This window comes from Agromyces luteolus (genome assembly GCF_009729855.1).
Classification (GTDB): domain Bacteria; phylum Actinomycetota; class Actinomycetes; order Actinomycetales; family Microbacteriaceae; genus Agromyces; species Agromyces luteolus.
The window spans coordinates 55,485-167,443 of sequence record NZ_WODA01000023.1 but is presented as its reverse complement, the minus strand read 5'-3'; the positions used below and the strand labels follow the sequence as shown (position 1 = coordinate 167,443).

The window sequence follows — 111,959 nt, the reverse complement described above, 5'->3', positions numbered from 1 at the left end:
CGTAGAGGTCGCCCGCCCAGCCGTCGAGCACGGTGATCTCGTCGTCGCGCAGGTCGCGTCCGAGGCCGATCGTGGCCGCCGTGTTCCGCGCGATGCGCGCCACCTGGTCGCGCGTCTCGTCGATCTTCGCCGACGCGTCGATGCCGACGACCCGACGCGGCCGGCCGCCGAAGTTGTGCTCGAGGTCGGCGAAGCCCGCGATCATGCCCGCGTGCGTCGATCCCGTGACCGAGCACACCACGATGGTGTCGAAGAAGACGCCGAGCGACTCCTCCTGCGCGGCGACCTCGTGCGCCCAGTTCGCGAAGCCGAGGCCGCCGAGCGGGTGGTCGGACGCGCCGGCGGGGATCGGGTACGGCGTGCCTCCGGCGGCCTCGACATCCGCGATCGCCTGCTTCCACGAGTCGCGGAAGCCGATGCTGAAGCCGGCGGGGGAGAGGCGCACGTCGGCGCCCATGAGTCGCGAGAGCAGGATGTTGCCCACCCGGTCGTTGACCGAGTCGGGCCAGTCGACCCAGTGCTCCTGCACGAGCACGGCCCTCATGCCGAGGTGCGCGGCGACCGCGGCGACCTGGCGGGTGTGGTTCGACTGCACGCCGCCGATCGACACGAGCGTGTCGGCGCCCTTCGCGAGCGCGTCGGGCACGAGGTACTCGAGCTTGCGGGTCTTGTTGCCGCCGAATGCGAGGCCGGAGTTCACGTCCTCGCGTTTCATCCAGACGCGGGCGCCGCCGAGGTGGGCGCTCAGGCGGTCGACGGGGTGGATCGGGCTCGGCCCGAAGGTCAGCTGGTGACGGGGGAAGTCGGCGAGGGCCATGGTGCTCCTTCAGGGGAGTGGCGGTGACGGATGCCTCGAGGTCGCCCGCGCGGGGGAGCGGCATGCAATATATTGCAGCGGATGCCGCGGCTCGCGTCAAGCCCGGCCCGCCTCACCGCCTAGATCGTCTTCGGAACCGCGCGGCCGGGGAACAGCGTCGCGTACTGCTTGCGATACAGGCGCTTGCCGACGAGCCGGTACGCCATGCGGATCGGCAACGGGATGTCCATGATGAACTCCCGCTGCTCGTCGGGCGGGTTCGTCGCGAGGATCATGCCGAGGTACGCGAGGACCACCTTCTTCTCGAATGCGTCGACGCCGTGGCTCGAGAGCTGCTCGAACTCCTCCTCCGTGAGCACCTTCTCGACCGCGGGCGTCACCTCGGTCACCTCGCGGCGCAGGTGCACCTTCAGCATCGCCGAGAGGTCCTCGTACCTCGTCGCGAGCTGCTCGCCGAGTTCGGCGTCGGCGCTCTCCCGCCAGCGCTCGCGGATCGGGGCGAGCTCGTCGAGCGCCTGCCTGACCTGCTCGTGCTGCGCGAGCATCTGCGCGATGTGCAGTGCGCAGGCCGGGGCGCGCTCGCCGAGCTGCGGGTACATGTAGAGGTCCTCGCCCTCGTGATGCACGTGCAGGAGCTTGTCGAAGTTGCCGAGCACCTCGCCGACGTAGCCCGAGCGCTCGGTGTCGCCGTCGGCAGCGGATCGCACGAGACCCGGCGCCTCGTCGTACGACCAGAGGAAGACCCGGTGGATGCGGCGCATCGCGGCCGTCGCCTGGCAGAGCACCGGCCCGTCGGGGACCGGCGCGGCGGTCTCGCCCGCCTGCATGGTGAAGAAGTCGGACATCGGACCATCCCCCAGATGATCGCGCTGCGTCGATGCGCGCTGCGCCCTCGAGCGCGACGATATCCCTCGCGGGTTCGGCCGACAAGGCTGCGGGGCAGCCCCGTCCGGGGGGTCTCAGCGGCGGCGCCCGCCCCCGTCGCCGTGCGCGAGTCGGCGCACGTGCGTGAGCCGCTCCGCGGTCTCGACGAGGAACGCGCCCGAGCCCTCCTCCGCGCGCCAGTGCTCGTCGACGATGGTGATCGGGCGGAGGAGCACCTGGCCTCGCGGCTGGTACAGGGCGAGGTCGAGGCCGTCGACGTGCTCGGCCAGCCGCCATGACAGGCCGGTGCGCCGGGCGACGTACTCGCCGAACGCCGTGCCCAGCGCGTTGACCTGGATGACCGGGTCGTCACGCTCGGGCGGGTTGATCCGGCGCCATCCGGCCGACCAGCGCTCGTAGAGCGCACGCAGTTGCCCGAGGTCGTCGGGGTCGGCGCCCGCGTCGGCCACCAGCGCGACGTGCGCGTCGATCCAGTCGCGCTCGGGCTCGCCGATCTCGACGAGCCGCGGCATCGGCGGCGCGTCGTCGACCGGCGCCGTCCGGCGCGAGAAGAGGGGCACCCGACGATTCTCTCCCGAACGGCTGACGACTCGGTGCGAGTCGCGTCCCGACCCCACCGACCGCAGCTCATCGCGGGCGCATCGGGCCCGCATAGCGGACCCACAGGCGCGCCCGCCAACGTGGTCGCGAAGACGACGAGACGACGAGACGAGGACACGGCGATGGCGAACGAGGCGAGCCCGACGACCGGGGCGACGACGACCGATCCCCAGGATGACGTGGAGGTCGACGGTGCCGACGCGGTCGACCCGCGCTGGATCGACGAGCACGGCCGGGTCATCGACGAGGACCACCGCGGGCTCACCTACGACATCCGCACCCTCATCGACCGCCGGCGGGCACTCGGCATCTTCGGCGGAGTCGGGCTCACGTCACTGCTCGCGGCGTGCGGCATCGGCGAGTCGGATCCGGCCGGCGCCTCGGCGGGCTCGACCGCGAGCGCCTCGCCGAGCGCCACGGCCTCCGCCTCGCCGAGCGCGAGTGCCGCCGATTCCGGCCCCGTCGACGAGGTGCCCGACGAGACCGCCGGGCCCTACCCGGGCGACGGCTCGAACGGCGTGAACGTGCTCGACGACTCGGGCATCGTGCGCAGCGACATCCGATCGTCCTTCGGCTCCTCGACGGCCGTGGCCGACGGCGTGCCGCTCACCATCCGCCTCACCGTGCGCGACGCCGCGACGGGCAGCCCGATGGTCGGCGCGGGCGTCTACCTGTGGCACTGCGACCGCGACGGCGGGTACTCGCTGTACAGCCCGGGCCTGCAGAGCGTGAACTACCTGCGCGGCGTCCAGGCGACCGACGACTCCGGCACGGTGCAGTTCACCTCGATCTACCCCGCGTGCTACACGGGCCGCTGGCCCCACATCCACTTCGAGGTGTACACCGACGTGGCGAACGCCGTCGCGTCGGGGCCGATCGTGAAGACGTCGCAGATCGCCCTCCCCGAAGAGGTCAACGCGCTCGTCTACGCCACCGCCGGGTACGAGCAGAGCGTGCGGAACGCCGCGCAGGTGAGCCTGGCGAGCGACAACGTGTTCGGCGACGACGGCGGCATCCACCAGATCGCGTCGATGTCGGGCTCGGCCTCGTCGGGCTGGACCGCGGCCCTCACGATCGGGGTCTGACCCGGGGCGGCTCCGCCTCTCGTCCGCCGCCCGGCCCGTCGCCCGGCACCGCCCGGGAAGCGTTCGCCGGGCCGCCCCCGAGCCGTCGCCGACTGCACGTCGCCCGTTCACCCGGGCTGGCCACCGTGGCATCCGGAAGCGCCCGCACCCTCGCGCGCGGGACCGGAGCGACACCACGGAGGATGCTGGGGAATGCGGTCGACACGCAGTCGTGCAGGCGGGCGGATGTCAGGGGTGATCGCGATGGCGGTCACCGGAATCGTGGGGGCGGGACTGGCGATCGCGCCGGCGGTCCCGGCCGCGGCCAAGCCGGCTCCGGTCGAGGTCGCCGCCCCGGTCCTCGCGCCGGGCGGCGGGGCGCACCTCGAGGGCTCGGTGACCGTCGTCGCCGAACCGGTCACCGCGGACGACAGCGTCGCGAGCCTCGAGGTCGACGGGCAGGAGGTCGCGGCGACCGAGACCGTCGGCGTGTCGACGCTGGGCTTCGAGGTCGGATCGAACTCGATCGAGGCGCGCTACGGCAACCACGTCCTGGTCAACGGCGACCACCGGATCGACCTCCCCGACGCCGTCAACACGCGCGTCGAACTCGATATCCCGAACGAGCAGCTCGTGCAGGGCGAGAACTCGATCCGGTTCGTGACGGGCACGATCGAGACGGGCTGCGGCGTGAACCACGACGACTTCGTCGTCTCGGACGTCGGCCTCCGGCTGCTCGGCGAGGTCGCCGACGGCGAGGAGAACGAGTACGCGTTCAACTTCGGCGACGGCGACTGCGGTTCGAACACCTCGAAGCTCCTCGACGCCGACCTCGTCTTCTTCGTCCTCGGCGACCCGCAGCGGACGACGGGCCTCACCACCGAGCTCGACACGACGACGCTCGAGAACGGCCCGCACACGATCGTCGCCAGGACCGCCGCCGGCGGCACCGCCACGAGCGAGGTGTCGGTGAACAACGCGCCGGCGGGCGCGCCCGCGGTGACGCCGCCCGACGGCACGATCGTGAAGGGCGTGCAGGAGGTCTTCGCGACCCGGCCTGCCGACGCACCGGGCGGTGTCGCCGACCTCACGCTCGACGGCGAGGGCATCGGCGCCCTGCCGGTGCTCGGCTCGGGCGACGCGGTGCTGAGCTTCGACGTCGCCTCGAACTCGATCGAGGCGCGCTACCACAGCTACGTCGTCGTGAACGGCCTGAAGTACGACATCGGCGGCGACCACGTCAGCGAACGCGTGCACGTCGTCTTCCCGAACGAGTGGCTCCGGCCGGGCTCGAACACGATCGAGCTCGTGACCGGCACCTACCAGACCTCGTGCGGCGCCAACCGCGACGACTACACGATCTCCTCGGTGGCGCTCGCGCCGACGACGGGCGGTGCGATCGGCGTGGGCCTCGCGGGCACCTACCGCATGGGCGACGGCAGCTGCGGCAGCAACACCACCCTGCTCCGCGAGGCCACGTTCGCGTTCGACGTCGACGCGCCCGCGAAGGGCCTGCGCTCTGACCTCGACACCGCGACCGTCGCCGACGGCGAGCACACGGTCGCGGCCACGTCGACCACCGGCGAGGTCGCCACCCGGCTGCTCGTCACCGACAACACGGGTCCGGCGATCGCCTCGAGCGTCCCGGCGGCCGGGTCGAACATCACGCGGGCGGTCGCGCTCGACGTGCGGCTCGAGGACGCCTCGGGCATCGCCGACGGCCCCGAGGTCACGCTCGACGGCGAGGCGATCGGGCTCGCCGAACAGGTCGGTCCCGGGCTGGTCGCCGGCGAGCACACCCTCGTCGTCACCGCGACCGACGGCATGGGCAACGAGGCGACGCACGAGATCGCCTTCGTCTCGGCCGGCATCCCCGACGTCCCCGCCGACCTCGCCCCCGCATCGGGCACCGCCGACGTCACCGGCCCGGTCACGCTCTCCGCGAGGGTCGGCGAGCCGGGCGACGGCGACGTGACGGCCACCTTCTCGCAGGCCGACATCCTCACGCCGAACCAGGTCTGGCAGGGCACCTCGTCGGGCATCCCGACCACGCTGCAGGTCCAGGGCGAGCAGAAGGCGGATGCCGCGGCCCTCGAGCCCGGCGACGGCGCGACGCTCGACGGCGACGCCTCCCGCGACGTGGTGTTCCAGCGCTTCGACGTGATGGTCACGGGCCGGGTGCAGGACCCCGTCATCCGCTGGACCGGCACGGTCGACCCCGACCGCGTCGCGACGCTCCGCGCCTGGAACCTGCAGGCGCACGCGTGGGACGCGCTCGCCGGATCGCGCGGCGCAGTGGAGGGCGACACCGTCCTCACCGCGACCGTCGACGAGCGCTACATCGACGGCCGGCAGGTCCACGTCATGGTGACCGGCGAGGACCCGTTCGCCGACGACCTCGAGGCGGGCGACCCGAACGCGTTCGCCGACCCCGACGCGGTCGACTTCTCGATCGCGCACTTCACCGACACGCAGTACCTGTCGGAGGGCGCGGTCGAGCAGGAGACGGCCGAGGAGCGCGCGATCTGGGAGTCCGCGTACGGCGGCATCGTCGACTGGATCGCAGGCAACGCCGACGAGCGCAAGATCTCGTACGTCGCGCACACGGGCGACCTCATCGAGAACAACATCCGCGCCCCGCAGACCGACGAGATGCGCGAGCAGGTCATCGGCGAGTGGGAGGTGTCCTCCCGCCAGCACGACGTGCTCGACGCGGCGGGCATCCCCAGCGGCGTCGTCGCGGGCAACCACGACAACCAGTCCGGCACCGAGAACGGCCCCGACGCGATCTTCAACGACTACTTCGGGCCGCAGAACTCCGAGGATGCGGCCGCGTCGTGGACGCAGGCCGAGTACGGCGGGCCGTGGCGCGAGGGCGACAACCAGAACCACTACGACCTGTTCTCGGCCGGCGGCCTGGACTTCGTCGTGGTCGGCCTGTCGTACGGCGTGACGCGCGAGGAGGCCGAGTGGGCGAACGGCGTCTTCGAGCAGTTCGCCGACCGCAACGGCATCCTGCTCACGCACGACTACCTCGCGCCGAGCACCGAGCCCGACGGCCGCGACGCGCCGTTCGCGGCGCCGGACGGCTCGATGCTCTACAACACGGTCGTCGCCGAGAACCCCAACGTGTTCTTGATCCTCGCCGGCCACGAGCACGGCGTCGGCACCAACGTGAAGCCGGACGTCGGCGAGATCGACCACGGCGTCGTCGAACTGCTCGCGGACTACCAGTTCTACACGGTGTCCGCCGACCGGCTCGGGCTCACCGAGGTCGGCGGCTACCGGCCCGACGACCAGCTGCGCTTCGGCGCGAGCTTCCTCCGGCTGCTCTCGTTCGACGTCGACCGCAGCGTCATGCACGTCGACACGTACTCGCCGCTGCTCGACGAGTTCGGCGCGACCGAGTACGACGACCGCCGGCGCTACGACGGGTCCGAGGACGAGACCGTGCTGCCGGTCGACCTGACGAGCCGCGTCACGACGCTCCGCACCGATTCACTGGCGGTGTTCGTGCCGTCGGCCGTCGTCGGCGAGACGACCGTGGCCTCGGGCGAGGTCGCCTCGGTCGAGTGGACCCGCCTGAAGGCCGACACCGCGTACGCGTGGATCGTCACGGCCACCTCCGCCGGCGGCGGCACCTCGACCTCCGAGCCGAGCGTGTTCCTGACGACGGATGCCTCGGGCCGGCCCGGCACCTGGAACGAGCGCTCGCCGTGGTTCCCGTTCCTGGGGGAGGTCGCGCCGGCGGGCGCCGACGGCACGGTGGGCGCTGCCGGTACCGCGGGTCCGATGCGATGACGCATGGCTCCACCCGCCGCCGCGGCCCGGTTCGCCGGGTCGCGGCGACGACCGTCCGCGCCGTGGCCGTGATCGGCGTCGCGCTGGCCGTCGGCGCGGGGCTCGCGCCGTCCGGGCCCGCCCTCGCCCATGACGAGACGACGTCGGCGTACGCCGAGGTCGTGCGCGACGGCGACCGCATCACCGCCGAGCTCGCGCTCGAGTACGACCTGCTCCTGAAGTCGGCCTGGGCGTACGCCGAGGCGTACGACGCGACCGACCGCGACGAGCAGGTGCGCCAGCTCGCCGCGTACGCCGAGTCCGTCGACGAGTACGTCGGGGCCCGATTCGTCATCGAGGCCGACGGAGCGCGCTGCGCCGCCGAACCCGCGGGCGCCGGTGGCATCCGGGACCGCGGCGACCGCGCCTTCGCGGTCGTGACGTACGCCTACGACTGCGGCGGGGAAGAGGGCCGTGCGCTCGCCGTCTCGAGCGCGCTGTTCCCCGACGCGGAGGGGTTCGTGCACTCGACGCGGACGATGCTCGAGTGGGACCTCGACGGCGCGGCGGGCAGCGCGGTGCTCGAGGCGGCCGAGCCGACCGTCGAGCTCGCCGACACCGCGCCGCGCGTCGGGGAGTTCTTCGTGCTGGGCGCCGAGCACCTGCTGTTCGGGCTCGACCACGTGCTGTTCCTCGTGGCGCTCCTGCTCGGCGCGCGGACCCTCCACGGGCTCGTGCTCACCGCAACGACCTTCACGGTCGCGCACAGCGTCACGTTCCTCCTCGCCGCGACCGGCGTGGTGGGCGTGCCCGCCGAGATCGTCGAGCCGGTCATCGCGCTCTCGATCGCGATCGCGGCGGTCGCAGCCACCCGGAAGGGCGAGGTGCCCGATCGCTGGCGGATGCCGGTCGTGTTCGCGTTCGGCCTGCTGCACGGGCTCGGGTTCGCGAGCGCGCTGGGCGTCGACGAGGCCTGGTCGTGGGGACTGCTGTGGTCGCTCCTCGCGTTCAACGTGGGCATCGAGGCGGCGCAGCTCGCGATCATCGCGGTCGCGTTCCCGCTGCTCGTGCTGCTGCGGAGGTCGGTCGCGGGTCGGCCGGCAACCGTCGTCGCCGGGCTCGCGGTCGCGGCCGTCGGCACGTTCTGGTTCGCGGAGCGGGTGATCGCGGGGGTGATCGGCGCGGGCGGGCCGGTGGCGTGAGCATCACGCCGGGGCGGATCAGGCCGGGCGGTCGTAGCGGGCGCCCGACGGGCGACTCGGGAGAGCGAGGAGCACGAGCAGGATGATCGGTCCGGCGATCGGGATGAAGAGGAAGAAGAAGAACGGGCCCGGTCGATCGGAGTCGTGGAGCCGGCGCCAGCAGATGGCGAGGAACGGCACGGTGAGCGCGAGGGAGACGACGAGGCCGATGCTCCAGACGATCCAGTACCCCGGTGCGTACACGACGTCGCCGTCGTCGGTCAGCGACACCTGCGCGATCCCCGTGACGCTCAGCAGGCCCGAGATCGCCATGCCGGCGAGGATATACGCGAGGTAGGTCCACCAGAACTCGCTCCGGCTGGCTCGACCGGAGAAGGTCGCGTACTTCCGGAAGAAGCGCGAGATCGCCTGGCCCATCGTCGCGCCGTACAGCGGCTGGTCCAGCGGCACGGAATCCGACGGTCGCACGGTCGGGGAGTCTGCGGACACGGGGCTCCTTCGGTCGATCCGGTCGCGCCCGGTCGGTGCGCACCGGCCTCATCCTCTCGTCCGCCCTCGCTGATCACAAGGCCCTCAGGAGGGCTCGTGTCGGCGGGCGGTGCGAGGATGAACGCGTGCTGCTCGGCGAGGTCGTGACGACGGTCGAGCGGGTCGCGTCCACGCGCTCGCGGCTCGCGAAGGTCGACGCGCTCGCGGGCCTGCTCGCCGGGCTCGCGCCCGACGAGATCGTGCCCGCGGTCGGCTTCCTCACCGCCAAGCCGCGGCAGGGCCGCGTCGGCGTCGGCTGGCGCACGCTCCAGGGCGGCCTGGGCGAGCCGGCGCATGCCGCGAGCCTCACGGTCCTCGACGTCGACGACGCGCTCGAACGGCTCGCGGGTGCGGCGGGCTCCGGTTCGGCCGCCGAGCGCGCCGCCGTGCTCGCCGACCTCGGTTCGCGCGCCACGGCCGCCGAACAGGACTTCCTCTCGCGGGTGATCCTCGGCGAGCTCCGCACGGGTGCGCTCGAGGGCGTGCTGACCGACGCGATCGCGCGCGCCGCCGAGCGCCCGGGCGACGTCGTGCGCCGTGCGGCGATGCTGTCGGGCGACCTCGGCGAGACCGCTCGCATCGCGCTCACGGGCGCGCCGGGCGAACTCGACGCGGTGGGCCTCCGGGTCGGCCGCCCCGTGCTGCCGATGCTGGCCGGCACTGCGCCGAGCGCCGCGGCCGCGCTGGAGCAGGCCGGCGAGGCATCCGTCGAATTCAAGCTCGACGGCGCGCGCATCCAGGTGCACCGCTCCGGCGACGACGTGCGCGTCTTCACGCGCAACCTCGCCGACATCACCCACCGCGTGCCCGAGGTCGTCGACGTGGTCCGCGGCTTCCCCGCGCGCGAGCTGATCCTCGACGGCGAGACGCTCGCGCTCGACGAGGGCGGGGCGCCGCGCCCGTTCCAGGAGACGATGTCGCGGTTCGGCGCCGAGGCCGCCCGCGAGGTGCAGCTGCATCCGTGGTTCTTCGACGTGCTGCACGTCGACGGCCGCGACCTCATCGACGAGCCGCTCTCCGCGCGGCTGGGCGAGCTCGAGCGCGTCGCCGGCGAACACCGCATCCCCGGCGAGGTCACCGGCGACCCCGAGATCGCCGAGCGCGTGGCGCGCGACGCGCTCGCGGCCGGGCACGAGGGCGTCGTGGTGAAGGGCGTCGGCGCGCCGTACGCGGCCGGGCGTCGCGGCGCGAGCTGGATCAAGGTCAAGCCGGTGCTCACCTACGACCTCATCGTGCTCGCTGCGGAGTGGGGTTCCGGCCGCCGCACCGGCTGGCTGTCGAACCTGCACCTCGGCGCGCGCGACCCCGGGGGCGAGTTCGGCGAGCCCGGCGGGTTCGTCATGGTCGGCAAGACGTTCAAGGGGCTCACCGACGAACTGCTGCGGTTCCAGACCGAGCGGTTCCCCGAGATCGAGACGCGACGCACCGCCAGCACGGTGTTCGTGTCGCCGATCACGGTGGTCGAGATCGCGATCGACGGCGTGCAGCGCTCGAGCCGGTACCCCGGCGGCATCGCCCTGCGGTTCGCGCGCGTCAAGGGGTATCGTCCCGACAAGGAGCCCGCCGAGACCGACACGATCCAGACGCTGCGGGCGCTGCTCCGCGGCGGCGACGAAGGGGGCGCGGCATGACGGATGGCACGGGCGCAGGTTCCGGCGGCGACACGGCGGCTCCGGGCCCCGGGCGGGTGCGTCAACTCCGGCTCGTCGTCGAGGCCGACGACTTCGACGCGGCACTGACGTTCTTCCGCGACGTCCTCGGCATGCCCGAGCAGGAGTCCTACAGCGGCGAGGGCGGCGCCGAGGTGCGGATCCTCGACGCGGGTCGCGCGACGCTCGAACTGTCGAACCCGGCGCAGGTCCGGTTCATCGACCGCGTCGAGACCGACGGGGGCCGCAGCGACCGCATCCGGGTCGCGCTCGAGGTGGCGGACTCGGCCGCGGTGACCGACGAACTCGTCGCCGCGGGCGCCGAGCTCGAGGCATCCGCCCGCGAGACGCCCTGGCGCTCGGTCAACGGCCGCGTGCGGGCGCCGGCCGGGCTGCAGCTCACGATCTTCCAGGAGCTCGACTGAGGCCGACCGCCGGCGGGGCTGGCCGCTACCGCCCTTCGGGATCCATGTCGATGCCCGTGACCGGGACGCCCGCGCGCTCGTAGACCAGCGAGACCGCACCCTTCGGGAACGCGACGGGCGGCCGGGCGAGCGTGAAGGCCGCGGGGACGCTGCCGGCATCGAAGAGCCGCTTCCCGCTCCCGAATGCGATCGGGTAGAGGTACAGGTTCAACCGGTCGAGGAGGTCGGCCGCGAGCAGCGATCGAGCGAGGTCGCCGCTGCCGATCACGTGGACCTCGTCGAACCGGTCCCTGATCGCCGGGACCTCGGCCGCGACATCCGTCACCACCGTCGTGCCCGACCACGCGGGGTCGGTCAGCGTGCGCGAGGCGACGAACTTCGGCACGTCCGCGAACTTCGCGCCGACCTGGGTGTCGGTGTGCCGCGGCCAGTAGTCGGCGAAGATGTCGTACGTCCGCCGGCCGAGGAGCAGTGCGTCGAGCCGGTCGATGCCCGCGCCGATCACCTCGCCCGACTTCTCGTCGAGGTAGGGTGCCTGCCAGCCGCCGAACGCGAAGCCGCCCTCGGTGTCCTCCTCGGGGCCGCCCGGGGCCTGGTAGACCCCGTCGAGCGTGATGAACAGGTCCACGGCGACGATGCCCATGTCGTGCTCCTCTCCCGCAGGTCACCGTAGCCCTCGGCGCCGCGCCCGTCGAGGGTGCATGAAGATCCGAACCAGGGGCGCCGCACGAGGCCCGACCGGTGGATTCTCATGCACCGGGGGCACGACGAACGAGCGGATGCCGCGGGGCGTCGACCCCGCGGCATTCGCTCGTCTCGATCGGCTGGCGGCCTACTTCGCCGCGACCAGGCGCACGCCCGCCACGATGAGCGGCAGGTAGCAGAGGCCCCCGAGGATCGCGCCGATCGGGCCGAGGCCGAAGGCGGGGACGATCCAGGGCAGGAACCCGAGGGGCGCGATCCACCACGAGATCGCCTTCGCCCGTGCGAGGGCGAGCGAGACCAGGCCGATGCCGAGGATGCCGGCGCCCATGCCCGAGAACTGCCAGATCGCGACCGACCACTCCTTGGCGTTGGCGTCCATCGCGACGGCGTCCTCGATGGAGAGGGTGTTGCCCGCGCTGATGAGGAACCAGTCCGACAGGAGCAGGCCCGACATCTGGATCGCGCCGAACATGAGGATCACTGCGGCGATCGGCAGGAAGACGCGGCCGCGCGGACCGCGGAGCAGCCCCAGCGTCGCGAGTGCGCCGACGGCGAGCGCGACCCATCCGTAGTGCAGGAGGTTCGCCGACAGGATGCTGAGGGCGGGATCCGCGGCGAGCGAGGCGATGTAGCCGGCCTCGCCGGGTCCGGTCTGCTCGGGCGAGGTGAGCATGCCGCCCGTCATGAGCACGGGTGCCGCGAGGAGGGCGGCACCGCCGAGGCGCTGCAGGCGGTTCGGGCGGACGGGGCCCAGGTCCGCGGCGCGGCCGCGGCCGGCGGGGCGGTCGGATGCGTCGACCGCGGCGGCCTCGGTGGGGCACCCGGTCGGGTGGGCGGTCCCGTCGGCGACGGCGGGTGAGAAGAGGTTCATGGCTGGCCTTCCGGTCGTGGTTCGTTCGTGAACCCAGACTCCCGGGCGGCCGACCCGGGCCGGCAGGGAGCGGCGTCCCGCGGATGTCCCGACCTCCGCCCGGGACATCCGGAGACCCTCAGCCCCGGCCGAGTCCCGCGTCGCGGGCGCGGACGATCGCCTCGGCGCGGTCGGCGACCTGCAGCTTCGCGAAGATGTTCGAGACGTTGTTCCGCACGGTCTTCGGCGAGAGGAACAGCGCCTGCGCGATCTGCGGGTTCGAGCGCCCGGCGGCGAGCAGCTCGAGGATCTCGCGCTCGCGCGCGGTGAGCTGCGGGAACACCTCCGCGGCGGGCGCCGAGGCCGGGCCCGCGGCGAAGAACTCCGCGACGCGGCGGGCGATGGCCGCCCCGAACACGAGCTCGCCCCGTGCGACGGCGTCGATCGCCGAGCGGATCTCGTGCTGGCTCGCGCCCTTCACGAGGTAGCCGCGCGCGCCGGCGCGCATCGCGGCGAAGACCGTCTCGTCGTCCTCCGACATGGTGAGGACCACGACGGCGAGGTGCGGATGCCGCGACACCGCCTCGCGCGTGGCGGCGATCCCGTCGAGCCGAGGCATCTGGACGTCCATCACGACGACGTCGGGTTCGGCGTCGTCGATCACCCCCTGCGCGGCCTCCCCGTCGGCGGCCGTGGCCGCCACCTCCACGCCCTCGAGCGAGGCGAGCAGCATGCTGAGCCCGTCGCGGTAGACGGGATGGTCGTCGACGAGCACGACGCGGATCGGGTCAGCGGACATCGGCGTGGGTCTCCTCTGGCGTCTCCGGCCGCGGGGCGCCGGGTGCGGGTGCGTCGGGTGCGGGTGCGGGCGCCGCCGCGTCGGGTGCGGGCGCGGGTGCGTGGGGCGGGATCGCGTCGTCGTGCGTCGCGGCGGCGATCGGGAGGACGGCGCGGACGAGCGTGCCGCCGTCGCCCGAGTCGATGCGCAGCGACCCGCCGAGTTCCGCGGCGCGCTCGTGCAGGCTCCTCAGCCCGACGCCCCGGACGGCGTCGGCGGGGATGCCGGTGCCGTCGTCGCGCACGTCGACCGTGAGCGCGCGGTCGTCGGCGGCGATCCGGACCTGCACGGCGGAGGCGCCGGAGTGGCGACGCGCGTTCGCGAGCGCCTCGGAGGCGATCCGGTAGGCCGCGACCTCGACCGCGGGCGGCAGCGTCGAGGCGGGACCGGGCGGTTCGGCGACGTCGATGCCCACGACGAGCCCGGCCCCCGTGAGCCGTTCGGCCTGCTGCTCGATCGCGCGCGCGAGCCCGAGGTCGTCGAGTGCCGGGGGGCGGAGGTCGTGCACGATGCGGCGCACCTCGCCGATCACCTCGGCCTGGTCCTCGACGGCCGCGTCGACCAGGGCGACCGAGCGGGCGGGATCTCGCTCGGCGAGGTTTCGGGCGGTCTCGAGCCGCAGCTTCACGCCCGCGAGCAGGGGGCCGAGCCCGTCGTGAAGGTCGCGGCGGAGCCGCGACCGCTCCTCCTCGCGTGCGAGCACGAGCCGTTCCCGGATCGCCTGCAACTCCCGTCGCAGCTCGCCGTCGAGGATCGCGGCGGCGGCCAGCCTGACGAGGTCGCCGAGGAGGCGCTGATCGCGCTCGGAGACGACCGGACGCCGACCGGGCTCCATCAGGATCCGGCCGATCGTGCCGGTGGCGTGGTCGATCGGCACCTCGACGAGGTCGGGGGCGGGCACGCCCACGGACGACGAGAGGCGGGTGCCGTCGGGCCGGTCGAGCTCGACGCGCACGTACGGCGATGCGAACGCCTCCGCGACGGCGGTCGCGAGGGCGCGCAACTGCTCGGCGGTCCCGCCGGCACGGGTCAGCCGTTCGCCGAGCGAGGACACGACGCCGTACGGGTCGGCGCGGCGGCCGCTCACGACGCGGTTGGCGATCGCGAACAGCCGAGCGCGCAGCGGCGCGTACGCGATCGTGACCGCCACGACGGCGAGGAGCATCGCGACGCGGTCGTCGATCGCGCTGCCCACGACGAGCACGACGAGCACGTCGACCGCGACGATCGCGCCGATCAGCACCGCGTAGACGAGCGTCCACGACAGGAGCCGGTCGATGGCGTACAGCCGGTAGCGGGTGACCGCCACGACGACGGAGGCGCTGATCAGTCCGATGGTCGCGCCGAGGAGCACGTCGACGACGACGGTCGGCACGAGCGGGTAGATCGGGAGCACCCCGACGAACACGACGCCCGACCAGACCAGCCACCGCAGCTGCGCGCGCTCCTCGGGGCCGGCACGGAACCGTCGGCTCACGCACACGACGAGTGCGAGCACGAGGCTCGCGGCCATGCACGGCAGTGCCAGCCCGAGGATCAGCGACCACGCGGCATCCGGCAGCGGCAGCGTCGGGAGCGCCGGGTCGAACAGCGCGAGCAGCTCGGCACGGTCGGGATCATCGGCGACGAGCGCTTCGGCGGGCGCGAGGATGAACGCGAACGGCATGACGAGCCCGAGCGCGATCGCGACGACGGACACCGCGCGCCATCCGCCCCGGCGCAGCCGCCCGTCGGGGAACAGCAGCAGCAGCAACTGGATCGGCAGGATCAGCACCGATCCCAGCCGGCCGAAGAACCACATCGCGGGGACGGCCCACCACGCCTCGCGGTCCGTGTACCACGCGAGGTTCACCGCCGCCGAGGCCAGCCCGTCGACCACCCAGAGCGTGCCGAAGCCCGTGAGCACGACCGCGATCGGATGCCACGGCAGCCGCCACATCAGCAGGGCGCCCGGGATCAGCATGGCGACGCCGGGCAGCACGCCCGACCAGCCGGGTGAGAGCGGGGGCTGCGGGTGCGCCGCGAGGACGACGACGTCGATCGCGATCGCCCCGACGGCGGCGACGGCCGAGACCGCGATCGCGACGGCGGTCGCGATGCGGCTTGAGGCGAGCGTCATCCGCTCATCGTCGCAGCAGCGGTGTCCCGCTGTCACGGGACACGCGTCCCGATCCGGGCGCGGACCGCCGCGGCCGTCGCCCGCCGTTCAGCCGGTGATGGGGGCCGGGGTCGCGAGCCCCCCGGCGATCGCGGATGCCGCGGCATCCGCCCCGGCGATCGCCTCGAGCCGCCCGAGCGCGGTGCGCGAACGCGTGACGTCGCCGACCGCCCGGTACGCCTCGACGAGCCCGGTCAGCGCCTCGATCCGGTGCGCGTCGTCGCCGGCGGACTCGGCGAGGGCGAGCGCCTCCTCGAGGCGGGGTAGTCGTGCGTTCGACGACGGGGCGCGCTCGGCGGTGAGCAGCAGCGTGCGGGTGAGGCAGCGCACGTCGCCGAGCGAGCGGAGCGAGGCCTCGAGCTCGTCGAGCGGCAGCGCGGCATCCGGCACCCCGAGGGTCTGCTGCACGAGCGCGGCGTGGGCGAGCTCGTGCGCGTTGCCCGCCCCGCGCGCGTAGGCCGCGCACTCCGCCGCCCAGACCGCGGCCCGCTCGGGCTCGAGCCCCGCGTTGGCGGCGACCGACGCCATCATGTAGCGGGCGTTGTTGACGTGCATCGCGTCGCCCGCGATCGCGTAGTCGCGCATCGCCGCGTCGAACTCCGCGACGGCCGCAGCCGGGTCGTGCAGGGAGGCGCCGCGCAGCGCGATGCCGCGGAACTGGTGGATCGACGCGAGCGACCAGGCGTCGCCGAGCTCGACCGCGAGGCGTTCGGCCTCAGCGAGGTGCGCGAGCGCCGACTCGCCTCGGTCGAGGTAGGCGTCGGCGAGGCCCGCGAGGTGGTGCGCATCGAGGCGCGATGCGGCGTCGCCGCGCGCCTCGGCGGTGGCGAGCGCGCGTCGCGCGAGATCGTCGACGAGCGGAAGGTCGAGGTACGCGATCCCCGCCCCGAGCACGAAGAGCTCGCCCGGCCTCGCGCCGTCGACGACATGGGGGTCGCGTGCGGCCATCGCGAGCGACCGCACGCTGTCGACGTCCGACCCGTACTGCTCGACGCCGACCGAGAGCGAGGCGGCGAGCGACCGGGCCGACGGATGCCGCGCCGCGACGGCCCAGCGGAGCGCGGCGTTCACCTCGGGGCAGAGGGTGGCCGACAGCTGCATGGCCGCGTCGCTGTCGTCGACCCTGGCGTGCTCGACGAACTGCGCGGCGACCGACGCGTGGTACTCGGCGTGCCGCTCGAGCACCTCCCGGATGGTCGCGGCGTCGGTCCGGGCGCGCACGAACTCGCGCATCACGGCGAGCAGGCGGAACCGGCGCGGCGAGCCGCCCGTCGGGACGACCATCGAGTGGTCGAGCAGCCGGAACAGAACGCCCTCGGCGCCCGGATGCGTCACGGCCGTCGCGAGCTCGACGTCGAAGGTCCGGGGGAGGGCCGCCAGGCGGCAGAGCACGTCGCGCTCGTCGTCCTCCAGGAGGTCCCACGTCCACTCGAAGGTGGTCTCGAGCGTGCGGTGGCGGCCGCGCGGCGCGGCGCGGTCGAGCGAGGCGAAGTCGCGGTCGAGCCGGTCGGCGAGTTCCTCGAGCCCGAGGTGCCGCGAGACGGTCGCGGCGAGCTCGAGCGCGAGGGGCAGCCCGTCGAGGCGCGTGCAGATGCGAGCCGCGAGCTCGCGCTCGCCGGCGGTCGGCGGCACGCCGTACGCGTTCAGCCGGTCGAGGAGCATCGCGACGCCCGCGGCGTCCGACCCCTCGACGGGCAGCGGCTCGAGCGCGAGCACGTGCTCCGCGTCGTCGCCGAACGGCGTCCGCGTGGTGCCGAGGATCCTCAGCTGGCGCGACTCGCGCAGGAGCCGGTGCGCGGCGGCCTGCACCGCGTCGCCGACCCGGTCGATGTTGTCGAGCACGAGCAGGTACGGGCGCGATGCGAGGGCGGTCGCGACCGAGGACAGGACGTCGGCGCCCGGCACGGCCTCGAGGTCGAGCGCGCGCGCGATGCGCGGCACGACGTCGTCGGGTTCGGCGTGCTCGAGCTCGATGACGATCGGCGAGCGTTCGCCGTGCCGGCGTGCGGCGAACTCGAGCGCGAGGCGCGTCTTGCCGACGCCTCCCGGCCCGGTGACCGACACGCAGCGGTGCGCGTCGAGGAGCGCGGTGAGCGCGTCGAGCTCGGCCTCGCGCCCGATGAACCGCGTGTCGGGCAGGCGGACGGATGCCTCGCGGCGCTCGCTCGCGGCGGCGACCAGGTCGGCCCGGCTCTCCGCGCCGAGCTTGCGGCGCAGGCTCGCGATGTGGCTCTCCACGGTGCGCACCGAGATGAACAGCTCCGATGCGATCTCGGGGTTGCTCAGTCGCCGCTCGACCGCGGCCAGAATCGCGCTCTCGCGCGGGGTCAGCGTCTGCCCCGCCACGGCGCCGATTCTAGGGCCGGATCGCGCGATCCGCACCGGGGACGGACCGGAAGTCCGTCCCCGGCGCGCGGTGCGCGGGGCGTTCACGCCGCTCCGGGGCCGATCGCGGGGCGCGATGGCGAGAGCGGCCGCAGGCGACGGGGCAGCAGCTGACGGATGCCGCGACGCGGGCGCGCGGCATCCGTCATGCCCTCGCCGGCCTCGGCGTCGGCCGCGGCGGCCGCCGTTTCGGCCATGCGCTCGGCGATGCGCCGGCGCAGCTCGAGTTCGCGCTGCAGCCGGCGCTCGCCGGCGCGGTGCAGTTCGAACACCTGGTAGTCCTCGCTGAGGTGCATGGCGGTCGGTCTCCTTCGGAGATGGTTCACGGGGTTCGAAGGGGGAACGGTGAGGTCCGCCGGGGTGAGGGCTCAGCGGGGGCGACGCCTCAGCGCCGCGCGGTGACGAGCAGGTACTCCCACTCGATGGGGCGGCCCGAGCCGTCGAGCCCGGCCTCGCGGCCGAGTGCGGCCAGCGCGTCGTCGAGGGCTCGCACACGGGACGCGTCGTCGGCGATGCGGGCGTAGACCGCGATCGTCGGACCGTAGTGCGCCTTGAAGTAGTCGCGAAGCTCCTCGCCGGTGCGGAAGCGGTCGACCACGAGGGTGCCCCGTTCCATCGCGAGGTCGGTGACGCGGCCGTCGAGCAGCTCGCGCACGTGCTGCTCGTCGCCCCACAGCGGCGGCGGCTGCACGCCGGCGGGCGGCGGCGCGTTGAACGGCTTCATGGCCGCGAACATGCGGCCGATGAAGCCCTCGGGCGTCCAGCTCAGCAGGCCGATGCGCCCGCCGGGCCTTGCGACGCGCACGAGTTCGTCGGCCGCGGGCCGGTGGTGCGGCGCGAACATCACGCCGACGCACGAGAGGACGGCGTCGAATACGCCGTCGCCGAACGGCAGCGCCTCGGCGTCGGCCTCGCGCCACTCGAGCTCGGCGCCGGCCTCGGTCGCGAGTCGCCGCCCGACGTCGAACAGCTCCGGGGTGAGGTCGCTCGCGACGACGGTCGCGCCTCGGAGCGCCGCCGGGATGGCGACGTTGCCGCTCCCCGCGGCGACGTCGAGGACGCGCTCGCCGGGCCGGATGCCGGTCGCGTCCACGAGTCGCGGCCCGAGGCTCCAGATGAGGTCGGACGCGAGCGTCGCGTAGTCGCCCGACGCCCACATCGCGCGGTGCTTCGCCTTGAGTGCGCGGTCGGCGGCGGCCTCGTCGGCAGCCGGAGCCGCGTCGGCGGTCGGCGCGGCGGTGGTCGTGACGGTGTCGGTCATGGGGTGCTCCTTCGGTGCACGGGATGTCGATGCGACCAAGGGTGCGCCTCGGCGCGACGGCCGGCATCCGTGCCGCGCACGGAGGTTTCCTCGGTGTTCACGCGGAGGCCGCGCCGCACGCGGCATCCACCCAGCGGGCCCCGCCTAGGCTGGAACCCATGCATCTCGCCCTCGTCCGCCACGGACAGACCGACTGGAACCTGCGCGGGCTCATGCAGGGCCGCACGGACATCCCGCTGAACGACACGGGGCGTGCGCAGGCCGGACAGGCGGCGCGCACGCTCGACCCGGCCGACTGGGACGTCGTCGTGAGCTCCACGCTCGGCCGCGCCCGCGAGACCGCGGCGATCCTCGCCGAGGGGCTCGGCCTGCCGGTTGGAGGCGAGTACGAGGACCTCGTCGAGCAGGACTTCGGCGACGCCGAGGGCACCCTCGTCGCGCAGATCGACGAGCGCTGGCCCGGACGGGAGTTCCCCGGCAAGGAGCCCGAGCACGAGGTCGGGCCGCGCGGCATCCGCGCACTGGAGCGCATCGCAGTCGATCACTCCGATGCCCGGGTGCTCGCCGTCGCGCACGGCACGCTGATCCGCCACGTGCTGGCGGAGCTGAGCGGCCACGAGCAGCACAGCTATCCGAAGCTCGACAACCTCGCAGTGTCGCGGCTCGCGTGGGCCGAGTCGGCGTGGAGCGTGCAGACCGTCGGTGGCGTCGGGTTCGACGAGGTGCTGCCCCAGCTGGTCGCCGCGGTCGCCGACGTGGAACTCGAGCGGGCCGTCTGACCACCCGCTCGCCACGTCGGGCCCGCGCCGGCGTGTGTTGCGATCTCGGAACGATCGTGCGACGGGCCGATGACGCCCCTGCCGGAGCCCGCCGAACCGGACGTATGATCCGGAAATGGAGGCACCCGGCAGCACCACCCTCGTCGTCGTCGGCGACGAGGCCGGAGCTGCGATCGGATCGCTCGCCGGCCTGGCCAACGTCGAGTCCGCGACGTTCGCCGAGATGACGGATGCCACCGACGCCGAGGTCGTGACCTGGTCGGCGACCTCGCACGCGCCGTTCGTCGTGCACGACCGCGACCCGCTCGGCCACGTGGCATCCGCCTGGGTGGAGTTCTACGACGAGCGCTCGACGCTCGGCGTGCTGCAGCTCGAGATCGAGCAGGTGATCGACGCGGTCGCCCGGCACGAGCTGCGCGTGCCCGACTACTACGTCGTGCTCGAGCCGGAGTCGCTCCGCGGCACCTGGATGCACTGGTGGCTCGGCGTCGTCGCCGCGGCATCCCCCAGTCGCGTGCTGCCGTGGGAGCCGGGCGACGCGCCGCTCGCCGGGCTGATCCGCCGGCTGCCGACGGCACGTGCGTGGCCCGACGTCGACCGGTGGCTCCCGGGCGTGGTGAAGGCCGTGCCCGATCGGTTCGGACCCGGCCTTCCCGGCGCGGCCTGAGCGGCCGCGCGGCGGCGTGCGTTCCGCGCCCGCCGGTGCGTCACGCCGTCGCGGGCTGCACCTCGGCGTGCTCGAGCGCCCAGGTCAGCGCGAAGTCGGCGACCTCCTCCCAGCCGTCCTGGCTGACGATGCGGTGGGTGCGGCCTGCGAACTCGCGGTAGTCGACCACGGCGGGGCTGCCGGTCGACCGGTACTTCTTCGCGATCGCGCGGCCGATGGCCGGCGGCACGACGTGGTCGATCTCGCCCGTGATGATCAGGAGCGGCGCACGGTCGGTGCGGCCGTAGTCGACGTGCGTGACGCCGCCCTTCTCGTTCAGCGTCGACGCGACGCCCTCGAAGAACACCCGGTTGTAGCTGTTGACGGCGAAGTCCTCCCAGATGCGATCGGAGGCCTCGCGGCTGAGGTCGTTGCCGAAGGTGAAGTGGAAGTGCGCCTTCGAGATGGGCTTGGCGCCGTTCCGGTCGAAGGGGTTCGAGAGGATCGGGAAGCCGGTGCGGAGCGTCGACGGCGGAAGCGTCGTGACGCCGGCCGTCTGGCCGGGAGTGACGGCCACGTAGGCGGCGCCGAGCCCGCGGTCGGCGAGCATCTGGGTGATGACGCCGCCGAACGAGTGGCCCATGATGATGGGCTTCTGCGGCAGCGCGCGGATGATCGCCTCGTAGTGGTCGGCGATCTGCTTCAGCCCGATGCCCTTCAGGGGTTCGGGGTTCGAGCGGATGTCGGCGACCGAGCGGTCGTCGATGCCGGGCCAGCCCGGGACGATGACATCGTGTCCGAGCGAGCGGAAGCGCTCGGCCCAGGTGTCCCAGCTCTTCGGGGTCATCCAGAGTCCGTGGATGAGGACGATGGGGGGCTTTCCGGTGGTGGTCATGGTTCCTGCTCCTCGTGATCGGTTCGTGGTCCTGTCGAAGTAGAACGATCGTTCTATCTTGTGGTATTCCCAGACTGTACGCCCACGGCGGAAGCCGTGTCAAGCAAAAAGAGAAAGATCGTTCTATCATGGACGGCATGGCGACACGGACCACCCCCAACGGCACCTCGGCTGCACGCGAGCGCCTGCTCGCCACCGCGAGCGAGTTGTTCTACCGCGAGGGCATCCACTCCGTCGGCGTCGACCGGATCGTGGGCGAGGCGGGCGTCACCCGAGCGACGTTCTACCGGCACTTCCCGAGCAAGGAGGACCTCGTCGAGGCGTACCTCGGCGTCGAGGACGCGAACATCCGCGCCGCGTTCGACGCCGCCGAGTCGACCGGAGCCGAACCTCGCGAACTCGTCGGCCTCGTCATCGACGGGCTCGCCGACGACGTCGCGCGCCACCACACGCGCGGGTGCCCGTTCATCAACGCCGCCGCCGAGTACCCCGACGCCGACAGCGGCGTGCGGAGGGCGGTGGCTTCGCACCGCGAGTGGTTCCGGTCCGAGCTCGAGCACGTGCTCGAGGCCGCGGATGCCCCGGACCCGCGCCTCGGCGCCGCGGAGCTCGTGCTCGTGCGCGACGCCGCGATGGTCGGCGGGTACCTCGACGGGTGGGAGCGGGTGCGGCCCGCGTTCGTGGCATCCGCCCACCGCGCTGCCGGGCTGCCGGCGCCGGCGGCCGAGCCGGTGGTCGAGTAGCGCCGGCGTCGCCCCCGGTGGTCGAGTAGCGCCGGCGTCGCTCCCGGTGGTCGAGTAGCGCCGCAGGCGCGTATCGAGACCCGTTCGTGTGGGTCTCGATACGCCGCTTCGCGGCTACTCGACCACCGGGGGCCGCTTCGCGACTACTCGACCACCGGGGGCCGCTTCGCGGCTACTCGAACCGGGGTCGTCAGCGTCGCACGTGCACGTCGACCCAGACGAGCCGGTGGTCGCTCGACGGGAACGGGAAGGTGCCCGTGAGCGCCGACAGCGGATCGGCCTGGACAGGCCAGAACACGCCCGCGTCGGCCACGCGGAGGTCCTTCGACGGCAGCACGTAGTCGGCGCGGAGGTTGCCGGGCGCCGGGTTGTCGTTGAAGTCGGCCGTGTCGTAGGCGGGGTCGCCCTCGTGCGTCAGGTTGGCGCCGCCCTGCAGCAGGGACGCCTCGACCGCGCCCTCCGAGGTGGGCAGCGGGTCGGTGATGCGCGGGTGGTCGAGCAGCTGCTGGATCGCGGCATCCACCGAGTCGCCGTCGAGCTGGTCGGCGTTCTGGTCGCCCATGATCACGAACGACGAACCCGGCTTCAGTCCGCCGGTCGCGCCGGTGTCGTCGTAGATGTACCGGGAGGCCGCGCCGGGCCTCACGTAGTCGGCCCAGAAGCGGATCTCGTCGTGGTTGCGCGTGCCGTTGCGGTCCTCGGCGCCGTCGAACGTCGGCGGCGTCGGGTGCGAGGCGAGCACGTGCACCGTGCGACCGCCGATCTCGACGGGGACGTCCCAGTGCGACTTGCTCGAGAGGCGGAACACGTCGAGTTCCTCTGGCGAGTACCAGTCTGCGGGCGCCGCGGTGTTCGGGTCGTCGGGCAGCAGCGCGCCCGGCATGTCCTTCCACAGGAAGTGCTGGAAGGTCCGCACCGATTCCACGTCGATCGGGTGCTTCGACAGCACGGCCATGCCGAACTGGCCGGGGAAGAAACCGAAGCCGAACGCGTCGTCGCCGCCGCCGACCACGCCGTTGTTGTTGAGGTCGAACCCGCTCGGGATGCCCGTGTTCGACGGTGCGACGAACGCGTACGGATACTCGACCGGGTCGGCCCCGCCCTGCGAGACCTCGAGGTAGTTGTCGCGGAACAGGCCGACCGCGACGCCGCCCTCGACGTAGTCGAACTCGTTGAGCAGCACGATGTCGGGGTTCGCGCGCTGGATGATCTCGGCGACGGTCTTCGCCTGCGCGTTGTCGGGCGTCGAGAGGTCGGCGACGAGCTGGCCCTCGAAGTTCCGGTTGAGGGACAGGTTGTAGGTGGCGACGCGGACGGTGTCGGCGCGCCCGGGTTCGCCGCCGGGCGCGGCGTGCGCCGGTGCGGCGACGAGGGAGGCGCCGAGCGCGAGCGCCGCGACCGAGGCGGCGACGAGCGGGGTGCGGCGTGCGGTGCTGGGGCGATCGGGTCGTCTCGTGGACATGCGAGCTCCTCTGCTGGCGTTCGGATCCGCGCTCAGGCTAGGCCCCGCCGGTGACGTCCGGAAGAACCCCGCGCGAACGAGCAGCGCGGCGACGGGCGTGCTCAGAGGTGCACGGGTCGTCGGCGCACGGGTCAGAGGTGCACCGGCGTCGTCGCGAGCGCGGTCGCCACGCCGGGCTCCCCGTCGACGCGGAACCGGCCGTCGGGCGCCGCGAGGTCCGCGCGTTCCCAGAGCAGCAGCGCGAGGTCGCCGACCTCGGCCGAGATCGTCGCGGCCGCGGGCGGGGCGGATGCCGCGACCCGCCGGTCACGATCGAGCACCCACTTCGGCGAGACGCGCCAGCTGTCGGCGGTGTCCGTCGCCACGAGCGCGACGGCCCGGGCGAGGTGCTGGATGCCGCGACGTCGCGCCTCCGCCATGAACACGTCGCCGAACTCGTCGATGGCGTCCGCTCGGCCGACGGCGCCGACCTCGGGCGGGAACCGTGGATCGGGGTCGCGCGCCGATCGGAGGTCCCACAGGTGCTTCGTCGCCTCGTGCGCCATCCGTCGCTGCCAGAAGGACACGGTGCCCGTCGCCCCGTACAGGATCGGGACCGAGCGCTCGGGGTCGGCGCCGTCGAGCGTGCGCGTGAGCTGCTGTGCGCCCTCGCGGAACCAGGCCGCCGGGTCCGCTCCCTCGGGTCGGCGGAACGCCCGCCGGTCGGCGGGTGCGCCGGTGCGCACCTGCTCGGCGGCCCAGCGCTGGATGGTGCCGAGGTGATCGACGATCCGTCCGACGGTCGGCCAGATCGAGGATCGCACCGGGGCCTCGGGGTCGGTGCCCGCGGCCTCGTGCGCGAACGCCTCCACGACGGCGTGGAGGTCGGCGAGGGAGCTCATGCGGACCATCATGCCCGCCGGCGCGATCCGACCGCAGGTCGGTGTCGTCGGCACGTCCGGCGGCGTCCGGCCCGGTCAGGCCGCCCCGCGGGTCGACGGCCTGAGGTCGAGCGCGCGAGCCCGGACCGCTGCGAGTGCGTGCTCGATCGCCCCGGCCGTCACGCAGCCCTCGCCGAGCGTCGAGGTCCGCAGTTCGGGCGCGCTCGGATCGTCGCTCCCCTCGATCACCCGCGCAGCGGCGTCGATGACCATCGGGAGGGACCGGCTCGCGTCGCCGCTGACGATGATGCGGTCGACGTCGAGGAGGTCGCCGAGCACGAGGCAGATCCGGGCGAGTCGAGCCGCCAGGCGGTCGACGATCTCGAGGGCGACGGGGTCGCCCTCGAGCGCGGCCGCGCCGACCTGCGTCTCGTCGATCGACCCCGGATCGAGGCGCTCGAGCGCGCTGTCGGCGCCGGCGCCGGCGCCCGAGCGGACGGCCTCCGTGGCCCATCGCCGGGCGAGCAGCGCGAGTCCGTCGGCCGAGCCGACGCCCTCGACGTGGTCGAGGAACCGGAGCTCGCCGGCTCCTCCGCGCCGCCCGCGGACGAGCCGCCCGTCGATCATGAGGCCCGCGCCGAGGCCCTCGCCGACGATGAGGGCGATGAAGGAGTCGACGTCGCGGCCGCCGCCGCCCGGCGCCGAACGCTCGGCGATGGCCGCGAGGTTCGCGTCGTTCTCGACGACGACGATCTCGGCGTCGCCCCCGAACAGCTCGGCGTACCCGGGATTCGTCAGGTTCCAGAACCAGTGCTCGGCGGGGGAGGTGCCGTCGGCGTCGACCGGTGCGGGGACCGCGATCGCGATCGCGACGACGTCCTCGGCGGCGACGCCCGCGGCGCGCCGGGCCTCGTCGACGGTGGTCCGGGCGAGCGAGCGCCGCGCTGCGGCATCGGCGAGTCGCTCCGTCCGGCCGGGCCCAGCCGCGGCGATCGAGGCGGTGCGCCGGGCGAGGGGCGTGCCGCGCAGGTCGGCGACGGTCGCGGAGACGTGGTCGTACCCGGCGTCGAGGGCGACGACGACGGCGGCGCGTTCCCGCAGCGAGTAGCGGCGGGCCGGGCGGCCCTTCGTGTAGGTGCCGAACGTCCTGGCGTCCTCGAGCTCGGTCAGCCACCCCATGCGCACGAGCTCGTCGCAGAGTCCGATCACGGTCGACCGGGTGAGCCCGGTCTCGGTCATCACGTCGGCGGCCGTGAAGGCGCCCGTCTGCCATGCGTGCTCGAGGACCCGGCGCGCGTTGACGCGCCGCAGCACCTGTGGCGACGTCGCGACGTCGTTCTCGCCCATGCCCTTGACCTTTCCCGATCCCTCCGTCATTATTTACGACACAGAGTAAATCTACATCCTAGATTTAGTCCGGTCAGGGTCGACGCGCCGTCGCGTGCCGACCATTAGAACCAAGGGGAGACGACGACGTGCCTCGTACCGCGATCACCAGACCCGCACCGGCCCGAGGCCGCACGCGTGCCCGGGCGGCGCTCGCCGCCGCCGCGGCCGTCGCCACGGCGCTCGCGCTCGCCGGGTGCGGTTCCGCCGGCGGCGGAACCTCCGACATCACCTTCCACATGTCCAAGCCCGAGGCGATCCCGTACTTCCGGGCCCTCGTCGAGGAGTTCAACGACCAGCAGGACGACGTCCGCGTCACCCTCGACACGGCGTCCAACCTCTCCGCGGGCTTCCTCCGCGGCAATCCGCCCGACGTCGGGCTGCTCAACTACAACTACGAGATGGCGCGGTTCATGGAACGCGGTGCGCTCTCCGACCTCTCCGACATGCCCGAGGCCGACCGCATCCGCCCCGAGGTGCAGGACCTCGTCGACCAGTACGCCACGTACCCCGGCCGGACGAGCGTCCTGCCGTACTCGGTCGCCGCGGCATCCGTCATCTACAACGTCGAGATCTTCGAGGAGCACGGCATCGAGGTCCCCACGACGTGGGACGAGCTCATCGCGGTGTGCGACGAGCTCGAGGCGGCCGGCGTGACGCCGATCTACAGCACGTTCAAGGACCCGTGGACGCTCGGACAGGGACTCTTCGACTACTCCGTCGGCGGCTCAATCGACGTGCCCGGGTTCCTCGAGCAGATGGAGGAGATCGGCACCGAGGTGGGCCCGGACTCGGATGTGTCCTTCCAGAAGGACATCCTCGAGCCGAGCGAGCAGATGCGGCAGCTCGCCGAGTACTCCAACGACGACGCGGCCAGCCGAGGCTACGGCGACGGCAACGTCGCGTTCGCGAACGGCGAGGGCGCCATGTACATGCAGGGCCCGTGGGCGCTCGGCGAGATCGCGAAGACGAACCCCGACCTCGAGCTCGCCACGTTCCCGCTGCCCTCGAGCGACGACCCCGACGATCTCAAGGTGAGGGTGAACCTCGACCTCGCCCTGTGGATCCCCGAGGCCAGCACCGAGAAGGAGGCCGCGCGCGAATTCGTGTCGTACCTCATGCAGCAGGACGTGATGGACGAGTACAACGCCGAGTTCCTCGGCTTCGGCACGACGACGGATGCCGCGCCCGTCACCGACGAGCGCATCGTCCCGATGCAGGAGTACTACGACGCCGGCGCGTTCTACCAGGGCCTCTCGCGGTCGATCCCGCTGACCATCCCGATCGACAACTACATCCAGACCATGGCGACCGGCGGCGACATCCCGTCGACGCTCGCGACCATCGACGCCGACTGGGCGCGACTCGCGCTGCGCGGCTGACGGCGATTCGAAAGGACACCCCGACATGAGCACACCTGTCAGCACCGCCGCGGCATCGGCCGGCGCACTCGTCGACGAGGCCGAGCACGGCAGCGTCGACCACCTGGCCGGCAGCCGCCACGATCGGCGCGGTCGGACGCGCGTCGACCCGATCTACTACTGGTTCCTGATCCCCACGCTGGCGCTGTTCACGCTGACGATCACGGTCCCGGCGGTCCTCGGGATCTTCTACTCGTTCACGAACTTCATCGGCTTCGGCGACTGGCAGTTCACCGGGTTCACCAACTACATCGCCGTGTTCAGCGATCCGGCGATCCTCGCGAGCTACGGCTTCACGTTCGGCTTCGCGATCGTGACGGTGCTGCTCGTGAACGTCATCGCCTTCCTGCTCGCGGTGGGGCTCACGTCGCGCATCAAGCTGAAGACGCCGCTCCGCGCGGTGTTCGTGATCCCGATGGTGATCTCGGGCATCGTGATCGCCTACGTCTTCAACTTCCTGTTCTCGAACTCCCTGCCGGCGTTCGGCGCGGCCGCCGGTATCCCGTGGCTGTCGGAGTCGATTCTCGCGAACCCCGACCTCGCCTGGGTCTCGATCGTGATCGTGACCGCCTGGCAGTCCATCCCCGCCACCCTGCTGATCTACATCGCCGGGCTGCTCTCGATTCCCGGCGAAGTGTACGAGGCCGCCGACATCGACGGGGCCGGCGCGGCCCGCCGGCTCTGGTCGGTGACGCTGCCGCTCGTCGCGGGCTACGTCGTGATCAACATCATCATCGGCTTCAAGAACTACCTGAACGTGTACGAGGTCATCGTCGGCCTGACGAACGGCGGTCCGGGCACCGCCACCCGCAGCATCGCGATGACGATCTTCACCGGCTTCACCGGCGGCGACTACGCCTACCAGATGGCCAACGCGACGATCTTCTTCATCATCGCCGTGGCCATCTCGGTCCTCCAACTCCGAATCTCCCGCGGAAGGGCGGCGAACTGATGACCCAGACAGCAGCGAAGCGGAATCCCGCTTCCGTCCCCACCACGCGCTCGAGCGACGCAGCCGTCGCCACGCGGGCGCCGCGCCGCCGGGGCCGCGTCGGCCAGGAGCGGACGAACTGGTCGACCCTGGTCATCCTGCTCCTCTGCGCCCTGACCGTGCTCCTCCCGCTCTACGTCACGATCTCGATGTCGCTGAAGTCGACGTCGCAGGCGGTCGACGGCAACGCGTTCTCCCTGCCGAGCCCGATCGACTTCTCGGGCTTCGCGCAGGCGTGGGAGCTGACCAACTTCCCGGTCGCCTTCCTGATCTCGCTGTTCATCACCGCCGGCACCGTGGTCGGCACCGTGATCCTCGGGGCCCTCGCGTCGTACGCGATCGTGCGGAACTGGGATCACCGGCTGTTCCGCTGGTCGTTCTTCTACCTGCTCACGGCGCTGTTCCTGCCGTTCCCGGTGGTGGCGCTCCCGCAGATCCAGCTCACGGGCCTCGTCGGCCTCGCGAACCCGGTCGGCGTCATCATCCTGAAGATCATGTTCGAGCTCTCGTTCAGCATCCTGCTGTTCACGGCGTTCCTCCGCTCGATCCCGCTCGAGCTCGAGGAGAGCGCCCGCATCGACGGCGCGACGACCTGGCAGACCTTCCGGCGGCTGATCTTCCCGCTGCTCGCGCCCATGAGCGCGACGGTCGCGATCTTCGCCTTCCTCGCGTCGTGGAACGACTTCATGATGCCGTCGCTGATCATCGCCGACTCGGCCCAGCAGACGCTGCCGGTCGTGCAGTCGATCTTCCAGACCCAGTTCAGCAACAACTACAACGTGTCGTTCGCGTCGTACCTCATGGCGATGGCGCCGGCGATCATCGTGTACCTCTTCACGCAGCGCTGGGTCATGGAGGGCGTGACCCAGGGCGCCGTAAAGGGCTGAGCCCCGCCCGCCCCCACCTCGCACCGTTCCCGCTTCCGCGACCCGACCTCCCACCGTCCGACGAAAGGACCCGCACCGAGATGAGCGACGTGCTCGCACGCCCCGACCTCAGCCGAACGCACGACGACGACGCCCACTGGTGGCGTCAGGCCGCGGTCTACCAGATCTACCCCCGCAGCTTCGCCGACGCCGACGGCGACGGACTCGGCGACCTCCGCGGCATCCGTTCGCGCGTGCCCTACCTGCAGGGCCTCGGCATCGACGCGGTCTGGCTCAGCCCGTTCTACCCGTCGGCGCTCGCCGACGGAGGCTACGACGTCGACGACTACCGCGACGTCGATCCGAGGCTCGGCACGCTGGCCGACTTCGACGCGCTCGTCGCGGCACTGCACGAGGCCGGCATCCGCGTCGTCATCGACATCGTGCCGAACCACACCTCCGACCGGCACGAGTGGTTCCGCGAGGCGCTCGCCGCCCCGCGCGGTTCGGCGGCCCGCGCCCGCTACGTCTTCCGGGACGGGCTCGGCCCGGACGGATCGCTGCCGCCCGCCGACTGGACGAGCGCGTTCGGGGGCCCGGCGTGGGAGCCCGTCGGGGACGGCCAGTGGTACCTCCACTACTTCGCCACCGAGCAACCCGACCTGAACTGGGACAACCGCGAGGTGCGCGACGACTTCCTTCGCACCCTGCGCTTCTGGTCCGACCGCGGCGTCGACGGGTTCCGCATCGACGTCGCGCACGGCCTCGCCAAGCGGCTCGACGACGAGTTGCCCGACCAGGCGACGCTCGACGCGCTGCCGCGCGACGGGGCCCACCCGCTGTGGGACCGCGACGAGGTGCACGAGATCTACGCGGAGTGGCGACGCGTGTTCGACGAGTACTCGCCGCCGCGCACCGCCGTGGCCGAGGCCTGGGTCGAGTCCCACCGACGCCCGCGCTACGCGAGCGTCGAGGGCCTCGGGCAGGCGTTCAACTTCGACCTCCTCGAGGCGCCCTTCGACGCCGCCGAGTTCCGGCGCATCGTCGACGCGAACCTCGCGCTCGCCGCGGACTCCGGCTCGTCGACCACCTGGGTGCTCTCGAACCACGACGTGGTCCGCCACGCGACGCGCTACGGCCTCCCGGAGCCCGCGGTGCCCGGGGAGAAGCACGGTGCGGCATGGCTGCTCTCGGGCGGGACGACGCCGGCGCTCGACCGCGAACGCGGCCTGCGTCGAGCCCGCGCCGCCACCCTCTTCGTGCTCGCTCTGCCGGGCTCCGCCTACCTCTACCAGGGCGAGGAGCTCGGACTGCAGGAGGTCGCCGACATCCCCGCCTCGGAGCGGCAGGACCCCGCGTACTTCCGCAACCCGGGCGTCGACATCGGCCGGGACGGATGCCGCGTGCCGCTGCCGTGGAGCACCGACGGCGCCTCGTTCGGCTTCGGGGCGGACGGCGCGCACCTCCCGCAGCCGGACTGGTTCGGCGAGTTCGCGGCCGAGGCGCAGGACGAGGATCCGGCGTCGACCCTGGCGCTGTACCGTCGCGCGCTCGCCCTGCGCCGCGACCTCCAGGGCGCGGAGGAGCTCGAATGGGTCCCGACCGCCGAGCCCGACGTCGTGCACTTCCGGCGGCCCGGCGGCTGGGAGGTCGTGGCCAACTTCGGCACCGAGCCCGTGGCCCTGCCGGAAGGGTCGGTGCTCGTCGCGAGCGGCGACCTCGGCGACGGCGTGCTGCCCGCCGAGACGACGGCCTGGCTGCGTCGCTGAGCAGTCGATCGGTCGCTTGACGATCGGGGCGCCGCGTGGTCGCATGACGTGATGGATGCCGCGCGGCCCCCGCTCATCACCGACGACGCCCTCGACGACCTCGAGCGCGAGGTAATCGGGCGCGTGCGCGGCCGGGTGCTCGAGATCGGCGCCGGCGAGGGCGAGAACTTCGGCGCGTTCGACCCCGCGGTCGAGTGGATCGGCCTCGAGCCCGACTCGGAGCGTCGGGTCGAACTCGCCCAGCGGGCCCGCGAGTGGAAGCACGAGCAGGTCCCGCTCGATGCCGTGGCCGAGCACATCCCGCTGCCCGACGCCTCGGTCGACGCGGTCGTCGGCACGTACGTGCTCTGCTCGGTGACCGACCAGTCGGCCGCGCTCGCCGAGGTGCGGCGCGTGCTGCGCCCGGGCGGCACGGTCGTCTTCGTCGACCACGTCGTCGCGCCGCCGGGCACGCTCAAGCGCGGCGTCCAGCGAGCGGTCACCCCGTTCTCGAGGCGGTTCTGCCACGGATGCCACTGGGACCGCGACACGGGCGCCGCGCTCGCCGCCGCGGGCTTCGAGGCCGACGAGTCGCGTCTCGTGCGCGTGCCGTCGTTCCCGTTCGGCCCGACCCGCGTGCTCGTGTTCCGCGGGCGCCTGCCGGGAGCCGTCGCGTGACGCCCGGCCTCGGCGGCACTCCGCGCATCGTCGTGCTGACCGGTGCCGGGATCTCCGCGGAGAGCGGGGTGCCGACCTTCCGCGACGCGGGCGGCCTCTGGGAGGGCCATCGCGTGGAGGACGTCGCGACGCCCGAGGCGTTCGAACTGGACCCGGACACCGTGCAGCGCTTCTACGACGCGAGGCGCCGGGCCGTGGCATCCGTCGCCCCGAACCCGGCGCACGACGCGCTCGCGGCGCTCGAGCGCGAGCTCGGGGACGACCTGCTCATCGTCACGCAGAACATCGACGACCTGCACGAGCGCGCCGGATCCGCACGCGTGCTGCACATGCACGGCGAGCTCGGCCGCGTGCGCTGCGTCGCCTGCGAGGCCCGCACCGAGGCGCCCGGCGACCTGCTGCCGGGTCCGCAGTGCCCCACGTGCGGCGAGCGGATGCTCCGCCCCGACGTCGTCTGGTTCGGCGAGATGCCCTACGGGCTCGACGAGATCGACGTCGCGCTCGCCGGATGCGAGGCGTTCGTCGCGATCGGCACGTCGGGGGCCGTCTTCCCGGCGGCCGGCTTCGTGCTCACGGCATCGGCGTTCGGCGCGACGACCATCGAGCTGAACCTCGCCGAGAGCGAGATCACGCCCTTCTTCGCCGAGAGCCGGCTCGGGCCGGCGAGCCGGCTCGTCCCCGAGTGGGTCGGCGAGGTGCTCGCCGGCACGCACTGAGCGGAGCGACGACGGAGGCCGCGGTGCGTGGGCGGCCGCCGCGGCATCCGTCGCCGGTCCTCGCCACCTACTTCGCCCGGTCGGGCGGGATCGGATGCACCCGCGCGCGAATCGGGCCGATCTCGTCACGCGGAGGCGCGCGGCCGCCACGCGAGTGCCACGACGAGGGTCGCGAGCGCGAGCACGACCGTGACCGTCGCCAGGAGCACCCAGTCGGGCGGGTCGGTCCCGCCCGAGAACGACAGCCCGACGACGACCGCCGCGCCGATGCAGCCGAGGCAGCGCGCGGTCTGGAAGAGCCCGGCCGCCTGGCCGACGCGCTCGGTCGGCGCGGCGACGTACAGCGACTGGGTGATCGAGACGAGCACGAACACGTAGGGGATGCCGACGGCCGCCGTCGCCGCCAGCACCACCCAGGGCGCGGTGGACGCCCCGAGCAGCGGCAGCGCGACCGATCCGACCGTGAGCGCCGCCAGGCCGATCACGAGCGCGCGCTGCAGGCCGCGCCGGTCGATGAGGCGCTCGACGAGCGGTGCCGTGACGACGTTGAACGCGGCGAGCGGCAGCAGCAGCAGGCCGATGACGTCGGTGCGGTACCCCGCGTGGTCCTCGAGGTACTGCGGGATGCCGAACAGCGCCCCGTAGAAGACGAGGTTGGCGAGGATGAAGAGCGCGTAGACCCGCACGAGCGGCAGGTTCGCCGCGAGCAGGCGGAGGTCGATGAAGGGCGACGCGGCGCGCAGCTCGCGCCACGCGAACAGTCCGCCCGCGATCGCGGCCACGGGCAGCAGCAGCCACGGCGGGTCGTGGGCGAGCTCGAGGAGGAACCCCAGGAGCGTCGCGATCGCCACGATGAAGAGCGCGATGCCGGGCAGGTCGGACTCGGCGACCGTCCGCCGGAGCGGCACGTGGGCCCTGGGCGCGTCGCGCGGGGCGAGGAGTCCGGTGCTGACCAGCGCGAGCGCCGCGAGCGGCACGTTGATCCAGAAGATGGCGGGCCAGCCGAAGCCGACGATGAGCAGCCCGCCGAGGACCGGGCCGATCGCCGCCGAGCTCGTGTCGACCAGTTGGATGCGCCCGATCATCTTCGTGGCGTTCCCGCCGTTCGTCGCGGCGACGGCGCGGAGCATCGCGGCGGCGGAGGGGAACGCGGTCGCCGTGCCGACGGCGAGCAGCACCCGGACCGCGCACAGCAGCACCAGGTTCGGCGCGAACGGGCCGACCGCGCCGGCGAGCGCGACCGTCCACATCCCGATCGCGAACACGCGACGCGGCCCGTAGCGGTCGGCGAGGCGGCCCATGATCGGCTGCAGCACCGCCGAGGTGAGGTAGTAGACCGAGATGACCCAGGTCACGGTCGCGACGTCGACGCCGAACTCGCGGCGGAGCGTGCTCAGCGCCACCGCGATCATCCCGGAGTTCAGCGCGCTGAGGAGGGTGCCCGTGCAGAGCGCCGCGACGACCCAGCGCGCGTGATGCCGCGCGGGCGCGTCGGCGGTCTGCGACATCGGCGTCCCCTCACGCATCGCGGTCGTCAGGACTCTGGGCGAGCCTCCCGCGAGAGCTCCGGGCTGTCAAGCGCCGACCTCGCCAGCAGCGTCGCGCCCGCGACCGCGGCCGGCATCGTGGCGATCGCACCGAGCGGGACGAGGAAGCAGAGCTGCGTCGCGACCCCGAAGCCGAGGAACCGCCACCGGTTCGCGCGGAGCAGCGCGCGACGACGCTCGGGCGGGATGCCGCTGGCGTCGAGCGCGCGCGCCGTGAGCTCGTGAGCGAGCAGGCGCCCGGTGAGCACGGCGCCCAGGACGGCGGCCGCCACGGTGCCCACGACGGGGACCAGGCCGACGAGCCCGACGAGGACGGCGGAGAGCAGGCCCTGCAGGACGAGCACGAGCGACCCGCGGACCCCGCTCCAGAACCCGGGGCCCTCGCCCGGCGCGACGCCGTCGGCGTCGGTCTCGACGGCCGCCCAGATGCGCTCGTAGAACGGGTCGCCGACGATGAGCGTCAGCGCCGTGAACGTCACGAACGCGAGCACCGCCGCGCCCGCGAACACGACGACGGCGACGAGCGTGCGGAACGCGAGGCGCCAGAAGTCCTGCCAGGCGTCGGCGAACGGGGTCGCGAGGTCGACCAGCCCGGGCAGGCCGACGCCGAGGGCAACGAGGCCCCACACGAGCAGCGCGAACACGATCGCCGCGGGCACGAGTCCGAGCAGCATCACGCCCGGGTCGCGCCGCCAGAACGCGAAGCCGCGGACGAGCATCCGCGCCCCGTCGGCGAGATCGTGCAGCATCGGGCCAGCATAGGTCTCGCGCACGGTGCGACGCGGTGTTGCGCGCGCGTCACGCGCTCCCAGCCGACGGCGATATCGTCGGAGGCATCCGTTTCACGCCCGGTGCGCGCCGACGCCGCGCCGGCAGCCGGCTGCCGCCGGCATCCGTTGGAGAAGGACCCGACGCCGCATGACCACGACCCCCACGACGTCCGCCCGCGCCGCCGAATGGTGGAAGGCGCAGCGCACGCGCGTGCTCTGGGGCACCGCGATCGCGGTCGTCGCCCTCGTCGTGACCGTCGTGATCGCCCGGGTCCTGGTCGCCCAGCCCGCCGTCGAGGAGTTCATCGCCACCTACCCAGGCATCGTCCCGCCGCCCGAGGGCACCCCCGTGGGCATCCCGTGGTGGCTCGGCTGGCAGCACTTCCTCAACGCGTTCTTCCTCGTGCTGCTGGTCAAGACCGGGCTCGAACTCCGCGGCAAGCGGCGTCCGCCGGGATTCTGGACGCGCGACAACACGCGCTGGCCGCGCACGAAGCGCGCGCCACGGCGGCTCGGCATCTGGCTCTGGTTCCACCTCTGGCTCGACGCCCTCTGGGTGCTCGTCGGCATCACCTACGTCGTGCTGCTCTTCGCGACCGGCCAGTGGCTGCGGATCGTGCCGACCGACTGGGCCGTGGTCCCGAACGCGATCTCCGCCGCGCTGCAGTACGCGTCCCTCGAGTGGCCGACGGAGGACTCCTGGATCGTCTACAACGCACTCCAGCAGCTCGCGTACTTCGCGGTCGTGTTCATCGCGTCGCCGCTCGCGCTTCTGACCGGTCTCCGGCTGTCGTCGATCTGGCCGGTCGAGGGGCGCTGGGCGTCTGCGCAGACCGAGCGGATGGCGCGGGCCCTCCACTACCCGGTGATGCTGTTCTTCCTCGCCTTCACGTTCGTGCACGTCGTCCTCGTGCTCTCGACGGGCGCGCTGCGCAAGCTCAACCAGATGTACGCGGCGCGCGACGCCGACGACTGGATCGGCTTCGCGATCTTCGCGCTGTCGGTCGTCGCCATGGTGGTCGCGTGGTTCGCCGCCACGCCGCCGAGGCTGAAGCGCATCGCCGCGAAGTCGGGGCGCGTGCAGGGCTGACGGTTTCCTGCGAACGCCCGGCCGACGGATGACGGAGGACCGTCTCCGTTCGTACGCTCGACCGCATGACCCGTTCGCCCTCAGTGCCGCCATCGACGCCCGCGCGGACCGCCGGTCGTTGGTTCCTCGCCGCGAGCCTCGTGTTCGCGGGCATCAGTCACCTGTTCTGGGCCAGGCGCGAGTTCCGCGCCCAAGTGCCGCCGTGGGTGCCCATGGACGCCGACGCGGTCGTCGTCGGCTCGGGCGTCGTCGAGGTCGGGCTCGGCGCCGCGCTCGTGGCGCTCCCGCGGGAGCGGTCGCGCATCGGCTGGATCGTGGCGGTGTTCTTCGCCGCCGTCTTCCCCGGCAACGTGGCGCAGTGGCGCGAGCGCCGCGACGCGTTCGGGCTCACGACCGACCGTGCGCGGTTCGTGCGCCTGTTCTTCCAGCCCCTGCTCATCGGGCTCGCACTCTGGTCCACCCGGGCGCCGCGCGACGAGCGGGCCCGCTGAGCGCTCGCCGGGCTAGGCTCGAGGGATGAGCCGCACCATCTGGACCGTCCTCGGCGTCATCGCCGCCGTCGTGATCGCGTGGTTCCTCGTCGACCTCGTGTTCAGCGTGCTCTGGTTCGTCGTGAAGCTCGCGATCGTGGCGGTCGTCGCCGTCGTCGTCTTCCTCTGGCTGAGGTCGCTCGTCGCGCGACGCGACGGCCGCCGGGCCGTCGAGCGCTAGCGTGCCGGGCGCGGCCGGATCCGGGCGACGGCGAGCCGAGCCCCCCGGCCCCGCGGTCGTCGACGTTCCGTCGCCCCACGGTGGAGTCATCCGCGTGTACGACTCCGGTCCGCCTCATCCGGGCGCGCCCGTCATCGTCTGGCACGCGGGATCGCCCCACACGGGCGAGCCGCTGGAGCCGCTCGCCGAGGCTGCCCGGGCGCGCGGAATCCGGCTCGTCACGTTCGCGCGTCCCGGCTACGGCGGGTCGACGCCGCGCGCGGCACGGGACGTGGGCTCCGTCGCCGCCGACGTGGCGGCGATCGCGGACGCGCTCGGGGTCGATCGCTTCGCCGTCGCCGGGTATTCGGGCGGGGGTCCGCACGCGCTCGGATGCGCGGCCCTGCTGCGGGGCCGCGTGACCGCCGACGCTCGCGAGCCCCGCACCGTACGCAGGCGGCGAGGCGTGGTTCGCCGCCATGCACGCACCCGGCGCGCTGCGCGCGGCGGCCGCCTCACGCGACGACCGGATGCGGTTCGCGGAGACCGACGAGTTCGACCCCGCGCAGTTCGTCGACAGCGACGTCGCGGCGCTCGGCGGCGCGTGGGGCGCGGTCGGGCGCGACGCCGAGCGCGCGGAGTCGTCGGGACCCGGTGGGCTCGTCGACGACGACGTGGCGTTCACCCGGGCGTGGGGCTTCGAACTCGCCGACGTCCGCGTTCCCGTGCTGCTCGTGCACGGCGAGCTCGACCGCGTGATCCCGCGCTCGCACGCCGTGCGCCTCGTCGCGGGCCTGCCCGACGCGCGGCTGTGGATGCGGCTCGACGACGGGCACGTCGCCGTGCTCGCAGTGGTGCCCGAGGTGCTCGACTGGCTCGCGGAGCGCTCGCGCGGAAGTGTCGTGCCCGGGCGAGACGGCGGCTCCGGCCCCGGCCCCGGCGCCTAGGGGGCGACCCGCTTCTTCGACCCGGCCCAGTCGACGAGGCGGTCGGCGTCCCAGGTCGTGACGATCCGCTCGGGCGGGATGCCGGCCGCCTCGGCGCGGGCGGCGCCGAGGGCGAGGAACCCGAAGTGGCCGGGTGCGTGCCCGTCGGTGTCGATCGAGAACCGGCAGCCGGCCTCGAGGGCGATCGCGATGAGGTCGTCGGGCGGATCCTGGCGTTCCGGCCGCGAGTTGACCTCGACCGCGACGTCGTGCTCGGCGCACGCGGCGAACACGGCCTCCGCGTCGAACTCCGACTGCGGCCGGGTGCCGCGGGATCCCTGCACGAGCCGGCCCGTGCAGTGCCCGAGCACGTTCATGCGCGGGTCGCGGATGGCACGGAGCATCCGCTTCGTCATCTCGTCGCGCGGCGAGCGCAGCTTCGAGTGCACGCTCGCGACGACGACGTCGAGTCGGTCGAGAAGGTCGGGGCGCTGGTCGAGCACGCCGTCCTCGAGGATGTCGACCTCGATGCCGGTGAGGATCCGCACGCCGAGGTCGCCGCGATCGCGGCGCGGGTCGTCGTCGCGGTCGGGTTCGGCGAGCCCCGCGTTCAGGGCGCCCACGATCTCGAGCTGCGACTCCAGCCGTTCGGGCGAGAGGCCGTTCGCGACGCGCAGCGAGGGCGAGTGGTCGGTGAGCGCGAAGTACTCGAGCCCGGCGGATGCCGCGGCGCGCGCCATCGCGGCGATGCTCGTCGTGCCGTCCGACCAGTCGGAGTGCGCGTGCAGGTCGCCGCGGAGGAGCGCCCGAAGCCCCGTGGCGGTCTCGACGCCCGCCTTCTCGCGGAGGTCGGCGAGGTAGCCGGGCACCCTTCCGTCGAGCGCCTCGACGATCACGCCGAGGCTCGAGTCGCCGATGCCCGGGGTCTTCTTCAGCCGGCCGTCGGCCGCGCGGGCGCGCAGCTCGTCGTCGGAGAGCGGGCCGATCACGCCCGCCGCGCGGCGGAACGCCTTCGCCTTGAACGGCGACGCGAGCTGCACCTCGAGCAGCGACGCGATCTCCTCCAGCGCCTGGACCGGATCCATCGCCGGGCCCGTCAACGGTGCTGGTCGACGAGCACCGGGTTGCCGTCGGGGTCGACGACGACGAAGCTCCCCGGTCCCGACCCGCCCTCGTCGACCTCCGACACGAACTCCACCCCGGCCTCGCGGAGACGCCGCTGCAGCTCGCGGACGTCGGTGAACGGGTCGACCTCCGACGCCGACTGGTCCCACCCGGGGTTGAACGTGAGCAGGTTGCGCTCGAACATGCCCCGGAAGAGCCCGATCACGTGGGACCCGTTGCGGAGCATCAGCCATCCCTGGTCGGGGTCGCCGCCGAACGCCTCGAATCCGAGCCGCTCGTAGAACGCCCGCGAGGCGGCGAGGTCGTCGACGGCGAGGCTGACGGAGAAGGCACCGAGGTCCATCGCCCCAGTCTGCTCGCGTTCCCGGCTCCGCGGAACCCCGATCAGCCGCCGAACGCGACCGCGCGCAGGGGCGCGCCGTCGACTCCGAGCCGGAGCGGGAAGAAGCCGACCCGCACGTGCGTCGGCAGGCCATCGAGTCCCGCGACGTTCTCGACGATCAGGTGGTCGGCGCCGAGGACCACCTCGTGCACCGGGAACGACGTCGTGCCCGCGGCATCCGTCGTATCGGGACTCAGGGTGTCGACCGCGAGCACGTGCATGCCGCGCGCGATGAGCTCGGCCGCGGCGGCCGGGTCGAGCGACGGATGCCGCAGCGCGCGCTCGTCGCCGAACCACCGCCACCACCCGGTGTCGACGATCGCGATCGGGGGGAGCGCGGCGGGCAGTGCGCCCCCGGGCAGCGCGGCGGCGAGCTCGTCGAGCCCGTACGTCGCACCGTCGGCGAGGCCCTCGAGGTGGAACACGACCGCCTCGCCGACGAGCTCGTCGAGCACGACCTCGGCCATGGTCCGCCCGCCCGCGATCGCGTGCGCGGGGGCATCGACGTGCGTGCCGGTGTGCGACCCGAGCCGGAGCGCGGTGACGGCCGCGCCGTCGCGGCCGAGCTCGAGCGCGGGGGAGAGGTGCACCGACGGGTCGCCCGGGTAGACCGTCATGCCGTCGGCGATCGGATGGCTGAGGTCGCGCATGGGCGTCGAGGGCATGCTGCATGCTAGGCCGCGGCGCTCGCCGACGCACGGAAGCCCGATGCGCGCGCCCGACCCGGGATCGGCGGTCGTCGCGTCGCGGACGCACCGGGTCAAGGCCTGTGCCGGCGCGCACGGCGCGCCTAGGGTCGAGCCATGGTCCTCCGACGCCGTCCCGCACGCGATCCCGACCCCGGCCCGCCCGCGGCCGCCGAGCACGCGCGCCGAGGCGCGGGCGGACCGATCTGGAACGACCGCCTCGGCCGATGGTCGATCCGCAGCCTCCAGGTGCTCATCGTGATCGCGCTCGGTGCGCTCGCGGTGTTCGCGCTCACGCGGGTCACGCTCATCGTGATCCCGGTGCTCATCGCGCTGATCCTCGCGTCGGCCGCGAGCCCGCTGATCGCGTGGCTCCGGCGCGGGATGCCGCCCATCCTGGCCGCGTGGACCGCGCTCCTCGGCGGCATCCTCGTGCTCGGCGGGATCGTCACGGCCATCGTGTTCGCGGTGCGCTCCCAGTGGAACGACCTCGCCGACTCGGCGGTCGCGGGCTTCGAGGACCTCGTCGACTGGGTGCAGAGCCTGCCGATCCCGATCGACCAGTCGCAGCTCGACGAGTGGCGCGACGGGATCCTCGACTTCGTCACGAGCGCGGAGTTCGGGCAGAGCGCGCTCACCGGCGTGTCGCAGGCGACGGAGTTCATCACCGGACTCGTGCTCATGCTCGTCGTGCTGTTCTTCTTCCTCAAGGACGGCGACCGGATCTGGGCCTTCTTCATGCGGCCGTTCACGGGCGATCGGCTCGAGCGCGGCCGCCGCATCGGGGAGACCTCGGTCAAGGTGCTCGGCGGGTACGTCCGCGGCACGGCCATCGTCGCGCTCGTCGACGCGGTCGCCATCGGCATCGGCCTCGCGATCCTCCAGGTGCCGCTCGCGCTGCCGCTCGCGGTCATCGTGTTCCTGACGGCGTTCATCCCGCTCGTCGGCGCGACGGTCGCCGGCATCCTCGCCGCGCTCGTCGCACTCGTCGCGAACGGTCCGATCGTCGCCCTCATCGTCGTGGCGATCGTGATCGCCGTGAACCAGCTCGAGGGCGACCTGCTCCAACCGGTGGTCATGGCGCAGTCGCTGAAGCTGCACCCGCTCGTCGTGCTCATCGCGCTGACCGCGGGCACGATCCTCGGCGGGATCGCGGGCGCGGTGCTCGCCGTGCCGCTGACGGCGGTCGGCTGGGCGATCGTCAAGGTGTGGGACGCCCCCGATCCGTCGATCGACGAGCGCAGGCACCTGCACCTGAGGCGCCGGAGACCGTCCGAGGACGTCGGCGGCGACGTGCCCGTCGCCTGACCGGAGTCCGCTCAGCCGCCGTGGTCGCCGGTCGCGATCGCGGTCTCCAGCCGGTCGATCGCGGCGACCTGTCCCCGCACCAGCAGCTCGCGCGCCTCGTCGACGGGGACCCACCGCGCCTCGTCGATCTCGGGGAACGCCTCCGTCCGGCCCGACCGCGGCGGCCACTCCATCTCGAAGGTGCCCGGCCGCAGCTCCGCGACCTCGAAGCCCGGCGCCTCGCCGGCGAAGACGTGCAGCAGCTTCTTGGCGGAGGCCCGGACGGTCCCGAGATCGACGTAGGCGACGTCGGGCGCCGGCACGCCGACCTCCTCCTCGAACTCGCGGAACGCCGCATCGCGCGGGTCCTCGCCGGGATCGATGAGCCCCTTCGGCATCGACCAGGAGCGCTCGAGCCGGCCCGCCCAGAACGGCCCGCCCATGTGCGCGATGAACACGTCGAGCCCGGGCGCGCGGCGGTGCAAAAGCACGCCGGCGCTCCGCAGCGTCGTCATCGGCGCGGGAGGGCGCCGGCGACGGCGGAGGGTCGCCTCACTGCTTCGGTGCGCGCGCGAACACCCACAGGCAGGCGGCGAGGCCGACGCCGCCGACTGCCATGATCGCGAAGATCGCTCCCCAGAGCACCGTTTCGACCGACATGCGCACCTCCGTGTGTGTCCGTTGCCTCATTCTGGCGCGGGGGCGGACGTCGGCGCCAGCATCGGAGCGGCATCCGCGGACGCTGGCCCGGCGCCCCGTGCGTGAGTAGCGTGGGTGTGTCGAACGGCGGGGAGGCTGGTCATGGCGAAGGTGCTGGTCATCGGTGGACACGGTCGGGTCGCGTTGCAGCTCGCGCGGATCCTCGCGGATCGCGGGGACGAGGTCGACGCGGTCATCCGCAATCCGGAGCACGCCGCGGAGGTCGGCGCGACCGGTGCGAATCCGATCGTGGCGGACATCGAGGCCCTCGACGTCGCGGAGCTCGCCGACGTGATCGCCGGGCACGACGCGGTCGTCTGGTCGGCGGGCGCCGGCGGCGGCGACCCGGTCCGCACGCGCGCGGTCGACCACGACGCGGCGGTCCGGTCGATGGATGCCGCGGCGCAGGCGGGCGTCGCCCGGTACGTGATGGTGTCGTACTTCGGTTCGCGCGTCGACCACCGGGTGCCCGCCGACAGCGCGTTCCGCCACTACGCCGACGCCAAGGCCGACGCCGACGAGCACCTGCGCGCGTCGGGTCTCGACTACACGATCCTCGGTCCGTCGACCCTCGCCGACGGGCCCGGGACCGGCCGCATCGACACGACCGGCGAGGAGAGCTCCGACGTCGACCGCGCGGACGTCGCGGCGACCGTCGCGGCGAGCCTCGTCGAGCCCGCCACGATCGGACGCACCATCCGGTTCAATCGCGGCGAAACGCCGATCGCCGACGCCCTGCGCTGACTCCGGCCGCGTCCCGGCGGCCGCGCCCCGGCCGCGGGGACCGGCGGTCGGGCCTCACCCGGTGAACGGCACGCTCCCCGCACTGCAGTACGAGCCGGGGGAGTGCACGAGGTGCGCGATGCGGAGCTCGGCCTCGTCGTCGTCCGACGACCGGGGTGCGAGTGCGGGGTCGATGCGCCAGTCGAACGGCGCGGCGTCCGGGTCGGCTCGGGCGTGCTCGCGCAGCGCGACGGGCAGCAGGCGGAGGCGACGGTCGATCCACTCCGCGTCCCACGGGCCCTCGGCGGCGATCTGCTCGGCCGCGCGGAACTCGTAGTAGATCGTGCGGCGGAGGCGGTTGCCCGTCACCGACTCGGAGCCGTGCACGACCATGACGTCGTGCACGAGGACGTCGCCGGGCTCGAGCTCGACCTGGATGACGCCCGGCGCATCCCAGCCGTACTCCTCCTGCAGCTGGCAGACGTCGACCGGGGCGAGGTGCGACCCGGGCGCGACGCGCAGGGCACCCTCGCCCGCGCGCGACGCGTCGAGGTAGACGTCGACGTTGAAGATGCGGTGCGTCCGGGGATGCACGGCGTCCTGGTGCCAGTCGATCGCGGCGCCGTCGCCCTCGTCCTTGAAGACGAGCGACTCGTACGTCGGCACGAAGTCCGGACCGGCGAGGCTCTCCGCGATGCCGAGCACCTCGGGGCTGCCGAGCAGTTCGAGCGAGGCGGCCTGACCCTTGGCGTGGAGGTAGTCGACGCGGAACATGCGGCGCTCGCCGCCGCGCGTGGCCCACTGGTAGTCGGATGCCGCGGGGTCGTCCTCCGCGAGCGCGCGGCCGTCGGCGACCCAGGCGTCGGCGGCGTCCCGCAGGCGCTCGAGCATGGCGGCGGGGATGCGTCCGCGCAGCACGAGGTACCCGTGCTCGTCGAAGAAGCGCACCTGCTCGGGCGTCAGGCGGTGGTCGGTGGCGACGGATGCCGCGGCGGGCGCGGGCGGGTCGACGAGGGTCATGACGGGTCCTTCCGGTGTGGGGTCGTGCTCCACCGTAGGCCGGAGGATCACGCAGTTCTTCCCGTCGGATGTGCGAGGATTCCGGGATCATGCGCAACGACTCGCTCGACATCGTCCACGGCGCGGCATCCTTCGGGCTGGCGTGCTGGCAGGGGGCGCCGACCGCGATGACGGTCGCGCACCGCCACGACGACCTCGAGTTCAACGTGTCGCCCGGTGCGCTCGACTACCTCGTCGACGGGCGGTCGGTGCGGATCCCGCCGCGCACGCTCGCGGTGTTCTGGGCGGCCAGGCCCCACCAGCTCGTCACCGATGCGTCTCGCAGCCTCGTGTCGTGGCTCACCGTGCCGCTCGGGACGGCGCTGGGCTGGCGACTTCCGGGCGGGTTCGTGGGCGGGCTCCTCGCCGGCGGGTTCGCGCTCGTGTCCGAGCGGCCCGGTCTCGAGCTCGCCGACCGGGTCTCGCTGTGGGCCGTCGAGCTCGCGTCGGGCGGCGAGGAGCGCCGGGCGGCCGGCGCCGAGATCGAGGGATTCGCGCGTCGGGCGGCGCTCGCGGTCGCCGGGGGGCGCGAGTCCGCCCCGACGGCCGAATCGGGCCGCGCCATCCGCCCCGATGCCGCGGCGATGGCCGCCTGGATCACGGAACATGCGGGCGACGACGTGCCGGTGGCGGACGTGGCGCGCCACGTCCACCTCGCGCCGCAGCACGCGATGACGGTGTTCCGACGTGCGCTCGGCATCACCATCGGCGAGTACCTCGCCCAGTGCCGCGTGGCCCGCGCCCAGCACCTGCTGCTGACCACCGAGCTGCCCGTGCCGGAGGTCGGGCACGCGGCGGGGTTCCGCTCGCAGAGCCAGTTCTACGCGCGATTCCGCGAACGGTGCGGGGAACCCCCCGCCGCGTACCGGCGACGCCTCCGCCCCTGACCTGCGGTCAGGCGGAACCGCGCCAGACGATCTCGCAGTCGAGGCGGCGCTCCGCAGGCGGGTCCTCGCCGTGCAGGCGCGCCAGCACGAGCTCGGCCGCGCCGGCACCGAGGCCGGCCGCCGGCTGGCTGACGGTCGAGAGCGGCGGGGTGGTGCGGCGCGCCCAGGCGCTGTCGTCGAAGCCGACCACGCCGATGTCGTCGGGCACCTGCCGCCCCGACTCCTTGATCGCCTCGATCGCGCCGGCGGCGACCGCATCGGATGCCGCGAAGACGCCGTCGAGGTCGGGCGCGCGCTCGAGCAGGCGGCGCATGCCGTCGCGGCCCGCGGAGTACGAGTACAGCGGCACGGGCTCGACGAGCGCCTCGTCGAACGCGTCGCCGAGCGCCTCGCGGAAGCCCGCGAGCCGGTCGGCGCCCGAGTCGCGGTCGAGTGCCGCGGCGATCATGCCGATGCGACGCCGTCCGGTGGCGGCGAGGCGCTCGGTGATCGAGCGTGCGGCACCTCGGTTGTCGATGACGACGAACGACGCGGTGCTCGCGGCGCCGGGCGGATGGCCGACGTAGGCGGCGGGCAGCTGGAGCCGCTCGACGACGCGCGTGATGGGGTCGTCGGCGCGCGCCGAGACGATGATCACGCCGTCGACGAGCCCGCCGGAGAGGTACCGCGCGACCCGGTCGGTGTCGCGCTCGGTGTCGACGATCAGCACGGCCATCTGGTGGTCGGCCTCGGAGAGCCGGGTGTTCGCGCCGAGCAGGATCTCGCCGATGTTGGGGTCCTCGACGAACAGCGAATGCGGCTCGTGCACGATGAAGCCGACGGCCTGGGTGCGCTGCATGACGAGGTTGCGCGCCGCGGTGTTCGGCACGTAGCCCACCTTCGCGATGGCCGCCTCGATCGCCTCGCGCGCCGCCGCGGAGACGTAGCGCTCGCCGTTGACGTAGCGGCTCACGGTGCCGCGCGAGACCCCCGCCTCGAGCGCGACGTCGTGCACGGTGGCCCGCTTGGAGCGGGCCGGCTTCGTCGTCATGCGACTCACTGTACTGCGGCGGGGTGTTGACACGAGCGAGGCCGGATGGCATTCTGTGTACGTTCACAGAAATTGCCGCGAGGTTTCGACCGGCCGAATCTGTGCACGTTCACAGAATCAACGACGATCACCGGGAGCACCGTGGACCACCCCGCGACGACGCTGGCGCCGATCCCGCCGCTGCAGGCCGAGCCTCAGCCCGCCGCCGCTCGCCCGCGCTTCCAGCACCAGGGCATCGCGTTCGGCTGCGACTACAACCCCGAGCAGTGGGAACCGCAGGTGTGGCGCGAGGACGTCGCGCTCATGCGTCAGGCGGGCGTCGACCTCGTCGCGATCAACGTCTTCGGCTGGGCATCGCTCCAGGGCCCCGACGGCGCCTACGACTTCACCGCGCTCGACGAGGTGATCGAGCTGCTCCACGCCGCCGGCATCCGGATCAACCTCGGCACCGGCACCTCGTCGCCGCCGCCCTGGCTCACGACGCAGCACCCCGAGATCCTCCCGGTGGTGGAGGACGGCACGACGCGCTACCCCGGCGGCCGCCAGGCGTGGTGCCCGAGTTCGCCCGTCTTCCGCCGGTACGCCCTCGCGCTCGTCGAGGCGGTCGCCCGTCGGTACGGCGAGCACCCGGCCGTCGAGCTCTGGCACGTCTCCAACGAGATCGGCTGCCACAACGCGCTCTGCCACTGCGACGAGAGCACCCGGGCCTTCCGGCGCTGGCTGCGCGAGCGCCACGGCACCATCGACGAGCTCAACCGGGCGTGGGGCACGAGCTTCTGGAGCCAGCGCTACACCGACTGGGACGAGATCCTGACGCCGAAGCTCACGCTCTCGAGCCGCAACCCGGGCCAGGTGCTCGACTTCCAGCGGTTCTCCTCCGACGAGCTGCTCGACTACTACCGGGCCGAGGCCGAGGCCATCCGCCGGCGCAGCGCGCTGCCGATCACGACGAACTTCATGGTCACCGCGCACATCCGCGACCTCGACTACCAGGCGTGGGCGCCCGAGATGGACGTGATCGCGAACGACCACTACCTCGACCACCGACTGGGCGAGCCGCGCACGGAGCTCGCCTTCGCGGCCGACCTCACCCGCGGCCTCGCGGGCGGCGAGCCGTGGCTGCTCATGGAGCACTCGACCGGCTCGGTCAACTGGCAGCCCGTGAACCTCGCCAAGGAGCCCGGCCAGCTGCTCCGCAACTCGCTGGCCCACGTCGCGCGCGGTGCCGACGCGGTCTGCTTCTTCCAGTGGCGCGCGTCGCTGCAGGGCTCCGAGAAGTTCCACTCCGCGCTCGTCCCCCACGCGGGCACCGATTCCGACCTGTGGCGCGAGGTCGTCGAGCTCGGCCGGGTCGTCGGCGCACTCGACGAGGTCGCCGGCACGCGCGTGCACGCCGACGTGGCGCTCCTGTTCTCGTGGGAGTCGTGGTGGGCCTCCGACGCCGAGAACCGACCGACCCACGCGATCGAGTACCTCGACCAGGTGCACGCGCTCTACGGTGCCCTGCACGACCTCGGCGCCACGGTCGACGTGGTCCGCCCCGGCGCCGACCTCACGGGCTACCGACTCGTCGTGGTCCCCGGCCTGTACCTCGTCTCCGATGCGGATGCCGCCGCGCTCGACGCGGCCGTGGCATCCGGCACCCACGCCCTCGTGACCTTCTACAGCGGCATCGCCGACGAGCACGACCGGGTGCGCCCGGGCGGCTACCCCGGGGCGTGGCGCGACCTGCTCGGCGTCCGCGTCGAGGAGTTCGCGCCCGTGCTCCCCGGCACGACCCTCGAGCTCGAATCGGGCGCCGACGCGTCGCTCTGGTCCGAACGCCTCGAGGCGACGGATGCCGCGGTGCTCGACCGCTTCGCGAACGGCCCCGCCGCCGGGCGACCCGCCGTGACCCGCCGCGCGGGCGCCGGCGGATCCGGCGACGCGTGGTACCTGGCGACGCTGCTCGCGCGGGACGACCTGCTCGACCTCGTCGGCCGGGCGCTCGAGGGGGCGGGCGTGGCATCCGTTCCGGGCGCCTCGGCCGACGTCGAGGTCACCCGCCGATCCGCCGACGACCGCTCGTACCTGTTCGTCGTCAACCACGGCGCCGACGACGTCGAGGTCGACGTCCACGGCACCGAGCTCGTGACCGGAGCGATCGTCGGCGGGCGCCTCACGGTGCCGGGCGGCGCCGTCCGCGTGATCAGAGAGGAGGGAGCGGAATGACCGCACCCATCACCACCGCGTCCGGCACGCGCAGCGCAGCGCGCGGCGGCGGCTCGGGCACCGAAGTGCGCAGGCGACGCCGCGTGCAGCACCCCTGGTCGATCGTCGCGTTCGTCGCGCCCTTCGCCGCGCTGTTCGTGCTGTTCTACCTCGTGCCGATCGGGGTCGCGATCTGGCAGTCGCTGCTCGTCGTCGAGCGCGAGGGCACCTTCGGCGAGGCGCGCGAGGTGTTCGGCGGCCTGCAGCAGTACGTGCTCGTCTTCCAGAACGAGGCGTTCTGGACCTCGGTCGGGCGAGTGCTGCTGTTCGGCATCGTCCAGGTCCCCGTGATGCTCGGCCTCGCGCTCCTGTTCGCCCTGCTGCTCGACTCCCCGCTCATCCGCGGCAAGAAGTTCTTCCGGCTCGCGTTCTTCGCGCCGTACGCCGTGCCCGGCGTCATCGCCGCGATCATGTGGGGCTTCCTGTACTCCCCGAACCTCTCCCCGTTCGAGGCGCTCACGAGCCGGGTCGACCTGCTGTCGGCCGACTTCGTCCTCTGGGCCATCGCGAACGTGGTCACCTGGGTGTTCGTCGGCTACAACATGCTGATCATCTACTCGACGCTCCTCGCCATCCCGCAGGAGATCTACGAGGCGGCCCGCATCGACGGTGCCGGCCAGGCGCGCATCGCGTGGTCGATCAAGATCCCGCTGGTGCGGCCGGCGCTCGTGCTCACGGCAGTGCTCTCGATCATCGGCACGCTCCAGCTGCTTGCCGAGCCGCAGACGTTCCGGTCGTTCAGCTCGGCCGTGACGAGTACCTACACGCCGAACATGACGATCTACGCCACGAGCTCGATCCCGAACGTCTCGCTCGCCGCGGCGTTCTCGGTCGTCCTCGCCCTCGCGACGTTCGTGCTGTCGTTCGCCTTCCTGAGATTCACCCGACGGGCCGGAGCAGACTCATGAGCACTTCGATCGAACCCGACGCGACGTCGGCGATGGCCGCGGTGAACCCGCGCGGGATCGGCCGCGGCGGCGACACCCACCCGGGCGCGGGGCGCGCCCGCGGCCCGCGCGAGAGCCTCCTCTCGCGTTCCGGGGCCATGCTGGTCATGGCGATCTTCACGCTGTACTTCCTGGTCCCCATCTGGTGGCTCCTCGTGGCATCGACGAAGTCGCGCGGGCAGCTGTTCAGCACGAACCCGCTCTGGTTCGCCGACTTCCAGCTCTTCCAGAACATCGGCGCCCTCTTCGCGTACCGCGACGGCGTCTACCTCAAGTGGATCCTGAACAGCCTCCTCTACGCCGGTCTCGGCGCGGTCGTCGCGACCGTGCTCGCGGGGATGTGCGGCTACGCACTCGCCAAGTACCGGTTCCCCGGACGCGAGACGATCTTCAACATCGTGCTCGGCGGGGTCCTCGTCCCCGCCACCGCGCTCGCGCTGCCGCTGTTCCTGCTCTTCAGCCGCGCCCAGCTGACCGACACGTTCTGGGCGGTGTTCCTGCCGAGCGTGGTGAGCCCGTTCGGCGTCTACCTCTCGCGCGTGTTCGCCGAGGCATCCGTGCCCGAGGAACTGCTCGAGGCGAGCCGGCTGGATGGCGCGAGCGAGCTCCGGACGTTCTTCACCGTGTCGATCCGGCTCATGTTCCCGGCGCTGATCACCGTGTTCCTGTTCCAGTTCGTGACCATCTGGAACAACTTCTTCCTGCCGCTCATCATGCTGCGGAGCGAGGAGCTGTTCCCGGTCACGTTCGGCCTCTACGCCTGGAACTCGACGATCAACCAGTTCCCCGAGCTGCGCACGTTCGTGCTCGTCGGCTCGCTGCTGTCCATCGTGCCGCTCATCGTCACGTTCCTGCTGCTCCAGCGGTACTGGCGCACGGGCCTCGGCTCCGGCGCGATCAAGTGAGACCCCCGACCCGGCGGCATCCGGGACCACCACCGAGAGAAGGAAAGCTCATGCGTCACACGAAACGAGCGGTCACCGCAGCCCTGCTCACGTCCGCCGCGCTCGCCCTGACGGGCTGCGCCGCGGGCGACTCCGGATCGGGCGGCGGCGACGCGGCATCCTGCGAGCCCGCGGGCGAGGACGTCACGCTCACGTTCACCAGCTGGATCCCCGGCATCGAGGATGCCGTCGCGATCTGGAACGAGGCCAACGCCGACATCCAGGTCGAAGTGCAGACCGGTCCGTCGGGCAACGCCGGCACCTACCAGAACTTCTTCAACCAGCTCGAGGCGGGCAACGCCCCCGACCTCGGCCAGATCGAGTACGACGCGCTGCCGAACTTCCGCGTGCAGGACGGCCTGGAGGACCTCGCCGCGTGCGAGGACGTCGTCGCCGCCCAGGACCAGTTCCTCGACTGGACCTGGGGGCAGGTCACGCTGGGCACCGAGGACGAGGTCTACGGCGTCCCGCAGGACCAGGGCCCGATGGCGCTGTTCTACCGCAGCGACCTGTTCGAGCAGGCCGGCATCGAGGTGCCGACCACGTGGGAGGAGTACCGCGAGGCGGCGGTGACGATCCGCGAGCAGGGCGGCTACATCACCAACTTCTCGCAGACCGACATCAACCAGTTCGCGGGCTTCGTCTGGCAGGCCGGCGGCCAGTGGTTCGCCAACGACGGCGACGCATGGACCGTGGAGCTCACGAGCGACGAGTCGATGACGGTGGCCGACTACTGGCAGGACCTCATCGAGAACGACCTCGTCGCGACCTACCCGGCGTGGACCGACGAGTGGAACAACGCCTACAACTCCGGTGAGGTCTGGAGCTGGAACTCCGCCGTCTGGGGCGCCAACTCGATCGCCTCGGGCGCGCCCGACACGGCCGGTGACTGGTCCGTCGCGCTCGCCCCGCAGTGGGAGTCGGGCGACAGCGCCGCCGGCAACTGGGGCGGCTCGTCGATCGCGGTGTTCAAGGGCACCGACCACCTCTACGAGGCGGCGAAGTTCGCGCTCTGGCTGAACACCTCCGAGGAGGCGCTCACGTCGCTCAACCAGACGGCGGCGATCTACCCGGCGACCGAGGCCGGCCTCGAGCTGCCGACGCTCACCGAGGGCGTCGAGTTCTACGGCGGCCAGCCCATCTACGACGTGTTCGCCGAGGCGGCGGCGCAGGTCAGCCCCGACTTCGTGTGGGGCCCGACCATGACGCAGACCTACGCGGACGTGTCGGACGGCTTCAAGGCCGCCGCGTCGGGCAGCAGCACCCTCGGTGAGGCGCTCGAGAAGGGCCAGGCGTCGACCATCGACGCGCTCGAGGCCCAGTCCATCCCCGTCGCGGAGTAACCTCACGCCGTGATCCATCACCTCCGTGCCGCGGGCGTCAGCCTCATCGTCGACGCCCGCGGCACGGCCGTGCCCGCGGTGCTGCACTGGGGGAGCGACCTCGGCCCGCTCGACCCGACCGTGCTCGAGGCGCTCGCCGAGGCATCCGTGCCCGCCGTGCCGCCGTCGTCGATCGACACGCCGCTCCGACCGAGCCTCCTCCCCACGCTCGGCGAGGGCTGGTCGGGGCGCCCCGGCGTGCAGCTCTCCCGCGACCCGGCCGCGGCCGACGGGCCGCTCGCCGCGTCGGCGCTGCGGGCGCCGCGCTTCCGGCTGGTGCCGGGGTCGGTCGAGGTCGAGGCGACGACGGATGCCGCGGTCGGCGCGATCGCGTTCGAGGTCGTCGACGACGAGGCCCGCGCAGCCGTCGCGACCCGTCTCGAACTCACTCCCGAGGGCGTCCTGCGCATCCGTCACGGCGTGGCCAACCGGGGCGAGGGCGCGCTCGCTGTCGGGCGGCTCGCCCCGATCCTCCCGGTACCGGCGCGGGCGAGCGAGCTGCTCGACTTCAGCGGGCTGTGGGCCCGCGAGCGGCGGCCGATCCGACGATCGCTCGAGCACGGCGTGCACGCCCGCGAGTCCCGGCACGGGCGCGGCGGACACGACGACGCCTTCCTGACGGCGGCAGGCACGCCGGGCTTCGGGTTCGGGCACGGCGAGGTCTGGGCGATGCACGTCGCGTGGTCGGGCGACACCGAGGCGTGGGCGGAGCGGAGTCCGCTCGGCCCGGCGACGCTCGGCGGCGGCGAGCTGCTCGCGCCGGGCGAGGTCGTGCTCGGCCCGGGCGAGTCGACGTGGTCTCCGTGGCTCGTCGCCGTGCACTCCGCCAACGGGCTCGACGGCGTCTCCGACCGGCTCCACCCCTGGGTCCGGTCGTGGTCGACGATCGCCGGACGACCGCGGCCGGTGACGCTCAACACGTGGGAGGCCGTCTACTTCGACCAGTCCCTCGAGCGGCTGGAGCCCCTGATCGACGCCGCCGCGCGGGTCGGCGTCGAACGGTTCGTGCTCGACGACGGCTGGTTCCTCGGCCGCCGCGACGATCGCCGCGCGCTCGGGGACTGGACCGTCGATCCCGACGTCTGGCCCGCCGGGCTCGCGCCGCTGGTCGACCGCGTCGCCGCGGCCGGCATGGAGTTCGGGCTGTGGGTCGAGCCCGAGATGATCAGCGCCGACTCCGAGCTCGCCCGCGCGCATCCGGAATGGGTGCTCGGGCGCGGGGACGACCCGGAGTGGCGCTGGCAGCGCGTGCTCGACCTCTCCGCGCCGGGTGCGGCCGACCACGTGTTCGCCGCGCTCGACGCGCTGCTCGCAGGCCACGACATCCGCTACCTCAAGTGGGACCACAACCGCGACCTGCTCGGCGGGTCGGCGCACGCGCAGACCAGCGCGCTCTACGCGCTGCTCGACCGGCTGCGGGCCGCGCACCCCGGCGTCGAGATCGAGTCGTGCGCCTCGGGCGGCGCGCGCATCGACCTCGGGATCCTCGAGCGCACCGACCGGGTGTGGACGAGCGACACCAACGATCCGCTCGAGCGCCAGTGGATCCAGCGGTACACCGGCCTCGTCGTGCCGCCCGAGTACCTCGGCTCGCACCTCGGCACCGCCCGAGCGCACACCACCGCCCGCACCTCCGAGCTCTCGTTCCGCCTCGCGACCGCGCTGTTCGGCAGCGCGGGCATCGAGTGGAACCTGGCGACGGCCTCCGAGTCCGAGCTCGCCGCGGTCGCCGCCTGGACCGCGACGTACCGCCGGTTGCGCGGGCTGCTGCACTCGGGGCGCGTGGTCCGCGCCGACTCCGCGGACCCCGCCCAGGTCGTGCACGGCGTCGTGGCGCCCGACCGCCGGCACGCGGTCGTGTCGATCGCGGTCGCCGGCACCCCCGTCGCCGCGCTGCCGCCCGCCGTGCGCGTGCCCGGGCTCGACCCAGACGCCGACTACCTCGTGCGACGGCTCGACCTCGGGCCGAGCCCGACGGTGCAGGACGCCGACCCGCCGTGGTTCGCCGCCGGCGAGGTCCGGCTGCCCGGCCGCGTGCTCGGCGAGGTCGGACTGCCGATGCCGCTGCTCGCACCCGAGAACGCGATCGTGCTCGAGTTCGTGTCGGCCTGAGCCCGCCGGCGCCCCGGGGCTGACGTCGACGGCCGTGCTGCGGGATGATCGGGGCATGACCCTCCCCGTGCCCGGCGTCCCCGCCGAATCCGACGAGCCGGGCGGCGACACCTACGCGGCGCTGCTCGTGCCGGCCTCGGCGGCGCCCGACGCCGTCGAACGCGCGCTGCGCGGTCTCGGCTTCACGGGATGGCTCGCACCGCCGACCGACGACTGGGTCGTCGCGCTCGCCGTTCCCGGCGACGGCACGATCGCGGCCGGGCGGCGCGGCGTGCTCGGGGCCGCGGCCGCGCTCGCCGAGGCGCTGCCGGCCGCCGTGTTCGCGCTGCGCGTGCGGCTGGACCGCCAGCTCGTGGTCGCCGCGTGGGACGGCGCCGACGAGCTCGGGCGCTACTCGAGCGACCCGTCGCTGGAACCGGGCGCCGACGAGGCGGTGCTGGACGAGCCCTTCGGCGCCGAGCACGCCGCGGCGTTCGCGGCGGCGGCCGGCCGCCCCGATTCGGCGGCCGAGCTGGAGGAGGTGCTCGCGGAGCCCCTCGACTCGGAGAGCGTCTTCGAGTCGGAGCGACTCGCGCGCGTGCTGGGCCTGCTCGGGATGCCGGGCTGGATCGTCGCGTCGGCGTCGCTGCCGAAGCAGATCCCGACCGGGCCCGACGTGCGCGGGTTCGTGAGGCTGGGGGCGGGGTCGACCGGCGCGCCGGGACTCGTGCGCGGGTGGATGACCGGGCGCGTGCGACGACGGACGCCGCCGCCGCCGGTGCTCGCCGACCCCCCGCGTGCCGACGATCCCGGCATCGACCCGTGGCTGCTCTGAGCCCGCGCAGCGTGCCCGTCGTCGGACACGCGGGAGCGGGGTGGCCGTCCGCGCGGGGCAGGAGTAGCATCGCGGCACTGCCGGACCGACACCGCCTCAGGAGGTCGCCATGAGCATGACCCTCGATGAACTGCCTGCCGTCACCGAGTGCTCGGTCGCCGGCTGCTCCTACAACGACCACTCGCACTGCCATGCCGCGGCGGTCACGATCGCGGGCAGCGTCGGGGACGCCGAGTGCGCGACGTTCATCCCGCTCGGCACGAAGGGCGGGCTCGACAAGGTGGTCACCCACGTCGGCGCCTGCCAGCGTGCGGAGTGCATCCACAACGATGCGCTCGAGTGCCACGCGGCCGCAGTCCGCATCGGGCCGGGCGCCGACGACGCGGACTGCCTCACCTACCAGACGGCGTAGCCGCCGGCTCGCGACCGGCCTCGACCGCGCCCGCCCGTTCTGCTGTGAGCGGATCGGCCTGTCGCGCGCCGACCCGCCTGCGTAGCCTCGGCTCATGGGCGAGACGATCGAGTTCCCGGGCGAGCGCACCGACCAGAGTCGTCCGCGTCGAGCGAGGCCGCTGTGGCGCGACGTGCTCGGCGCGGTGCTGCGCGACGAGCGGCTCGACCAGGAGCGCATCCTGACCGAGGTCGCGCGGACGGCAGGGGTGTCGCCACAGTACCTGTCGGAGGTCGAACGCGGCCGGAAGGAGGCGTCGTCCGAGGTGCTCGGCGCGGTCGCCGACGCGCTGGGGCTCGAACTCCTCGACGTCGTGGGCCGCGTCGCCGGCAGGCTCGCGGTGCGCGGGGTGCACGAGGCGCCGTCGAGCGAGGTCGCGGGGCTGCATCGGGCCGCGTCGCCGGCGCCGGCGACCGCCCCGTGGAGCGGCGCCCCGACGCCGACGAACGCCTACCTCCTCGCCGCCTGACCGGGCCCGAGGCCGACGGCCGCCTGCGCCGCGAGCACGTGGTCGGCGAGGCCGTAGTCGACGGCGGCCCGCGCGGGCAGGATGAGGTCGCGGTCGGTGTCGAGGCGGATGGCCTCGGCCGATCGGCCGGTGTCCGCCGCGAGCGCCGCCTCGAGTTCGGCGCGGACACGCAGCACCTCGTCGGCGTGCAGGATCAGGTCGGGGACGGTGCCGCGGCCCTGCGTGGACGGCTGGTGCAGCGTCACCGTGCTGTGCGGCAGCATCGAGCGCTGCCCCGGCGCGCCGCCGGCGAGGAGGACCGCGGCCGGCCCGCCCGCCCTCCCGACGCACGTGGTCGCGACATCCGGCCTGATGTGCCGCATCGTGTCGTAGACCGCGAGCGCCGCACTCGGCGAGCCGCCCGGCGAGTTCACGTACAGGCTGATGGGCGACTCGCTCGAGTCGGACGCGAGGTGGAGGAACTGCGCGATGAGCACGTTCGCGACGCCGTCGTCGATCTCGGTGCCGAGGTAGACGATGCGTTCCGAGAGCAGTCGGCTGTACACGTCGAGCGAGCGCTCGACCCCGCTGCGCTTCTCGACGACGTAGGGGATCGTGTACGAGCTCATGCCGACACCCCCAGCCCCGCGACCGCGCGCGGCTCCAGCGGGAACAGCTCGTCGAGCCGCTCGGTCACGTGGTCGATGAACCCGTAGTCCACGGCGGCCTCCGCGGTGTACCAGCGGTCGCGGAGCGAGTCCTCGCGGACGCGCTCGACGGACTGGCCGGTGTAGCGCGCGATCAGCCCGAGCACGGTGTCGCGCGTGTACCGGAGGTCGTCGGCCTGGAGCTCGACGTCGACCGCGGTGCCGCCGATCCCCGCGGAACCCTGGTGCAGCAGGATCCGCGAGTGGGGCAGCGCCGCGCGCTTGCCGGGCGTGCCCGCCGTGAGCAGGAACTGCCCGGCGCTCGCGGCCATGCCGACCGCGATCGTCGCGACGTCGTTCGGGATCGCGCGCATCACGTCGTGGATCGCGAGCATGGCGGGCACCGACCCGCCGGGCGAGTTGATCCAGAAGCGGATGTCGCGGCGCGCATCGTCGGCGGCGAGCGCGACGAGCTGGGCGCAGATGCGGTTGCCGCCGGCCTGGTCGAGCTCGTCGCCGAGCACGATGACGCGCTCGTGGAAGAGCCGCCGGGTGAGTTCGGCGTCGATGGGCTGGACGAGTGGGGACTCTCGATCGGTCATGACCCCAGCCTGCGCCGCGTCGCGGGATCGCGGGACGGATGCCGCCGACGGCAGCGCTGCTCACGGCAGCGAGCGGGGTCGTGGCCTAGATTGACACGGAGGGAGGTCCCCGCAATGAACGCGCCCGGCTCGCCAGCGGACACCGGCACGACCGGTGTGCTGCAGCCGTACGTGCCCCGGCTGGTGCGCTACTGGGACGCGGAGCACCCGGGCCTGCTGCACCAGGCCGTCGAGGGCACGATGGTGCTCGTCGACATCTCGGGATTCACGCGCATGTCCGAGCGGCTCGCGCGGCACGGCGACGTCGGGGCCGAGGAGGTCACGGAGGTGATCGACGGCACGTTCGATCGACTGCTCCCGGCCGCCTACGCGTTCGGCGCGAACCTGCTCAAGTTCGGCGGCGACGCGCAGCTGCTGCTGTTCACGGGCGAGGACCACCACCTCCGGGCCGCGGTCGCCGCGCACGACATGCGCGCAGAGCTGCGGCGGATCGACGGGTTCGCGACGAGCGCGGGCAACGTGAGCCTGCGGATGTCGGTCGGGATCCACAGCGGCTCGTTCGACTTCTTCCTCGTCGGCGGCTCGCATCGCGAGTTCATCGTCGCCGGGCCCGGCGCGACGCGGACGGTGCAGATGGAGGGCGCGGCGACCGCATCGCAGATCCTGCTGAGCCCGGAGACCGCAGCCCTGCTGCCGCGCTCGAGCGTGGGCGCCGTGCGCGGGCCCGGCCGCCTGCTGCGCCGCGGACCGCAGGTCGAGCAGTCGGGATTCCTCGCCGCCGAGTCGCCCGAGGTCGACCTGCGGCAGTTCGTGCCCGTCGGGCTCCGGCGGACGCTGGAGTCCGGCACCATCGACCCGGAGCATCGGCCTGCGGCCATCGCCTTCCTGCATTATGCGGGGTTCGACCGGCTCGTGGCGGAGGATCCGACGCACGCGGCCGGCGTGCTCGACGAGCTGGTCGCGGAAGTGCAGCGGTGCGCCGACGACCGCGGCGTCACCTTCCTCGCGACCGACATCGCTCCCGACGGCGGCAAGATCATCCTCACCGCGGGCGTTCCAGACACCGCGGGCAACAACGAGGAGCAGATGCTGCTCGCCGCGCGGGCGATCCGACACGCCGCGCCCCGCGACCTTCCCGTCCGGATGGGCATCACGTCCGGGCACGTCTTCGCCGGGGCCGTCGGCCCCGCCTACCGGCGCACCTACACGATCATGGGCGACGCGGTGAACCTCGCCGCCCGCATCATGGCCGCGGCGCCGGCCGGTGAGGTGTTCGTCACGAGCGACGTGCTCGAGGCGTCGCGCACGACCTTCCGGATCACCGAGTGCGAGCCGTTCGCCGTCAAGGGCAAGCAGCAGCCGGTGCAGGCGTACTCGGTGGGCGAGCCGAGGGGGAGCCGCACCGGCGAGCAGTTCGGCGCGACCCCGCTGATCGGCCGCGATGCCGAGCTGGCGATCCTCACCGGGGCATGGGCCGATGCCCGCGAGGGGCGCGGCCGGATGATCGATGTCACGGCCGACGTGGGCATGGGCAAGTCACGCCTCCTCGCGGAACTGCTCGCCGCCGCCAAGCCCGAGCGGGTGATCACCGCCGAGTGCCGGCTCTACCAGTTGGCGACGCCGTACTTCCCGTTCCGATCGCTGCTCCGGGCGGCGTGGAAGCTGGAGGGCCTCGATCAGGAGTCGACCGGGGTCGCGCTCGCCGAGGTGGTGCGCACGCACGCGCCCGGTCTCGAGCCCTGGCTCGCCCTCATCGGCACGCCGCTCGGACTCACCCTGCCGGAATCGGCGGAGGTCGCGCAGCTGGACGACCAGTTCCGCCCCGCCCGCACCCGCTCCGCGATCGCGGAGCTGCTCCGCGCCACCGTCCGCGAGCCCACGCTCTTCCTCATCGAGGAGGGCCAGTGGATGGACGAGGCGTCCAGGGACCTCCTGGGAGCGCTCATCGCCGAGGTCGAGGACGTGCCGTGGCTCGTCATCGTCAGCCGGCAGCCCGGCGACCAGGGCTTCGTGGCGGCCGAGGGACCGGCGGTCACCCACGTCGACCTGCCGCCGCTCGACCTCGCCCAGGCCACGGTGCTGATCCAGCGCGCCACGCTCGGCACCCCCCTGCTTCCGAACCAGGTGGCCGCGCTCGCCGCGAGAGCGGAGGGGAGTCCGCTCTTCCTGCTCGAGCTCCTCCAGGTGCTCCGCGCCGGCGCCGCGGTCGACTACCTCCCGCAGTCCATCGAGGGACTCATCGCCGCGCGCATCGACCGGTTGCCCCCGGCCGAGCGCAACCTCCTGCGGCGCCTCGCGGTGCTCGGCGCCGGCTTCCGGCAGGAGCACATGCCGGCCGTCCTCGGCGTGACCGCGACCGATGTCGGCCGGCAGGTGAAGATCCTCCGACGCCTCGGCGGATTCCTCTCCGTCGATGCGAACGGCTGGGTGCAGTTCCAGCACAGCCTGATCCGGGACGTCGCGTACGCGGGCCTGCCGTTCAAGACGCGTCGCGCACTGCACGCGCAGGTCGGCGACGCCATCGCCGCATCGTCCGCCGACCACCCCTCCGGCCAGGTCGAGCTCCTGTCGATCCACTACTCGGAGGCGCATCGGTGGCCGGAGGCGTGGACCTCCTCGCGCGATGCGGGCGAACACGCGAAGGAGATCTACGCCAACCTCGAAGCGGCGACCTTCTACCGGCGCGCGCTGAACGCCTCGCGCTACGTCCCGGACCTCGCGCCCGCGCAGGTCGCCGACGTCTCGGAGGCCCTCGGCGACGTGCTCGAGCAGGCCGGCATGTTCGAGGAGTCCGTCGACGCGTACCGGCAGGCCGGCCGCCTCGTCCGGGACCGACCCATCCGCTCCGCAGACGTCCTGCTCAAGCGCGCTCGGGCGCGAGCGCGCACGGGCGCCTATGCCCCGGCGTATCGGGACCTGACGATCGGTCGGCGCCTCGTCGCCGAGATCGGGAGCGACGAGGCGCTCCGTGCGACCGCGCGCCTGGATGCGCTGAACGCCCAGATCCGCCAGTTGCAGGAGCACATGCCCGCCGCGGTGCGCCTCGCCGAGCAGGCGATGGTCGAGGCGGAGGCCTCGGGCGAGCGCGAGGCCCTCGCCCGGTCGTACCAGGTGCTCGACGCCGCCTACGTGATGCTGGGCCATTCCGCGAAGGCGGTCTACGGCGAACGCGCCCTCGCCATCTACGAGGAGCTCGGAGACCTCCCCGGCACGGCCGTCGTGACGAACAACCTCGGCGGCCAGGCCTACTGGCAGGGGGAGTGGGAGGAGGCGGTGGGCTACTACGCCCGCGCCCGGGACGCCTTCCTGCGCGCCGGCAACGAAGCGGAGGCGGCCACCTGCGGTGCGAACATCGGCGAGGTGCTCGTCAGCCAGGCGCGGTTCGGCGACGCGGAGGAGGTCCTCGTGCCGTCGGTCCGCGTGCTCAGGGCGCACGGCCTGGTGGATGCCGCGATCTTCGCCGAGATCCAGCTGGCGCGGTTGCACCTGCTCCGGGGGGACGACGGGGCGATGGAGCGGCTGGTCGCGCTCCGTGCCGAGGCGGTCCGGACGGGCCAGGTCCAGTCGGCGATCGAGGCGGCGATCCTCGTCGCCCACGGGCTCGTGCTCGCGGGCGACCCGCAGGAGGCGCTCGACACGCTGGCGGAGACCGAGCAGCGGGCCGGGGGAGAGGCCGAGCTCTACGGCAGCACGATCGCGCGGACCCGAGGGCTGGCCCTCGCCGCGCTCGGCCGCACCGAGGAGGCGAGGGATGCCGTCGCATCCGGGCTGGCGCAGGCGCGCGAGCAGGGGCTCGCCTTCGAGGTCGCGCAGCTCCGGCTCATCGAGGCCGACCTCACGGAGGACGTCTCGGCGGCGCACGCCATCCGCGAAGAGGCGGAAGAGGTCCTGCGAGGGCTCGGCGTGGTCGGCACCGCGCCGAGCCCTCGCGGGTGACGGTCAGCTCCGGCGGGTCATCGCATCTTCGGGTCCCCGATGCCCACCACGTCCCACGTGGTGCGGATCTGCGTGGCGGAGTGGATGCCCGTGCTCTCCTGGACGATGCACCAGGTGTGGCCGAACGGGATCACCGACGTGTCGATCGAGCCGGGCACGTCGGGCGTCGCGTACGGGTCGCCCGCGCACCACGGCATGTCGACGAAGTCGAGCGGGCCGTCGTCGTCCTGGTCGTACTCGAGCCGGCTCGTGAACGGGTTGGTCGACGGCTTCGGGGCGAACGCCACCGTCCCCTCGTAGGCCGCCGGCTGCGGAGCCCCGATGTCGATCGGGACGAAGCTCAGCGTCTCGGCCTCGACGTCGACGTCGAGCGTGTACGGCTTCAGCACGCACTCGGAGCCGTCGGTGTTCTGCAGGCGCGTGAAGCTGCCGTAGACGGTGCCCTCGTCGATCGTGGCGGTGCTGTTCTCCTCGGTGCAGCCGAGCTCGCCGTCGTACTCCTCGAGGGTGAAGATGGTGTCGAATGCGGGGTTGTTGCCGAAGTCCCAGCTGCCCTCGAGCGACATCTCGCCCATCACCGGCGCGAACGTGATGGAGTCGAAGGACGCGGTCGGCTCGACCGTCACGTAGCAGTTGTCGTTCGGTCCGGAATCGGGCCCGGAGTCGGAGGCGTTGCGGCAGTTCGCGATGGGCTGCGCGTGGGTCACCGTCGCGGTGTACGGCACGGCCGAACTGCCGTCGACGCCCTGTCCGGGCACGATCCCGCCACCGGCGCGCACCTGGAACGCGTCGACCTCGGTGCCGCCCTTCCACACGACGATGTCGACTCGCACCGCACCCTTGAACTCGAGGTCGAGCGAGGCGGTCACGGCGTCGGGCACGCCGGTCAGTTCGACCGCGAGGTCCTCGGTGCTGTCCACCCTGGCGCAGGGCACGCCCGTCGAGCCGCCCGACTTGATGCCGATCGAGCCGTCCTTCATGCCCGGCCCCTTGTCGCTGCCGTCGATCGTGGCCAGCGGGCCGTCCGCCGAGATGAGGCAGTTCTTCGAGGCGCTGATCGGCTGCGTGATCGGCGAACCGGAGTTGCTGTAGACGAACCGGGTGCCGTCCGAGCCGAGATGCAATCGGAGGGTCTCGGGATCATCCCCGGCCGCGCTCAGCGTCGTCGCCCCCAATCCGAGCATGAGTGCCGCGGCGACGGCGGCGAGCGTTCCGAGCGAGCGAACCGCGTTCATCCTGACCTCCTGGAGCCGGGGTGATCCGGCGCGGCGGAATTGCCGCTCGGGTCACGGCTGCGCTCATGCTAACCACGCGCCGCTCGCGCCACGACCCACGAACTAGGGCCATGCACGCCGGATCGCGACGGCGATCGGCGGCCGAGCGACGCCTCTCGGGGTGGATCTCAGCCCGCGCGAGCGATCGCGGGACCCTCGCTGAACTGGCAGGCCGTCGCGGTGAGGCGCTCGTCGGGGTCGAGGCGACCGAGCACCGCACCGGCGATCTCGTAGAGCTGCCGCAGCTGCTCGGGCGACAGCGCGTCGAGCACGTACTGCCGGACCGTCTCGACGTGGCCCGGCGCCGCCTCGTCGATGAGTCCGAGTCCGGCGTCGGTGATCGTCGCGTTGGTCGCGCGGCGATCCGTGGGGCAGGGGAAGCGTCGGATCAGTCCGCGTTCCTCGAGCCGGCGCGCGACGTGCGAGAGGCGCGGAAGGGTGGCGTTCGTGCGGGCGGCGAGCGCCGTCATCCGCATGGTCCGGTCGGGGGCCGACGCCAGTGCCATCAGGGCGGCGTACTCGAAGTGCGTGAGCTGCACGTCCTGGAGGAGTTGCTGGTCGAGCACTCCCGGGAGGAGCTCGGTGAGCGCGACGAGACGCACCCAGGCGGCCGATTCCTCGGTGTCGAGCCAGCGTGTGTCATCCGTCATGTCGTCATTCTCGCACATTCAGTTGACGCGACAACTGAATGCGGCTATCGTGTTGGTTGTCGCAACAACCTTGTTTCGACAAGTGATCGCGTCGGACGGCGCGGGAAGGACATCATGACGACCGTCAGCATCATCGGGAACGGCAACATGGGCACCGCCATCGGCGGCATCGTGGCGGCCGGGGGCAGCACCGTCGAGTACGTGGGCCGCGACGCGGCCGAGCCGATCACGGGCGACATCGTCGTCCTCGCCGTGCCGTACCCCGCCGTCGGCGAGATCATCGAGGCGCGGCGCGACCAGCTCGCCGGCAAGGTCGTCGTCGACATCACGAACCCGCTCGACTTCGCGACGTTCGACTCGCTCGTCGTCCCCGCGGACGGGTCGGCCGCCGCCGTCATCGCGGCCGCGCTCCCCGAGTCGCGCGTGCTCAAGGCGTTCAACACGAACTTCGCCGCGACGCTCGCCGCGAAGACCGTCGGCGGCGCGCAGCCCACCACGGTGCTGGTCGCGGGCGACGACGAGCTGGCCAAGCGTGCGCTCGTCGACGTCGTGCGCGCCGGCGGCGTGAACGCAATCGACGCCGGCGCCCTCTCGCGGGCCCGCGAGCTCGAGTCGGTGGGGTTCCTGCAGCTCACGCTCGCCGTGCAGGAGAAGGTCGGCTGGAACGCCGGCGTCGCGCTCGTCGCGTGACCCGATCCCGCCCTGCGCGACGCCCCGGAGCCTCCGGCCCGGGGCGTCGCGCGTGCCGTCGGAGCCACGCCGACGCAACCCGTTGACTCTCCGGTCGCGCGGGAGGAACGTGGAGACGACGGACCGCGGTGCCCGACCGCGATCCCGGAAGCGACAACGCCGGGAGGAGCACGACATGAACGGCGACCCGCTGAACCCGTGGGAGGGGCAGGACCGACTGGGACCCGCCGGAGACCTCAACGCCGAGAGCCCGGACCTGACCGGGACGATCAACACGATCGGACTGCGCGACGCCTTCCCGGCTCCCGACGCGAACGACTTCGAGGCCGACAACGAGGTCGAGGAGGAGACGATCGAGACGGTCGACCCCGCGAATCCTCCCGCCTGAGAGGCCGTTCGGCCCGGATCGGCCATCGCACGCGGGCTAGCGTGACGTCGTGGACTGGCCAGCCTGGTTCGCCTGGTTCGACGCCCGCGACGCCGAGCTCGCGCGCGAGGTCCTCCAGCGCGGCATCGCGGCGCTCTTCCTCGTCGCGTTCCTCTCGACGCTGAACCACTTCCGCCCGCTGCTCGGGGAGCACGGGCTCCTGCCGGTGCCGAGCCTGCTGCGCGCGGTCGACGACGCCGAACGGCGCATCCGCGAACGCGCGGAACGCGCCGGCGAGAAGGTCGGCCGACTCGGGCGCACCCGACGGCGAGGCTTCCTCGGCCCGACGATCTTCCGCCGGTGGGAGTACCGCGACTCGCGGCTCGTCGCGGTCTGCGCGGTCGGCATGGTGCTCGCGGCATCCCTCGTCCTGGGGCTGCCGCAGCTCGGCCCGCCGTGGGCGCCGATGCTCGCGTTCCTCGCGCTGTGGGCGCTGTACCTCTCGATCGTGAGCGTCGGCCAGACGTTCTACGGCTTCGGGTGGGAGATGCTCCTCTGCGAGGCCGGGTTCCTCGTCGCCTTCCTCGGCTCGCGCGAGGTGCCGCCGCCCCTGCCGACGATCGTGCTCGTCTGGTGGCTCGTCTTCCGGCTCGAGTTCGGTGCGGGCATGATCAAGATCCGCGGCGACCGTGCCTGGCGCGACCTCACGGCGCTCTCCTACCACCACGAGACCCAGCCCATGCCCGGCCCGCTCAGCCGGCAGGCGCACCTCCTGCCGACGTGGTTCCACCGGCTCGAGGTGCTCGGGAACCACGCCGCGCAGCTCGTCGTGCCGTTCCTGCTGTTCGCGCCGCAGCCCGTCCGCACGATCGCGGCCGCGATCATCATCGGGACGCAGCTCTGGCTCGTCATCACGGGCAACTTCGCGTGGCTGAACTGGATCACGATCGTGCTCGCCTTCGGCGCGGTCGGCGACGACGTGGTGCAGTGGCTGCTCCCGTGGCTGCCGCTCGACGCGATCGAGGCGCCGACGGATGCCGCGAGCCCGCCGTGGTGGATCGCGATCGTGCTGCTCGTCACCGCGCTCGTCCTCTGGCTCAGCCGGCATCCGCTCATGAACCTGCTCTCGAAGCGGCAGCTGATGAACGCGAGCTTCGACCGGTACATGCTCGTCAACGCATACGGCGCGTTCGGGTCCGTGACCCGGCAGCGCGTCGAGGTCGTCGTCGAGGGCACGTCCGACGACCCGCGCGACCCGGCCGCGGAGTGGCGCGAGTACGCCTTCAAGGGCAAGCCCGGCGATCCGCGGCGGATCCCGCGCCAGTTCGCGCCGTACCACCTGCGGCTGGACTGGCTCATGTGGTTCTTGCCGCTCGGCCGCCTCGAGGAGGCATGGTTCCTGCGGTTCCTCGAGCGGCTGCTCGAGGCGGATGCCGCGACGCTGCGCCTGCTCGCGCATGACCCCTTCGGCGGCGCGCGACCGCGTTCGGTGCGGGCCCGCACGGAGCTCTACCGGTTCAGCACGCGCGAGGAGCACCGTCGGACGCGGCAGGTGTGGATGCGGCATCCGCTCGGCCTCGCGATCCCACCGATCTCGCTCGACGACGCCGCGCACGACGACCGGGACGAGGTCGATTGAATCGTCATGCGCCTCACGGCATGGACACAGCCGCGCGTCGGGGAGAATGGGCGGCATGGACTTCTCCCTCGAGTTCACGCCCGACCTGCTGGCCGTGTTCCTCACCCTGTTCGTGCTCGAGGTCGTGCTCGGCGTCGACAACGTGATCTTCATCTCGATCCTCGCCGCGAAGCTGCCCGTCGAGCAGCAGGCGAGGGCCCGCAACCTCGGCCTCACGCTGGCGATGCTCATGCGCGTCGGCCTCGTCTTCGCGGCCGGCTGGATCATCACGCTGAAGGAGGACCTGTTCGAGATCTGGGGGATGGGCTTCTCCGGGCGTGACCTGATCCTCATCGCGGGCGGCATCTTCCTCGTCTACAAGGCCGTCTCCGAGATCCACCACAAGCTCGAGGGCGACGAGGAGCACACGACCGGTGCGGGCACCGCGACGTTCGGCGCCGTGATCGCCCAGATCCTCGCGCTCGACATCGTGTTCTCGCTCGACTCCGTGATCACGGCGGTCGGCATGACCGAGAACATGATCGTGATCATCACGGTCGTGGTGCTCTCGTTCGGCATCATGCTGTTCGCCGCGCGCTACATCTTCGCGTTCGTCAACCGGCACCCGACCGTGAAGATGCTCGCGCTGTCGTTCCTCCTGCTGATCGGCGTGTTCCTCGTCGCCGACGGCTTCGGCGTCAAGATCGACAAGGCGCTCATCTACGTGCCGATGGCGTTCGCGATCTTCGTCGAGGCGCTGAACCTCGCCGCCGCGGCGCGCAAGCGCAAGCGCGCGGGCGAGAAGCCCGTCGAACCCGTGCACCTGCACCAGCAGTACGTCGACGACACCGGCACGGCGCTCGAGCCGGCGTCGCGCGACTGAGCCGTTTCGGCAGGCCTGCGCGTACGCCTCAGGCGCCGCGCAGGTGGTCGAGCTGCGCCCTGACGGATGCCTCGGCCGCGCCCCGCACGGCGGGGTCGACGTCGGCGTACACGACGTCGGTCACGGCCTCGGGCGTCGCGGCGTCGCCCAGGTGGGCGAGTGCCGCGCGCACCTGGTCGAGCCGTTCGGCGCGATGCGCGAGGTAGGCGTCGCAGATCGCGGCGAGGTCCGGGAGCACCGGGCCGTGCCCGGGGAGCACCGCCACGGCGCCCGAGGCGTCGGCGGCGGTGATGCCGATCGTGAGCAGCCGATCGAGCGACTCGAGGTAGGGGCCGAGCGCGCCGTCGGGGTGGGCGATGATCGTGGTGCCCCGGCCGAGCACGGTGTCGCCCGTGAGGACGCCGAGGGGCGCGTCGTCGGTCGCCTCGGCGCCCCGGATGACGACGCACATCGAGTCCGACGTGTGGCCCGGCGTCGCCAGCACCTCCAGGCGGAACCCGCCCGCCGCGATGACCTCGCCGTCGGCGAGCGGATCGGCCCCGCGGCACCACGCGACGTCGATCGCGCGCACGGGCGCACCCGTGAGCTCGGCGAACGCGTCGACCGCGTCGGTGTGGTCGGGATGGCGGTGGGTGACGAGCACCAGCTCGACGCCGCCCTCGGCGAGGCGCGCGAGGTGCGCGGCATCCGTCGGCCCCGGATCGACGACGGCCGAGCCGGTCGCGCCCTCGCCGCGGAGGACCCACGAGTTCGTCCCGTCGAGCGTCATCGGTCCCGGATTGGGTGCGCGGACGAGGGTCACGCCGTCGGGGAGCGGGGGAGCGTCGGCGGTCTCGGCCATGTTCCGAAGTGTAGCCACCGGCGTATCCTGTTCGGCATGCACGTCGAGGTGGATTCCGATGGCCAGCCGACCGTCGGGTCGGCGGCGACCGTGGTGATCCTGCGCGAGGGCGCACGTGGCGTCGAGGTCCTCCTCGGCGAGCGGCCGCACCGCGGCTCGTTCGCCGGCGCGTGGGTCTTCCCCGGCGGCGCCGTCGACGAGGCGGATGCCGCTGGCGATCCGATCGACTCCGCACCGGCGGCGCGCCGGGCCGCCGTGCGCGAGACCTTCGAGGAGGTCGGGCTGGAGATCGCTGTCGACGACCTCGTCGAGTTCGCGCTCTGGAACCCGCCGAAGGGCGTGCCGAAGCGGATGCGGACGCGCTTCTTCGCGGCCCGCGCGCCCGTCGCCGAGGTCCGTCCCGCGACGGACGAGCTCGTCCAGGTCGAGTGGCTGACGCCGACCGAGGCGCTCGAGCACCACGCCGACGGCGCGATGACCCTCTTCCCGCCGACCTGGGTGACCCTCCACGAGCTCCGGAACGCGGCCGACGTCGACGCGGCGCTCGCGGCGCTCGAGGCGCACGAGCTGCGCGCGTACGTCGGGCGGTTCGACGACGACCGGACGACGCTCTACTGGCAGGAGGACGAGCACTTCCACACCGACGACCGCGCGCACCGGGCGGTTCCCGATGACGGGCCGGACGCCGACGGTCCTCGGCACCGGCTGATGATGGATCGGCTGCCGTGGGTGTACCTGCACTCCTTCTGACGGAGGGGTGATCACGTTCGCCGCGCCGGGCGGGATTCGCTAGAGCGTCTAGTAACGAGTTCCTGTAGTATCAGGTGGATGTCTGACGAGCGATCCTCGGGGTACTGGTATTCCGCCGATCGCACCCGCAGGGGGGTCGCGGTCCTGAACGCGCTGCGCGACTATCGCGCGGCCGAGGCGGCGATGCGTCGACGAACCAGATCGGCGATGCGCATGGGCGAGACCGACCTGCTCGCCATCCGGTACCTGCTGAAGCGCGAGGGCGAGGGCCGGTCGGTGAGCCCGAAGGACCTGGCCGCGCACCTCGGGATCTCGTCCGCGTCGACGACCGTGCTCATCGACCGGCTGGTGCGCAGCGGGCACGTCGAGCGTCGGCCCCACCCGACCGATCGGCGAGCGCTCGTCATCGCGCCCACGATCGCGAGCGACGACGAGGTCCGGGCGACGCTCGGCGAGATGCACCGCCGCATGATCGACGTCGCCGAGGGCCTCGACGGGGAGCAGGCGATGGTCGTCCTCGAATTCCTCGAGGCGATGCGCGATGCGGTGGACTCGGTGCGCGACGCGGCCGGCGACGAGGCGCCGGCGGCCACGGTGACGGCGATCGACGCCTCCCGGTCCGCCACGGGCTCCTGACGCGCGCCCACTCGGAGAATCCGCGGCCTGTCAAGCCTGCCGGCGGAAATTGTTGCGCGGAGTACGGTCGCTGATACTTCTCGGAAGGAGTTGTCCGAGAAGATGCTAGTTAGATAAACTAGCGAAATCGCCACAGCGCATGGATCGGCCTCGACGGCCGAAGAGAAGAGGCCGCGGATGCACGGGTCGACCCCCAACGACGGTCCCTTCGGACCGCCGGGCTCCGTGCCGGCGGGCATGCCCGGCGTCGGCGTCCGCACCGACCCGACGCGTCGCGCCGATCCGAACCGGACCGACTCCGGGCAGGTGCCGTACTCCGATCCGGCCGTCCGCACCGACCCGAGCGCGATGCCCGTGGTGCCGGCGGTGACCCCCCGACCGGTCCCGGCGCCCGGCTACGACGCCGCTGCCGAGCCGGCGGCCGCGACGTCGGCGGAACCCGCGCCCCGCTACGAGTTCCTCGAGCACATCGGGTCCGGTGGCATGGCCGACGTCTACCGCGCCCGCGACAACGAGCTCGGTCGCCACGTCGCCGTCAAGCTCTTCCGCGACGGCGAGGAGACGGTCGCCGACCAGCAGCGCCGCGAGCGGGAGATCAACCTGCTGAGCGGCCTGACCCACGTCGGACTCGTCCCCGTCCACGACGCCGGCCGCCTCGTCCACGCCGGCATCGAGCGTCGCTACCTGGTGATGGAGCTCATCGACGGGCTCTCGCTCGCGCACCGCATCGCGGAGGGCCCGCTGAAGCCCCGCCAGGTCGCCGACATCGGCGCGCAGGTCGCCGACGTCCTCAGCTACGTGCACGGTCGCGGGGTGATCCATCGCGACGTCAAGCCCGAGAACATCCTCGTCAGCGAGGTGCCGACCTTCGGGTACACGCTGATGACCCGCCTCGCCGACTTCGGCGTCGCGCAGTTCGTCGACGGCACTAGGCTCACCGGTCACGGGACGATCATGGGCACCGCCGCGTACATCTCGCCCGAGCAGGCGCGGGGTGAGGACGTCACCGCGGCGACCGACATCTACTCGCTCGGCCTCGTGCTCCTCGAGGCGCTGCGGGGCGAACGCGAGTACACGGGCACGCCGATCGAGGCCGCACTCGCGCGGCTGCACCGGCCACCGGCCATCCCCGAGGACCTCGGCGCCGAGTGGCGATCGATCCTCGGTGCCATGACCGCGGACGATCCGGCCGTCCGCCCGAACGCCCACGACGTCGCGAGCACCATGCGCGACATCATCCGCCTGATGATCCTCGAGAAGCAGGTGCGCAAGGGGCGCATCCCCGTCTGGGCGCGCGCGACCGGTGACGCCGTCGCCGGGGCCGACCGGCGGAGACGGCATGCGGGCATCGCGGGGATCGTGCTCGGCGTCCTGGGCATCGGCATCGCGATCGTCGTGGGCATCGCGGCGAGCACAGGGCTCATCGGGTGACGGCCGTCGAGGCGCCTCCGCCCGGCACCGCGAGGTCGCGGGCCGCGGCGCCGGTCCTCGCGGCGCGCCGATCCGCCCCGCGCGGGTCGCGGGCGTAGCGTCGCAGCCATGTGGAGACGAGTGGCCGGCGCCATCCGGAAGCCCGAGCCGACCGTGCAGGCCGAGGTGACCGCCGATCGGGACCCGAACGCCCCCGAGGTGCGCGTCCGCGCGTTCCGGATCGGCTTCGTCGGCGCGATCGGCGTGCTGCTCGCGCTGTTCCTCGGCGGCATCGTCGGCCAGCTCAGCACGGTCATCCTCTACATCGCCCTCGCGCTGTTCCTGGCGCTCGGCCTCGACCCGATCGTGAGCTGGCTCCAGCGACGGGGGATGCCGCGCTGGGTCGCGATCCTCATCGTGTTCGCCGCCGTCATCGGCCTCTTCATCGGACTGATCGCGACCATCGTGCCGATCGTCGTGACGCAGATCACCGAGGTCGTCACGAACTGGGAGCAGATCGTCCAGGACTTCCAGAACAGCGACCTCGTGGCCTGGATCGGCTCCATCACGGGCAGCAGCACCTGGCTCGCCGACTCGATCTCCGCGATCGGCGACTGGCTCGCCGATCCCTCGAACATCGGGGCGCTCACGGGCGGCATCCTCGCGGTCGGCGCCGGCATCGCCGGGGGGTTCACGGGCGCGACGATCGTGCTGATCCTGACGCTGTACTTCCTCGCGTCACTCGACGCGATGAAGCGCTACTCGGCCCGGTTCGTCCCCGCCTCGTCGCGCAACGGCTTCGTCGACGTCTCGCAGGAGATCACCGGATCGGTCGGCCGGTACGTCATCGGCCAGATCAGCCTCGCCTCGGTCAACGGCGTGCTGAGCCTCGTCTTCCTGACGATCATCGGCGCGCCCGCGCCCATCCTGCTCGCGTTCATCGCCTTCCTCGGCTCGCTGGTGCCGCTCATCGGAACGCTCACGGGCGCCGTGATCATCTCGCTGATCTGCCTCGCGGCCTCGCCCGCGACGGGCCTCGCCGCGGCGATCTACTACCTCGTCTACATGCAGCTCGAGGCGTACGTGCTGAGCCCGCGCATCATGAGCCGCGCGGTCGCGGTGCCGGGTGCGCTCGTCGTGATCGCCGCGGTCGCCGGCGGAACGCTCGGCGGCGTGCTCGGCGCGCTCGTCGCCATCCCGGTCGCCGCGTCGCTCATCATCATCGTGGAGAAGGTGATCTTCCCGCGGCAGGACGCCGCCTGACGACTCGTCAGAACCAGATGCTGAGGTGCGGCGCGCGCGTCGACGCGAACATCCGGTCCGCGAGTTCGAGGGCGCCGTTCGACGACGCGGTGATCCGACCGGCCCGCGCGAGGACCGACGGGCGCACGCCGCCGAGGTAGATCGAGGCGAGGTCGCGCACGTCGAGCTTCAGCGATCGCGGCTCCGCGGCGCGGGCGGCGGAACGGGAGCCCGAGCCCTCGGCGCTCGCGCGCGCGCGGGAGCGTTCGCGCTTCGGCGCGGCCGTCGTTCCCGAGGAGCCGGCGCCCGCGCCGTCCGTCGACCCGTCGGCGCGGGGGACGTGCACGACCGCGCGGCCGTCGGCCGAGGCGAGCAGGGTGTAGCGGCCGGCGGCGTACCCGAGCGGATCCTCGATGTCCAGCGCCAGCTCGCCCGCGGCGCCGTAGCGTCGGGCGCCGAGCGCCGCGGCCGCATCGACGATGCGCACCCACAGGTGGTCGGACGCCTCGGTCACGCGGACCGCCCTCGGGTCCTCGAGCAGCCATTCGATGGGCTCGTCGACCGAACGCAGGCGGCCTCGGACGCCGGAGACGAAGTCCTGCTCGACGAGCACCCGCCAGAGCGCTCGCTCGGCGTCGTCGGTCGCCGCCGCGAGCACGTCGAACTCGGCCCAGCCGGGCTCGTTCGGCTCGCGGGTCACGCGGAAGGCCGCGAAGCCCTGGGGCTGGCCGTGCTCGTCGTCGTAGCGGATGGCGCGCAGCGCGCGCGACGCGTCGGAGTCGGGATCGACGAGACCGAGCATCCGGTCGAGGATGCCGGACCAGCGGTCGATCTCGCCGGGCGTGCGGGCCACGGCGCGGCGGGAGATCGCCGCGGCCGCATCGCGGAGCGCCGCCGGCTCGACGAAGTGCACGCGACCGGGCGAGCTCGGCCCGATCCACCTCGCCCGCCGCCGATCGATCTCGATCGTGGCCGCACGCGCCGCGGGCGCGTACCCGTAGCGGCCGTAGATCGTCGCCTCGGTGACCGTCAGCATCGCCACCGCGGCCCCGGCCTGCTTGGCCGAGCGGAGCTCGGCCTCCATCATCGCGCGGGCGATCCCGCGACGACGATGGGTGGGCGAGACCGTGACCGAGCTGACCGCCCAGCCGTCGACGCTCCGACCCCCGGGCACGCTGAGTCCGGTCGGCCAGCTCGAGACCGTGGCGACCGGCACGTTCGGGTCGGGCACGCCGGGGTCGAAGACCCCGTGCAGCCGTCGCTCGCCCATGACGCGACGCTCGTACTCGCGCGTGACCTCGCGCGGACGGGCGTGGTGGAACCCGCGGTGGTCGGCGTCGATCCAGCCGTCGAGCGCCCCGGTGTCGCTCGGGTCGATCAGGCGGTAGTCGAGCCCTTTCGACGCGAGTGCGCCCTTGGCATCGGGATCGACCGGGATGGAGCGGGGTTCGAACGACACCGATCCAGCCTACCGAGGCTCGGCTCGGCCGGAGCTGAGGACGTGAGGACCGCCGGAGCCCGTCCTCAGGTCCTCATGAGGCTCCCGCCGGAGCGGACCCGCGACACGGCGTCGACGGTGGCGGCGAGGATGAGGACGCCGCCGGTGACCATGAGGTTGACGCCGGCTCCGAGGTTCAGCAGCCCGAGTCCGTTCGTGATGACCGCGATCACCAGGGCGCCGATCGCGGCGTGAAGCAGGCGTCCGCGACCGCCGAAGAGGCTCACGCCGCCCACCACGGCCGCGGCGACACCGGAGAGCACGATCTCGCGACCGGCCGCGGCATCGACCGAACCGACCTTGCTGATGGAGAACAGCCCGGAGACGACGGCGAGCGTCGAGCAGACGATGAACGCCGTCCACCTGATCAGCATGACCTTGACGCCCGAGCGGCGGGCCGCCTCGGCGTTGCCGCCGATGGCGTAGAGGTATCGCCCGAACCGGGTGCGGTCGAGCACGAACGTGCCGATCCAGAGGATCACGAGCACGATGGGCACGACGATGGGCACGCCCTCGACCACGCCGACCGACTGCCCGCGATTGCGGCTCAGCACCGCGACGGCGGCGCCGCCGATCACCGCGATCACGCCGAGCTTGATCCAGACGAGCGTGATGGTGCGGTTGGGCACACCGGCGCGGGTGCGGCGGGCGCGGTCCCAGAACGACATGCCCGCCGAGATCAGCAGGATGACGCCGAGCATCGCCCAGCCGGCCCACACGGGCATGTTCGAGTTCTGGATGTCGCGGATCTCGGGGATCTGCACCCGATAGAGACCGCCCGACCCGATGATCAGCAGGGTCAGGCCCTGGTACCCGAGGAACAGGCCCAGTGTCACGACGAATGACGGGATCCCCACCCTCGCCACGAAGAAGCCGATGAACGTACCGGTGAGGATGCCGGCGGCGAACGCGATGACGAGTGCCAGGACCCAGGGCACCGCGTGCACGTTGACGAGCACGATGAACAGGGCCATCGTCATACCGCTGGTCACGCCCGCCGACAGGTCGATCTCGCCCAGCAGGAGCACGAACACGAGCGCCATGCCGAGCATGACGAGCGTCGCGGCCTGGGTGAGCAGGTTGGCGAAGTTGCGTTCGGTGAGGAAGAACGGGCTGAGGAAGCTGAACAGGATCGTGAGCACGACCAGCCCGGCCACCGCGGGCAGGGCGCCCATGTCGCCGTGCTGCAGGCGCTGGAAGTAGGCCCGTGCCTGATCCCCGATCGTGCCCTCCTGGCCGCTGCCGATGAGTTCGACGTCGTGGACACTCGTGTCCGGTGCCGGACCGGTCGTCGACGGGGTCTTCTGCGTGCTCACGCCGTCGCCTCCTGCTGGACCTTCGCACCGGTGATGTAGCCGACGACGTCGTCGCGAGTGGTCTCGCGCGCATCGAGGTGCGCGACCATCTGGCCGAGGTAGAGGACGTCGATGTGGTCGGCGACCTCGAACACGTCGGCGAGGTTGTGGCTGATCAGGATGACCGCCACGCCCTGCTCGGCGAGGCGACTGACCAGGTGCAGCACCTGCTCGGTCTGCGCGACGCCGAGCGCTGCCGTCGGCTCGTCGAGGATCACGAGGCGGGCGTTCTTCAGTACCGCGCGGGCGATGGCCACCGTCTGCCGCTGACCGCCGGAGAGGCTCGACACCTTCTGGCGCACCGACTTCACGGTGCGAACCGACAGCGAGCGGAGCGTGTCGGAGGCGTCCTTCTCCATGCGGCCCTCGTCGAACGTGCCGAACTCGGTCTCCTCCCGACCGAGGAACATGTTCTGCACGATGTCGAGGTTGTCGCAGAGCGCGAGGTCCTGGTAGACGACCTCGATGCCCAGGCGCGCGGCCTCGCGCGGTGAATGGAGCGCCACGGGCTTGCCGTCGAACTTGACGACGCCGTCGTCGTAGGGCTGCACACCGGCGAGCCCCTTGATCAGCGTCGACTTCCCGGCCCCGTTGTCGCCGACCAGCGCGGTGACCTTGCCCGGGTAGGCCTTGAGGTCGACCCCCTTCAACACGCTGACCGGGCCGAAACTCTTCAGGATCCCGCTGAGTTCGATGAGTGGCGCGTCCATGGCGTTCCTTCCGACATCGTCGTCGTCGCTCCCAGCGTGGCACGTGCGGCGCTCCGCCGGGAAGGGGAATCGGGGCCCGGGTCGCGGCGACGTACCGCGACCCGGGCCTCCGTGGTGCGACGAGCTAGTGCCCGGCGCGATCGGTGGTCACTCGATGCCGTACTCGGCGCACTTGGCCTCGACCTCGCCCTGGCAGAGCTCGGCCGGGTCGGCGTCGCCGGCCTCGACGACGGTGATGACCTCGTCCGGTCCGACCAGCTGCGGGGTGACCGCGATGTACGGCGTGCCGTACGGGTCCTCCAGGCCGGGGTCGGCCGGCGTCTCGCCGTTCAGCAGCTGCACCGCGAGCTCGACCGCGGCCTCGGCCTCGAGCGCGACCGGCTTGTACACCGTCGCGGTCTGCTTTCCGAGGAGCACGTTCTGCAGGCCTGCGATCGACGCGTCCTGGCCGGAGACCGGCACGACGAGGTTGTTCTTGTCGAGGATCGTGATCACGCCTGCGGCGTTGGTGTCGTTCGCGACCCACACGGCGTCGACCTGGCCGTCGAGCGAGGTCAGCGCCTGCTCGAAGTTCGTCGCGGACTTGTCGCCGTCCCACACGCCCGGCGGCTCGGCGGCAGGCGTGATGCCCGCAGCCTCCATCACCTCGACCGCGCCTTCCTTGAACATCGCGGCGTTGTTGTCGGACGGGTCGCCGCCCATGTACACCACGATCGCCTCGGCCGGGTCCGTGCCCGCGGCCTCGAGGCCGTCGAGGATCGACTGGCCCTCGAGTCGGCCGACCTCGACGTTGTCGAACGACACGTAGTAGTCGGCGCCCTCGATCGAGCGGTCGTACGCGATCACCGGGATGCCCTCGGCCGACGCCTGCTCGGCCACCGCCGCGCCCGCACCGTTGTAGTCGACGAGGATCATCACGCCGCAGCCCTTGCTGAGCTGCTGGTCCGCGATCGTGGCGTACATGCTCGTGTCGCCCTGCGCGTTCTGGATGTCGGTCTCGAAGCCGGCCTCCGAGAGGCCCTCCTCGAGGTACTTGCGGTCGAAGTTCTCCCACCGCGGCGACGACGCCGCGTCGGGCAGGATCACGCACGCGCGGGCGGCGACGGCATCGCCACCCCCGTCGGAACCGCCATCGGAATCACCGCTCGCACAGGCCGCCAGCAGCAGGGCGGACGCGCCCGCGATCGCGACGGCGGAGGCCAAGGATGTCGTTCTCATGTCTCTCCCCTAGCAAGGTGAGGTCGACCCCTCCGGGTGCCATCGTCATCGTCGGCGGTGGCACGGGCCATGTTCCTCCTATTGCCCGGGGAGCCCAACAAATGTTGGTAACGCTTCCGTAACTCCCGGAATGCATGCGGGAGAGCGCTCCCAGCGTTCGTCCGGACGTGGCGGTGCGCGCCCACAGGAGGCACAATGGTGGGATGCACGGGCAAGCGCTTTCCCAGATCGAGCGAGCGATCGACGGACGACGACCGGGTCGCTCGGTCCTGCGGCTGCTCGGCATGCACGGGCGCCGGGTCGCGGCATCCGTCGTCTTCTTCGCCCTGAAGGACACGCCGCTCTGGCTCATGCCCGCCGTCACCGCCGAGATCATCGACGTGGTCGTCGCCGGCGGCCCGCTCCGCGAGCTCGCGCTCTGGGCGGGCATCGCGATCGTCGCGCTGCTGCAGAACTACCCGAACCACGTCGCGTACACGAAGCTCTTCATGGGCGCCGTGCGGGACATCGGCCGCGACCTGCGCAACGCGCTCGCCGCGCGGTTGCAGGCGCTCTCGATCGGGTTCCACACGCGGTCGAACTCGGCGATCGTGCAGACCAAGGTGGTCCGCGACGTCGAGAACATCGAGGTCATGCTGCAGCAGACCGCGCACCCGCTGCTCTCGGCGACCATGGTGCTCATCGGCGCGATCGTGATGACCGCGATCAACGTGCCGCAGTTCCTGCCGGTGTACGCGCTGGCGATCCCGCTCGCGGTGCTGCTCCGCGCCATCCTGAACCGGCGCAGCCGCGTGCGCAACGAGCGGTTCCGGCTCGAGGTCGAGCAGTTCTCCGCGCGCGTCGGCGAGATGGCGACGCTGCTGCCGATCACCCGCGCGCACGGGCTCGAGCACGTCGCGGTCGACCGGGTCGCGACGGGGGCCGAGGGCGTGCGGTCGGCCGGACTTCGGCTCGACCTGCTGAACGGCCGCTTCGCGTCGCTGTCGTGGGTCACGCTCCAACTGCTGGGGGTCGGATGCCTCGTGCTCGCCGCCTGGATCTCGATCGCCGGGTGGCTGCCCATCACGGCGGGGCAGGTAGTGCTGCTGAGCTCCTACTTCGCGCTGCTCACGTCGGCGGCGACCGGGCTGCTCATGCTGCTGCCGATCATCGCGCGCGGCACCGAGTCGATCCGCTCGATCGCCGAGGTGCTGCAGGAGCCCGACCTGGAGTTCAACGAGGGCAAGCGCGCCGTGGACCGCGTCGTCGGCGGCATCCGCCTCGACGGGGCCGAGGTGCGGTACGAGTTCGGCGAACCGCCCGCGCTCGACGGCATCGACCTCGATGTCCGCCCGGGCGAGACCGTCGCGTTCGTGGGGTCGTCGGGGTCGGGCAAGTCGACCCTGCTGAACCTCGTGCTCGGCTTCCTGCGCCCGACGCGCGGGCACGTGCTGCTCGACGGCGTCGACATGGAGGAGCTCGACCTCCGCACGTTCCGCCGGTTCGTGTCGGTGGTGCCGCAGGAGTCGGTGCTCTTCGAGGGCACGATCCGCGACAACATCGTCTACGGGCTCGGCGAGGTCTCCGACGAGCGGGTGCTCGCGGCCCTGCGCGATGCGAACGCGCTCGAGATCGTCGAGGCGCAGCCTGACGGCTGGGACACCGTCGTGGGCGAACGCGGAGCGCGCCTCTCGGGCGGGCAGCGGCAGCGGCTCTCGATCGCCCGGGCGCTCGTGCGCGACCCGCGCGTGCTGATCCTCGACGAGGCGACGAGCGCGCTCGACCCCGCATCGGAGGCGAAGGTTCGCGACGCGCTCCGGCGCCTCATGCGCGGGCGCACCACGCTCGTCGTCGCGCACCGGCTCTCGACGATCCGCTCGGCCGACCGCATCGTGGTGCTCGAGCGCGGGCGCGTCGTCGAGATCGGGTCGCACGACGAGCTCGTCGCGCGCGGCGGGCGGTACGCCGAGCTGCATCGGGTGCAGTCGGCGTAGGGGGCGTGTCTGCTCCCCGGCTCGCACGGCCGGCGCGCGCATGGAAGGAGTCTCGTACCTGCCGGCGGCGAGTCGGCGGCGTGTCGCCAGAGAACTCCTTCGCCGTGCACCCGGGTGGGCCCGGGTGGGGTCGGGCCGGGGGGGCTCGGGCGGGTCGGTGGGGTCGGGCGTGGCGCGCTACGCCACGCGCGCGGTGAGGCGCACGAGCGCCCACGACTCGGGCGGGAGCGGCACGGTCGTGACGTCGCCCGCGGTCGAGACGCCCTCCAGCGGGCGCGGTGCGGCGGCTGCGCCGCGCGCGGCGAGGTCGGCCGCGGCATCCGTCGACGAGGCGCCGCGCACGTTGTCGTCGGCGACGATGACGGATGCCTCGGCGAGGGCGACGTCGGCGAAGCCGAGGTGCTCCACGGCCGCGTCGACCGGCTCGGCCGTGCGGTTCACGAGGATCGCGACGAGCGAGCCGGACGCGGCATCCCATGTCACGGTGCCGGAGACGCCGGCGACCTCGCCGTGCCTGTCGGTCGCCAGGGTCGGCCCGTCGATGCGCGCGTCGAGCGCGACGCCCCGCGCGTGGGCGGCGGTGAGCGCGATCGGATGGAACGTGGTCTGCTTCCACGCCTCGCCGCCGGGCTCGGTGAGCATCGGGGCGATGACGTTCACGAGCTGCGCGAGGCACGCGACGGCCACGCGGTCGGCGTTGCGGACGAGCGTCGCGAGCAGGTCGCCCGCGACCACCGCGTCGAGGCCCGAGTAGACGTCCTCGATGAGCCGCGGCTCCTCGAGCAGGGCGAGGTTCTCCTCGCCGGGGAACTCCGAGATGTACCAGACGTTCCACTCGTCGACCGAGAGCTTCAAGCGCTTGGGGGAGTGGCGGCGTGCGGCGACCGCGTCGGCGGTGGCCACGACCTCGTGCATGAACGCCTCGAAGGAGGCCGCACTCGCGAGGAAGGAGCGGCGGTCGCCGTCGCGCTCCTGGTAGTACGCGTGCACCGAGATGTAGTCGACGTCGTCGAACGTGTGCTCGAGCACGACGCGCTCCCACTCGCCGAACGTCGGCATCTCGCGGCTCGACGACCCGCACACCACGAACTCGATCGACGGGTCGACCCGGCGCATGGCCTGCGCGGCCTGGCTCGCGAGCTTGCCGTAGTCCTCGGCGGTCTTGTGGCCGATCTGCCACGGGCCGTCCATCTCATTGCCGAGGCACCACAGCTTCACGCCGTACGGTTCCTCGGCGCCGTTCGCGCGGCGGCGGTCGCTCCAGGCGGTGCCGCCGGGCACGTTGCAGTACTCGACGAGGTTCGCCGCGGCATCCGCCCCCCTCGTGCCGAGGTTGACGGCCATCATGGGCTCGACGTCGGCCTTGCGCGCCCAGCGCATGAACTCGTCGGTGCCGAACGTGTTGGGCTCGATCGTGCGCCAGGCGAGGTCGATGCGCGTCGGGCGGTCCTCGACGGGGCCGACGCCGTCCTCCCAGGCGTAGTTCGAGACGAAGTTGCCGCCGGGGTAGCGCACGAGGCTGGTGCCGAGCTCGCGCGTGAGGTCGATCACGTCGCCGCGGAAGCCGTCGGCGTCGGCCGTCGGATGGCCCGGCTCGAAGACGCCCGTGTACACCGCGCGGCCCAGGTGCTCGACGAACGAGCCGAAGATGCGGCGGTCGATCTCGCCGACGACGAACGACGGGTGGACGGTGATGCGGGCGGTCTGCGTCATCGCGGTGCTGCGCTTCCTGGTCGGTTCCGGATGTGCGTCATCCCGGACGCGCGCCTCGGCGAGCGAGGCGGGCGTCCGGGACGACGGGTGGGGGCAGGCTACCGGCTCAGCCGGCTGGGGCGGGGGCGGGGGCGGGCGCGTTCGCCCCCGCGAGGTGCGGGGCCACGGCCCGGTCGAAGGATGCCGCGGTGCGGGCGACGACCTCGGCGTACGACGTCGCCCAGATGTCGGCGTTGAAGAGCTCGACCTCGATGTCGCGGTCGTACCCCGTCGCCTCGACGGCGCGGGTGAAGGCCGCGAAGTCGATCACGCCGTCGCCGGGGTAGTGGCGGGCGAGCAGCACGTCGGCGGGCAGCGGGGTCTTCCAGTCGCACACCTGGTAGCTCGCGATGCGGCCCTCGCGGCCTGCGCGCGCGACCTGGTCGAGCACCTCCGGGTCCCACCAGACGTGGAACGTGTCGACCTCGACGCCCACGGTCTCCGGCGCGAACGCCGCGGCGAGGTCGAGCGCCTGCTTCAGCGTCGAGACGACCGCGCGGTCGGACACGTACATCGGGTGGAGCGGCTCGATCGAGAGCTGCACGCCCGCGGCCGCGGCATCCGGAACCAGCTCTGCCAGTGCGTCGGCCACCCGCGCCCGCGCGCCGACGAGGTCGTCCGAGCCCTCGGGGAGGCCGCCGGCGACGAGCACGAGCACGGCCGTCGATCCGGGCGCGCCGGCCGCGGCGAGCGTCGCGGTCTCCTCGATCGCGCGACGGTTGTCGTCGATCGACGCGCGCCGTTCCGGCCCCTCGGGCATCGTGAAGAAGCCGCCGCGGCAGAGGCTCGTGAAGCGCAGCCCCGAGTCGCTCAGGCGAGCGGATGCCTCGGCGAGGCCGACCTCGGCGACGGGCTCGCGCCACAGGCCGATGGCCTGGTACCCGCCGGCGGCGGTGACGTCGAGCGCCTCCTGGAGGGTGGCGTGCTTGATCGTCGCCTGGTTCAGCGAGAGGCGGGGGTGCGCGCTCATGCCGGGACCGCCTCGGAGGGCTGTGTCGCGGCGGGCGCGTCCGCGGGCGTCGCGGACGCGGCATCCGCCCGGGTCGTGTCGACGCCGTTGATCGTGAGCAGCTCGTGCCAGCGTGCCGCCGCCAACTCGGGGCGCTCGAGCGCACCGGAGCCGTTCGCGAGCTCGACGATGCGCGAGAGGTGCGGGAGGCTGCGCGCGGCGTGCAGGCCGCCGACCATCTGGAACGCGGGCTGGTGGCCGTTGAGCCAGGCGAGGAACGCGACGCCCGTCTTGTAGTAGTACGTCGGCGCGGCGAAGACCTGGCGCGAGAGCTCCTCGGTCGGGCCGAGGATGCGGCGGTACTCGTCGACGTCGTCCCGGTCGAGCGACTGGATCGCGGCCGACGCGTTCGGCGCGAGCGCCGCGAACGCGCCGAGCAGCGCGTCGGAGTGGCCCTCGTCGTCGCCCTCGATGAGGCCGACGTAGTGGAAGTCGTCGCCCGTGAACATGCGGGCGGTCTCCGGCAGGCGGCGGCGCACGGCGATCTCGGCGTCCGCGTCGAGCAGGCTCATCTTGACGCCCTGCACCTTCTCGCGGTTCGCCTCGATGACCTGGAGGAGTGTGCCGGCCGCGGCATCCGTGTCGGTCGACCCGAAGTAGCCCTCGAGCGCCGGGTCGAACGCGGTGCCGAGCCAGTGCAGCACGACCGGCGAAGCGGCGGCGGCGAGCACCTCGCGGTAGACGCGGCGGTAGTCGTCGGCGTTCTGCGCGGCGCGCGCGAGGTGGCGGCTCGCCATCAGGACGGCGCCGGCGCCGGCATCCTCGGCGTGGTGCAGCTGGAGCTTGTAGGCGTCGATGACCTGCTCGAGCGAGACGACCTCGTCGTCGAGGTGGTCGGTGTTGACGCCGACGACCACGCTCCCGCCGGCCGACGCCGCCTCGGCGGCGCTGCGCGAGATGAGCTCGCGGGTGGCTGCCGCGTCGAGTCCCATGTTGCGCTGCGCGGTGTCCATCGCGTCGGCGACGCCGAGGCCCCACGACCAGACGTGGTGGCGGAAGGCGAGCGTCGCGTCCCAGTCGATCTCGGCCGGCTGCCCCGGCGTGTTGTCGGCGTGGGCCTTCGGCACGACGTGCGCGGCGGCGTACGCGACGCGCGACGCGAGCGGCTTCCGCGGCTTGGCGAAGGCGGGCGCCGGGTTCAGCAGGTCGGCGCGGGTCGCGCCATCCGCCCCCAGCAGCGTGAGCGTGGTCATGGTCAGCGCGCCCCCGTCAGCTCGCTCGCCTCGTCGGTGCCGGATGCCGCAGCATCCGCCGCGTCGACGCCGCTGCCGAGCGTGACCTCGGGGACGTCGATGCGCCGACCCGTCTTCGACGACTCGAGGCCGAGTTCGGCGAGCAGCATGCCGCGGGCGCCCGCGAGGAAGTCGTACGTGTTCGGGGCGTCCTCGACGACGTGGCGGATGAAATCCTCCCACTGGGTCTTGAAGCCGTTCTCGAACTCCTCCGTCGTCGGCACCTCGATCCAGTCCCGCGCGTAGTCGTGGTCGTCGGCGAGGTCGGGGTTCCACACCGGCTTCGGCGTCGCGTTGCGCGGCTGGATCTTGCAGCCGAACAGGCCGACCACGGCGGAGCCGAGCGTGCCGTCGACCTGGAACTCGACGAGCTCGTCGCGGTTGACGCGCGTGGTCCAGCTCGAGTTGAGCTGCGCGGTCACGCCGCCCTCGAGCTCGAAGATCGCGTACGCGGCGTCATCCGCCGTCGCGGTGTAGCGCTCGCCCTTCTCGTCGACGCGCTCGGCGATCTCGGTCACGGCCTTCGCGTAGACGGACTCGACGCGGCCGAAGGTGTTCTCCAGCACGTAGTTCCAGTGCGGGAACATGTCGACGACGATGCCGCCGCCGTCCTCGGCGCGGTAGTTCCAGCTCGGGCGCTGCGACGGGTGCCAGTCGCCCTCGAACACCCAGTAGCCGAACTCGCCGCGCACGCTCAGGATCTGCCCGAAGAAGCCCGAGTCGACGAGGCGCTTGAGCTTGCGGAGGCCCGGCAGGTAGAGCTTGTCGTGCACGACGCCGTTCTTGACGCCCGCGTCCTGCGCGAGCCGCGCGAGCTCGAGCGCCTCGGCATAGCTCTCGGCGGTCGGCTTCTCGGTGTAGATCGCCTTGCCGGCCGCGATGGCCTTGGTGATGGCCTTCGCCCGGGCCTTCGTGACGAGGAAGTCGGCGTAGACCTGCCAGCGATCGTCGGCGAGGGCCTCGTCGAGGTCGGTCGTCCAGTGCTCGATGCCGTGCTTCGCCGCGAGCTCGGCGAGCTTCTTCTCGCTGCGGCCGACGAGGATCGGCTCGACCTGCACGCGGGTCTCGCCGTCGGCGAGGAGTACGCCGCCCTGGTCGCGGATCGCGAGGATCGAGCGCACGAGGTGCTGGCGGTAGCCCATGCGGCCGGAGACGCCGTTCATGATGATGCCGATGGTCTGCGGGGTCGTCGCGTCTGCCACGGTGGTTCCTCTTCGGTGCCGGGAGCGGTCGACTGGCCCTGACCTTGTGTCGTGGACGCCGCGCCGCTGCGGGAAAGCGTTTACCCGAGTGTATGGCACGGTGCGCGGTTCGCGCAACACCCCGGGTGCGGGTGGTTGCGGCTGCAGCGACGCGGGTGCGGGCGATCGGATGGCGCTGGCCCGATCGAGTTCGCAGGATGAGGCGGGTCATGGCGCCGGTGGCGGCGGCATCGGGCGGCTGGTCCTGTTTTCGTCGCGGGCCTGGCGGCCGCAGGGCGAGCGGATGGCGCTGGCCCGATCGAGTTCGCAGGACGAGACGGGTCATGGTGCCGGTGGCGGCGGCATCGGGCGGCTGGTCCTGTTTTCGTCGCGGGCCTGGCGGCCGCCGGGCGAGCGGATGGCGCTGGCCCGATCGAGTTCGCAGGATGAGGCGGGTCACGGTGTCGGTGGGGGCGGCATCGGGCGGCTGGTCCTGTTGTCGCGTTCGCCTGGGTCGCCGGGCTGGGGTGCGGCGGCGAGCGGATGGCGCGGGGCGGCTCGAGTTCGCAGGATGAGACGGGTCATGGTGCCGGTGGCGGCGGCATCGGGTGGCTGGTCCTGTTTTCGCGACCGGGTGGGTCGGCCGTGCACGGCGGCCCGCCACCGACGCAGCGCGAGCGCGCGCGTCAGCAGGCGGGCGGCGCGAGCGGGTGTCAGCCGCGGCGCGGCGTCGAGTCGCGGAGCACGACCTCGGTGTGCACCGGGGACTCGTCGGCGGCGCCCGGCTCGTCGAGCGCGAGGCGGAGGGCGCGGCGGCCGACCTCCTCGAGCGGGATCCGGACGGTCGTGAGCGGCGGGGTGACGTCGCGCACCGTGGGGATGTCGTCGAAGCCGGCGACCGCGACATCCGTGCCGGGGGTGAGGCCGGCGTCGCGGATGGCGGACATCGCGCCGACGGCCATGACGTCGTTGCCGGCGAAGACGAGCTCGATGCCGTCGAGGCCCTCCTCGATGAGCTGCGTCATGCCCTCGTAGCCGCCGTCGCGCGTGAACGCGGGCCGGACGATGCGGTCGAGCGTGCCGCCGCCCGCCTCGAGCCCGGCGCGGAAGCCGGCGAGGCGCTCGTCGGCGGTGCGGATGCCCTCGGCGCCCGTGACCGCGGCGAAGCGGCGGTACCCGAGGCCGATGAGCTCGCGCGCGAGCGCCTCGGCGCCGGCGCGGTTGTCGAGCTGCACGGCGTGGAAGGCGCCGGCGGCGCTGCTGACGAACGCGACGCGTCCGCCGTTGGACTCGAAGGCCTGCAGCTCGGCCTCGAGGGCGTCGTTGTTCGGGTCGTCCTCCCGTCGCGAGGCGGCGAGGATCATGACGCGGGGCCGCTGGCCGCGGAGCGTGCGGACGAGGTCGAGCTCGCGCTCGGTGTCGCGCTCGGTCGCGGCCATCGTGACGATGAGCCGCTCCCGATCGGCCTCTCGGACGACGCCGGCCGCCATCTGCGAGAAGTACGGGTCGGCGATGTCGGCGACGAGGAGCGCGACGGTCGTCGTCGAGCCCCGGGCGACGGCCTGGGCCGAGAGGTTGGGGGAGTAGTTGAGCTTCGCGGCGGCCGCCAGCACGCGCTGGCGGTACTCCTCGTTGACCTTGCGGGTGCTGCCGTTCAGCGAACGGGACGCGGTGGCCAGGGAGACGCCCGCCTCGCGGGCGACGTCGTGCAGGGTCGCGGGGGCGGTGCGCCGGGTCTCGACGGCGTCGTCGGTCATGCGTCCTCCGTTCCGTGAGGCACTCTCGCGAGGCTCTGGCGGGCGACCCATGCTATCGCCGAGGGCGGCGGATGCCACGGTGGTCGCGGCCGCGGGGCGCCCGGATGACGCAATGCTACCGTAGTGAGATAGCGCTTTCCCGGCGTGTTCGCGCGGACTCGCGGCATCCGGGAGCACGACTGGCGAGTGGAGCAGCGATGACGCAGCGGGAACGGTACGGACTGATCGGCGCGGGCAGCCGCGCCGGCATGTACATCGGGGCGATGAGCGGCACCGTGCTCGGCGCCGAGCGCGTGCCCGAGGTCGCCGAGCTCGTCGCCTGGTCCGACGTGAACCCGGGCCGGCTCGGCGTGTACGAGCGTGAGGTCGTGGCGGCGGGGCATCCGGCGCCCGCCCGCTACGCCGTCGACGACCTCGAGCGCATGATCGCCGACGAGCGGCTCGACCGGGTCGTTATCACCACGCCCGACTTCACGCACGCCGAGTTCATCGTGCGCGCGCTGCGCGCCGGCGCCGACGTCGTCGTCGAGAAGCCGCTCACGATCGACGCCGAGAGCGTGCGTCGCATCGGCGCCGCGATCGCCGAGACCGGCCGCGAGGTCATCACGACGTTCAACTACCGCTACAGCCCGCGCAACTCGACGCTGCGACGCGTGATCGCCGAGGGCCGCATCGGACAGGTCACGAGCGTGCACTTCGAGTGGGCGCTCGACACCGTGCACGGTGCCGACTACTTCCGCCGCTGGCATCGCGACAAGGCGAACTCGGGGGGCCTCTTCATCCACAAGGCCTCGCACCACTTCGACCTGGTCAACTGGTGGATCGGCGCGGCCCCCGTGCGGGTCTTCGCGAGCGGCGGGCTCCGCTTCTACGGTGCGGAGAACGCCGCGGCGCGCGGGCTCGGCGACCGGCCGTCCCGCGGTACGGGCGCGGGCGAGGCCGGCGGGCCGTTCTCGCTCGACCTCGCCGCCGACGCGCGCCTCACGGAGCTCTACCTCGACCAGGAGCACCACGACGGCTACCTGCGCGACCGCGACGTGTTCGACGACGGCATCACGATCGAGGACAACCTCGCGGCCCTCGTCGACTACGACTCGGGCGCGACGCTCAGCTACTCGCTGAACGCGCACGCGCCGTGGGAGGGCTACCGCGTCACCGTGAACGGCACCGAGGGCCGCGCCGAGCTCGAGGTCGTCGAGCGCGGCGCCGTCCTCATCGGCGAGGACGGCCGGGTGGTCGTCGACCCGAGCATGCACCCCGACCACTCGCCGGTCGACGAGGTGCGCCCCGACAGCGAGCGGCTCGTGCTGCAGCGGCACTGGGAGGGCGCGCAGGTGGTGCCGATCCCCGAGGGCATCGGCAGCCACGGCGGCGGCGACGCGTACCTGCTGCAGCACCTGTTCGACCGGGTGACGGATGACGCGCCCCTCGGCCGCGTCGCCGGCTACGCCGACGGCGTTCGGGCGGTCTCGGTCGGGATCGCCGGGAACCGCTCGCTCGAGACCGGTGAGCCGGTGCGGATCGCGGACCTCGACCTGGGCGTCTGACCGCGCCGCGGCCTCCAGCTGCGGCATCCGCCCGCGGCATCCGTCGGCCTTCGCACCGTCGGTGCTCGTGGGGCTTAGTACCCGAGCGGATGCCTCGGGGTGCTGGGATCATCACGACCATGAGCGATCCGACGAGCGCGCCTCCGGGCTGGTACGACGACGGGCGCGGACAGCAGCGGTACTGGGACGGCACGCAGTGGACCGAGCACACGGCGCCGCTGTACGGAGCACAGGATGCGACGCGGCCGTACGACACGGCCGCGCTCGCGGGCGACTCGTCGCCCGGCTCGTCGCCGTACGCGGACACGACGCCGTTCGCGGGGCTGCCGACGGACGGCCCCGCCGGTTCCGGCGGCGCCCCGCCGGCGGGCTACACGGGGTACGCCCCCTTCGGCGCCGCTCCGGGCGCTCCGGGCGCACCGCCCGAGCCCGGCGGCACGAACGTGCTCGGCATCGTCGCCCTCGTGATCGCCGCGATCGGGTTCGTGTTCGCGGTCATCCCGTTCGTGCAGGTCGTCGGCCTCATCCTCCTGCCGATCGCGTTCGTGCTGGCGATCATCGCCCTCTTCCTCAAGGGCAGGAAGTGGCCCGCGATCACCGGCCTCATCCTCTCGGTCGTGGGCGGGATCATCGGGACGATCGTCTTCGCGGTCGTCGCGCTCGGGGTGTTCGGGCAGATCGTCGACTCGGGAGTGATCCAGGACGAGATCGACCGACAGCTCGAGGAGGAGTTCGGCGAGCCGACCGGACCCGCCGACGAGGGATCCGGCGAGGAGTCCGGCGACGAGGCAGGCCAGGGGCAGGTGCTCGCCTTCGGCGAGACCATGGTGTGGAGCAACGGCGTCTCGATGACGGTCTCCGCGCCCGAGCCGTTCACGCCGTCGGACCTGTCGGCCGGTGCCGACCAGGCCGAGAACATCGTCTTCACGCTCACGATCCAGAACGACTCCGGCGAGAACGTGCAGCCGGTCGTGTTCTCGCAGCTCTCGTCGGGCGGCACCGAGGCCACGCGCATCTTCGACGTCGGCGCCGAGGGCGGGCAGGTCGGCATCCCGCCGACGACTGCGATCCTGCCCGGCGAGTCGATCACGTGGAGCGAGGCGTGGTCGGTCGCCGACTCCGGCTCGCTCACGATGCAGACGGCGCCGTCGTTCGAGTACGAGGACGTGATCTTCACCAACGTGCCGCAGTAGGCGGGATTCAGCTGCCGTCGATGGCGGGGGCGTGCTTCGGGTACGCGAGCAGCATCGCGCCTGAGGCGATCCAGACGACGCCGATGGCCACGATCAGCGCTTCGGCGCCGACGCCCGCGGCGAGGCCGGCGACCGCCGCGCCCGCGGCGGCGGCCGCCGCGCGGAGGCCCGCGCCGACCGTGAAGACCTGGGACCGCAGGGCGGGCGGGCTCTGCTGCTTGCGGATGAGCAGCATCGCTGCCGCGCTCGGCGCCGTGAACAGGCCGGAGGCGCCGACCGCCGCGATCGCCCACGCCGGGCCGAGGTCGAACGCGGCGACGACCGTGCAGAGGCCCGTCGCGGCGAAGCCCCAGCCCATCACCCACTCGGGCGAGCGGCGCGGCGGGCGGCGCGAGTTCCACAGCGCGCCGACGAGGCCGCCGATGGCGAACGACGTGACGATGACCGCGCCCTCGCCCGCGTCGCCCGTGCGCGAGACCGAGAGCGCGACCGCGGCGATCGCGAGCCCGCCCGAGCCGAACTGGCTGAGCGTGCCGCTCCACGTGATGATCGCGAGCGGCCGATGCGTCGTAATGTGCCGGAATCCGGCGGCGATCGTGCCGAGGAACGACGGGCGGTCGTGCGGGGATGCCGCGGCCGGATGCAGCCGCAGCAGCACCGTGGCGATGGCGCCCGCGAGTGCACTCGCGGCCATCGCGATCGTCGCGATGCGCGCCGATCCGAGGGCCGAGGCGGCGGCGACCGCTGCCGGACCGGCGACCGCGCCGAGGTTGTAGGCCAGCGCGTCGATCGCGTACGCGCGCCGTTCGTCGGGGATGCCCTCGGTCACGAAGCTCGACAGCCCGCCGAAGACGAAGGGCGTGACGGTGCCGGCGGCGACGAGCGCGATCGCGATCGCCCACGCGGGCATCGGGCCGAGGAAGGCCGCGAACGCGTAGGCGGCCGCGATCACGAGCCCGGCACCGGCGACGAGCGCGCCCGGGCGGCGGCTGCGGTCGAGCATCGCGCCGGCGATCGGCGCCGCGACGATGCTCGGTCCGAGGGCGGCCGAGGCCAGGAGTCCGCCGACCGCGACGCCCACGCCCTGCTCGACCGCGAGCACGGGGATCGCGATCGTGATCCCGCCGACGGCGAGTCGCGGCGGGGTGGCGGCGACGAGGTAGGAGGCGACGCCCACGCGGCGGCTCAGCCGGCCGCGTGCCGCACCAGCACCCCGTCGACGCGACGCGGGATGCCGAGCGGGTTGCCGTCGCGGAGCTCCGGCGGCAGCGCGGCATCCGGTGCGTCCTGGAAGGCGATGGGCCGCAGGAACCGGCGCATGGCCGTCACGCCGACCGACGTGTGGATCGACGTGGTCGACGGCCACGGCCCGCCGTGCTGCTGCGCCCAGCTGACGGCGACACCGGTCGGCCAGCCCGCGAACAGCACGCGGCCCGCGATCTCCGAGAGCACGTCGATGATCGGGCCGAACTCGTCGCCCGGCTCGGCGTGCACCGTCGCGGTGAGGCTGCCGCCCACGGCGCGGACGGCGGCGAGGGCGTCGGCGACATCCGCGTACTCGACGATCAGGGTCGACGGCCCGAAGCACTCGTGCATCAGCGTGCCGGGGTCGGCGATCACGGCCGCGGTCGTGGTGCGGAGGACGACGGGCGCACCGGTGCCGTCCACCTGCGCCGCCGGATCGCCCGCGACGACCTCGACGCCGTCGTGGGCGCCGAGCCGTGCGATGCCCGACGCGAAGGCGCCCGCGATGCCGTCGGTGAGCATCGGCGCGGGGCCGGCGGATGCCGCGTCGAGCGCGGCGCGCACGCGCTCGCCGAAACCCGACCCGGCGGGCACGAGCACGACGCCGGGGTTCGTGCAGAACTGTCCGACGCCGAGCGTGAACGACCCGGCGAGACCGGTGGCGAGCTCGTCGGCGCGTGCCGCGATCGCGGCGGGCGTGATGAGCACGGGGTTCACGGCGCTGAGCTCGCCGTAGAACGGGATCGGGTCGGGGCGCTGCTGCGCGAGGTCGAAGAGGGCGCGTCCGCCTCCGAGCGAGCCGGTGAACCCGACGGCGCGGATCTCGGGGTGCTGCACGAGCGCGACGCCGGTCTCGTGGCCGGTGACGTGCGCGAAGATCCCCTCTGGTGCGCCCGCGCCGACGAGCGCGTCGCCGACGACCACGGCGGTACGTGCGGACAGGCGCGGGTGCGCGGGGTGGCCCTTCACGATGACCGGGCAGCCGGCCGCGAGCGCGGACGCGGTGTCGCCGCCCGCGACCGAGAACGCGAACGGGAAGTTCGACGCGCCGAACACGGCGACCGGCCCGAGCGGGCGCAGCATGCGGCGGAGGTCGGGGCGCGGGGGGATGGTCGTGGCGTCGGGGTGGTCGACGGTGGCCTCGAGGTACGAGCCCTCGAGGATCGCGTCGGCGAAGAGCCGCAGCTGCGCGGTCGTGCGGGCGACCTCGCCGTTCAGGCGCGCGGTGCCGAGGTGCGTCTCCTCGTCGGCGATCGGCACGAGCTCGTCGCGTGCGGCGTCGAGGGCGTCGGCCGCGGCGCGGAGCCACGTCGCACGCTCGGCGGCGGTCGAGGCGACCGTGACCGCGAACGCGCGCCGCGCCGCGGCGGCGATCGCGTCGAGCTCCTCGCGCGTCGTGTCGCCGGTCGTCGCGGGTGCGGCGGCGCGGGCGCGGTCGGGTGCGGCGGTGTCGGTCATCGGTCCTCCGTGGGTGAGACGGATGCCGCGGCATCCGTCAGCTCGTCAGAAAAGCGTATGCCCAGGCCCGGCTGCCCCGTCGTGCACACCGTGGCGCCCGCGACAGCCACGGGCGACGGAGTGGCGAGTGCGCCGAGCGCGGCGAACGAGGCGTCCTCGACGGACTCGACGAGCTGCTCGCCGGGCAGCGCGAGCGCGAGCTGCGCGGAGAGCTCGAGCAGCAGGTGCGGCGCGAGGCCGACGCCGCGGCCGGCGGCGAGGTCGGCGATGCGGAGGAACGGCGTGATGCCGCCGACCCGCACCGCGTTCGGCTGCACGAGGTCGACGGCGCCGGCGTCGATGAACTCGGCGAACCGGTAGCGCGTGTGCAGGTTCTCGCCGAGCGCGACGGGCACCTCGATGCGGCGGCGCAGCTCGACGTGGGCGGGCAGGTCGTCGGTGCGGAGCGGCTCCTCGATCCACGTCAGGTCGAACGCGGCGAGCTCGCCGATCGCGCGCTCGGCCTGCTCGAGGCTCCAGCGCTGGTTCGCGTCGATCATGAGCCCGCGATCGGGGCCCAGCACGTCGCGCACCGCGGCGATGCGCTCGACGTCGCGCGCGAGCTCGGGACTGCCGACCTTGACCTTCACGGCGTCGAAGCCGGTCTCGACCCAGCGCGACGCCTGCGCGACGAGCTCGTCGAGCGGGTAGTGCAGGTTCACGCCGCTGCCGTACACGGTCGCGGCCTCGTGGCGGCGGCCGATGAGGTCGGTGACGCCGACGCCCGTGCGGCGCGCGGCGAGGTCCCACAGCGCGAGGTCGAGCCCGGCCATCGCGATCGTCGTGATGCCGCCGCTGCCGCCCTCGTGCAGGTGCGTCCAGAGCGGGTCCCAGAGGGCGGATGCCTCGGCCTCGCGCCCGAGCGCGAAGGCACGGATGTCGTGGTCGAGGTGCGCCCGCACGGCCGCGGCGCCGATCGTGGGCGTCCAGGAGAAGCCCCAGCCGACGGCGCCGCCGGAGTCCTCGACCTCGACCTCGATCACCGAGAGGTCGCGGACGTCGGGACCCCACGGGCGGAGCAGCGGGATGCGGATCGGGCGCGTCGCGATGCGCGCGATGGTCGCGGTCACCGCGACGCGGCCCCCGCGGCATCCGCCAGCGCCGTCGACGGGCAGGCCGACGCGGCCGGACGCGTGCCACCGAGCTCGACGAGCGCGAGCCCGCAGTCCAGGATCGCCGCGAGCCGCCGCTCCTGCTCGGGCGTCGGGTCGACGAGCGGAGGACGCACGGATCCGACCGGCAGGCCGCGCAGGCGCAGGCCCGCCTTGATCAGCGACACCCCGAAGCCCGGTGTCTCGTCGCGCAGGCGCACGAGCGGCGTGTAGAACTCGCGCAGCAGCGACATCCGCGTCGTCTCGTCGCCGTCGGCATAGGCCCGGTAGTGCATGGTCGCGAGCTCGGGGATCATCGCGAACGCGGCCGACGAGTACAGCGGGATGCCGATGCCGCGGTACGCGCCCTGGCTGAGCTCGGCGGTAAGCAGGCCGTTGAAGAACGCCCAGTCGTCGCGGCCCGCGGCCTCGGCGGCGAGCACGATCTCCTGCGCGAGGCCGATATCGCCCGTGCCGTCCTTGAAGCCGACGACCTTCGGGTTCGCCGCGAGGCGCGTGACGGCGTCGGCCGTGTAGCGGGCCGTGCCGCGGTGGTAGACGATGACGGGCAGGTCGGATGCCGCGGCGACCGCCTCGACCCAGGCGACGAGTCCGTCGGTGGTGCCCGACACGAGGTAGGGCGGCAGGAGCAGCAGCCCGTCGGCGCCGGCCTCGGCCGCGCCGCGCGCGAGCTCGATCGCGTGGCCGAGCGGCCCGCCCGCCCCGGCGATCACGGGCACGCGACCGGCGACGACGTCAACGCTCGTGCGCACGACGTCGACGGCCTCTCGCGCCGACAGCGCGTGGAACTCGCCCGTGCCGCACGCCGGGAACACGCCGCCGGGGCCGAACGGCAGCCGCGTCTCGAGATGCTCGCCGAGCACGTCGAGGTCGACGCGGCCGTCGGCGTCGAACGGGGTGACGGGGAAGAACAGCACCCCGTCGAAGTCGAGGCGGCGGGTGGGGGCGGTCATGCGGTCCTCGTTCTGGTGGTGGTGGTGGGCGTGGTGCCGTCTGCCGATTCCGCCGAGCGCGTGTACATCCGACGAGCGCGAGTGTCTCCGCAATTGCGCTCGTCGGATGTACACGCGCTCGGCGATCCGGCGGCGGTTTCGGCGGGGTGGAGTTCCGGGGCGGATGCCGCGGCGGCGGCGGCCAGCTCGGAGCGCCAGTCGCGGGTCGGCGACCAGCCGAGGCGTTGCCGTGCCTTGGCGATCGAGAAGACGGAGGCGGTGCCCGTGAGCGCGTCGGCGGCGGGGCCGAGCGCGGGCGCGTACTCGCGCCACAGCTCGGCGACCGGTCGCTCGGCCAGCGCGTCGGCGGCGCCGACGAAGAAGCCCTCGCCGTCGATCGCGTCGGCGGGCGCGGCGAGCCAGGCATCGACGAACCCGGCGACGTCGCGCGCGTCGACGTAGTTGAAGAGGCTGACCGCCGCGAGGGCGGGGTCGGCGAGCCGCTCGGCGACGGTGTGCCCCTGCTGGGTGGGCGCGCCCGCCCACTCCTCCGGCGAGATCACGTAGCAGGGGCGGAAGAACCCGAACGCGCCCGGCGCGGTGCGCGCGAACATCCGCACGGTCTCCTCGATGACGACCTTCGACAGGGCGTACGCGTTCGCGGGCGCGAGCGGATGCGTCTCGTCGATCGGCACGGCCGCGGCCCGCCACGCGGGGGAGGAGTACCCGATCGGCGTCGGGCTCGACGCCGCGAGCACCCGGGCGACGCCGGCGGATGCCGCGGCCGAGAGCACGTCGTGCGCGAGCGCCGTGTTGGTGAGCAGGATGTCGCGCTCGGGCGCGCTGAACGGCACGGCGATGCCGGCGAGGTGCACGAGCGCGTCGGGGCGAAGGTCGTCGAGCACGCGGGCGGCGGCGCCGGGCACGGCGAGGTCGACCGTGCGCTCGTCGACGCCGACCAGCCCGGCCGGGGCGCGGTCGAGGCCGACGACCTCGTGCCCGAGCTCGGCGAGCCCGGTCGCGAGCGAACGCCCGAGGCGGCCGGACGACCCGGTGACGACGACGCGCATCGATGCTCCTGCAGGTGATGGAGAAAGCGATTTCTCGGTGAAGCCTACGCGAGTCGTGCGAGGCCCGGCAACCCGGGCGCTACACTGAGGAACCGATTTCCCGACGCGCCGACGCGTGTCGGCCGCGCCGAGCCGGAACCGGTCCACGCGCGGCACGGCCTCGACGCGCATCGCGCGGGCCGAGGCATCCGGAAGGGGACGCATGGGCGACCGAAGCAGGGGCGTGACGATCTCCGACGTCGCCGCGCACGCGGGCGTCTCGCCGGCGTCGGTGTCGCGCGTGCTGAACGGCCGGGCGAGCGTCGACCCCGAGATCGTGCGGAAGGTGCAGGCGTCGATCGCGACACTCGGCTACTCGCCGAGCCTCGTCGCCCGCAGCCTGGTGCACGGGCGCAACACGACGGTCGCGATGGTCGTGCCCGACCTCGAGAACCCGCTGTTCCAGGGGATCCTGAAGGGGCTCAGCCTCGCCGCGGCCGACGACGGCTACCGGGTGCTCGTCGCCGACACGGCCGAGCGCGTCGACGACGAGGAGGCGATCGCGGTCGAGGCGCGGCAGCGCTGCGACGCGCTCGTGCTCTGCGCGCCGCGCATGCCCGAGGCGAAGCTGCGCCGGCTCGTCGAGCGCGTCGCTCCGGTCGTCGTCGTGAACCGCCCGCTGCCCGACCTCGACGTGCCGATCGTGGGCGTCGACTACGTCCGCGGCATCCGCGACCTCGTCGACCACCTCGTCGGGCTCGGGCACCGGCGCCTCGCGTACGTCACCGGCCCGGAGACGAGCGCGTCGAACGCCGAGCGGCTGCGCGGGGTCGACGAGGCGCTGGCGATGCATCCGTCGGTGCGGATCGAGCGCATCCCGGGCGGCTCGCGTCCGGAGGACGGCGAGGCCGTCGCGCCCGCCGTCGTCGAAGTGCACCGCGCGGGCGTCACGGCCGTCATCGCGTTCAACGACCTCGTCGCGCTGGGCCTGCTGGCGCGCCTGCGCGAGCTCGGCGTCGACGTGCCCGGGGAGCTCTCGGTCGCGGGCTTCGACGACGTGCCCATGGCGCGGTACGCGACGCCGCGCCTCACGAGCATGTCGGTGCCGCGCACCGAGATCGGCGCGCAGGTCTGGGCGCGGCTGCGCACCCTGATCGGCGGCGGACCGATCGAGCACACCGTGCTCTACCGCCCCCGGCTCGAGGCGCGCGAGAGCACCGCGGCGCCGGCGGCCGTCGGGGCGCGCGCGTGAACGGGGTCGCGCCCGTGGCATCCGCTCTCGGATCGGATCGCCCGGCCAAGCGCGCCCGCGTGCTCGACCTGCTCGAGCGGCGCGGTGCCTCGGCGATCGTGCTCCGGTCGCACACCGCGGTCGCGTGGTACCTCGACGGCGCGCGCACGCACGTGTCGCTCGCGGGTGATCCGGTGGCCGCGGTCGTCGTGCGCCCGAGCGGCGAATCGCTGTTCGTGTTCGCGAACGAGGCCGACCGCCTGCTCGCCGAGGAACTCGGCGACGCGTCGGACCTCGAGGTCGTCCGCGTGCCGTGGCACGAGCCACTCGTGCCGGCCGGGCTCGACGCCCTCGGTGCCCTCGACGAGACGGATGCCGCGGCCGACCTGCGCGCGGCCCGCGCCGCGCTGCTGCCGGCCGAGCTCGCGCGCTACCGCGCCCTCTCCCGCGAGGTCGCCGAGGCGATGACGGATGCCGCGCTCGCCGCGTCGCCCGACGACTCCGAGCGCGCCGTGGCCGCACGCCTGTCGGGCGACCTCGCTGCGCGGGGGATCGACCCGCTCGTGACGCTCGTGGCCGGACGCTCCCGGCTGGCCCACCGGCATCCGCTGCCCACCGACGCGCCCCTCGGCGATCGCGCCATGCTGGTCGTCTGCGGCCGCCGCCACGGCCTCATCGCGAACGCGACCCGGTGGGTGCGCTTCGGCCCCGCCGACCCCGCCGAGACGGATGCCGAGCGCCGCATCCTCGACGTCGAGGCCGCCTTCCTCGACGCCACCGTGCCCGGCGCTCGCCTCGCCGACGTCTTCGCGACCGGCACCGCTGCGTACGCGTCGCACGGCTTCGACCCGCACGAATGGACGCGGCACCACCAGGGCGGCGCGGCCGGCTACGCCGGCCGCGACCCGCGCGCCGTCCCCGGCCTCCCCGACGTCGTGCAGCTCGGCCAGCCGTTCGCGTGGAACCCCACCGCGCCCGGCGCGAAGGTCGAGGACACCGTGCTCGTCGGCTCCGACGGGATCGAGGTGCTCACACTCGACCCGCGCTGGCCGACGGTCACGGTCGCCGGGCGCGCGCGGCCCCGGGATCTGCGACGCGATTGACGCGGCGCAGCCGCTTCGAGCGCCCCGTCGTCGGGCGTGGCCCTCTCGCATCGCCGTCGTCGTCGCCCTGCCGTCGCCGTCGCCGTCGCCGCACCGCGCCTACCGCCGCACGTCCTGTCGAAGGTCGGACGTCGCGGGCCCGGCCGGAACGGCGGGGGTTCGGGGCCATGCCCAGGCCGAGCGCAGGATGAAGGCCAGGAGCAGCAGCTCGATTCCGATGGAGAGGGCGTAGAAGGGGGCCCAGGCCCAGGTCTCCCCGACGGCGTTGAACACCGTGACGGGGATGTACAGCGATGCCACGACGAGGTTCGCAGCGCGGTTCACCCGGGCCGGGAGCGTCACGGACAGCACCACCATCAGGGCGGGGATCGCGATCAGTGCGAGGAACGCGGTCATCAGCACCGGGCTGATGTCGAACTCGAAGACGACGCCGGCCAGGATGTCGTCGATCGTGCCGGGCCTGTAGAGGTGGTAGTAGTCCACGTAGATGTACAGGAACATGAAGCTGGTCCATGCGGCGGCGAGCTTGGCCCGCACGGGGATCGGTGACTCGTCGAGCAGGTTCGGGGTTTCGGTCCGGATGGTCATCGGTTCATCTTTCGAGAGGAGCGGTCCGTCCGCCTGAGTGGCGGCGGTTGATTCGTACACCGTACGTCGTACGCTGTACTATGCTCGTACACTGTACGATTGTCAAGCCGTTCGAGCGAGCGAGGAGACCCGTGTCAGCGAGGGAACAACGCCAGGTCGCGTCAGGAGCGGGGCTGAGTACTCGGCTGGTCGTGGCCGAGGCGGTCCGTCTGGCCGACCGCGACGGCGCCGACGGGCTGAGCATGCGCCGGCTTGCCGCTGAGCTCGGACTGGGCGCGATGTCGCTCTACCACTACGTGGCGAACAAGGACGAGTTGCTGGACGCCATGATCGACGTCGTGTTCGAGGAGATCGAGCTCCCGCCCGACGACACCGACTGGCAGTCCGCGATGCGACGGCGGGCGGTCTCCGCCCGACAGGTTCTGGCGCGCCATCCGTGGGCGATCGGGCTGATCGAATCGCGGACATCGCCGGGGCCCGCGAACCTCCGGCATCGCGAAGCGGTCACCGCCTGCCTGCGAAGGGCCGGCTTCCCGGTCCTGATGGCGACGCACGCCAACTGGGTGCTCGACAGCTACGTCTACGGGTTCGCCCTGCAGGAATCCAGCCTGCCCTTCGACACCGCCGACGAGCTCGCGGAGCTGGCCGAGGACGTCTTCCTGCCCCAGCTGCCGCCTGACGAGTTCCCCTACCTCAACGAGTCCGCCGCCGCGCTCGTCGCTGCCGGCTACGACCCCGCGGAGGAGTTCAGCTTCGGCCTCGACCTCGTCCTCGCCGCCCTCGAGCCCCTGAGGGACCCTGCCTAGCGGGACGCGCCGACCGGCCGCCGCCTAGCCGTCCGATCAGTCGCCGGGTGGGCGGCGCAGGCGCTTGACGTCGGTGCGTCGCTTCTTGGCTTCCAGACGCCGTTCCCTGGACCCGCGACTGGGCTTGGTCGGTCGGCGCACCGGTGAGGGCGGACGCAGCGCGTCGGCCACGAGGGTGGCGAGTCGCATTCGCGCGGCATCCCTGTTGCGCAACTGGGAGCGGTGCTCGGATGCGGTGATGGTCAGCACGCCGTCGACCAGGCGACCGCTCAGGCTCGTGACGAGTCGCTCCCGCTGGACGGCCGAGAGCGCGGCCGAACCGGCCACGTCCCACACGAGCTCCGCTCGGGAGTCGGCGGTGTTCACGCCCTGTCCGCCCGGACCCGACGACCGCGAGAACCGCCACGACAGCTCCGACTCCGGGATCGTGAGGCGCGCGTCGACCCGAAGACCGGGGCGGTGGACGGCAGGCATGGCTCCATCATCCCGCGGGAGACGAGCGACTACGGCGCTCGGTGGTCCGTGGGCCGAGACCGCAGCGGTCATGGTGCATCCTCCGTCGGTCAGCCCGCCGCGACCGGGAAGCGGGTCGCGAGGCGGTCGAGGATCGGGACGAGGTCGCGGACCATCTGGTCGAAGAACTCGTTCTCCCAGTCGGCGCCGCTGCCATAGGCACTCGTGACGACGCGGAGCACGCACGTGCCGCCGGACGCCGCCTCGATCAGGAACTCCGTGGCAATCGGCGTGATCCGGTCGAGGCCGGCGTAGACCTCGGAGAGCGGCGCGCCGATCGACTCGAACCACTCGGCCATGTCCGGCGGCAGGTCCTCGGGCCGAGTGCCGATCGGCCACGGCTCCTCGTAGGCGAATCGCCGGTTCGGCGCGTACGCGGTGACCGTGCCGGCCGACGTGAACTCGCCGAGGTCGAACGAGATCTCGCCGCCGACCCGCGGCTCGAGTCGAGCCGGCGCCATCCACGACGAGATCCCGTCGGCGGTCGCGATCGTCTTCCACACCTGTTCGGGCGTGGCGACGAGGTCGTAGGTGCGTTCCATCCGGTGTTCGACGCGGTCGGGATCGGGCGTGTTCATGACGACTCCTTCGGTCGTGGATAGGACGAGACGGTCAGGCGATGCGGTCGGCCGTCGTCGTGGTGGTACTTCGCCGCGAGCGCGGCGATCGCCGACTGCAGTTCGCCGGCGAACGCCGCTCGGTCGTCGGGCGATGCGAACCCGATCACCGTGTCGACGGTGAGCGTGGGCACCCGCGCCTCGGGCGCCGAGCCGCTCGCGATGGCCCCGACCTCCGACACGGCTCGGGCGTTCACCGCGATCAGGTACGCGGCGGAGAGGCGATCGGCGATCGCATCGGGATCGACCGCGGTGGGCTGCAGCACGTTCGGCGAGACGACGAGATGCCGAGCGGAGCGACGCACGAAGCGTTCGCTGATGCCGCCCCACGCGCGCGTCTCGACCGGTTCGACGAGCCCGTGCGCCTCGAGCGACTTCAGGTGGTAGTTCACCTTCTGCCGCGTCGACCCGATCTTCGCGGCGACCGTGGTCGCCGACCCCGGCTCGGCCAGCGCGTCGAGGATCGACGCCCGGATCGGGTCGAGCGCGACCTCGACGGCGTCGCCGTCTGCAAGGACCCGCAGCTCGTTCATGAGGCCAAACTACGCTTGACAAAGAAAATTGTCAAGACCTCCACGACTCACGCGGAGAAGTTCCGACCGTGCGACACTGGCCCGATGGACCCCGACTGGATCGAGCACCGTCGCGGCATCGACGGCGAGCTCATCGGCTGGATGGAGCCGGCGGGCGACGGCTTCGTCGCGATCGACCTGCTGGGCCGTCCGCGAACCGGAGCGCTCGACTGGCTCGCGGCCGAGGAGGCGCTCGACGCGCTCGGCATCGGCTACCTCGGTGATCCGCATGAGCTGCGGCTGGAGACGGGGGAGTGGATCCGGGTGCGGATCACCGAGGCGTCGCCCCGCGGCATCCGCCTGAAGCAGGACGACGGCAGCGCCCAGGCGGTCGGCGCGCCGCAGGTGTTCTTCGCCATCGGGTTCCCGGCGCCGGACGAGCTCCGGGCGTTCGTGCGCGATCCCGGTTGACGGTGTAGGCTCGGGATAGCGCTTTCCCGAATCGAGGAAGGCAGTGCGAGAGCCCAGCGCCGCATCCCGGATCGACGACGACCCCGAAGGAGCCCGATGCCCGACCTCCGCATCGCCCGCGACGACGACCGCCTGATGATCCACGCCGACGGCGACGTGCTCGCCGAGTACGTCTTCCGCCCCGACCACCCCACGTTCGAGTCGCCGCGCCCGTACCTCAGCCCGATCCGCACGCTCGGCGGCGAGACCGTCTCGCTGTACCGCCCGCACGACCACGTCTGGCACAAGGGCATCGCCTGGTCGCTGCCCGTCGTCGGCGACGAGAACTTCTGGGGCGGGCCGACGTTCGTGCGCGGCGAGGGCTACGTGCAGCTGCCGAACAACGGCGAGCAGCGGCACGTCGCGTTCGAGAACGGCGAGACGGATGCCGCGGCCGGCGGCAGCTCGAACGGCGGCCGCGCCCGCATCCGCGAGCGCCTCGACTGGGTCACCCAGGCGGGCGAGACGATCTTCCGCGAGGAGCGCACGCTCGCGGCATCCGTCATCGCGGACGACGCGTGGCTGCTCGGCTTCGCGACCGCGCTCACCAACATCACCGGCCGCGCCATCCCGATCGGCTCGCCCACGACCCGCGGCCGCGAGAACGCGGGCTACGGCGGCCTGTTCTGGCGCGGACCGCGCTCGTTCACGGGCGGGCAGGTGCTCGCGCCCGGCGTCGCGGGCGGCGACGAGCTCCGCGGAATTCGCGCGCCGTGGATGGGCTTCACCGGCCGCCACGACGAGACGGGCACGGCGTCGACGATCGTCATGGTCGACGACCCCGGCAACCTCCAGCACCCGCCGCAGTGGTTCGCGCGCAGCGAGGAGTTCGCGTGCCTGTGCCCCGCGCCGTTCTTCAGCGAGGAGCACGTGATCGAGCCGGGCGCGACGATGGCGCTGCGATACGGCGTCGTGATCGCGGATGGCGCGTCGGACCCGGCGCGCGCCGCCGAGCTCGCCGCGCTCGCGACCGAGCGGTTGCCCGCCCTGCTCGGGCCCGCTGCCGCCGAAACCCGGGGCGCGCCGTGACCATCCCAGGCTTCCCGGGCGCGACCTCGGTCAGCTCGCTCGAGGTCTACGACGGCGTCGCACCCGACGGGCTCGCGGGCGGAACGCCGCACCTGCACCTCGTCTCCGCCGAGGCGTACCTCGTGGTCGCCGGCCTCGGACGCCTGCACACGATCGACGGCGCCGGCGCGTTCGAGGAGCGCGCGCTCGCCCCGGGCGACCTCGTCTGGTTCGCGCCCGGCGTCATCCACCGCGCGATCAACGACGGTGGCCTCGAGGTGCGCGTCATCATGCAGAACGCCGGCCTCCCGGAGGCGGGCGACGCCGTGATGACGTTCCCCGACGACGTGCTCGCCGACGCCGGGCGATACGCGGATGCCGCACGGCTGCCGGGCGCCGCGGCATCCGACGCCGATCGACTCGCCGCCGCGCACGCGCGCCGCGACCTCGCGGTCGAGGGGTACCTCGCGCTCTTCCGCGACGTCGGCGACGGCACGGTCGACGCCGACCGTCTCGCCCGCCTGCATGCCCGCGCGGCCGAGTTGGCGCGCCCGCGCGTCGCCGACTGGCGCGCACGCTGGGAGGCCGGCGCACTCGCCGTCGCCCGCGAGACCGGCCACCGCCTCGACGCGCTCGCGAGCGGCGGCGACCCGGGCCTCGGCGAGGCGCGCGTGGCTGAGGCATCCGTCGCCCCCGCCTTCGGCATGTGCGGGCGACTGCAGCGCTACGACACGACCATCGACCCCGACATCGACCCCCTCGGAGGAGCCCGATGACCGACCAGACCGGCCAGGCCACCCCGACCACCCCGCTGCGCGCCGCGATCATCGGCACCGGCGCGATCGCCGACGCGCACGCGCAGGCCCTTCGCGCCACGCCCGACGGCGAGCTCGTCGCCGTGCTCGACCGTCACCTGGACCACGCGCAGGCCTTCGCCGACCGCTGGGGCGGGCCCGCGGTCGCCGACTCGCTCGAGACACTCCTCGCGACGGGCGCGATCGACGTGCTGCACATCTGCACGCCGCCCGGCGTTCACGCCGAGCAGGCGATCGCCGCGCTCGACGCGGGCGTGCACGTCGTGTGCGAGAAGCCCGCGGCGCTCGCACTCGACGAGCTCGACGCGATGACGGATGCCGCGTCCCGCAACGACCGGCGACTGGCCGTCGTGTTCCAGCAGCGCACCGGCACGGCCGCGGCGCACGTCAAGGGACTGCTCGAGTCGGGCGCGCTCGGCCGGCCGCTCGTGGCGACCTGCCAGACGCTCTGGTACCGCGCCCCCGAGTACTTCGCGGTGCCGTGGCGCGGCAAGTGGGCGACCGAGGGCGGCGGGCCGACGCTGGGGCTCGGCATCCACCAGATCGACCTGCTCGCGTGGTTGCTCGGCGACTGGGCGAGCGTGAACGGGCAGCTCTGGAGGCTCGCGCGCGAGACCGAGATGGAGGACGTCTCGACCGCGACCGTCGCGTTCGAGAACGGGGTCGTGGCGTCGGTGATCACGAGTGCGCTGTCGCCCCGCGAGACGAGCTCGATCCGCATCGACACCGAGCTCGCGACCATCACCGTCGACCACCTCTACGGCCACGGTCACGAGCACTGGCGCATCACGCCGGCGCCGGGCGTCGACCCGGCCGTCGTCGACGCGTGGTCGGCGCTGCCCGCCGACGAGGAGCCGAGCGGCCACGACCCGCTCGTGCGCGACATCTACCGCGCGCTCGCCACGGGTGCGCCGCTTCCCTCGACGGCGACCGACCCGGCGCGTTCGTTCGAGATCGTCACGGCGATCTACTCCTCGGCGACGAGCGGACGCACGGTCGAGCGCGCGTCGCTGCGCGACGACGCCGACCGGATGCGCAGCCTCGAGAGCCCGATCGTCGACCTGCGGCGATGAGTTCGCGGCGATACGACGACGCCCTGTTCCACGACCCGGTGCACGACGGCGCGACCGACCCGACCGTGATCCGTCATCACCTGACGGGGGAGTGGTGGATGTACTACACGCAACGGCGGGCGTCGGTCGACGAACCGGGCGTCGCGTGGGTGCACGGCAGCCGCATCGGCGTCGCGCGCTCGGTCGACGGGGTGCGCTGGCGCTTCGACGGCACCGTCGACGACCTGCGTCTCGGCGACGACGCCGGCAAGTGGACGGAGACGCACTGGGCCCCCGAGGTGATCTTCGACGGCGAGCGCTACCGCATGTACCTCACCGTGATCGACGGCATCCCCGACCGCTGGGAGGGGCACGCGCGCCGCATCGTCGAGTACGTCAGCGACGACCTCGCGTCGTGGCGGCTGGTCGGCGAGGTCCCGTTGAGCTCCGACCGCGTGATCGACGCGTGCGTCTCGCGCTGCCCCGACGGGCTCTGGCGCATGTGGGTCAAGGACGAGGCGGATGACTCGACCACGTGGGTCGCGGCGAGCGACGACCTCGCGCCGCGCTCCTGGCGGGTCGAGGGCCGAGCGATCGGCGGGCGTCCGCACGAGGGTCCGAACGTGTTCGAGCTCGGCGGCTGGTGGTGGATGCTCGTCGACGAGTGGCGCGGCATGGGCGTGCACCGGTCGGCCGATGCCGTGACCTGGGAACGCCAGGGCGGGCCCGACGACGTGATCCTCGGTGCGCCCGGTCGGCGGCGCGGGGACGCGACCTTCGGACGGCACGGCGACGTCGTGGCCGGCCGCGGCCGCGGCATCCTGTTCTACTTCACGCACCCGCACTGGGACGGCTCGGAACTGGGGTCGACGGATGCCGCATCCGCGCGCCGCAGCGCGATCTTCGCCGCTCCGCTCGAGGTCGTCGACGGCGTGCTGACCTGCGATCGCGACGCCCCGGTCGATCTCGGTTCGATCACGGATTGAAACGATTTTCCTCCCCGCATTGACCATTCGCGTCGATGGGGCTACATTTGGGGAAGCGCTTTCCCACCCAGCGTGAATGCACCAGGCAGACAGAGACGTTTCCGGGAGGACAACGATGTTCAACATTCGCACCCGACGCGCGGCCCTCGCCGCCGCGGCGGTCACGGCGAGCGCGGCGCTCGTGCTGACGGGCTGCTCCGGCGGCTCCGAGCCGGCCGCGACCTACGACCCCGACGAGGAAGTGACCCTCAACCTCGCCTTCTGGGGCAACGACGTCCGCGCCGACCTGTACGACCAGGCGATCGCGGCGTTCAACGAGGAGTACCCGAACATCACGGTGAACTCCTCCTTCCTCGGCTTCCCCGAGTTCTGGGAGAAGCGGCAGACCGAGGCGGCCGGCGGCGGCCTCCCCGACGTCATGCAGTTCGACTACTCCTACCTCCGCCAGTACTCCGAGAACGGGCTCCTCCTCGACCTCGAGCCCTACCTCGGCAACATCATCGACACCGAGCCGCTCAGCGAGAACATCCTCTCGATCGGTGTCGTGAACGGCGAGACCACCGGCATCCCGACCTCGACCAACGCGTGGGGCATGTTCACGAACCCGGTCCTGCTCGAGCAGGCCGGCGTCGAGGACTTCGCCGGCGGCAGCTGGGCGGACTACAACGACTGGATGGCCGAGGTCACCGAGGCCTCCGGCGGAGCGGTCTACGGCGGCACCGACTGGACCGGCCGCATCCAGAACTTCGAGATCCAGCAGCGCGCCGCCGGTGAGGACCTCTTCACCGACGAGGGCGAGCCGAACTTCACCGAGGAGGACCTCGCCGCCTTCTGGGAGCAGGGCGACTCGATCCGCGAGGACGGCACCGTCATCAGCCAGCAGGAGCTCGAGGAGATCTACCCGGTCTCGGGCTTCGACGCGGCGAAGACCGCGAGCGAGCTGACCTGGGACAACTTCGGCGCCGGCTACCTCGGCAACCTCGGTGAGGGCTACACCGAGCTCGGCCTCGTCGCCCCGCCCGTCACCGAGGAGGGCGCGAAGGACCTCTACCTCAAGCCCTCGATGCTGCACTCGATCGCCGCGTCGACCGACCACCCCGAGGCGGCCGCCACCCTCGTGAACTTCCTCGTGAACAGCCCCGAGGCCGGCGAGATCTTCGGCACCAACCGCGGCCTGCCCGCGTCGGAGACCATGCTCGAGGGCGCCGAGCTCGACCCGCTGGGCGAGCAGATCCGCGCCTACGAGGAGTCGATCAGCGACCGCCTCGGCGACGCCCCGCCCGTGCCGATCGTCGGCTACGGCCAGCTCGAGGAGAAGTTCCGCCTGCTGGGCACGGAGCTCGGCTTCGGCACCCTCACCGTGGACGAGGCCGTGAGCCAGTTCTTCGCGGAGATGGACGTCGTCCTGAACCAGTAGGGATCCTCCGGGTCCGGGCCCAGGCGGCCCGGACCCGGGGTACCCTCGGCACGGAACCCGGGAGAGAGACCATGAGCACCACCCTGACGAGAGCGATCGTCACGGCCGACAAGGAAGGCCGTCCGCGCCTCCTCGGCCGTCGCGGCCCCGACACCCCCACGCGGCACGGACTGAAGGTCCGCAACCGTCGCGAGACGGCGACGGGCTACACTTTCCTCCTCCCGTGGATGATCGGGTTCCTGGGCCTGACCCTCGGCCCGATGGTCTACTCGCTGTACCTCGCGTTCACGAAGTACAACCTGTTCACCGAGCCCAAGTGGATCGGGCTGGACAACTTCGTGCGCATGTTCACGGAGGACCCGCAGTACATCCAGTCGGTGCAGATCACGCTCGTGTACGTGCTGATCGGCACCCCGATCAAGCTCGCCGCCGCGCTCGCGGTCGCGATGCTGCTGAACTACCGCGACCGCGGCTCGACGTTCTTCCGCTCGTCGTTCTACGCCCCGTCGCTGATCGGCGCGTCGGTGTCAGTCGCGATCGTGTGGCGGGCGATGTTCTCCACCGACGGCCCGGTCGACAACACGCTCTCGTTCTTCGGCCTCGACATCGGCGGGTGGGTCGGCAACGTCGCACTGGTGCTGCCGATGATGATCCTGCTGGCGGTGTGGCAGTTCGGCGCCCCGATGGTGATCTTCCTCGCGGGCCTGAAGCAGGTGCCGCGCGAACTGTACGAGGCGGCCGAGGTCGACGGGGCCGGCCCGATCCGGAAGTTCCGGTCGGTGACCTTCCCGATGCTCTCGTCGGTGATCTTCTTCAACCTGCTGCTCGAGCTGATCAACGCGTTCCAGGTGTTCGCGTCGGCCTACATCATCTCCAACGGCTCGGGCGGCCCGGCGGGCATGACGAACTTCTACACCGTCTACCTGTACAAGCGCGGCTTCGCCGACCTGCAGATGGGCTACGCCGCCGCGATGGCGTGGGTCCTCGTGATCGTGGTCGCGATCATCGCCGCCATCCTCTTCAAGACCCAGAAGTCGTGGGTCCACTACGCGGGAGACAACCGATGAGCACCTCGACCAGCGAGATCGCCCGTCCCGAGTTCCTCGAGATCGAACTCGACCAGAAGCCCGTCGAGCGGCGCCGCATCAAGCGCAAGACCATCAACACGATCATCTGGTTCGTGGTCCTCGCGATCCTGACCGCGATCGTGCTCTACCCGCTCGTGTGGCTCTTCATCGCCACGTTCAAGCCGTCCAGCGAGTTCGGCCAGAACCCCGGCCTCATCCCCGACAACCCCACGATCGACAACTACTTCAAGGTGCTCGAGGGCATCGCCGGGGTGCCGCTGTGGCGGTTCTTCGCGAACTCGACCTTCATCGCCGTGATGGCCGTGATCGGCACCCTGTTCTCCTCGGCCCTGGCCGCGTACGCGTTCGCCCGGGTGCAGTTCAAGGGCGTCGGGATCCTCTTCGCCGCGATGATCGGCACCCTGCTGCTGCCGTTCCACGTCGTGATCATCCCGCAGTACATCATGTTCCAGAAGCTCGAACTCGTGGACACGTACTGGCCCCTGATCCTGCCGAAGTTCCTCGCCACCGAGGCGTTCTTCGTGTTCCTGATCGTGCAGTTCATCCGCAACATCCCGCGCGACATGGACGAAGCGGCCCGCATCGACGGGGCCGGCCACTGGCGCACGTTCTTCTCGATCATCCTGCCGCTGATCAAGCCCGCCCTGATCACGTCCGCGATCTTCACCTTCATCTGGACCTGGAACGACTTCCTCGGCCCGCTGCTCTACGTCAACAGTCCCGAGCAGTACCCGCTCCCGGTCGCCCTGCGCCTCTACAACGACCAGACCTCCACGTCGGACTACGGCGCCACCGTCGCGGTCTCGTTCCTCGCGCTGCTGCCGATCCTGATCTTCTTCATCGTCTTCCAGCGCTTCCTCGTCGACGGCGTCGCCACCCAGGGCCTCAAGGGCTAGGGGCGAGCGGATGTCTCGGGCAGGCGGTCGCACGGAACGTGCCGCGCGTCGCGACGAGCGGTCGGGCTCCGGTCCGGTCCGCTCGGGCGCGGCGCCCGCCCGCTTCCCCGGCGCGACGAGCGCGTTCGGGCTGCTCGGCGAGGTGCTCCTCGTCGGCGTGCTCGTCGCGCTCGTCTCGATCCCGCTCGTGACCCTGCCCGCCGCGCTCGCGGCCGGCGTGCGGCACCTGCGGCGGTACCTGCTCGCGGAGGGCTCGAAGCTCGGCCTGTTCTGGGCCGACCTGCGGGCCGGGCTCCTCGGCGGGATCGGCGTGGGCGCGGCATCCGTCGCGGCGGTGCTCGTGCTGCTGCTCGACATCGACCTGGCGAACAGCGGCGCACTGCCCGGCGGTCCGATCGTCGCGGCGGTCGGCTGGCTCGGCCTCGCGGCGCTGGCCCTCGCGCTGTTCACGGCGGCCGGGCTCTGGACGCCGAAGCTCGGCTGGCTGGGCGCGCTGCGCGCGGCGCCGCGCGCGGTCGCCGGCGACCCGGTCGGGGCCGCGTACCTCGTGGCCTCCGCGGGGTTCGCGGTCGTCGTGACGTGGCAGCTGTTCCCGCTCGTCGTGGCCGCACTCGGGTGCGTAGCGCTCGCGATCGTCGCGGTGCCCGAGCGGCCGCGGCGGCGCCATCGGGACGCGCGCTGAGACGTCCCTCGTCGGCCTGCCGAGGATCCGGACGGGGTGCCATCGCGACCGATCGGGCGTAGGTTGACGCCATGTCACATGCGATGACCGGCGGAGGCGACTACGACCGTCACAGCGGCTACCAGATGCGCGGGGCACGCTCGCACGAAGCGCTGGTCGAGGATGCCGCAGACCGGATCGTCGCCGGGCAGGGCGGCTCGGTCGCGATCGCCGACTACGGGTGCGCGGAGGGCCGCGTCTCGAACGCCCTCGTGCGCCTCGCGATCGAGCGGGTGCGCCGGCACGCGCCGGACGTCCCGGTGACCGTGGTGCACAACGACGTGCTGTCGAACGACTGGGCGACGCTCTTCGCGCACCTCGCGAGCCCCGACAGCTACCTCCACGTCGCAGGCGGTCCGATCACGCCGATGGCGTCCGCGACCTCGTTCTACACTCCGGTCACGCCGCGCGGACTCGTCGACCTCGGTCTCAGCTTCGCCTCGGTGCAGTGGCTGTCCGAGTCCGGTCCGGCGGGGACCGGAGCGGCGCTCTACTTCGACCAGCTCGACGGCGCCGCGCGGGCCGCGATCGCCGCGCGGGCCCATCGCGACTGGACCCGCTTCCTCGAACTCCGCGCCGACGAACTGGCGCCCGGAGGCCGGATGGTGCTCGACATGATGGGCACCGACGAATCGGGCGTGGCGACCGGGCATGCGACCTGGGGCCTCGTTCGCGCCGTCGTCGATGAGCTGGTCGGCGAGGGGATGGTCGACCGCGACCGTCGCGACGACTACGTGTTCCCCGTGTACGAGCGGTCGATCACGGAGGCCCGTGCACCCTTCGACGAGGAGGTCGCACGCCGCCTCCGACTCGAGCACCTCTCCGTCACCGACGTGCCGAACCCGTACGTCGAGCAGTACGCGGCCGATGGCGATATGGATCGGTTCGCCGACGGGTTCCTCGGCTTCTTCCGGGCCTTCAGCGAGCCGAGCCTGCGCGACGCACTCGATCCGTCGGGAACTGCGACGGACGAACTCTACCGACGGCTCCGCGCACGGTTCCGCGAGGCGGCCGGCGAGCTCGACTTCACCATTCACGCCATCACCGCGGTGATCGCGCGCGTCGACGGCTGATCGCGGCGCGGGGCTTCGCGAGACTCCCGGACCCGTCGTCTCCGCTGGGGCCCCGGAGCCCGTTGCCGAGATGGTTGGGAGTGGATCGCGTCGGCGCGCGGCCGATCTGCCATCATCGCCGTCATGGTGACCTTGCGGAGGCTCAGGGCGACGGTTGGCGCGATGATCGCGGCGGCCGCGCTCGCCGGATGCTCGATGGCGGGGGTCGGCTTCGCCGACCTGGAGCGGACCGAGCGCTCGGGCGACGAACTGCCAGCCGCGGCCCAGGCGACGCTGCTCGATTCGATCGATCCGGCGACGAGCCGGTACATCGGCGAGGACGGCGACCTCAGGCTGTGGCTCGCCCGCGGCACGACGCCCGACTCGGTGTGCATCGTCCTCGTCGAGCCGAACGGCGAAGCCGGGGCCGGATGCGGCGGTGCCGGCGGTGTGAGGGTCGGCGGCATGGGCATCGAGGGCGACGGCGAGCTCGTCGTCCAGCCCGACGGCCTGCCTGTTCCGGACGGTGCCGTGGTCATCTCCGAGAACGTCCACCGCACCTGAGCCGCGTCCCGCGGCACTACCCGGGCCCAGCCAGCCAGCCAGCCATCCGATGCGGGGGCGGGTGATTCCGTCCCTTGACGACTGAAACGTTGCACGCTAATGTGCGGGGAAGCGCTTTCCCAGAGCGCCACCCCCACCCCACAGCACGGAGGACGACGATGTTCACGACGAAGAACGGCCGGCACTGGCTCGCCGCGGCGGCGATCACGGGGGCTGCGGCCCTCGCCCTGACCGGGTGCGCGGGCGGCGGCGACGCCGGCGGCGAGTACGACCCCGAGGAGGAGGTGACGCTGAACTTCACCTGGTGGGGCAACGACGACCGCGCCGACCGCTACGGGCAGCTCATCGAGGCCTTCGAGGCCGAGCACCCCAACATCACGATCGACGGCACCTTCACCGACTTCCCCTCGTACTGGGAGAAGCGCAAGACCGAGGCGGCCGGCGGCGGCCTGCCCGACGTCTGGCAGTTCTCCGACTCCTACCTCCGCGAGTACGCCGAGCCCGGACTGCTGCTCGACCTCGAGACGGTCGGCGACCAGATCGACTTCGACGCGTTCGACGAAGGCCTGAAGCAGACCGGCCAGCTGGATGGCACGCAGTACTCGCTGCCGACCGGCTACAGCTCGTGGGCCGTGTTCCTCAACGACGCCCTGCTCGAGGAGGCCGGAGTCGAGCCCTACGAGGGCGGCACGTCGTACGACGAGTACACCGAGTGGATGGCCGAGGTCACCGAGGCCACCGGCGGCGAGGTGTACGGCGGCACCGACATGACCCAGCGCATCCAGACCTTCGAGAACGTGCTGCGCGCGCAGGGCGGCAACCTCTACACCGAGGACGGCGAGCTCGGCTTCACCGAGGACGAGCTCCGCGACTTCTGGAACTCGGGCGCCGAGGCGCGCGACGGCGTCGCGATCCCGCAGCAGCAGCTCGAGGAGATCGCCCCGATCTCGGGCTTCGGCTCGAACCGCACCGCGAGCGAGGCGAGCTGGAGCAACTTCCTCGGCGGCTACCTCGCCGACTCGGGCGCCGAGTCCGTGACGATCGTCGCCCCGCCCATCGACGAGGCCGGCGGGAAGGACCTCTACCGCCAGGCCGGCCTGCAGGTTGCGATCTCGGCCGACACCGACCACCCCGAGGCGGCCGCGCTCTGGCTCGACTTCGTCGTCAACAGCGAGGAGGCCGGTGAGGTCTTCGGCACCACGCTCGGCTTCCCGGCATCCGAGACGAAGCTCGCCGGCACGACGCTCGAGGGCGTCGACGCGCAGGTCGCCGACTACCTCGACTCGGTCGCCGACCGCATCGGCGACGCGCCGCCGGTCCCGGTCGTCGGCTACGGCTCGCTCGAGCAGACGTTCTGGGACCTGGGCAAGTCGATCGGCCTCGGCGCCGTCACGGTCGACGACGCGGTCGAGCAGTTCTTCGCCGAGGCGAAGGTGATCCTCGGCTGACCTGATCCGGCCCCGTGGGCGCCGGTTCCCGCACGGGGGCCGGCGCCCGCGGCATGATTCCCATGTACGGCGGCGAGCGCGAGGCATCCGCCCCGCCCACGAAGACGAGACTCGACGAGGAGACCGACGTGCACTACGGCGCCGACTACAACCCCGAGCAGTGGCCCGAGGAGATCTGGCCCGAGGACGTCGCTCGCATGCGCGAGGCCGGCGTCACGATGGTCAGCCTCGGCATCTTCTCGTGGTCGCGCATACAACCCCGCGAGGGCGAGTTCGACTTCGGATGGCTCGACCGGGTCATCGATCTGCTGCACGAGGGCGGCATCGCCGTCGACCTCGCGACGGCGACCGCGTCGCCGCCGCCGTGGGCCACGGCGAACTACCCCGAGATGCTCCCGCAGGACGAGGACGGGGCCACCTACTGGCCGGGCAGCCGCCAGCAGTTCGCGCCGTCGTCGCCGGTCTACCGGCGGCTGGCGGCCGAGCTCGTCACCGCGCTCGCCGAGCGCTACGCCAATCACCCCGCGATCGTCATGTGGCACGTGAACAACGAGTACGGATGCCACCTGAACTTCGACTACTCGGATGCCGCGCGCGATGCGTTCCGCCGCTGGCTCGCCGATCGCTACGGGGACGTGCCGGCCCTCAACGAGGCCTGGGGCACGGACTTCTGGTCGCAGCGGTACCAGTCCTTCGACGAGGTGTTCCCGCCGCGCAAGGCTCCGTACTCGCGCAACCCCGGGCAGGAGCTCGACTTCCGCCGCTTCACGAGCGACATGCTGCTCGAGTGCTACCTCATGGAGCGCGAGATCATCCGCGCTGCGGGTGCGACGCAGCCGATCACGACGAACTTCATGGGCGCGTTCAAGCCGGCCGACTACGCCGGCTGGGCGCCGCACATGGACGTCATCAGCGACGACTGCTACCCCGACCCGAACGACCCCGAGTCCTTCCGCGCGGCCGCGTTCCAGCGCGACCTCGTGCGCTCCCTGAAGCCCGAGGTGCCGTGGATCCTCATGGAGCAGTCGACGAACGCCCTCAACTGGCGGCCGACGAATGCGCCGAAGGCGCCGGGGCAGATGGCGGCGCTCAGTGCGCAGGCGATCGGGCGCGGCGCCGACGGCATCCTGTTCTTCCAGTGGCGGCAGTCGCGGGCGGGGTCCGAGAAGTTCCACTCGGCGATGCTCCCGCACGCCGGCACCGAGACCCGCACGTGGCGCGAGGTCGTCGCGCTGGGTGAGACGCTCGCCGGGCTGCCCGAACTCCCGTCCGGCGACGCGACGGCGCGCGACGCGCGCGTCGCGCTCGTCTTCGACTGGGAGAACTGGTGGGCCGTCGAGGCCTCCGACCACCCGCAGAACGCACTCGACTACGTCGCCGTGGTCCAGCGCTGGTACCGCGCGCTGCACCGCCGCCACGTGCAGGTCGACGTCGTTCCGGCCGCGCGGGTCGGCGAGGGCTACGACCTCGCGATCGCGCCGCTGCTCTACCTCGTGCGAGAGGCGGATGCCGCCGCGCTCGCGTCGTTCGTCGAGGCCGGCGGGCACCTGCTCGTCGGGCCGTTCAGCGACGTCGTCGACGAACTCGACCGCTTCCGCGACGGCGGGTTCGCGACGCAGCTCGGCCCGCTCTGCGGCATCCGCATCGAGGACTTCGGCGCGCTCGTGCCGACCGATGCCGCGCCCGGGGTGCCGGGGGAGCGCACGGCCCCGTTCGCGGGCGACGGCGACGGCCTCGCCGGGACGGGCACGCTGCTCGCGGAGGAAGTGCACGTCGCCGCCGACGCCCGCGCCGAGGCATCCTTCACCGAGGGGCGCCGCACCGGCGGCGCCGCGCTCACGCGGCGCGAGGTCGGACACCGGGGCGGCACCGCCCGCTACCTCGCCACGATCCCCGACGAGGCCGGCACGCAGGCCCTCGTCGACCGACTCCTCGCGACGACCGGGGTGGAGCCGGTCGTCGCGGGGTTGCCCGAGCACGTCGAGGCGGCGCGCCGCGGCGCGCTCGTCACGCTCGTCAACCACGGCGGGCCGGCCGTGGAGGTCGAGATGGAGGGCACCGACGCGGTGACCGGCGAACGGGTCGAGCGCGTCCGGCTCGCCGCGTTCGACTGGGCCATGGTGGTCGCCGACTGAGGGCCGTACGATGCAGCCGAGCGAGGAGGTTCCGATGCGCGCCCTGATCCTGAGCGGTGCCGGGCGGTACGCCGACCCGTGGCATCCGTACGCCGAGACGAGCTCGCGCCTGGCCGAGCTCGTCGCCGACGCCGGCTTCGACGTCGAGATCCGCGAGGACGTGGATGCCGCGCTCGGCGGGCTCGACGACGACGTGACGCTGCTCGTCGTGAACGCCGGCGACCCGGATCGCTCGAGCGTGGACGGCGAGCCGCTGCCGCCCGACGCCGAGGCGCCCGCGGTCGACGACGGCCCGCTCGCCGCCGCGCTCGAGCGCGGCATCGGCATCCTCGCGCTCCACGCGGCCGCATCGAGCCTGCGCGACCTCGACGCCTTCGACCGCGCGATCGGCGGCCGGTGGGAGTGGGACGTGTCGTGGCATCCGCCGTTCGGCGAGGCGCGCGTGCACCTCGTCGGCAACCACGCCGTCCGCGAGGGCCTCGACGACTTCACGCTCGAGGACGA

104 protein-coding genes and 1 pseudogene (2 of these 105 cut by a window edge) are annotated in these 111,959 nt (G+C 72.7%); 59 read left to right on the top strand and 46 right to left on the bottom strand.

Going from position 1 to position 111,959, the window contains the following annotated elements:
• From GLX25_RS12640 to GLX25_RS12630, 3 genes are all read right to left on the bottom strand, one after another.
• Positions 1–817, bottom strand: the 5' portion of a protein-coding gene (locus GLX25_RS12640; protein ID WP_155842805.1) for a 1-aminocyclopropane-1-carboxylate deaminase. It extends 206 nt beyond the left edge of the window; the window shows 817 of its 1,023 coding nt (coding positions 1–817); it begins with the start codon at positions 815–817; the stop codon falls past the left edge of the window.
• 119 nt (positions 818–936) lie between these two features.
• A complete protein-coding gene (locus GLX25_RS12635; RefSeq protein WP_155842804.1) occupies positions 937–1,662 on the bottom strand; it encodes a hemerythrin domain-containing protein in 726 nt (241 codons plus the stop codon).
• Positions 1,663–1,776: 114 nt separating this feature from the next.
• Complete coding sequence (locus GLX25_RS12630) at positions 1,777–2,262, bottom strand: DUF3806 domain-containing protein (protein WP_155842803.1); 486 nt, start codon at positions 2,260–2,262, stop codon at positions 1,777–1,779.
• 162 nt (positions 2,263–2,424) lie between these two features.
• Between GLX25_RS12630 and GLX25_RS12625 the strand changes: the two genes are divergently transcribed.
• From GLX25_RS12625 to GLX25_RS12615, 3 genes are all read left to right on the top strand, one after another.
• A complete protein-coding gene (locus GLX25_RS12625; RefSeq protein ID WP_155842802.1) occupies positions 2,425–3,387 on the top strand; it encodes a dioxygenase family protein in 963 nt (320 codons plus the stop codon).
• A 225-nt stretch (positions 3,388–3,612) separates the two neighbouring features.
• Entirely contained in the window at positions 3,613–7,167 is a 3,555-nt protein-coding gene (locus GLX25_RS12620) for a metallophosphoesterase (RefSeq protein WP_155842801.1), read from the top strand.
• Positions 7,164–8,348, top strand: a complete 1,185-nt coding sequence (locus tag GLX25_RS12615) for a HupE/UreJ family protein (protein WP_155842800.1) — start codon at positions 7,164–7,166, stop codon at positions 8,346–8,348. Before GLX25_RS12620 ends, GLX25_RS12615 begins: the two co-directional genes overlap by 4 nt.
• An 18-nt stretch (positions 8,349–8,366) precedes the next feature.
• Here GLX25_RS12615 and GLX25_RS12610 read toward each other — a convergent pair whose 3' ends face one another.
• On the bottom strand, positions 8,367–8,837 hold the full coding sequence (locus GLX25_RS12610) for a DUF805 domain-containing protein (RefSeq protein ID WP_271192470.1): 471 nt from the start codon (positions 8,835–8,837) through the stop codon (positions 8,367–8,369).
• Positions 8,838–8,962: 125 nt separating this feature from the next.
• On the opposite strand from GLX25_RS12610, the gene GLX25_RS12605 reads away from it, so the two are divergent.
• Both GLX25_RS12605 and GLX25_RS12600 read left to right on the top strand, forming a co-directional pair.
• A complete protein-coding gene (locus tag GLX25_RS12605) occupies positions 8,963–10,507 on the top strand; it encodes an ATP-dependent DNA ligase (RefSeq protein WP_166548782.1) in 1,545 nt (514 codons plus the stop codon).
• On the top strand, positions 10,504–10,950 hold the full coding sequence (locus GLX25_RS12600; protein WP_155842799.1) for a VOC family protein: 447 nt from the start codon (positions 10,504–10,506) through the stop codon (positions 10,948–10,950). Before GLX25_RS12605 ends, GLX25_RS12600 begins: the two co-directional genes overlap by 4 nt.
• A gap of 25 nt (positions 10,951–10,975) precedes the next feature.
• On the opposite strand, the gene GLX25_RS12595 is transcribed toward GLX25_RS12600, so the two are convergent.
• The 7 genes from GLX25_RS12595 to GLX25_RS12570 all read right to left on the bottom strand — a co-directional run bounded on the left by GLX25_RS12595 (position 10,976) and on the right by GLX25_RS12570 (position 19,147).
• Complete coding sequence (locus GLX25_RS12595; RefSeq protein ID WP_155842798.1) at positions 10,976–11,593, bottom strand: dihydrofolate reductase family protein; 618 nt, start codon at positions 11,591–11,593, stop codon at positions 10,976–10,978.
• A 189-nt stretch (positions 11,594–11,782) separates the two neighbouring features.
• Positions 11,783–12,526: a hypothetical protein gene (locus GLX25_RS12590; protein ID WP_155842797.1), complete on the bottom strand. Its 744-nt coding sequence runs from the start codon at positions 12,524–12,526 to the stop codon at positions 11,783–11,785.
• A 118-nt stretch (positions 12,527–12,644) separates the two neighbouring features.
• Positions 12,645–13,304: a response regulator transcription factor gene (locus tag GLX25_RS12585; RefSeq protein WP_155842796.1), complete on the bottom strand. Its 660-nt coding sequence runs from the start codon at positions 13,302–13,304 to the stop codon at positions 12,645–12,647.
• Positions 13,294–15,462: a sensor histidine kinase gene (locus GLX25_RS12580; protein WP_155842795.1), complete on the bottom strand. Its 2,169-nt coding sequence runs from the start codon at positions 15,460–15,462 to the stop codon at positions 13,294–13,296. The genes GLX25_RS12585 and GLX25_RS12580 overlap by 11 nt, the downstream gene beginning before the upstream one ends.
• An 87-nt stretch (positions 15,463–15,549) precedes the next feature.
• Complete coding sequence (locus GLX25_RS12575; RefSeq protein WP_166548781.1) at positions 15,550–17,847, bottom strand: LuxR C-terminal-related transcriptional regulator; 2,298 nt, start codon at positions 17,845–17,847, stop codon at positions 15,550–15,552.
• 83 nt (positions 17,848–17,930) lie between these two features.
• On the bottom strand, positions 17,931–18,182 hold the full coding sequence (locus GLX25_RS18895; protein ID WP_166548780.1) for a hypothetical protein: 252 nt from the start codon (positions 18,180–18,182) through the stop codon (positions 17,931–17,933).
• Between the two features lie 89 nt (positions 18,183–18,271).
• Positions 18,272–19,147, bottom strand: coding sequence for a class I SAM-dependent methyltransferase (locus tag GLX25_RS12570; RefSeq protein WP_155842793.1), 876 nt, complete (start codon positions 19,145–19,147; stop codon positions 18,272–18,274).
• A 158-nt stretch (positions 19,148–19,305) separates the two neighbouring features.
• Here GLX25_RS12570 and GLX25_RS12565 point away from each other — a divergent pair, with 158 nt between their 5' ends.
• Both GLX25_RS12565 and GLX25_RS12560 read left to right on the top strand, forming a co-directional pair.
• Complete coding sequence (locus GLX25_RS12565) at positions 19,306–19,926, top strand: histidine phosphatase family protein (RefSeq protein ID WP_166548779.1); 621 nt, start codon at positions 19,306–19,308, stop codon at positions 19,924–19,926.
• A gap of 115 nt (positions 19,927–20,041) precedes the next feature.
• Entirely contained in the window at positions 20,042–20,593 is a 552-nt protein-coding gene (locus GLX25_RS12560; protein ID WP_155842791.1) for a hypothetical protein, read from the top strand.
• 40 nt (positions 20,594–20,633) lie between these two features.
• Here the strand turns inward: GLX25_RS12560 and GLX25_RS12555 are convergent, their stop codons facing one another.
• Complete coding sequence (locus GLX25_RS12555) at positions 20,634–21,467, bottom strand: alpha/beta hydrolase (protein WP_155842790.1); 834 nt, start codon at positions 21,465–21,467, stop codon at positions 20,634–20,636.
• A gap of 137 nt (positions 21,468–21,604) precedes the next feature.
• On the opposite strand from GLX25_RS12555, the gene GLX25_RS12550 reads away from it, so the two are divergent.
• Positions 21,605–22,210, top strand: a complete 606-nt coding sequence (locus tag GLX25_RS12550) for a TetR/AcrR family transcriptional regulator (protein ID WP_155842789.1) — start codon at positions 21,605–21,607, stop codon at positions 22,208–22,210.
• Between the two features lie 190 nt (positions 22,211–22,400).
• Here GLX25_RS12550 and GLX25_RS12545 read toward each other — a convergent pair whose 3' ends face one another.
• From GLX25_RS12545 to GLX25_RS12535, 3 genes are all read right to left on the bottom strand, one after another.
• Positions 22,401–23,672, bottom strand: coding sequence for an endonuclease/exonuclease/phosphatase family protein (locus GLX25_RS12545; protein WP_155842788.1), 1,272 nt, complete (start codon positions 23,670–23,672; stop codon positions 22,401–22,403).
• 131 nt (positions 23,673–23,803) lie between these two features.
• Positions 23,804–24,553, bottom strand: coding sequence for a maleylpyruvate isomerase family mycothiol-dependent enzyme (locus GLX25_RS12540; RefSeq protein ID WP_166548778.1), 750 nt, complete (start codon positions 24,551–24,553; stop codon positions 23,804–23,806).
• A gap of 75 nt (positions 24,554–24,628) precedes the next feature.
• Entirely contained in the window at positions 24,629–25,909 is a 1,281-nt protein-coding gene (locus GLX25_RS12535; protein WP_155842786.1) for an ROK family protein, read from the bottom strand.
• 98 nt (positions 25,910–26,007) lie between these two features.
• Between GLX25_RS12535 and GLX25_RS12530 the strand changes: the two genes are divergently transcribed.
• The 6 genes from GLX25_RS12530 to GLX25_RS12505 all read left to right on the top strand — a co-directional run bounded on the left by GLX25_RS12530 (position 26,008) and on the right by GLX25_RS12505 (position 32,338).
• Entirely contained in the window at positions 26,008–27,300 is a 1,293-nt protein-coding gene (locus tag GLX25_RS12530; protein ID WP_271192471.1) for an ABC transporter substrate-binding protein, read from the top strand.
• 25 nt (positions 27,301–27,325) lie between these two features.
• Positions 27,326–28,291 carry a carbohydrate ABC transporter permease gene (locus GLX25_RS12525; protein WP_155842785.1) on the top strand — a complete coding sequence of 322 codons (966 nt, stop codon included), beginning with the start codon at positions 27,326–27,328 and terminating at the stop codon, positions 28,289–28,291.
• Positions 28,291–29,217, top strand: a complete 927-nt coding sequence (locus GLX25_RS12520; RefSeq protein WP_155842784.1) for a carbohydrate ABC transporter permease — start codon at positions 28,291–28,293, stop codon at positions 29,215–29,217. The genes GLX25_RS12525 and GLX25_RS12520 overlap by 1 nt, the downstream gene beginning before the upstream one ends.
• Before the next feature lie 80 nt (positions 29,218–29,297).
• On the top strand, positions 29,298–30,965 hold the full coding sequence (locus GLX25_RS12515) for a glycoside hydrolase family 13 protein (RefSeq protein WP_155842783.1): 1,668 nt from the start codon (positions 29,298–29,300) through the stop codon (positions 30,963–30,965).
• Between the two features lie 51 nt (positions 30,966–31,016).
• Positions 31,017–31,622, top strand: a complete 606-nt coding sequence (locus GLX25_RS18890; protein ID WP_155842782.1) for a class I SAM-dependent methyltransferase — start codon at positions 31,017–31,019, stop codon at positions 31,620–31,622.
• On the top strand, positions 31,619–32,338 hold the full coding sequence (locus tag GLX25_RS12505; protein ID WP_271192472.1) for an NAD-dependent deacylase: 720 nt from the start codon (positions 31,619–31,621) through the stop codon (positions 32,336–32,338). The genes GLX25_RS18890 and GLX25_RS12505 overlap by 4 nt, the downstream gene beginning before the upstream one ends.
• A 125-nt stretch (positions 32,339–32,463) precedes the next feature.
• Here GLX25_RS12505 and GLX25_RS12500 read toward each other — a convergent pair whose 3' ends face one another.
• Positions 32,464–33,846 (bottom strand): MFS transporter, encoded by a 1,383-nt coding sequence (locus tag GLX25_RS12500; protein WP_166548777.1) that lies wholly within the window; start codon positions 33,844–33,846, stop codon positions 32,464–32,466.
• A gap of 26 nt (positions 33,847–33,872) precedes the next feature.
• Positions 33,873–34,634: an EI24 domain-containing protein gene (locus tag GLX25_RS12495; protein ID WP_240898337.1), complete on the bottom strand. Its 762-nt coding sequence runs from the start codon at positions 34,632–34,634 to the stop codon at positions 33,873–33,875.
• Between the two features lie 169 nt (positions 34,635–34,803).
• On the opposite strand from GLX25_RS12495, the gene GLX25_RS12490 reads away from it, so the two are divergent.
• The 5 genes and pseudogenes from GLX25_RS12490 (at position 34,804) to GLX25_RS18575 (ending at position 37,382) form a co-directional block, all read left to right on the top strand.
• On the top strand, positions 34,804–35,745 hold the full coding sequence (locus GLX25_RS12490) for a cytochrome b/b6 domain-containing protein (protein WP_155842779.1): 942 nt from the start codon (positions 34,804–34,806) through the stop codon (positions 35,743–35,745).
• Between the two features lie 65 nt (positions 35,746–35,810).
• Positions 35,811–36,236, top strand: a complete 426-nt coding sequence (locus tag GLX25_RS12485) for a DoxX family protein (protein WP_155842778.1) — start codon at positions 35,811–35,813, stop codon at positions 36,234–36,236.
• A gap of 25 nt (positions 36,237–36,261) precedes the next feature.
• The gene (locus GLX25_RS12480) at positions 36,262–36,456 is read left to right on the top strand and encodes a hypothetical protein (protein WP_155842777.1); all 195 of its coding nucleotides are present in this window, start codon (positions 36,262–36,264) and stop codon (positions 36,454–36,456) included.
• Position 36,457: 1 nt separating this feature from the next.
• Positions 36,458–36,781 (top strand): annotated as a pseudogene (locus tag GLX25_RS19490) (hypothetical protein); the annotation flags it as partial.
• Positions 36,782–36,914: 133 nt separating this feature from the next.
• Positions 36,915–37,382, top strand: a complete 468-nt coding sequence (locus GLX25_RS18575) for an alpha/beta fold hydrolase (RefSeq protein WP_205719889.1) — start codon at positions 36,915–36,917, stop codon at positions 37,380–37,382.
• Here GLX25_RS18575 and GLX25_RS12470 read toward each other — a convergent pair.
• The 3 genes from GLX25_RS12470 to GLX25_RS12460 are packed head-to-tail and all read right to left on the bottom strand — an operon-like array spanning position 37,379 to position 39,533.
• Positions 37,379–38,446 (bottom strand): PHP domain-containing protein, encoded by a 1,068-nt coding sequence (locus GLX25_RS12470; protein WP_155842776.1) that lies wholly within the window; start codon positions 38,444–38,446, stop codon positions 37,379–37,381. The genes GLX25_RS18575 and GLX25_RS12470 overlap by 4 nt on opposite strands.
• Before the next feature lie 11 nt (positions 38,447–38,457).
• Positions 38,458–38,829, bottom strand: a complete 372-nt coding sequence (locus tag GLX25_RS12465; protein ID WP_155842775.1) for a VOC family protein — start codon at positions 38,827–38,829, stop codon at positions 38,458–38,460.
• Positions 38,830–38,870: 41 nt separating this feature from the next.
• Positions 38,871–39,533, bottom strand: a complete 663-nt coding sequence (locus GLX25_RS12460) for a cyclase family protein (protein ID WP_155842774.1) — start codon at positions 39,531–39,533, stop codon at positions 38,871–38,873.
• A 138-nt stretch (positions 39,534–39,671) separates the two neighbouring features.
• Between GLX25_RS12460 and GLX25_RS12455 the strand changes: the two genes are divergently transcribed.
• Positions 39,672–40,862: an AI-2E family transporter gene (locus GLX25_RS12455; protein WP_155842773.1), complete on the top strand. Its 1,191-nt coding sequence runs from the start codon at positions 39,672–39,674 to the stop codon at positions 40,860–40,862.
• Positions 40,863–40,873: 11 nt separating this feature from the next.
• On the opposite strand, the gene GLX25_RS12450 is transcribed toward GLX25_RS12455, so the two are convergent.
• On the bottom strand, positions 40,874–41,332 hold the full coding sequence (locus GLX25_RS12450) for an NUDIX hydrolase (RefSeq protein WP_309299146.1): 459 nt from the start codon (positions 41,330–41,332) through the stop codon (positions 40,874–40,876).
• Positions 41,333–41,642: 310 nt separating this feature from the next.
• Between GLX25_RS12450 and GLX25_RS12445 the strand changes: the two genes are divergently transcribed.
• Complete coding sequence (locus GLX25_RS12445) at positions 41,643–42,284, top strand: SDR family oxidoreductase (RefSeq protein WP_155842771.1); 642 nt, start codon at positions 41,643–41,645, stop codon at positions 42,282–42,284.
• Positions 42,285–42,338: 54 nt separating this feature from the next.
• Here the strand turns inward: GLX25_RS12445 and GLX25_RS12440 are convergent, their stop codons facing one another.
• On the bottom strand, positions 42,339–43,283 hold the full coding sequence (locus GLX25_RS12440) for a phytanoyl-CoA dioxygenase family protein (RefSeq protein ID WP_155842770.1): 945 nt from the start codon (positions 43,281–43,283) through the stop codon (positions 42,339–42,341).
• 89 nt (positions 43,284–43,372) lie between these two features.
• Between GLX25_RS12440 and GLX25_RS12435 the strand changes: the two genes are divergently transcribed.
• The gene (locus GLX25_RS12435) at positions 43,373–44,209 is read left to right on the top strand and encodes a helix-turn-helix domain-containing protein (RefSeq protein ID WP_155842769.1); all 837 of its coding nucleotides are present in this window, start codon (positions 43,373–43,375) and stop codon (positions 44,207–44,209) included.
• 7 nt (positions 44,210–44,216) lie between these two features.
• Here GLX25_RS12435 and GLX25_RS12430 read toward each other — a convergent pair whose 3' ends face one another.
• Positions 44,217–45,239, bottom strand: a complete 1,023-nt coding sequence (locus GLX25_RS12430) for a LacI family DNA-binding transcriptional regulator (RefSeq protein WP_155842768.1) — start codon at positions 45,237–45,239, stop codon at positions 44,217–44,219.
• 141 nt (positions 45,240–45,380) lie between these two features.
• Between GLX25_RS12430 and GLX25_RS12425 the strand changes: the two genes are divergently transcribed.
• The 8 genes from GLX25_RS12425 to GLX25_RS18570 all read left to right on the top strand — a co-directional run bounded on the left by GLX25_RS12425 (position 45,381) and on the right by GLX25_RS18570 (position 54,608).
• Positions 45,381–47,450 (top strand): beta-galactosidase, encoded by a 2,070-nt coding sequence (locus GLX25_RS12425; protein WP_420837655.1) that lies wholly within the window; start codon positions 45,381–45,383, stop codon positions 47,448–47,450.
• A complete protein-coding gene (locus tag GLX25_RS12420) occupies positions 47,447–48,397 on the top strand; it encodes a carbohydrate ABC transporter permease (protein ID WP_155842766.1) in 951 nt (316 codons plus the stop codon). Before GLX25_RS12425 ends, GLX25_RS12420 begins: the two co-directional genes overlap by 4 nt.
• 137 nt (positions 48,398–48,534) lie before the next feature.
• Positions 48,535–49,341, top strand: coding sequence for a carbohydrate ABC transporter permease (locus GLX25_RS12415; RefSeq protein WP_155842971.1), 807 nt, complete (start codon positions 48,535–48,537; stop codon positions 49,339–49,341).
• A 50-nt stretch (positions 49,342–49,391) separates the two neighbouring features.
• On the top strand, positions 49,392–50,723 hold the full coding sequence (locus GLX25_RS12410) for an ABC transporter substrate-binding protein (protein WP_155842765.1): 1,332 nt from the start codon (positions 49,392–49,394) through the stop codon (positions 50,721–50,723).
• A gap of 9 nt (positions 50,724–50,732) precedes the next feature.
• A complete protein-coding gene (locus tag GLX25_RS12405; RefSeq protein WP_309299147.1) occupies positions 50,733–52,874 on the top strand; it encodes an alpha-galactosidase in 2,142 nt (713 codons plus the stop codon).
• Between the two features lie 55 nt (positions 52,875–52,929).
• Positions 52,930–53,688 carry a hypothetical protein gene (locus GLX25_RS12400; protein ID WP_155842764.1) on the top strand — a complete coding sequence of 253 codons (759 nt, stop codon included), beginning with the start codon at positions 52,930–52,932 and terminating at the stop codon, positions 53,686–53,688.
• A gap of 109 nt (positions 53,689–53,797) precedes the next feature.
• On the top strand, positions 53,798–54,100 hold the full coding sequence (locus tag GLX25_RS12395) for a DUF1540 domain-containing protein (RefSeq protein WP_155842763.1): 303 nt from the start codon (positions 53,798–53,800) through the stop codon (positions 54,098–54,100).
• Between the two features lie 94 nt (positions 54,101–54,194).
• Positions 54,195–54,608, top strand: coding sequence for a helix-turn-helix domain-containing protein (locus tag GLX25_RS18570; RefSeq protein ID WP_205719888.1), 414 nt, complete (start codon positions 54,195–54,197; stop codon positions 54,606–54,608).
• Here the strand turns inward: GLX25_RS18570 and GLX25_RS12385 are convergent.
• Both GLX25_RS12385 and GLX25_RS12380 read right to left on the bottom strand, forming a co-directional pair.
• Positions 54,590–55,216, bottom strand: coding sequence for a ClpP family protease (locus tag GLX25_RS12385; protein WP_155842762.1), 627 nt, complete (start codon positions 55,214–55,216; stop codon positions 54,590–54,592). The genes GLX25_RS18570 and GLX25_RS12385 overlap by 19 nt on opposite strands.
• Positions 55,213–55,836, bottom strand: coding sequence for a ClpP family protease (locus GLX25_RS12380; protein ID WP_155842761.1), 624 nt, complete (start codon positions 55,834–55,836; stop codon positions 55,213–55,215). Before GLX25_RS12380 ends, GLX25_RS12385 begins: the two co-directional genes overlap by 4 nt.
• 114 nt (positions 55,837–55,950) lie before the next feature.
• On the opposite strand from GLX25_RS12380, the gene GLX25_RS12375 reads away from it, so the two are divergent.
• Entirely contained in the window at positions 55,951–59,772 is a 3,822-nt protein-coding gene (locus GLX25_RS12375; RefSeq protein ID WP_155842760.1) for an adenylate/guanylate cyclase domain-containing protein, read from the top strand.
• A gap of 17 nt (positions 59,773–59,789) precedes the next feature.
• Here the strand turns inward: GLX25_RS12375 and GLX25_RS12370 are convergent, their stop codons facing one another.
• Positions 59,790–61,007: a hypothetical protein gene (locus GLX25_RS12370; protein ID WP_155842759.1), complete on the bottom strand. Its 1,218-nt coding sequence runs from the start codon at positions 61,005–61,007 to the stop codon at positions 59,790–59,792.
• Positions 61,008–61,174: 167 nt separating this feature from the next.
• Positions 61,175–61,696 carry a MarR family winged helix-turn-helix transcriptional regulator gene (locus GLX25_RS12365; RefSeq protein WP_155842758.1) on the bottom strand — a complete coding sequence of 174 codons (522 nt, stop codon included), beginning with the start codon at positions 61,694–61,696 and terminating at the stop codon, positions 61,175–61,177.
• A gap of 114 nt (positions 61,697–61,810) precedes the next feature.
• Here GLX25_RS12365 and GLX25_RS12360 point away from each other — a divergent pair, with 114 nt between their 5' ends.
• The 4 genes from GLX25_RS12360 to GLX25_RS12345 all read left to right on the top strand — a co-directional run bounded on the left by GLX25_RS12360 (position 61,811) and on the right by GLX25_RS12345 (position 65,254).
• Positions 61,811–62,386, top strand: a complete 576-nt coding sequence (locus tag GLX25_RS12360; RefSeq protein ID WP_155842757.1) for an NADPH-dependent F420 reductase — start codon at positions 61,811–61,813, stop codon at positions 62,384–62,386.
• A 175-nt stretch (positions 62,387–62,561) separates the two neighbouring features.
• On the top strand, positions 62,562–62,774 hold the full coding sequence (locus tag GLX25_RS12355) for a hypothetical protein (RefSeq protein ID WP_155842756.1): 213 nt from the start codon (positions 62,562–62,564) through the stop codon (positions 62,772–62,774).
• A gap of 49 nt (positions 62,775–62,823) precedes the next feature.
• Complete coding sequence (locus GLX25_RS12350; RefSeq protein WP_166548776.1) at positions 62,824–64,392, top strand: lipase maturation factor family protein; 1,569 nt, start codon at positions 62,824–62,826, stop codon at positions 64,390–64,392.
• A 55-nt stretch (positions 64,393–64,447) separates the two neighbouring features.
• Entirely contained in the window at positions 64,448–65,254 is an 807-nt protein-coding gene (locus GLX25_RS12345) for a TerC family protein (RefSeq protein ID WP_155842755.1), read from the top strand.
• Between the two features lie 28 nt (positions 65,255–65,282).
• On the opposite strand, the gene GLX25_RS12340 is transcribed toward GLX25_RS12345, so the two are convergent.
• Positions 65,283–66,095 (bottom strand): MBL fold metallo-hydrolase, encoded by an 813-nt coding sequence (locus GLX25_RS12340; RefSeq protein ID WP_155842754.1) that lies wholly within the window; start codon positions 66,093–66,095, stop codon positions 65,283–65,285.
• A gap of 36 nt (positions 66,096–66,131) precedes the next feature.
• On the opposite strand from GLX25_RS12340, the gene GLX25_RS12335 reads away from it, so the two are divergent.
• The 4 genes from GLX25_RS12335 (at position 66,132) to GLX25_RS12320 (ending at position 70,154) form a co-directional block, all read left to right on the top strand.
• Positions 66,132–66,845, top strand: coding sequence for an NUDIX hydrolase (locus GLX25_RS12335; RefSeq protein WP_155842753.1), 714 nt, complete (start codon positions 66,132–66,134; stop codon positions 66,843–66,845).
• A gap of 78 nt (positions 66,846–66,923) precedes the next feature.
• Positions 66,924–67,481 carry a MarR family winged helix-turn-helix transcriptional regulator gene (locus tag GLX25_RS12330; RefSeq protein ID WP_155842752.1) on the top strand — a complete coding sequence of 186 codons (558 nt, stop codon included), beginning with the start codon at positions 66,924–66,926 and terminating at the stop codon, positions 67,479–67,481.
• Positions 67,482–67,658: 177 nt separating this feature from the next.
• A complete protein-coding gene (locus tag GLX25_RS12325; RefSeq protein WP_155842751.1) occupies positions 67,659–68,912 on the top strand; it encodes a serine/threonine-protein kinase in 1,254 nt (417 codons plus the stop codon).
• Positions 68,913–69,020: 108 nt separating this feature from the next.
• Positions 69,021–70,154, top strand: coding sequence for an AI-2E family transporter (locus GLX25_RS12320; protein WP_155842750.1), 1,134 nt, complete (start codon positions 69,021–69,023; stop codon positions 70,152–70,154).
• Positions 70,155–70,161: 7 nt separating this feature from the next.
• Here GLX25_RS12320 and GLX25_RS12315 read toward each other — a convergent pair whose 3' ends face one another.
• The 4 genes from GLX25_RS12315 to GLX25_RS12300 all read right to left on the bottom strand — a co-directional run bounded on the left by GLX25_RS12315 (position 70,162) and on the right by GLX25_RS12300 (position 74,914).
• Positions 70,162–71,592: a GNAT family N-acetyltransferase gene (locus GLX25_RS12315; RefSeq protein WP_155842749.1), complete on the bottom strand. Its 1,431-nt coding sequence runs from the start codon at positions 71,590–71,592 to the stop codon at positions 70,162–70,164.
• Between the two features lie 65 nt (positions 71,593–71,657).
• The gene (locus tag GLX25_RS12310) at positions 71,658–72,947 is read right to left on the bottom strand and encodes a sugar ABC transporter permease (RefSeq protein ID WP_166548775.1); all 1,290 of its coding nucleotides are present in this window, start codon (positions 72,945–72,947) and stop codon (positions 71,658–71,660) included.
• Positions 72,944–73,696: an ATP-binding cassette domain-containing protein gene (locus GLX25_RS12305; protein ID WP_155842748.1), complete on the bottom strand. Its 753-nt coding sequence runs from the start codon at positions 73,694–73,696 to the stop codon at positions 72,944–72,946. Before GLX25_RS12305 ends, GLX25_RS12310 begins: the two co-directional genes overlap by 4 nt.
• Before the next feature lie 147 nt (positions 73,697–73,843).
• The gene (locus GLX25_RS12300) at positions 73,844–74,914 is read right to left on the bottom strand and encodes a sugar ABC transporter substrate-binding protein (protein ID WP_155842747.1); all 1,071 of its coding nucleotides are present in this window, start codon (positions 74,912–74,914) and stop codon (positions 73,844–73,846) included.
• Between the two features lie 203 nt (positions 74,915–75,117).
• Between GLX25_RS12300 and GLX25_RS12295 the strand changes: the two genes are divergently transcribed.
• Positions 75,118–76,887 carry an ABC transporter ATP-binding protein gene (locus tag GLX25_RS12295; protein ID WP_155842746.1) on the top strand — a complete coding sequence of 590 codons (1,770 nt, stop codon included), beginning with the start codon at positions 75,118–75,120 and terminating at the stop codon, positions 76,885–76,887.
• Positions 76,888–77,064: 177 nt separating this feature from the next.
• On the opposite strand, the gene arfA is transcribed toward GLX25_RS12295, so the two are convergent.
• The 5 genes from arfA to GLX25_RS12270 all read right to left on the bottom strand — a co-directional run bounded on the left by arfA (position 77,065) and on the right by GLX25_RS12270 (position 83,818).
• Positions 77,065–78,600, bottom strand: coding sequence for an arabinosylfuranosidase ArfA (arfA, locus tag GLX25_RS12290; RefSeq protein WP_155842745.1), 1,536 nt, complete (start codon positions 78,598–78,600; stop codon positions 77,065–77,067).
• A 106-nt stretch (positions 78,601–78,706) separates the two neighbouring features.
• Positions 78,707–79,609, bottom strand: a complete 903-nt coding sequence (locus GLX25_RS12285; RefSeq protein ID WP_155842744.1) for a sugar phosphate isomerase/epimerase family protein — start codon at positions 79,607–79,609, stop codon at positions 78,707–78,709.
• Positions 79,606–80,841 carry a DUF993 family protein gene (locus tag GLX25_RS12280; RefSeq protein WP_155842743.1) on the bottom strand — a complete coding sequence of 412 codons (1,236 nt, stop codon included), beginning with the start codon at positions 80,839–80,841 and terminating at the stop codon, positions 79,606–79,608. The genes GLX25_RS12285 and GLX25_RS12280 overlap by 4 nt, the downstream gene beginning before the upstream one ends.
• Before the next feature lie 2 nt (positions 80,842–80,843).
• On the bottom strand, positions 80,844–82,043 hold the full coding sequence (locus tag GLX25_RS12275) for a Gfo/Idh/MocA family protein (protein ID WP_155842967.1): 1,200 nt from the start codon (positions 82,041–82,043) through the stop codon (positions 80,844–80,846).
• A gap of 731 nt (positions 82,044–82,774) precedes the next feature.
• Entirely contained in the window at positions 82,775–83,818 is a 1,044-nt protein-coding gene (locus tag GLX25_RS12270; RefSeq protein ID WP_155842742.1) for a LacI family DNA-binding transcriptional regulator, read from the bottom strand.
• Positions 83,819–84,015: 197 nt separating this feature from the next.
• On the opposite strand from GLX25_RS12270, the gene GLX25_RS12265 reads away from it, so the two are divergent.
• Positions 84,016–85,365, top strand: coding sequence for a Gfo/Idh/MocA family protein (locus tag GLX25_RS12265; protein ID WP_155842741.1), 1,350 nt, complete (start codon positions 84,016–84,018; stop codon positions 85,363–85,365).
• Positions 85,366–85,484: 119 nt separating this feature from the next.
• A complete protein-coding gene (locus GLX25_RS18565; protein ID WP_155842740.1) occupies positions 85,485–86,558 on the top strand; it encodes a DUF2510 domain-containing protein in 1,074 nt (357 codons plus the stop codon).
• A 7-nt stretch (positions 86,559–86,565) separates the two neighbouring features.
• Here GLX25_RS18565 and GLX25_RS12255 read toward each other — a convergent pair whose 3' ends face one another.
• From GLX25_RS12255 to GLX25_RS12235, 5 genes are read right to left on the bottom strand one after another with little or no spacing between them, the layout of a single operon-like run.
• A complete protein-coding gene (locus GLX25_RS12255) occupies positions 86,566–87,735 on the bottom strand; it encodes an MFS transporter (protein WP_155842739.1) in 1,170 nt (389 codons plus the stop codon).
• A gap of 8 nt (positions 87,736–87,743) precedes the next feature.
• Positions 87,744–89,261, bottom strand: coding sequence for an aldehyde dehydrogenase (NADP(+)) (locus GLX25_RS12250; RefSeq protein ID WP_155842738.1), 1,518 nt, complete (start codon positions 89,259–89,261; stop codon positions 87,744–87,746).
• Complete coding sequence (locus GLX25_RS12245; protein WP_166548773.1) at positions 89,258–90,370, bottom strand: mandelate racemase/muconate lactonizing enzyme family protein; 1,113 nt, start codon at positions 90,368–90,370, stop codon at positions 89,258–89,260. The genes GLX25_RS12250 and GLX25_RS12245 overlap by 4 nt, the downstream gene beginning before the upstream one ends.
• Positions 90,367–91,365: a 5-dehydro-4-deoxyglucarate dehydratase gene (locus GLX25_RS12240; protein WP_155842736.1), complete on the bottom strand. Its 999-nt coding sequence runs from the start codon at positions 91,363–91,365 to the stop codon at positions 90,367–90,369. The genes GLX25_RS12245 and GLX25_RS12240 overlap by 4 nt, the downstream gene beginning before the upstream one ends.
• A complete protein-coding gene (locus tag GLX25_RS12235; RefSeq protein ID WP_155842735.1) occupies positions 91,362–92,414 on the bottom strand; it encodes an NAD-dependent epimerase/dehydratase family protein in 1,053 nt (350 codons plus the stop codon). The genes GLX25_RS12240 and GLX25_RS12235 overlap by 4 nt, the downstream gene beginning before the upstream one ends.
• A 223-nt stretch (positions 92,415–92,637) precedes the next feature.
• Between GLX25_RS12235 and GLX25_RS12230 the strand changes: the two genes are divergently transcribed.
• A complete protein-coding gene (locus GLX25_RS12230; RefSeq protein ID WP_309299154.1) occupies positions 92,638–93,645 on the top strand; it encodes a LacI family DNA-binding transcriptional regulator in 1,008 nt (335 codons plus the stop codon).
• Positions 93,642–94,727 carry a M24 family metallopeptidase gene (locus GLX25_RS12225; RefSeq protein WP_271192584.1) on the top strand — a complete coding sequence of 362 codons (1,086 nt, stop codon included), beginning with the start codon at positions 93,642–93,644 and terminating at the stop codon, positions 94,725–94,727. Before GLX25_RS12230 ends, GLX25_RS12225 begins: the two co-directional genes overlap by 4 nt.
• Positions 94,728–94,826: 99 nt before the next feature.
• On the opposite strand, the gene GLX25_RS12220 is transcribed toward GLX25_RS12225, so the two are convergent.
• Positions 94,827–95,315, bottom strand: a complete 489-nt coding sequence (locus tag GLX25_RS12220) for a DUF6326 family protein (RefSeq protein ID WP_155842733.1) — start codon at positions 95,313–95,315, stop codon at positions 94,827–94,829.
• Between the two features lie 131 nt (positions 95,316–95,446).
• On the opposite strand from GLX25_RS12220, the gene GLX25_RS12215 reads away from it, so the two are divergent.
• Entirely contained in the window at positions 95,447–96,121 is a 675-nt protein-coding gene (locus GLX25_RS12215) for a TetR/AcrR family transcriptional regulator (protein WP_166548772.1), read from the top strand.
• A 36-nt stretch (positions 96,122–96,157) separates the two neighbouring features.
• Here the strand turns inward: GLX25_RS12215 and arfB are convergent, their stop codons facing one another.
• From arfB to GLX25_RS12200, 3 genes are all read right to left on the bottom strand, one after another.
• Positions 96,158–96,595, bottom strand: a complete 438-nt coding sequence (gene arfB, locus GLX25_RS12210; protein ID WP_155842731.1) for an alternative ribosome rescue aminoacyl-tRNA hydrolase ArfB — start codon at positions 96,593–96,595, stop codon at positions 96,158–96,160.
• An 89-nt stretch (positions 96,596–96,684) separates the two neighbouring features.
• Complete coding sequence (locus GLX25_RS12205; protein ID WP_155842730.1) at positions 96,685–97,212, bottom strand: SRPBCC family protein; 528 nt, start codon at positions 97,210–97,212, stop codon at positions 96,685–96,687.
• The gene (locus GLX25_RS12200) at positions 97,209–97,784 is read right to left on the bottom strand and encodes an ArsR/SmtB family transcription factor (RefSeq protein ID WP_155842729.1); all 576 of its coding nucleotides are present in this window, start codon (positions 97,782–97,784) and stop codon (positions 97,209–97,211) included. Before GLX25_RS12200 ends, GLX25_RS12205 begins: the two co-directional genes overlap by 4 nt.
• 84 nt (positions 97,785–97,868) lie before the next feature.
• Between GLX25_RS12200 and GLX25_RS12195 the strand changes: the two genes are divergently transcribed.
• From GLX25_RS12195 to GLX25_RS12130, 14 genes are all read left to right on the top strand, one after another.
• On the top strand, positions 97,869–98,234 hold the full coding sequence (locus GLX25_RS12195; RefSeq protein ID WP_155842728.1) for a hypothetical protein: 366 nt from the start codon (positions 97,869–97,871) through the stop codon (positions 98,232–98,234).
• A gap of 96 nt (positions 98,235–98,330) precedes the next feature.
• A complete protein-coding gene (locus GLX25_RS12190) occupies positions 98,331–99,302 on the top strand; it encodes a DUF6807 domain-containing protein (RefSeq protein ID WP_155842727.1) in 972 nt (323 codons plus the stop codon).
• A complete protein-coding gene (locus tag GLX25_RS12185; protein ID WP_166548771.1) occupies positions 99,299–100,057 on the top strand; it encodes a cupin domain-containing protein in 759 nt (252 codons plus the stop codon). The genes GLX25_RS12190 and GLX25_RS12185 overlap by 4 nt, the downstream gene beginning before the upstream one ends.
• Positions 100,054–101,169, top strand: coding sequence for a Gfo/Idh/MocA family protein (locus GLX25_RS12180; protein WP_155842726.1), 1,116 nt, complete (start codon positions 100,054–100,056; stop codon positions 101,167–101,169). The genes GLX25_RS12185 and GLX25_RS12180 overlap by 4 nt, the downstream gene beginning before the upstream one ends.
• Positions 101,166–102,134 carry a glycoside hydrolase family protein gene (locus GLX25_RS12175; RefSeq protein WP_155842725.1) on the top strand — a complete coding sequence of 323 codons (969 nt, stop codon included), beginning with the start codon at positions 101,166–101,168 and terminating at the stop codon, positions 102,132–102,134. Before GLX25_RS12180 ends, GLX25_RS12175 begins: the two co-directional genes overlap by 4 nt.
• 115 nt (positions 102,135–102,249) lie before the next feature.
• Positions 102,250–103,551, top strand: a complete 1,302-nt coding sequence (locus GLX25_RS12170) for an ABC transporter substrate-binding protein (RefSeq protein WP_155842724.1) — start codon at positions 102,250–102,252, stop codon at positions 103,549–103,551.
• Positions 103,552–103,622: 71 nt separating this feature from the next.
• Positions 103,623–104,618: a carbohydrate ABC transporter permease gene (locus GLX25_RS12165; RefSeq protein WP_155842723.1), complete on the top strand. Its 996-nt coding sequence runs from the start codon at positions 103,623–103,625 to the stop codon at positions 104,616–104,618.
• Positions 104,615–105,535, top strand: coding sequence for a carbohydrate ABC transporter permease (locus GLX25_RS12160; protein WP_155842722.1), 921 nt, complete (start codon positions 104,615–104,617; stop codon positions 105,533–105,535). Before GLX25_RS12165 ends, GLX25_RS12160 begins: the two co-directional genes overlap by 4 nt.
• Positions 105,536–105,545: 10 nt before the next feature.
• The gene (locus tag GLX25_RS12155) at positions 105,546–106,217 is read left to right on the top strand and encodes a hypothetical protein (RefSeq protein ID WP_155842721.1); all 672 of its coding nucleotides are present in this window, start codon (positions 105,546–105,548) and stop codon (positions 106,215–106,217) included.
• Positions 106,218–106,288: 71 nt separating this feature from the next.
• Positions 106,289–107,329 (top strand): class I SAM-dependent methyltransferase, encoded by a 1,041-nt coding sequence (locus GLX25_RS12150; protein WP_155842720.1) that lies wholly within the window; start codon positions 106,289–106,291, stop codon positions 107,327–107,329.
• Positions 107,330–107,452: 123 nt separating this feature from the next.
• Positions 107,453–107,872, top strand: coding sequence for a hypothetical protein (locus GLX25_RS12145; RefSeq protein ID WP_155842719.1), 420 nt, complete (start codon positions 107,453–107,455; stop codon positions 107,870–107,872).
• A 158-nt stretch (positions 107,873–108,030) separates the two neighbouring features.
• Positions 108,031–109,320 carry an ABC transporter substrate-binding protein gene (locus GLX25_RS12140; protein ID WP_155842718.1) on the top strand — a complete coding sequence of 430 codons (1,290 nt, stop codon included), beginning with the start codon at positions 108,031–108,033 and terminating at the stop codon, positions 109,318–109,320.
• A gap of 53 nt (positions 109,321–109,373) precedes the next feature.
• A complete protein-coding gene (locus GLX25_RS12135; protein WP_240898336.1) occupies positions 109,374–111,455 on the top strand; it encodes a beta-galactosidase in 2,082 nt (693 codons plus the stop codon).
• 34 nt (positions 111,456–111,489) lie between these two features.
• A protein-coding gene (locus GLX25_RS12130) for a ThuA domain-containing protein (RefSeq protein WP_155842717.1) crosses the window boundary here: on the top strand, positions 111,490–111,959 show its 5' portion. 250 nt of this gene lie beyond the right edge of the window; only the first 470 of its 720 coding nucleotides appear in the window; its start codon is at positions 111,490–111,492; its stop codon lies beyond the right edge, outside the window.

What these genes read in the sequence shown, in the direction of transcription:
- GLX25_RS12635 (WP_155842804.1), bottom strand. Translation starts at nt 1,662, where the DNA reads ATGTCCGACTTCTTCACCATGCAGGCGGGCGAGACCGCCGCGCCGGTC.
- GLX25_RS12625 (WP_155842802.1), top strand. Translation starts at nt 2,425, where the DNA reads ATGGCGAACGAGGCGAGCCCGACGACCGGGGCGACGACGACCGATCCC.
- GLX25_RS12620 (WP_155842801.1), top strand. Translation starts at nt 3,613, where the DNA reads ATGTCAGGGGTGATCGCGATGGCGGTCACCGGAATCGTGGGGGCGGGA.
- GLX25_RS12615 (WP_155842800.1), top strand. Translation starts at nt 7,164, where the DNA reads ATGACGCATGGCTCCACCCGCCGCCGCGGCCCGGTTCGCCGGGTCGCG.
- GLX25_RS12600 (WP_155842799.1), top strand. Translation starts at nt 10,504, where the DNA reads ATGACGGATGGCACGGGCGCAGGTTCCGGCGGCGACACGGCGGCTCCG.
- GLX25_RS12595 (WP_155842798.1), bottom strand. Translation starts at nt 11,593, where the DNA reads ATGGGCATCGTCGCCGTGGACCTGTTCATCACGCTCGACGGGGTCTAC.
- GLX25_RS12590 (WP_155842797.1), bottom strand. Translation starts at nt 12,526, where the DNA reads ATGAACCTCTTCTCACCCGCCGTCGCCGACGGGACCGCCCACCCGACC.
- GLX25_RS12585 (WP_155842796.1), bottom strand. Translation starts at nt 13,304, where the DNA reads ATGTCCGCTGACCCGATCCGCGTCGTGCTCGTCGACGACCATCCCGTC.
- GLX25_RS12580 (WP_155842795.1), bottom strand. Translation starts at nt 15,462, where the DNA reads ATGACGCTCGCCTCAAGCCGCATCGCGACCGCCGTCGCGATCGCGGTC.
- GLX25_RS18895 (WP_166548780.1), bottom strand. Translation starts at nt 18,182, where the DNA reads ATGCACCTCAGCGAGGACTACCAGGTGTTCGAACTGCACCGCGCCGGC.
- GLX25_RS12570 (WP_155842793.1), bottom strand. Translation starts at nt 19,147, where the DNA reads ATGACCGACACCGTCACGACCACCGCCGCGCCGACCGCCGACGCGGCT.
- GLX25_RS12565 (WP_166548779.1), top strand. Translation starts at nt 19,306, where the DNA reads ATGCATCTCGCCCTCGTCCGCCACGGACAGACCGACTGGAACCTGCGC.
- GLX25_RS12560 (WP_155842791.1), top strand. Translation starts at nt 20,042, where the DNA reads ATGGAGGCACCCGGCAGCACCACCCTCGTCGTCGTCGGCGACGAGGCC.
- GLX25_RS12555 (WP_155842790.1), bottom strand. Translation starts at nt 21,467, where the DNA reads ATGACCACCACCGGAAAGCCCCCCATCGTCCTCATCCACGGACTCTGG.
- GLX25_RS12550 (WP_155842789.1), top strand. Translation starts at nt 21,605, where the DNA reads ATGGCGACACGGACCACCCCCAACGGCACCTCGGCTGCACGCGAGCGC.
- GLX25_RS12545 (WP_155842788.1), bottom strand. Translation starts at nt 23,672, where the DNA reads ATGTCCACGAGACGACCCGATCGCCCCAGCACCGCACGCCGCACCCCG.
- GLX25_RS12540 (WP_166548778.1), bottom strand. Translation starts at nt 24,553, where the DNA reads ATGAGCTCCCTCGCCGACCTCCACGCCGTCGTGGAGGCGTTCGCGCAC.
- GLX25_RS12535 (WP_155842786.1), bottom strand. Translation starts at nt 25,909, where the DNA reads ATGACGGAGGGATCGGGAAAGGTCAAGGGCATGGGCGAGAACGACGTC.
- GLX25_RS12525 (WP_155842785.1), top strand. Translation starts at nt 27,326, where the DNA reads ATGAGCACACCTGTCAGCACCGCCGCGGCATCGGCCGGCGCACTCGTC.
- GLX25_RS12520 (WP_155842784.1), top strand. Translation starts at nt 28,291, where the DNA reads ATGACCCAGACAGCAGCGAAGCGGAATCCCGCTTCCGTCCCCACCACG.
- GLX25_RS12515 (WP_155842783.1), top strand. Translation starts at nt 29,298, where the DNA reads ATGAGCGACGTGCTCGCACGCCCCGACCTCAGCCGAACGCACGACGAC.
- GLX25_RS18890 (WP_155842782.1), top strand. Translation starts at nt 31,017, where the DNA reads ATGGATGCCGCGCGGCCCCCGCTCATCACCGACGACGCCCTCGACGAC.
- GLX25_RS12500 (WP_166548777.1), bottom strand. Translation starts at nt 33,846, where the DNA reads ATGTCGCAGACCGCCGACGCGCCCGCGCGGCATCACGCGCGCTGGGTC.
- GLX25_RS12495 (WP_240898337.1), bottom strand. Translation starts at nt 34,634, where the DNA reads ATGCTGCACGATCTCGCCGACGGGGCGCGGATGCTCGTCCGCGGCTTC.
- GLX25_RS12490 (WP_155842779.1), top strand. Translation starts at nt 34,804, where the DNA reads ATGACCACGACCCCCACGACGTCCGCCCGCGCCGCCGAATGGTGGAAG.
- GLX25_RS12485 (WP_155842778.1), top strand. Translation starts at nt 35,811, where the DNA reads ATGACCCGTTCGCCCTCAGTGCCGCCATCGACGCCCGCGCGGACCGCC.
- GLX25_RS12480 (WP_155842777.1), top strand. Translation starts at nt 36,262, where the DNA reads ATGAGCCGCACCATCTGGACCGTCCTCGGCGTCATCGCCGCCGTCGTG.
- GLX25_RS18575 (WP_205719889.1), top strand. Translation starts at nt 36,915, where the DNA reads ATGCACGCACCCGGCGCGCTGCGCGCGGCGGCCGCCTCACGCGACGAC.
- GLX25_RS12470 (WP_155842776.1), bottom strand. Translation starts at nt 38,446, where the DNA reads ATGGATCCGGTCCAGGCGCTGGAGGAGATCGCGTCGCTGCTCGAGGTG.
- GLX25_RS12465 (WP_155842775.1), bottom strand. Translation starts at nt 38,829, where the DNA reads ATGGACCTCGGTGCCTTCTCCGTCAGCCTCGCCGTCGACGACCTCGCC.
- GLX25_RS12460 (WP_155842774.1), bottom strand. Translation starts at nt 39,533, where the DNA reads ATGCCCTCGACGCCCATGCGCGACCTCAGCCATCCGATCGCCGACGGC.
- GLX25_RS12455 (WP_155842773.1), top strand. Translation starts at nt 39,672, where the DNA reads ATGGTCCTCCGACGCCGTCCCGCACGCGATCCCGACCCCGGCCCGCCC.
- GLX25_RS12445 (WP_155842771.1), top strand. Translation starts at nt 41,643, where the DNA reads ATGGCGAAGGTGCTGGTCATCGGTGGACACGGTCGGGTCGCGTTGCAG.
- GLX25_RS12440 (WP_155842770.1), bottom strand. Translation starts at nt 43,283, where the DNA reads ATGACCCTCGTCGACCCGCCCGCGCCCGCCGCGGCATCCGTCGCCACC.
- GLX25_RS12435 (WP_155842769.1), top strand. Translation starts at nt 43,373, where the DNA reads ATGCGCAACGACTCGCTCGACATCGTCCACGGCGCGGCATCCTTCGGG.
- GLX25_RS12430 (WP_155842768.1), bottom strand. Translation starts at nt 45,239, where the DNA reads ATGACGACGAAGCCGGCCCGCTCCAAGCGGGCCACCGTGCACGACGTC.
- GLX25_RS12420 (WP_155842766.1), top strand. Translation starts at nt 47,447, where the DNA reads ATGACCGCACCCATCACCACCGCGTCCGGCACGCGCAGCGCAGCGCGC.
- GLX25_RS12415 (WP_155842971.1), top strand. Translation starts at nt 48,535, where the DNA reads ATGCTGGTCATGGCGATCTTCACGCTGTACTTCCTGGTCCCCATCTGG.
- GLX25_RS12410 (WP_155842765.1), top strand. Translation starts at nt 49,392, where the DNA reads ATGCGTCACACGAAACGAGCGGTCACCGCAGCCCTGCTCACGTCCGCC.
- GLX25_RS12400 (WP_155842764.1), top strand. Translation starts at nt 52,930, where the DNA reads ATGACCCTCCCCGTGCCCGGCGTCCCCGCCGAATCCGACGAGCCGGGC.
- GLX25_RS12395 (WP_155842763.1), top strand. Translation starts at nt 53,798, where the DNA reads ATGAGCATGACCCTCGATGAACTGCCTGCCGTCACCGAGTGCTCGGTC.
- GLX25_RS18570 (WP_205719888.1), top strand. Translation starts at nt 54,195, where the DNA reads ATGGGCGAGACGATCGAGTTCCCGGGCGAGCGCACCGACCAGAGTCGT.
- GLX25_RS12385 (WP_155842762.1), bottom strand. Translation starts at nt 55,216, where the DNA reads ATGAGCTCGTACACGATCCCCTACGTCGTCGAGAAGCGCAGCGGGGTC.
- GLX25_RS12380 (WP_155842761.1), bottom strand. Translation starts at nt 55,836, where the DNA reads ATGACCGATCGAGAGTCCCCACTCGTCCAGCCCATCGACGCCGAACTC.
- GLX25_RS12375 (WP_155842760.1), top strand. Translation starts at nt 55,951, where the DNA reads ATGAACGCGCCCGGCTCGCCAGCGGACACCGGCACGACCGGTGTGCTG.
- GLX25_RS12370 (WP_155842759.1), bottom strand. Translation starts at nt 61,007, where the DNA reads ATGAACGCGGTTCGCTCGCTCGGAACGCTCGCCGCCGTCGCCGCGGCA.
- GLX25_RS12365 (WP_155842758.1), bottom strand. Translation starts at nt 61,696, where the DNA reads ATGACGGATGACACACGCTGGCTCGACACCGAGGAATCGGCCGCCTGG.
- GLX25_RS12360 (WP_155842757.1), top strand. Translation starts at nt 61,811, where the DNA reads ATGACGACCGTCAGCATCATCGGGAACGGCAACATGGGCACCGCCATC.
- GLX25_RS12355 (WP_155842756.1), top strand. Translation starts at nt 62,562, where the DNA reads ATGAACGGCGACCCGCTGAACCCGTGGGAGGGGCAGGACCGACTGGGA.
- GLX25_RS12345 (WP_155842755.1), top strand. Translation starts at nt 64,448, where the DNA reads ATGGACTTCTCCCTCGAGTTCACGCCCGACCTGCTGGCCGTGTTCCTC.
- GLX25_RS12340 (WP_155842754.1), bottom strand. Translation starts at nt 66,095, where the DNA reads ATGGCCGAGACCGCCGACGCTCCCCCGCTCCCCGACGGCGTGACCCTC.
- GLX25_RS12335 (WP_155842753.1), top strand. Translation starts at nt 66,132, where the DNA reads ATGCACGTCGAGGTGGATTCCGATGGCCAGCCGACCGTCGGGTCGGCG.
- GLX25_RS12330 (WP_155842752.1), top strand. Translation starts at nt 66,924, where the DNA reads ATGTCTGACGAGCGATCCTCGGGGTACTGGTATTCCGCCGATCGCACC.
- GLX25_RS12325 (WP_155842751.1), top strand. Translation starts at nt 67,659, where the DNA reads ATGCACGGGTCGACCCCCAACGACGGTCCCTTCGGACCGCCGGGCTCC.
- GLX25_RS12320 (WP_155842750.1), top strand. Translation starts at nt 69,021, where the DNA reads ATGTGGAGACGAGTGGCCGGCGCCATCCGGAAGCCCGAGCCGACCGTG.
- GLX25_RS12305 (WP_155842748.1), bottom strand. Translation starts at nt 73,696, where the DNA reads ATGGACGCGCCACTCATCGAACTCAGCGGGATCCTGAAGAGTTTCGGC.
- GLX25_RS12300 (WP_155842747.1), bottom strand. Translation starts at nt 74,914, where the DNA reads ATGAGAACGACATCCTTGGCCTCCGCCGTCGCGATCGCGGGCGCGTCC.
- GLX25_RS12295 (WP_155842746.1), top strand. Translation starts at nt 75,118, where the DNA reads ATGCACGGGCAAGCGCTTTCCCAGATCGAGCGAGCGATCGACGGACGA.
- arfA (WP_155842745.1), bottom strand. Translation starts at nt 78,600, where the DNA reads ATGACGCAGACCGCCCGCATCACCGTCCACCCGTCGTTCGTCGTCGGC.
- GLX25_RS12285 (WP_155842744.1), bottom strand. Translation starts at nt 79,609, where the DNA reads ATGAGCGCGCACCCCCGCCTCTCGCTGAACCAGGCGACGATCAAGCAC.
- GLX25_RS12280 (WP_155842743.1), bottom strand. Translation starts at nt 80,841, where the DNA reads ATGACCACGCTCACGCTGCTGGGGGCGGATGGCGCGACCCGCGCCGAC.
- GLX25_RS12275 (WP_155842967.1), bottom strand. Translation starts at nt 82,043, where the DNA reads ATGAACGGCGTCTCCGGCCGCATGGGCTACCGCCAGCACCTCGTGCGC.
- GLX25_RS12270 (WP_155842742.1), bottom strand. Translation starts at nt 83,818, where the DNA reads ATGACCGACGACGCCGTCGAGACCCGGCGCACCGCCCCCGCGACCCTG.
- GLX25_RS12265 (WP_155842741.1), top strand. Translation starts at nt 84,016, where the DNA reads ATGACGCAGCGGGAACGGTACGGACTGATCGGCGCGGGCAGCCGCGCC.
- GLX25_RS18565 (WP_155842740.1), top strand. Translation starts at nt 85,485, where the DNA reads ATGAGCGATCCGACGAGCGCGCCTCCGGGCTGGTACGACGACGGGCGC.
- GLX25_RS12250 (WP_155842738.1), bottom strand. Translation starts at nt 89,261, where the DNA reads ATGACCGACACCGCCGCACCCGACCGCGCCCGCGCCGCCGCACCCGCG.
- GLX25_RS12240 (WP_155842736.1), bottom strand. Translation starts at nt 91,365, where the DNA reads ATGACCGCCCCCACCCGCCGCCTCGACTTCGACGGGGTGCTGTTCTTC.
- GLX25_RS12235 (WP_155842735.1), bottom strand. Translation starts at nt 92,414, where the DNA reads ATGCGCGTCGTCGTCACCGGGTCGTCCGGCCGCCTCGGGCGTTCGCTC.
- GLX25_RS12220 (WP_155842733.1), bottom strand. Translation starts at nt 95,315, where the DNA reads ATGACCATCCGGACCGAAACCCCGAACCTGCTCGACGAGTCACCGATC.
- arfB (WP_155842731.1), bottom strand. Translation starts at nt 96,595, where the DNA reads ATGCCTGCCGTCCACCGCCCCGGTCTTCGGGTCGACGCGCGCCTCACG.
- GLX25_RS12205 (WP_155842730.1), bottom strand. Translation starts at nt 97,212, where the DNA reads ATGAACACGCCCGATCCCGACCGCGTCGAACACCGGATGGAACGCACC.
- GLX25_RS12200 (WP_155842729.1), bottom strand. Translation starts at nt 97,784, where the DNA reads ATGAACGAGCTGCGGGTCCTTGCAGACGGCGACGCCGTCGAGGTCGCG.
- GLX25_RS12195 (WP_155842728.1), top strand. Translation starts at nt 97,869, where the DNA reads ATGGACCCCGACTGGATCGAGCACCGTCGCGGCATCGACGGCGAGCTC.
- GLX25_RS12190 (WP_155842727.1), top strand. Translation starts at nt 98,331, where the DNA reads ATGCCCGACCTCCGCATCGCCCGCGACGACGACCGCCTGATGATCCAC.
- GLX25_RS12180 (WP_155842726.1), top strand. Translation starts at nt 100,054, where the DNA reads ATGACCGACCAGACCGGCCAGGCCACCCCGACCACCCCGCTGCGCGCC.
- GLX25_RS12175 (WP_155842725.1), top strand. Translation starts at nt 101,166, where the DNA reads ATGAGTTCGCGGCGATACGACGACGCCCTGTTCCACGACCCGGTGCAC.
- GLX25_RS12170 (WP_155842724.1), top strand. Translation starts at nt 102,250, where the DNA reads ATGTTCAACATTCGCACCCGACGCGCGGCCCTCGCCGCCGCGGCGGTC.
- GLX25_RS12165 (WP_155842723.1), top strand. Translation starts at nt 103,623, where the DNA reads ATGAGCACCACCCTGACGAGAGCGATCGTCACGGCCGACAAGGAAGGC.
- GLX25_RS12160 (WP_155842722.1), top strand. Translation starts at nt 104,615, where the DNA reads ATGAGCACCTCGACCAGCGAGATCGCCCGTCCCGAGTTCCTCGAGATC.
- GLX25_RS12155 (WP_155842721.1), top strand. Translation starts at nt 105,546, where the DNA reads ATGTCTCGGGCAGGCGGTCGCACGGAACGTGCCGCGCGTCGCGACGAG.
- GLX25_RS12150 (WP_155842720.1), top strand. Translation starts at nt 106,289, where the DNA reads ATGTCACATGCGATGACCGGCGGAGGCGACTACGACCGTCACAGCGGC.
- GLX25_RS12145 (WP_155842719.1), top strand. Translation starts at nt 107,453, where the DNA reads ATGGTGACCTTGCGGAGGCTCAGGGCGACGGTTGGCGCGATGATCGCG.
- GLX25_RS12140 (WP_155842718.1), top strand. Translation starts at nt 108,031, where the DNA reads ATGTTCACGACGAAGAACGGCCGGCACTGGCTCGCCGCGGCGGCGATC.
- GLX25_RS12135 (WP_240898336.1), top strand. Translation starts at nt 109,374, where the DNA reads ATGATTCCCATGTACGGCGGCGAGCGCGAGGCATCCGCCCCGCCCACG.